General features: G+C 59.2%; 95 protein-coding genes, 2 pseudogenes and 2 riboswitches (1 of these 99 only partly in view). Of the genes and pseudogenes, 59 read left to right on the top strand and 38 right to left on the bottom strand.

Features of this window, described 5'->3' with window-relative positions:
* The 7 genes from AB4072_RS14155 to AB4072_RS14125 all read right to left on the bottom strand — a co-directional run.
* Nucleotides 1-653, bottom strand: the 5' portion of a protein-coding gene (locus tag AB4072_RS14155; protein ID WP_441968863.1) for a GntR family transcriptional regulator. Its footprint begins 133 nt before the window's first position; 653 of the gene's 786 nt are visible here — the first part of the coding sequence; it begins with the start codon at nucleotides 651-653; its stop codon lies beyond the left edge, outside the window.
* 3 nt (nucleotides 654-656) lie between these two features.
* Entirely contained in the window at nucleotides 657-1,532 is an 876-nt protein-coding gene (locus AB4072_RS14150) for a BadF/BadG/BcrA/BcrD ATPase family protein (RefSeq protein WP_441968861.1), read from the bottom strand.
* A gap of 252 nt (nucleotides 1,533-1,784) precedes the next feature.
* Nucleotides 1,785-4,085, bottom strand: coding sequence for a putative bifunctional diguanylate cyclase/phosphodiesterase (locus AB4072_RS14145; RefSeq protein ID WP_441968859.1), 2,301 nt, complete (start codon nucleotides 4,083-4,085; stop codon nucleotides 1,785-1,787).
* A 324-nt stretch (nucleotides 4,086-4,409) separates the two neighbouring features.
* Entirely contained in the window at nucleotides 4,410-5,105 is a 696-nt protein-coding gene (locus AB4072_RS14140) for a thiamine ABC transporter ATP-binding protein (RefSeq protein WP_441968857.1), read from the bottom strand.
* Nucleotides 5,092-6,666, bottom strand: a complete 1,575-nt coding sequence (locus tag AB4072_RS14135) for an ABC transporter permease subunit (protein ID WP_441968855.1) — start codon at nucleotides 6,664-6,666, stop codon at nucleotides 5,092-5,094. The genes AB4072_RS14140 and AB4072_RS14135 overlap by 14 nt, the downstream gene beginning before the upstream one ends.
* 10 nt (nucleotides 6,667-6,676) lie before the next feature.
* A complete protein-coding gene (thiB, locus tag AB4072_RS14130) occupies nucleotides 6,677-7,681 on the bottom strand; it encodes a thiamine ABC transporter substrate binding subunit (RefSeq protein ID WP_441968853.1) in 1,005 nt (334 codons plus the stop codon).
* Nucleotides 7,682-7,749: 68 nt separating this feature from the next.
* A riboswitch (TPP riboswitch) is annotated at nucleotides 7,750-7,855 on the bottom strand.
* A gap of 134 nt (nucleotides 7,856-7,989) precedes the next feature.
* Nucleotides 7,990-10,323 (bottom strand): Tex family protein, encoded by a 2,334-nt coding sequence (locus AB4072_RS14125; RefSeq protein WP_441968851.1) that lies wholly within the window; start codon nucleotides 10,321-10,323, stop codon nucleotides 7,990-7,992.
* A 183-nt stretch (nucleotides 10,324-10,506) separates the two neighbouring features.
* Between AB4072_RS14125 and AB4072_RS14120 the strand changes: the two genes are divergently transcribed.
* The 7 genes and pseudogenes from AB4072_RS14120 (at nucleotide 10,507) to AB4072_RS14090 (ending at nucleotide 19,315) form a co-directional block, all read left to right on the top strand.
* On the top strand, nucleotides 10,507-11,820 hold the full coding sequence (locus AB4072_RS14120; protein ID WP_441968849.1) for an Hsp70 family protein: 1,314 nt from the start codon (nucleotides 10,507-10,509) through the stop codon (nucleotides 11,818-11,820).
* A 148-nt stretch (nucleotides 11,821-11,968) separates the two neighbouring features.
* Nucleotides 11,969-14,737 (top strand): phosphoenolpyruvate carboxylase, encoded by a 2,769-nt coding sequence (ppc, locus tag AB4072_RS14115; RefSeq protein WP_441968847.1) that lies wholly within the window; start codon nucleotides 11,969-11,971, stop codon nucleotides 14,735-14,737.
* Between the two features lie 66 nt (nucleotides 14,738-14,803).
* A pseudogene (locus AB4072_RS14110) lies at nucleotides 14,804-14,971 on the top strand (plasmid stabilization protein); the annotation flags it as partial.
* A 120-nt stretch (nucleotides 14,972-15,091) separates the two neighbouring features.
* A complete protein-coding gene (locus AB4072_RS14105) occupies nucleotides 15,092-16,294 on the top strand; it encodes a fumarylacetoacetate hydrolase family protein (protein WP_441968845.1) in 1,203 nt (400 codons plus the stop codon).
* Nucleotides 16,291-17,733, top strand: coding sequence for an aldehyde dehydrogenase family protein (locus tag AB4072_RS14100; protein WP_441968843.1), 1,443 nt, complete (start codon nucleotides 16,291-16,293; stop codon nucleotides 17,731-17,733). Before AB4072_RS14105 ends, AB4072_RS14100 begins: the two co-directional genes overlap by 4 nt.
* A 64-nt stretch (nucleotides 17,734-17,797) precedes the next feature.
* On the top strand, nucleotides 17,798-18,535 hold the full coding sequence (locus AB4072_RS14095) for an SDR family NAD(P)-dependent oxidoreductase (RefSeq protein ID WP_441968841.1): 738 nt from the start codon (nucleotides 17,798-17,800) through the stop codon (nucleotides 18,533-18,535).
* Between the two features lie 102 nt (nucleotides 18,536-18,637).
* Entirely contained in the window at nucleotides 18,638-19,315 is a 678-nt protein-coding gene (locus tag AB4072_RS14090; protein ID WP_441968839.1) for an AAA family ATPase, read from the top strand.
* A gap of 5 nt (nucleotides 19,316-19,320) precedes the next feature.
* On the opposite strand, the gene AB4072_RS14085 is transcribed toward AB4072_RS14090, so the two are convergent.
* Nucleotides 19,321-19,794, bottom strand: coding sequence for an opioid growth factor receptor-related protein (locus AB4072_RS14085; protein WP_441968837.1), 474 nt, complete (start codon nucleotides 19,792-19,794; stop codon nucleotides 19,321-19,323).
* Nucleotides 19,795-20,008: 214 nt separating this feature from the next.
* On the opposite strand from AB4072_RS14085, the gene AB4072_RS14080 reads away from it, so the two are divergent.
* From AB4072_RS14080 to AB4072_RS14055, 6 genes are all read left to right on the top strand, one after another.
* Complete coding sequence (locus AB4072_RS14080; RefSeq protein ID WP_441968835.1) at nucleotides 20,009-21,733, top strand: adenylate/guanylate cyclase domain-containing protein; 1,725 nt, start codon at nucleotides 20,009-20,011, stop codon at nucleotides 21,731-21,733.
* A 46-nt stretch (nucleotides 21,734-21,779) separates the two neighbouring features.
* Complete coding sequence (locus AB4072_RS14075) at nucleotides 21,780-22,832, top strand: type III polyketide synthase (protein WP_441968833.1); 1,053 nt, start codon at nucleotides 21,780-21,782, stop codon at nucleotides 22,830-22,832.
* Nucleotides 22,829-23,344: an isoprenylcysteine carboxyl methyltransferase family protein gene (locus AB4072_RS14070; RefSeq protein WP_441968831.1), complete on the top strand. Its 516-nt coding sequence runs from the start codon at nucleotides 22,829-22,831 to the stop codon at nucleotides 23,342-23,344. The genes AB4072_RS14075 and AB4072_RS14070 overlap by 4 nt, the downstream gene beginning before the upstream one ends.
* A 97-nt stretch (nucleotides 23,345-23,441) precedes the next feature.
* On the top strand, nucleotides 23,442-25,835 hold the full coding sequence (locus AB4072_RS14065) for a transketolase-like TK C-terminal-containing protein (protein WP_441968829.1): 2,394 nt from the start codon (nucleotides 23,442-23,444) through the stop codon (nucleotides 25,833-25,835).
* A gap of 64 nt (nucleotides 25,836-25,899) precedes the next feature.
* Complete coding sequence (cls, locus tag AB4072_RS14060) at nucleotides 25,900-27,327, top strand: cardiolipin synthase (protein ID WP_441968827.1); 1,428 nt, start codon at nucleotides 25,900-25,902, stop codon at nucleotides 27,325-27,327.
* Nucleotides 27,328-27,421: 94 nt separating this feature from the next.
* Nucleotides 27,422-28,459 (top strand): DmpA family aminopeptidase, encoded by a 1,038-nt coding sequence (locus AB4072_RS14055; protein WP_441968825.1) that lies wholly within the window; start codon nucleotides 27,422-27,424, stop codon nucleotides 28,457-28,459.
* A 3-nt stretch (nucleotides 28,460-28,462) separates the two neighbouring features.
* On the opposite strand, the gene AB4072_RS14050 is transcribed toward AB4072_RS14055, so the two are convergent.
* The 7 genes from AB4072_RS14050 to AB4072_RS14020 form a co-directional block, all read right to left on the bottom strand.
* Nucleotides 28,463-29,377, bottom strand: coding sequence for an ABC transporter permease (locus tag AB4072_RS14050; protein ID WP_441968823.1), 915 nt, complete (start codon nucleotides 29,375-29,377; stop codon nucleotides 28,463-28,465).
* Complete coding sequence (locus tag AB4072_RS14045) at nucleotides 29,374-30,327, bottom strand: ABC transporter permease (protein WP_441968821.1); 954 nt, start codon at nucleotides 30,325-30,327, stop codon at nucleotides 29,374-29,376. The genes AB4072_RS14050 and AB4072_RS14045 overlap by 4 nt, the downstream gene beginning before the upstream one ends.
* A complete protein-coding gene (locus AB4072_RS14040) occupies nucleotides 30,324-31,313 on the bottom strand; it encodes an ABC transporter ATP-binding protein (protein ID WP_441968819.1) in 990 nt (329 codons plus the stop codon). Before AB4072_RS14040 ends, AB4072_RS14045 begins: the two co-directional genes overlap by 4 nt.
* Nucleotides 31,313-32,326: an ABC transporter ATP-binding protein gene (locus tag AB4072_RS14035; protein WP_441968817.1), complete on the bottom strand. Its 1,014-nt coding sequence runs from the start codon at nucleotides 32,324-32,326 to the stop codon at nucleotides 31,313-31,315. The genes AB4072_RS14040 and AB4072_RS14035 overlap by 1 nt, the downstream gene beginning before the upstream one ends.
* On the bottom strand, nucleotides 32,316-33,968 hold the full coding sequence (locus AB4072_RS14030) for a peptide ABC transporter substrate-binding protein (RefSeq protein WP_441968815.1): 1,653 nt from the start codon (nucleotides 33,966-33,968) through the stop codon (nucleotides 32,316-32,318). The genes AB4072_RS14035 and AB4072_RS14030 overlap by 11 nt, the downstream gene beginning before the upstream one ends.
* Before the next feature lie 203 nt (nucleotides 33,969-34,171).
* Nucleotides 34,172-34,720: a methylated-DNA--[protein]-cysteine S-methyltransferase gene (gene ogt / locus AB4072_RS14025; protein WP_441968813.1), complete on the bottom strand. Its 549-nt coding sequence runs from the start codon at nucleotides 34,718-34,720 to the stop codon at nucleotides 34,172-34,174.
* Entirely contained in the window at nucleotides 34,713-36,242 is a 1,530-nt protein-coding gene (locus tag AB4072_RS14020; RefSeq protein WP_441968811.1) for an AlkA N-terminal domain-containing protein, read from the bottom strand. The genes ogt and AB4072_RS14020 overlap by 8 nt, the downstream gene beginning before the upstream one ends.
* Nucleotides 36,243-36,527: 285 nt before the next feature.
* On the opposite strand from AB4072_RS14020, the gene AB4072_RS14015 reads away from it, so the two are divergent.
* Nucleotides 36,528-36,710 (top strand): hypothetical protein, encoded by a 183-nt coding sequence (locus tag AB4072_RS14015; protein ID WP_441968809.1) that lies wholly within the window; start codon nucleotides 36,528-36,530, stop codon nucleotides 36,708-36,710.
* A gap of 77 nt (nucleotides 36,711-36,787) precedes the next feature.
* Here AB4072_RS14015 and cysG read toward each other — a convergent pair whose 3' ends face one another.
* From cysG to AB4072_RS14000, 3 genes are read right to left on the bottom strand one after another with little or no spacing between them, the layout of a single operon-like run.
* Complete coding sequence (cysG, locus tag AB4072_RS14010) at nucleotides 36,788-38,281, bottom strand: siroheme synthase CysG (protein ID WP_441968807.1); 1,494 nt, start codon at nucleotides 38,279-38,281, stop codon at nucleotides 36,788-36,790.
* Nucleotides 38,278-40,029, bottom strand: a complete 1,752-nt coding sequence (locus AB4072_RS14005) for an NADPH-dependent assimilatory sulfite reductase hemoprotein subunit (RefSeq protein ID WP_441968805.1) — start codon at nucleotides 40,027-40,029, stop codon at nucleotides 38,278-38,280. Before AB4072_RS14005 ends, cysG begins: the two co-directional genes overlap by 4 nt.
* Nucleotides 40,019-41,779, bottom strand: coding sequence for a diflavin oxidoreductase (locus AB4072_RS14000; RefSeq protein WP_441968803.1), 1,761 nt, complete (start codon nucleotides 41,777-41,779; stop codon nucleotides 40,019-40,021). The genes AB4072_RS14005 and AB4072_RS14000 overlap by 11 nt, the downstream gene beginning before the upstream one ends.
* A 407-nt stretch (nucleotides 41,780-42,186) precedes the next feature.
* On the opposite strand from AB4072_RS14000, the gene AB4072_RS13995 reads away from it, so the two are divergent.
* The 7 genes and pseudogenes from AB4072_RS13995 to AB4072_RS13965 all read left to right on the top strand — a co-directional run bounded on the left by AB4072_RS13995 (nucleotide 42,187) and on the right by AB4072_RS13965 (nucleotide 49,068).
* Entirely contained in the window at nucleotides 42,187-42,951 is a 765-nt protein-coding gene (locus tag AB4072_RS13995; RefSeq protein WP_441968801.1) for a phosphoadenylyl-sulfate reductase, read from the top strand.
* Entirely contained in the window at nucleotides 42,948-43,901 is a 954-nt protein-coding gene (cysD, locus tag AB4072_RS13990; RefSeq protein ID WP_441968799.1) for a sulfate adenylyltransferase subunit CysD, read from the top strand. Before AB4072_RS13995 ends, cysD begins: the two co-directional genes overlap by 4 nt.
* Nucleotides 43,901-45,229, top strand: a pseudogene (gene cysN / locus AB4072_RS13985) (sulfate adenylyltransferase subunit CysN); the annotation flags it as partial. The gene cysD and the pseudogene cysN, both read left to right, overlap by 1 nt.
* Entirely contained in the window at nucleotides 45,224-46,285 is a 1,062-nt protein-coding gene (locus tag AB4072_RS13980; RefSeq protein WP_441969200.1) for a sulfate ABC transporter substrate-binding protein, read from the top strand. The pseudogene cysN and the gene AB4072_RS13980, both read left to right, overlap by 6 nt.
* Nucleotides 46,286-46,288: 3 nt before the next feature.
* Nucleotides 46,289-47,143 (top strand): sulfate ABC transporter permease subunit CysT, encoded by an 855-nt coding sequence (gene cysT / locus AB4072_RS13975; RefSeq protein WP_441968797.1) that lies wholly within the window; start codon nucleotides 46,289-46,291, stop codon nucleotides 47,141-47,143.
* The gene (cysW, locus tag AB4072_RS13970) at nucleotides 47,136-48,017 is read left to right on the top strand and encodes a sulfate ABC transporter permease subunit CysW (RefSeq protein WP_441968795.1); all 882 of its coding nucleotides are present in this window, start codon (nucleotides 47,136-47,138) and stop codon (nucleotides 48,015-48,017) included. Before cysT ends, cysW begins: the two co-directional genes overlap by 8 nt.
* Nucleotides 48,018-48,030: 13 nt before the next feature.
* Nucleotides 48,031-49,068 (top strand): sulfate/molybdate ABC transporter ATP-binding protein, encoded by a 1,038-nt coding sequence (locus tag AB4072_RS13965; RefSeq protein WP_441968793.1) that lies wholly within the window; start codon nucleotides 48,031-48,033, stop codon nucleotides 49,066-49,068.
* Nucleotides 49,069-49,075: 7 nt separating this feature from the next.
* Here AB4072_RS13965 and AB4072_RS13960 read toward each other — a convergent pair whose 3' ends face one another.
* From AB4072_RS13960 to AB4072_RS13935, 6 genes are read right to left on the bottom strand one after another with little or no spacing between them, the layout of a single operon-like run.
* Nucleotides 49,076-49,585, bottom strand: a complete 510-nt coding sequence (locus AB4072_RS13960; protein ID WP_441968791.1) for an L-2-amino-thiazoline-4-carboxylic acid hydrolase — start codon at nucleotides 49,583-49,585, stop codon at nucleotides 49,076-49,078.
* A complete protein-coding gene (locus AB4072_RS13955; protein ID WP_441968789.1) occupies nucleotides 49,582-50,379 on the bottom strand; it encodes an ATP-binding cassette domain-containing protein in 798 nt (265 codons plus the stop codon). Before AB4072_RS13955 ends, AB4072_RS13960 begins: the two co-directional genes overlap by 4 nt.
* Nucleotides 50,376-51,326, bottom strand: a complete 951-nt coding sequence (locus tag AB4072_RS13950; RefSeq protein ID WP_441968787.1) for an ABC transporter ATP-binding protein — start codon at nucleotides 51,324-51,326, stop codon at nucleotides 50,376-50,378. Before AB4072_RS13950 ends, AB4072_RS13955 begins: the two co-directional genes overlap by 4 nt.
* A complete protein-coding gene (locus tag AB4072_RS13945) occupies nucleotides 51,323-52,114 on the bottom strand; it encodes an ABC transporter permease (protein ID WP_441969198.1) in 792 nt (263 codons plus the stop codon). Before AB4072_RS13945 ends, AB4072_RS13950 begins: the two co-directional genes overlap by 4 nt.
* A 35-nt stretch (nucleotides 52,115-52,149) precedes the next feature.
* A complete protein-coding gene (locus AB4072_RS13940) occupies nucleotides 52,150-53,136 on the bottom strand; it encodes an ABC transporter permease (RefSeq protein ID WP_441968785.1) in 987 nt (328 codons plus the stop codon).
* A 44-nt stretch (nucleotides 53,137-53,180) separates the two neighbouring features.
* Complete coding sequence (locus tag AB4072_RS13935; RefSeq protein WP_441968783.1) at nucleotides 53,181-54,791, bottom strand: ABC transporter substrate-binding protein; 1,611 nt, start codon at nucleotides 54,789-54,791, stop codon at nucleotides 53,181-53,183.
* Nucleotides 54,792-55,186: 395 nt separating this feature from the next.
* On the opposite strand from AB4072_RS13935, the gene adh reads away from it, so the two are divergent.
* Nucleotides 55,187-56,707: an aldehyde dehydrogenase gene (gene adh, locus AB4072_RS13930; protein ID WP_441968781.1), complete on the top strand. Its 1,521-nt coding sequence runs from the start codon at nucleotides 55,187-55,189 to the stop codon at nucleotides 56,705-56,707.
* A 165-nt stretch (nucleotides 56,708-56,872) separates the two neighbouring features.
* Nucleotides 56,873-57,265, top strand: coding sequence for a DUF779 domain-containing protein (locus AB4072_RS13925; protein WP_441968779.1), 393 nt, complete (start codon nucleotides 56,873-56,875; stop codon nucleotides 57,263-57,265).
* A 2-nt stretch (nucleotides 57,266-57,267) separates the two neighbouring features.
* Here the strand turns inward: AB4072_RS13925 and AB4072_RS13920 are convergent, their stop codons facing one another.
* The 5 genes from AB4072_RS13920 to AB4072_RS13900 form a co-directional block, all read right to left on the bottom strand.
* Nucleotides 57,268-57,615 (bottom strand): hypothetical protein, encoded by a 348-nt coding sequence (locus tag AB4072_RS13920; RefSeq protein ID WP_441968777.1) that lies wholly within the window; start codon nucleotides 57,613-57,615, stop codon nucleotides 57,268-57,270.
* Between the two features lie 243 nt (nucleotides 57,616-57,858).
* Complete coding sequence (gene mmsB / locus AB4072_RS13915) at nucleotides 57,859-59,055, bottom strand: multiple monosaccharide ABC transporter permease (RefSeq protein ID WP_441968775.1); 1,197 nt, start codon at nucleotides 59,053-59,055, stop codon at nucleotides 57,859-57,861.
* Nucleotide 59,056: 1 nt separating this feature from the next.
* A complete protein-coding gene (gene mmsA, locus AB4072_RS13910) occupies nucleotides 59,057-60,586 on the bottom strand; it encodes a multiple monosaccharide ABC transporter ATP-binding protein (RefSeq protein ID WP_441968773.1) in 1,530 nt (509 codons plus the stop codon).
* A gap of 98 nt (nucleotides 60,587-60,684) precedes the next feature.
* Entirely contained in the window at nucleotides 60,685-61,740 is a 1,056-nt protein-coding gene (chvE, locus tag AB4072_RS13905; RefSeq protein ID WP_441969196.1) for a multiple monosaccharide ABC transporter substrate-binding protein, read from the bottom strand.
* Nucleotides 61,741-62,116: 376 nt separating this feature from the next.
* The gene (locus AB4072_RS13900; RefSeq protein ID WP_441969194.1) at nucleotides 62,117-62,878 is read right to left on the bottom strand and encodes a FadR/GntR family transcriptional regulator; all 762 of its coding nucleotides are present in this window, start codon (nucleotides 62,876-62,878) and stop codon (nucleotides 62,117-62,119) included.
* Between the two features lie 312 nt (nucleotides 62,879-63,190).
* Here AB4072_RS13900 and AB4072_RS13895 point away from each other — a divergent pair, with 312 nt between their 5' ends.
* The 3 genes from AB4072_RS13895 to AB4072_RS13885 all read left to right on the top strand — a co-directional run bounded on the left by AB4072_RS13895 (nucleotide 63,191) and on the right by AB4072_RS13885 (nucleotide 66,312).
* Nucleotides 63,191-64,924 carry an IlvD/Edd family dehydratase gene (locus tag AB4072_RS13895; RefSeq protein WP_441968771.1) on the top strand — a complete coding sequence of 578 codons (1,734 nt, stop codon included), beginning with the start codon at nucleotides 63,191-63,193 and terminating at the stop codon, nucleotides 64,922-64,924.
* Nucleotides 64,925-64,955: 31 nt separating this feature from the next.
* Nucleotides 64,956-65,879, top strand: a complete 924-nt coding sequence (locus AB4072_RS13890; protein WP_441968769.1) for a dihydrodipicolinate synthase family protein — start codon at nucleotides 64,956-64,958, stop codon at nucleotides 65,877-65,879.
* Between the two features lie 133 nt (nucleotides 65,880-66,012).
* On the top strand, nucleotides 66,013-66,312 hold the full coding sequence (locus tag AB4072_RS13885) for an HU family DNA-binding protein (protein WP_441968767.1): 300 nt from the start codon (nucleotides 66,013-66,015) through the stop codon (nucleotides 66,310-66,312).
* 50 nt (nucleotides 66,313-66,362) lie between these two features.
* Here AB4072_RS13885 and AB4072_RS13880 read toward each other — a convergent pair whose 3' ends face one another.
* The 3 genes from AB4072_RS13880 to AB4072_RS13870 all read right to left on the bottom strand — a co-directional run bounded on the left by AB4072_RS13880 (nucleotide 66,363) and on the right by AB4072_RS13870 (nucleotide 68,551).
* Complete coding sequence (locus tag AB4072_RS13880; protein ID WP_441968765.1) at nucleotides 66,363-66,677, bottom strand: hypothetical protein; 315 nt, start codon at nucleotides 66,675-66,677, stop codon at nucleotides 66,363-66,365.
* Nucleotides 66,678-66,717: 40 nt separating this feature from the next.
* A riboswitch (SAM-I-IV-variant riboswitch) is annotated at nucleotides 66,718-66,825 on the bottom strand.
* A gap of 95 nt (nucleotides 66,826-66,920) precedes the next feature.
* Nucleotides 66,921-67,874 (bottom strand): ribose-phosphate diphosphokinase, encoded by a 954-nt coding sequence (locus AB4072_RS13875; RefSeq protein ID WP_441968763.1) that lies wholly within the window; start codon nucleotides 67,872-67,874, stop codon nucleotides 66,921-66,923.
* A complete protein-coding gene (locus AB4072_RS13870; RefSeq protein ID WP_441968761.1) occupies nucleotides 67,871-68,551 on the bottom strand; it encodes a phosphoribosyltransferase in 681 nt (226 codons plus the stop codon). Before AB4072_RS13870 ends, AB4072_RS13875 begins: the two co-directional genes overlap by 4 nt.
* 135 nt (nucleotides 68,552-68,686) lie before the next feature.
* Between AB4072_RS13870 and AB4072_RS13865 the strand changes: the two genes are divergently transcribed.
* The 8 genes from AB4072_RS13865 to AB4072_RS13830 all read left to right on the top strand — a co-directional run bounded on the left by AB4072_RS13865 (nucleotide 68,687) and on the right by AB4072_RS13830 (nucleotide 80,285).
* Nucleotides 68,687-69,724, top strand: coding sequence for a hypothetical protein (locus tag AB4072_RS13865; protein WP_441968759.1), 1,038 nt, complete (start codon nucleotides 68,687-68,689; stop codon nucleotides 69,722-69,724).
* Between the two features lie 610 nt (nucleotides 69,725-70,334).
* Nucleotides 70,335-72,200, top strand: coding sequence for a glycosyltransferase family 2 protein (locus AB4072_RS13860; RefSeq protein ID WP_441968758.1), 1,866 nt, complete (start codon nucleotides 70,335-70,337; stop codon nucleotides 72,198-72,200).
* Nucleotides 72,201-72,254: 54 nt separating this feature from the next.
* Entirely contained in the window at nucleotides 72,255-73,520 is a 1,266-nt protein-coding gene (locus tag AB4072_RS13855; protein ID WP_441968756.1) for a glycosyltransferase, read from the top strand.
* 402 nt (nucleotides 73,521-73,922) lie between these two features.
* Nucleotides 73,923-74,927: a calcium-binding protein gene (locus AB4072_RS13850; protein WP_441968754.1), complete on the top strand. Its 1,005-nt coding sequence runs from the start codon at nucleotides 73,923-73,925 to the stop codon at nucleotides 74,925-74,927.
* A 70-nt stretch (nucleotides 74,928-74,997) separates the two neighbouring features.
* Nucleotides 74,998-76,929 carry a hypothetical protein gene (locus AB4072_RS13845; RefSeq protein WP_441968752.1) on the top strand — a complete coding sequence of 644 codons (1,932 nt, stop codon included), beginning with the start codon at nucleotides 74,998-75,000 and terminating at the stop codon, nucleotides 76,927-76,929.
* A 40-nt stretch (nucleotides 76,930-76,969) separates the two neighbouring features.
* Nucleotides 76,970-78,691 (top strand): type I secretion system permease/ATPase, encoded by a 1,722-nt coding sequence (locus AB4072_RS13840; RefSeq protein WP_441968751.1) that lies wholly within the window; start codon nucleotides 76,970-76,972, stop codon nucleotides 78,689-78,691.
* Between the two features lie 4 nt (nucleotides 78,692-78,695).
* Complete coding sequence (locus AB4072_RS13835; RefSeq protein ID WP_441968749.1) at nucleotides 78,696-80,009, top strand: HlyD family type I secretion periplasmic adaptor subunit; 1,314 nt, start codon at nucleotides 78,696-78,698, stop codon at nucleotides 80,007-80,009.
* Nucleotides 80,010-80,018: 9 nt separating this feature from the next.
* Complete coding sequence (locus AB4072_RS13830; protein ID WP_441968747.1) at nucleotides 80,019-80,285, top strand: hypothetical protein; 267 nt, start codon at nucleotides 80,019-80,021, stop codon at nucleotides 80,283-80,285.
* An 81-nt stretch (nucleotides 80,286-80,366) separates the two neighbouring features.
* On the opposite strand, the gene AB4072_RS13825 is transcribed toward AB4072_RS13830, so the two are convergent.
* Nucleotides 80,367-81,578 (bottom strand): glycosyltransferase, encoded by a 1,212-nt coding sequence (locus tag AB4072_RS13825; RefSeq protein ID WP_441968745.1) that lies wholly within the window; start codon nucleotides 81,576-81,578, stop codon nucleotides 80,367-80,369.
* 194 nt (nucleotides 81,579-81,772) lie between these two features.
* On the opposite strand from AB4072_RS13825, the gene AB4072_RS13820 reads away from it, so the two are divergent.
* Together AB4072_RS13820 and AB4072_RS13815 are read left to right on the top strand one after the other, a co-directional pair.
* A complete protein-coding gene (locus AB4072_RS13820) occupies nucleotides 81,773-82,570 on the top strand; it encodes a M24 family metallopeptidase (RefSeq protein ID WP_441968743.1) in 798 nt (265 codons plus the stop codon).
* A 117-nt stretch (nucleotides 82,571-82,687) separates the two neighbouring features.
* Nucleotides 82,688-83,773 (top strand): PLP-dependent cysteine synthase family protein, encoded by a 1,086-nt coding sequence (locus AB4072_RS13815; RefSeq protein WP_441968741.1) that lies wholly within the window; start codon nucleotides 82,688-82,690, stop codon nucleotides 83,771-83,773.
* A 74-nt stretch (nucleotides 83,774-83,847) separates the two neighbouring features.
* Here AB4072_RS13815 and AB4072_RS13810 read toward each other — a convergent pair whose 3' ends face one another.
* Complete coding sequence (locus AB4072_RS13810) at nucleotides 83,848-86,397, bottom strand: heavy metal translocating P-type ATPase (protein ID WP_441968739.1); 2,550 nt, start codon at nucleotides 86,395-86,397, stop codon at nucleotides 83,848-83,850.
* A 226-nt stretch (nucleotides 86,398-86,623) separates the two neighbouring features.
* Here AB4072_RS13810 and AB4072_RS13805 point away from each other — a divergent pair, with 226 nt between their 5' ends.
* The 6 genes from AB4072_RS13805 (at nucleotide 86,624) to AB4072_RS13780 (ending at nucleotide 93,317) form a co-directional block, all read left to right on the top strand.
* The gene (locus AB4072_RS13805; RefSeq protein ID WP_441968737.1) at nucleotides 86,624-87,535 is read left to right on the top strand and encodes a LysR family transcriptional regulator; all 912 of its coding nucleotides are present in this window, start codon (nucleotides 86,624-86,626) and stop codon (nucleotides 87,533-87,535) included.
* Nucleotides 87,536-87,683: 148 nt separating this feature from the next.
* The gene (locus AB4072_RS13800; RefSeq protein WP_441968735.1) at nucleotides 87,684-88,847 is read left to right on the top strand and encodes an ABC transporter substrate-binding protein; all 1,164 of its coding nucleotides are present in this window, start codon (nucleotides 87,684-87,686) and stop codon (nucleotides 88,845-88,847) included.
* 180 nt (nucleotides 88,848-89,027) lie between these two features.
* Nucleotides 89,028-90,101, top strand: a complete 1,074-nt coding sequence (locus tag AB4072_RS13795; protein ID WP_441968733.1) for an ABC transporter ATP-binding protein — start codon at nucleotides 89,028-89,030, stop codon at nucleotides 90,099-90,101.
* A complete protein-coding gene (locus AB4072_RS13790) occupies nucleotides 90,098-91,045 on the top strand; it encodes an ABC transporter permease (protein WP_441968731.1) in 948 nt (315 codons plus the stop codon). The genes AB4072_RS13795 and AB4072_RS13790 overlap by 4 nt, the downstream gene beginning before the upstream one ends.
* Nucleotides 91,035-91,835 carry an ABC transporter permease gene (locus AB4072_RS13785; RefSeq protein ID WP_441968729.1) on the top strand — a complete coding sequence of 267 codons (801 nt, stop codon included), beginning with the start codon at nucleotides 91,035-91,037 and terminating at the stop codon, nucleotides 91,833-91,835. The genes AB4072_RS13790 and AB4072_RS13785 overlap by 11 nt, the downstream gene beginning before the upstream one ends.
* Before the next feature lie 27 nt (nucleotides 91,836-91,862).
* Nucleotides 91,863-93,317 (top strand): gamma-aminobutyraldehyde dehydrogenase, encoded by a 1,455-nt coding sequence (locus AB4072_RS13780; protein ID WP_441968727.1) that lies wholly within the window; start codon nucleotides 91,863-91,865, stop codon nucleotides 93,315-93,317.
* A gap of 42 nt (nucleotides 93,318-93,359) precedes the next feature.
* Here AB4072_RS13780 and AB4072_RS13775 read toward each other — a convergent pair whose 3' ends face one another.
* Entirely contained in the window at nucleotides 93,360-94,556 is a 1,197-nt protein-coding gene (locus AB4072_RS13775) for a YVTN family beta-propeller repeat protein (protein WP_441968725.1), read from the bottom strand.
* Between the two features lie 440 nt (nucleotides 94,557-94,996).
* Here AB4072_RS13775 and AB4072_RS13770 point away from each other — a divergent pair, with 440 nt between their 5' ends.
* From AB4072_RS13770 to AB4072_RS13740, 7 genes are all read left to right on the top strand, one after another.
* The gene (locus tag AB4072_RS13770) at nucleotides 94,997-95,806 is read left to right on the top strand and encodes a DUF72 domain-containing protein (protein ID WP_441968723.1); all 810 of its coding nucleotides are present in this window, start codon (nucleotides 94,997-94,999) and stop codon (nucleotides 95,804-95,806) included.
* 623 nt (nucleotides 95,807-96,429) lie between these two features.
* Nucleotides 96,430-96,639, top strand: coding sequence for a cold-shock protein (locus AB4072_RS13765; protein WP_441968722.1), 210 nt, complete (start codon nucleotides 96,430-96,432; stop codon nucleotides 96,637-96,639).
* Nucleotides 96,640-96,766: 127 nt separating this feature from the next.
* Nucleotides 96,767-96,967 carry a hypothetical protein gene (locus AB4072_RS13760; RefSeq protein ID WP_441968720.1) on the top strand — a complete coding sequence of 67 codons (201 nt, stop codon included), beginning with the start codon at nucleotides 96,767-96,769 and terminating at the stop codon, nucleotides 96,965-96,967.
* Nucleotides 96,968-97,001: 34 nt separating this feature from the next.
* Entirely contained in the window at nucleotides 97,002-97,358 is a 357-nt protein-coding gene (locus AB4072_RS13755; RefSeq protein ID WP_441968718.1) for a DUF6481 family protein, read from the top strand.
* 81 nt (nucleotides 97,359-97,439) lie between these two features.
* Complete coding sequence (locus AB4072_RS13750; protein WP_441968716.1) at nucleotides 97,440-97,637, top strand: hypothetical protein; 198 nt, start codon at nucleotides 97,440-97,442, stop codon at nucleotides 97,635-97,637.
* A 116-nt stretch (nucleotides 97,638-97,753) separates the two neighbouring features.
* Nucleotides 97,754-98,032: a translation initiation factor IF-1 gene (infA, locus tag AB4072_RS13745; protein ID WP_441968714.1), complete on the top strand. Its 279-nt coding sequence runs from the start codon at nucleotides 97,754-97,756 to the stop codon at nucleotides 98,030-98,032.
* A 40-nt stretch (nucleotides 98,033-98,072) separates the two neighbouring features.
* Nucleotides 98,073-98,369 carry a hypothetical protein gene (locus AB4072_RS13740; protein ID WP_441968713.1) on the top strand — a complete coding sequence of 99 codons (297 nt, stop codon included), beginning with the start codon at nucleotides 98,073-98,075 and terminating at the stop codon, nucleotides 98,367-98,369.
* A gap of 99 nt (nucleotides 98,370-98,468) precedes the next feature.
* On the opposite strand, the gene AB4072_RS13735 is transcribed toward AB4072_RS13740, so the two are convergent.
* The 3 genes from AB4072_RS13735 to AB4072_RS13725 all read right to left on the bottom strand — a co-directional run bounded on the left by AB4072_RS13735 (nucleotide 98,469) and on the right by AB4072_RS13725 (nucleotide 100,567).
* Nucleotides 98,469-98,630 (bottom strand): hypothetical protein, encoded by a 162-nt coding sequence (locus tag AB4072_RS13735; RefSeq protein WP_441968711.1) that lies wholly within the window; start codon nucleotides 98,628-98,630, stop codon nucleotides 98,469-98,471.
* A gap of 329 nt (nucleotides 98,631-98,959) precedes the next feature.
* Nucleotides 98,960-99,946 carry a UDP-glucose 4-epimerase GalE gene (galE, locus tag AB4072_RS13730; RefSeq protein ID WP_441968709.1) on the bottom strand — a complete coding sequence of 329 codons (987 nt, stop codon included), beginning with the start codon at nucleotides 99,944-99,946 and terminating at the stop codon, nucleotides 98,960-98,962.
* A gap of 108 nt (nucleotides 99,947-100,054) precedes the next feature.
* Nucleotides 100,055-100,567: a winged helix DNA-binding protein gene (locus AB4072_RS13725; protein WP_441968707.1), complete on the bottom strand. Its 513-nt coding sequence runs from the start codon at nucleotides 100,565-100,567 to the stop codon at nucleotides 100,055-100,057.
* A gap of 347 nt (nucleotides 100,568-100,914) precedes the next feature.
* Here AB4072_RS13725 and AB4072_RS13720 point away from each other — a divergent pair, with 347 nt between their 5' ends.
* The 10 genes from AB4072_RS13720 to AB4072_RS13675 all read left to right on the top strand — a co-directional run bounded on the left by AB4072_RS13720 (nucleotide 100,915) and on the right by AB4072_RS13675 (nucleotide 115,332).
* On the top strand, nucleotides 100,915-102,678 hold the full coding sequence (locus AB4072_RS13720; protein WP_441968705.1) for a type I secretion system permease/ATPase: 1,764 nt from the start codon (nucleotides 100,915-100,917) through the stop codon (nucleotides 102,676-102,678).
* Complete coding sequence (locus AB4072_RS13715) at nucleotides 102,593-104,050, top strand: HlyD family type I secretion periplasmic adaptor subunit (RefSeq protein ID WP_441968703.1); 1,458 nt, start codon at nucleotides 102,593-102,595, stop codon at nucleotides 104,048-104,050. Before AB4072_RS13720 ends, AB4072_RS13715 begins: the two co-directional genes overlap by 86 nt.
* Before the next feature lie 517 nt (nucleotides 104,051-104,567).
* Nucleotides 104,568-105,362: a calcium-binding protein gene (locus AB4072_RS13710; protein ID WP_441968701.1), complete on the top strand. Its 795-nt coding sequence runs from the start codon at nucleotides 104,568-104,570 to the stop codon at nucleotides 105,360-105,362.
* A 60-nt stretch (nucleotides 105,363-105,422) separates the two neighbouring features.
* On the top strand, nucleotides 105,423-107,663 hold the full coding sequence (locus AB4072_RS13705) for a glycosyltransferase (RefSeq protein WP_441968699.1): 2,241 nt from the start codon (nucleotides 105,423-105,425) through the stop codon (nucleotides 107,661-107,663).
* Nucleotides 107,660-108,496 carry a class I SAM-dependent methyltransferase gene (locus AB4072_RS13700; RefSeq protein ID WP_441968697.1) on the top strand — a complete coding sequence of 279 codons (837 nt, stop codon included), beginning with the start codon at nucleotides 107,660-107,662 and terminating at the stop codon, nucleotides 108,494-108,496. The genes AB4072_RS13705 and AB4072_RS13700 overlap by 4 nt, the downstream gene beginning before the upstream one ends.
* Entirely contained in the window at nucleotides 108,493-109,779 is a 1,287-nt protein-coding gene (locus AB4072_RS13695) for a glycosyltransferase family 4 protein (protein WP_441968695.1), read from the top strand. Before AB4072_RS13700 ends, AB4072_RS13695 begins: the two co-directional genes overlap by 4 nt.
* Nucleotides 109,776-110,531: a hypothetical protein gene (locus AB4072_RS13690; protein ID WP_441968693.1), complete on the top strand. Its 756-nt coding sequence runs from the start codon at nucleotides 109,776-109,778 to the stop codon at nucleotides 110,529-110,531. Before AB4072_RS13695 ends, AB4072_RS13690 begins: the two co-directional genes overlap by 4 nt.
* Nucleotides 110,532-110,614: 83 nt before the next feature.
* Nucleotides 110,615-112,795 (top strand): glycosyltransferase family 2 protein, encoded by a 2,181-nt coding sequence (locus AB4072_RS13685; protein WP_441968691.1) that lies wholly within the window; start codon nucleotides 110,615-110,617, stop codon nucleotides 112,793-112,795.
* A 1-nt stretch (nucleotide 112,796) separates the two neighbouring features.
* The gene (locus AB4072_RS13680; RefSeq protein ID WP_441968689.1) at nucleotides 112,797-114,104 is read left to right on the top strand and encodes a glycosyltransferase family 4 protein; all 1,308 of its coding nucleotides are present in this window, start codon (nucleotides 112,797-112,799) and stop codon (nucleotides 114,102-114,104) included.
* A 40-nt stretch (nucleotides 114,105-114,144) separates the two neighbouring features.
* A complete protein-coding gene (locus AB4072_RS13675) occupies nucleotides 114,145-115,332 on the top strand; it encodes a polysaccharide pyruvyl transferase family protein (protein ID WP_441968687.1) in 1,188 nt (395 codons plus the stop codon).
* Nucleotides 115,333-115,343: the final 11 nt, after the last annotated feature.

The following is a 115,343-nucleotide window of genomic DNA, read 5'->3' as shown; positions in this document are numbered from 1 at the left end:
ATATAAAGCGCCGGACTTGCGGGAGGAACCTGCAATAAAGCTGCTTGTTCCGCGGAAAGAAGCACTGCGTGCAGGCGTTGCAATGCGCGGTTCGGCAGATAGCCCTGCTCATGCAGAACGGCATAAAGCGACTGCTTCACTGCGGACGGATCCGGCAGGAAACGGCTCGGGACGACCGCGTGTTCGATGGCAAGCGGAATGCCGTCGGCGAGGCGCAGGCGATTGACACGGCTGACCAGATCGCCCGGGGAAAGACCGAGCGCCATGAGTTCATCGGGCGAGGCCGGACCGATGGAACGGCTGAGCAGGACGGCGGAGGATGACAATCCCCGCGCGGACATATCATCGGTGAAACTCGATAAGCGCGACAGCGGCTGCTCCAACCGCATCTGATGCGCAACGAAAGTGCCCGAGCCCCAGCGCTGCACAAGAACGCCGCGCTTCACGAGCCCGGTGATTGCTTTGCGAACAGTGACTCGCGAAATACCGAGTTGCTTTGCCAGATCACGCTCGCCGGGAAGCGCCGCATCAGGCTTGAGGCTCCCTTTCCGCACGGCTTCCTCGATGCTCTGCTGAAGCTGCAGATAGAGTGGTGTCGGATTTGACTCATCCAACATGCCGAGAGGAAGCTGTTCTGCGGTCTGATCTTGCATCTCTCACTTCCGCGGCTCGGCTTGGCGCACCAAAAGAATGGCTCCGTCCAAAGCATCCGATAGGGGCGGCACGATGGTGTGTTGGAGGGGAGGCGGAAGCCATGGCCGGAGTGGTTCCGCCAAGCCGCCGAACAGGCAGAGCGTCGGCGCGCCGAGATCGAGCAGGCGACCCGCGATGCGCGCTATGCCGATCGAGGCATGCTCGACGAGCGCGATGCCCAGCGGATCGCGGTTCGCCGCGTGTTTCAGAACGATGGGCGCGTACTGGGCATAGTCACTCGGCCGCGCTTGCCCGACCCAATCGATCATGGCTTGAGGGCTGTTTCCAAACGCGGCGAGAATTTCTGTGGAGAGCGGGCTTGGAGGAGCGAGGCCATCGTGTACCCACAGAGCTCGCCTCAGCGCTTCGCGGCCCATGGCGGCACCACTGCCTTCATCCGAAATTTCAAAGCCCCAACCGCTAACCTGAACGCGCTGCCCGTGAATGACGCCATATCCGCAGGAGCCGGTGCCGACGATGACGATGGCACCGTCACCCCCGCCGAAGGCTCCGAGCCAGGCGGCATGGGCATCTGTGTCGATAGCGATCGCCGTGAAGGGATGGGGGCGTGACAAAAGACGGTCGACTGCGCTTTTCTGGCCTGCACCCGCCATGCCGAGGCCGACACGGGTTCGCTTGAGATCGTCCTCGACAAGGCCAGCGCCGGACAGCGCCTCCCGGCAGGCTGTCAGAATCGAATTCCATACCAGTTCCGGATCGAGGCGAATATTGGCAGAGCCTCCGACTCCCTCGCCCAAAAGATGCCCCTGCCCATCGCGCAGCCTCGCCCGGCAAGAAGTGCCGCCGCCGTCAATACCGATGTAGAGGAGCTCATTCATGTGCTGCAGGTTGCCGGCCACTCAATCGAGAATTGTGGTCTTGAAGACCAGTCCACCATGCCACTTAATGTCCAGTTCGTGAAGAGGCGCTCGTTGCGAAAACGGTGGTCCCTTCGTTTATCGAAGGGAAGAAGGCCCTCTCGCGACCCATTCTCAAGGGAGCCATCGGCGGGATGGAAGGCTGGCGCGTGGGTCGATACCAGTATGAGGTCACTTGCTCGGAATACGAGCGTGCTCGGGGATGCTGCGGCATTAGGCGATTCTGCGTTTGTCTCTGGCCAGGAATGCACCCACTTCGGAGGCGGGCATCGGATGTGCGTAAAGGTTGCCCTGCACGTAGATGCATCCCCGATCGCGCAGGAATCTTGCCTGGCCCTCGGTCTCGACGCCTTCCGCGATCACTTCCATTTCCAGGCTTCTCCCCAGATCGAGCACAGCGTTTACGATGGCCGCACTTTCCGTATTGTGTTCGACGTCCTTGATGAAGCTTTGGTCGATTTTGATATCGTCCACGGGAAATTGCTTGAGATGGATGAGGGAGGCGTAGCCCGTGCCGAAATCGTCCAGGGCGATCCTGACACCGCTGTCGTGAAATTGCTGCAGGACGGTCGCCACATGAAGTGAAGAGCGGCCCAGGAATACGGTTTCGGTGATCTCGATTTCAAGGTGCCTGGGCTCGACCCCCGCGCGCCGAATAATTTCGAGGAAGCGCTTCGCAAGACCTACCCAGTTGAATTGCGCCGTGGAGAGATTGACGGCGACGCGCCCGCAAGCGACGCCTTTGGCGTGCCAGTTCCGAATGTCCTCTGCGACCCGGCGGATCATATGTTCGCCGACAAGGATCGAGAGTTCCGCATCCTCGAAAGCCGTCGCGAAAAGCGTTGGCGTCATCAAGCCTTGCGTCGGGTGTACCCAACGGGCGAGGGCTTCGAAACCGATGGTCTCGCCCGTGATCAGGTTCACCTTGGGCTGGTAATACGGAACGATCTGGTTTTGCGCGACGGCTTCCTGAATTTCCCGGGCCAGGGTGTCCCGCCGTTCCATTCTGTCACGCATTTCGGGCGCATAAACCACAGCGCGATTTCGGCCTTGAGCCTTTGCGCTATAGAGGGCGAGGTCGGCGTCTTTCAGCAAGTCCGAAGGCTTCGTATCGTGGTCCGGGTAAATGGCGATGCCGATGCTGGCGCGACCGGAAATGTTCTCACCTTTGTAGACGAACGGGCGTTGCAATTCATCGATAACCTGTTTGACGAACGACACGGTGTTTTCGTGAGTTGTCTGTGATTCGAGAATGACGACGAACTCGTCGCCTCCGAGCCGCGCCACGGTATCGCCGATGCGGACCAGGCCGCGCAAGCGTCGCGCCATCTCTTGCAGAAACGTATCGCCTGCATCATGCCCGAGTGCATCGTTGATCGATTTGAAATCATCGAGGTCTATCAGAAGGAGGCTGACCGCATGGCCCTTGTGCTCGGCCTCCGCGAGCGCCTGCTCGAAGCGGCTTTGGAACAGTGCCCTGTTGGGCAGGTCGGTGAGGGGGTCGTGACTGGCGGCGCGCCAGACGCGCTCCTCCGCCGCCTTGCGCTCCGTGATGTCGACAAGCGCGGAAATGATGTACGAGGAGCCTCCGAGTTCCAGGCGCGTTCCGGCGAGGAGTACATTGCGAATCGATCCGTCCGCGACGCGCATCGTCGTCTCGAAGTCGGATGTCCGTCCCTCTCTCCGCAGGACTTCAAGATAGGCATCCCTGTCTTCCGGATTGGCGTAGATCTCCAGGATGGATTGAATTCCGAGTACTTCGCGGGACGCGCCGAAAAAGGCGACCGCCGCATTGTTGAAGTTGACGATACTGCCATCCACTTTCACCACGACCAGTGGCAGCGGGACGGTGCGAAACAACGTCTCGAACATCGTCCTGCTCTCGGCCAGCTGTTCCTTCGCGCGGCGCTCGGCGAGCAAGGCAAGCCATTCCAGGCGGCGGAGGCGGTTAGACCGGGCGACAACGAGAATGAGTGCTACGTTGAGCATGACCATCGCAAGGATCAGGCCGATCAGATTCGAACGGAGATCCTCCGGTGACATATACCCGACGAGCATGATGAGGCTGCATCCGACACCCGATGCGACCGACCACCGGAACGATGTCGGTACGACGAGATAGTAGATCGACGGCAGCATGATCACGACGAACAGCGCGAGATCGCTGTGGGAGCTGACGAGGAAGCCCACGGCGAGGGCGTTGATCCATTCCCAGGTCAGCATCACCCGTTCGGCATACCGGAAACCGGCGACGCGCTGGGTGGCGAAGTAACAGCCGAGAGCGATGGCGATGACGACCAGGCGCGCGGGGACCGCTATGTAGAAATGAGATGTGCCTTCAAACCGCCAGTCACTGACAAGAAAAAGAGTGTTGAGGAATGCAGACAGGAGGAAGAGCAGACGGAGATGTCGAAACTTCTCCGGCAGCCGCTCGCTCTGAAAAGAAGCTTCGCGCTCTGGGTTGATGAACTCGCCGCCGATGGCCGAAAGAGGCTGGGTGGAGGTATCTGACATGATCTGCAAAAAATAAAATAAATGCTCTCGGACAGCTTTCCGGGAGGAGGCTATAGGAATTCCCATCCGTAAGGTTCCGCGAAACGGAGCTTCGGACAAGTTGAAAACAGGTCGTCGAAGCCTTCGCAGGCCTGTTTTCCCATGGTTTTAACGCCAATGCCGCGATTTTCGGGAAAATTGGCCTCTCGGGCTACCGGAGAGCTGTCAGAAACTCGTCGTGAAGCGTCGGAGTGGCCGCAGCCACCACCCGCCCATCGCTCTTCACGGGCGACAAGTGGTTACCGTGCGTGCGAGCCTGTGGCTTCTGAAGCGCAAGAGCTGATATCAGCCGCCGAAGGCGGCGATGCGTGGGTCGGGATGGTCGCGCAAAACGGCCTTCGGTGAACCCGATGCGATCACTTCGCCATTGGCGACGAAGGCCATTTGGTCCGCCACGTTCATCACTTCCTCTGGCGTATGGATGGTCATGATCACCGTCACGCGACGCTTGCGGCGCAAGGCATCCACGAGTTCGATCATGTCCCGCCGCAAGCCTGGATCGAGATTGCTGAACGGCTCGTCGAGGAGGATCAGCGGCCGACCCGAGACGAGGGCGCGGGCGAGCGCAACGCGTTGCCGCTGGCCGCCGGACATTTCGCCGGGGCGACGCTTTTCGAGCCCCTTGAGGCCGACCGCGTCGAGCGCCTCGGAGACCGCAAGCCATTCGCCGGAGGAAAGTCTGAGCGATGGGCGCAGGCCCAGGGCGACATTCTGAGCGGCGCTCAGGTGCGGAAAGAGATTGTGGTCCTGAAACACCAGCGCGACAGGGCGCTCGGCGGGCTGCAATGGAAGAAGGTCGCGCCCATCGAGAGAAAGGCGGCCGCTCTCCGGCTTCTCGAAACCGGCGATCATGTGGAGCAGCGTGGTCTTGCCGCCGCCGGAGGGGCCGACGATGGCGCAGAGGTATCCCGTCTCGACTGCGAGCGAGTAATCGGCCCTGAAGTCCGGCCAGGAGAGGCGGCAATGGTCAATCAGCAGCATCGGACAAACGACCGGAAATATGAGCGAGGAGAAAGGATATCAGAACGATCAGAAGGCCGATGGAGGATGCCTCCTCGAGTCGGTAGACGCCCAGCCGCTCATAGAGAAGATAGGGCAGGGTGCGCAGATCCGGGCCACCGAACAGAGCGATGATGCCGAAATCGCCGAAAGAGAGCGCCATTGCGATGGCAAAGCCCGCTCCGAGGGGGCGCCTCAGCACCGGCCAGTCCATGATCTTCAATTTCCAGAAGCCGCGTAGCCCGAGCGAAGCCGAGAGGCGGCCATAGCGTTCACCGGCCGTCATGAGCTTGGGGCCGATGAAGCGATAGACGAAAGGCACGGCGGCGAGGCCGTTCATGAGGGGAAGTAGGATCAGCCCGGCAACGGTCGGTTCGACGATCGGGCGAAGGATCAGGAAAAGCCCCGCCGTCAGGGCAAAAGGCGGAATTGCGAGAAGCATATTCGGGAACAAATCGTAGACCGCCGCGAATTGCGGTGCGCGCGACCAAAGCCGCGCCTGCCGCGCTGCCGCGCCCAATACGAGCGAGATGAAGCAAGAGAAGGCAGCGGCGAGTGCGGCGATGACCATGCTTGTGAGGAACGCCTCCGCAAAGTCGGTATCGAGCACCGCGCCCAAATGACTCAATCCCGCCAGTAGGCTCAGGAACGGCGGAGCGAGGAAAAGCAGTCCCACGCTCAACGCGATGCAATCGAGGACATAAAGGCCGCGATGGGCTGCGTCGGGGCGAGCGATGACGGCTCGTACAGTGTGACTGACCGGCGGGCGGACCCAGAGCCAGTTCATGGCAAGCGTCAACACGAGGCAGATCGCGACCTGGATGAGCGCGAGCCAGGCCGCGCGTCCGAAATCGAGCTCCACATGTAGCGCTTCATAGATTGCGACTTCGAGAGTCGCACGCGCGGGGCCGCCTCCCAGCGCCAGGACGATGGCGAAGCTCTTGAAGCAGACGAGAAACACGAGAACGGCCGCACCCGGCAATTCGGCGCGCAGCACCGGCCAATCGAGATGGCGGAAGATATGACGCGGCGAGAAGCCGAGCGCCTGCGCGAGCCGCCATTGTTCGGCAGGCACAGTGTCCAGCGCGTCGAGAGTGAGGCGCGCGATAAAGGGCGCATTGAGAAACACATGCGCGATCAGGATGCCGGGATATCCGAAAATCGAGATATCGCCGCTGAAGCCCATGGCTTTCAGAAAAGCGGCGAACCAGCCGTTGCGGCCATAGATGGCAAGCACGGCGAAGACCGTGACGATGGTCGGCATCACCATGGTCGCGCCGAGCGCGGACAAGGCGAAGTCGCGCCCGAAAAATCGCCGACGCGCGAGCGCGAAGGCGAGCGGAACGCCGAGAAGAAGCGAAAGAAGCGTCGAGAGCGCAGCCTGCGTCGTCGAGAAGATCAGCACGCGGGTGAGATAAGGCCCGATGGCGAGAAGAGAGGGTCTTTCGCCATCGACCATGATCAAGGCGCTGAAGCCGCCGACCACGAGAGCCGCGATGGCCAAGGCCACGAGACTCCCGGGATGAGGCAGCGTCAGGCGCATGATGCTCGCTTTAGCGCGACGTGGCGTTGAGCCAGCCGTCGATGAAAGCGCGACGGTTCTGCAGCACTTCCTCCGGCGTGAAGAGAAGCGACTTCGCCGGCTGGATCACGTCCTTGAATACGGCGGGCGGACCCGAGGGCGGGTTCTTCGCCGGCATCATCCAGTTGGTTTCGGGAATGGCCGACTGGAAGGGTTCCGTCAGCACGAAGGCCATGAATTGCTTCGCGAGGTCCGGTTGCTTCGTCGTGTTCGTCATGCCGACAAGTTCCACGTGAAGGTAATGCCCTTCCTCGAAGGGCGCGGCCTTGTAGTTCGTCTTCTTCTCGATGGTCTCGTGATAAGCGGGCGAGGTGGTGTAGGACATCACCATGTCCGCCTCACCCTTGAGAAACAGGCCATAGGCTTCCGACCAGCCTTTGGTGAAGGTGACGATGCGCGGCTTCAGTTGTGCCCAGGCATCGTCCGCCTTGTCGCCATAGACTTTGCGCATCCAGAGCAGCAGGCCGAGGCCCGGCGCGCTGGTGCGGGGATCCTGCAGCATCACCTTCGGGCCGTTGGGGTTCTCCACCAGTTCCTTCAGGCTTTTCGGCGGATTGGGTAGTTTGTTGGAATCGTAGATGAAGGCGTAGTAGCCCCAATCGAACGGAACGAAGGTGTCGTCGGCCCACTGGATCGGCAGGGAAAGCCCCTTCGCGTCGGTGCTGTATGGCGCGAAAAGCTTCAGGCTCTTGGCTTCGGCGGATTGGTTCATGTCGAGGCCGACCACCACATCGGCCTTGGTGCTTGTTCCTTCAAGGCGTAGACGACCGACGAGGCTGCCCGAATCCTCCGCTGTCACCCAGTTGATCTCGCAATTGCAGACCGCCTCGAAGCGCTCCTTGATTGTCTTGGCCGGACCGTATTTTCCGGCAAAGGAACTGTAGGTGTAGATGGTGAGAACCGGCTTCGTCTGCGCATGGGCAAAGCCCATGGCCAGCCAAAGCGAGGCGAGTGTCAGCAGCAATCGTTTGAACATCAGGAGCGCTCCCATGCGTGAGACAAGCCGGGATGGCGGCACAACTCGCACGGGGTGCAGATCGATCTGCGATATCGCATGCTCATTCCCTCCGCCGGCATAACCCGGATCAGGTTCGACGGGTCGATGGCGATGCCACCTCTCAGCCCGGAATGGGCCCCCCGTGAGACGAGGTTCTTCTAGGATAGATTAGGGCCGGAAACAAGAAGGCCCATGGCATGACGAAAGAATCCCGCTGCCGAGGTTCAGCACGAGGGGATTTGGATTTATAGGCCCAGGCCGTTTTCCTGCGGCGATCGTCTGGCGCGCTATTTTTTCTTCCCGCCTCCGGCCACCCCTGCGCGACGGAGCGCGTCGGCGAGGGCTCCGCCAGCCGCAGGTTGCGCGTCGCGGGATACGCTCTTCGAAAAATCGCGGCTGCGTTGAGCAGGGCCGCTGTCCCGCACGGGTTTCGCCACCGGGCGATCCGTCGGATCCTCAAGGCGCATCGTGAGGGCGATACGCTTGCGCGGTTTGTCGACCTCGAGCACTTTGACGCGCACGATGTCGCCCGGCTTCACCACATCGCGTGGGTCTTTCACGAAGGTGTTGGCGAGCGCGGAGATGTGGACGAGGCCGTCCTGATGCACGCCGATATCGACGAAGGCGCCAAAGGCCGCTACGTTGGTCACGACACCTTCCAACTGCATGCCGGGACGCAGATCGTTGATCGTCTCGACACCTTCCTTGAAGGTCGCCGTCTTGAATTCGGGGCGTGGATCGCGGCCGGGCTTTTCCAATTCGCTCAGAATGTCCTTCACCGTTGGAACGCCGAAGGTTTCGTCGGTGAATTCCTCTGGGCGTAGTTTCTTCAACACGCCACCGTTGCCGACGAGAGCTTTGATTTCGGTCCCGGTTTTATCGAGAATGCGCCGCACGACAGGATAGGCTTCCGGGTGAACGCCAGACGCATCGAGCGGATCATCACCGTTCTGGATGCGCAGAAAGCCCGCCGCCTGTTCGAAAGTCTTGGGGCCAAGGCCCATCACGCTCTGCAACGCTTTGCGGGTACGGAACGAGCCGTTGGCGTCCCGGTGCGCGACGATGTTCTGCGCGACCCATTCACCGAGACCCGACACGCGCGAAAGTAAGGGGGCCGAAGCTGTGTTTACATCGACGCCGACGGCATTCACGCAATCCTCGACTACCGCGTCGAGGGAGCGGGAGAGTTTGAATTCCGCAAGGTCGTGCTGATACTGCCCGACGCCGATGGATTTCGGGTCGATCTTCACGAGTTCCGCGAGAGGATCCTGCAAACGCCGGGCGATCGAGACCGCGCCGCGTAAAGAGACGTCGAGGCCCGGCAATTCCTGGCTCGCATACGCGGAGGCCGAATAGACCGACGCCCCTGCTTCCGACACCATGATCTTCGTGAGCTTCAGATCGGGGTATTTGGAAACCAGTTCGGCCGCGAGCTTGTCGGTTTCGCGCGAGGCGGTGCCGTTGCCGATAGCGATGAGTTCAACATGATGAACGCGGCAGAGCCGGCCGAGGATGGCGAGGGATTCATCCCATTGCCGCTTCGGCTCGTGCGGATAGATCGTGTCGGTGGCGAGCACCTTACCGGTGGAATCGACCACGGCGACTTTGACGCCCGTGCGAAAGCCGGGATCGAGACCAAGTGTCGCACGCGTGCCTGCCGGAGCAGCGAGCAGAAGATCGCGTAGGTTTGCGGCGAACACCTTCACCGCCTCGTCTTCAGCCTGCTGCCACAAGCGCATTTTCATATCGAGTTCGATGGAGAAGCGCAGCTTCGTGCGCCAGGCCCACCGCACCGTGTCAAGAAGCCAGCGGTCGCCGGCGCGACCCTGATCGGCAATGCCGAAGGTGACGGCCGTGCGGCCTTCATAGGGGCTGATATAATGCGACTCGGCGCTGTCCTTGTCCTCTTCCATCTTGAGGTCGAGGATTTCTTCCTTCTCGCCGCGAAACAGCGCGAGGATGCGGTGGGACGGCAGCTTCGTCAGCGGTTCGGAGAAATCGAAATAGTCGGAAAACTTTGCGCCGTCAGTCTGCTTGCCGTCGCGCACCGTCGAGCGCAGGGTCCCGCGCTGCCAGTAGATGTCGCGCAGATTTCCCACCAGCTCCGCGTTTTCCGCGAAACGCTCGACGAGGATCGAGCGGGCGCCTTCAAGGGCGGCTTCGGCAGTGGCGACCTCCTTCTCCGCATTGACGAAACCGGCGGCCGATTCCTTCGGATCGCGGGTGGGGGCGCTCAGGAGCAGATCCGCCAGGGGCTCAAGGCCCGCTTCCTTGGCGATCTGGGCCTTGGTGCGGCGCTTGGGCTTATAAGGCAGATAGAGATCTTCGAGGCGGGCCTTGGTCTCGGCGCCGTTGATCTGGGCCGCGAGTTCGTCGGTCAGCTTGTCCTGTTCGCGAATGCTGTCGAGAATCGCTTTGCGGCGGTCGTCCATCTCACGAAGGTAACGCAGGCGCTCTTCCAGGGTGCGCAGTTGGGCATCATCGAGTGTGCCGGTGACCTCCTTGCGGTAGCGCGCGATGAAGGGCACCGTCGATCCGGCGTCGAGAAGGTCGATGGCGGCCTTGACCTGCCATTCCTGGGCATTCAGTTCGCTCGCGATGCGCTGACCGATGGATAGCATGAAATGACCTCTCAAACGACCGAGGGGCGGCTTCTACGGTGGCCCCGAAAGCGGGTCAACGGGGCGCGGGGAGGCTATCCCGGCCAAAGATACCTTGACCTTTCTCGAAATTAAGGGGTTGGCGGGAAGGGCGCGGGCGGGTAGAGGAAGCGCCCCCTTTTTCCAGCCCGTCCCGAGATTGCCATGCCGACCGCGTCCGCCAACGATATCTCCATCGGCATTGATTTCGGCACCAGCAACACGGTGGTCGCCATTGCGGATGGGCAGGGGAAGGTCGAGGCCATCACCTTTGATCACCAGGGCTCCGTGCATAATGTGTATGTGACAGCCCTTTGCTTCTGGGACGAGCGCCACGGCAACGGCCTGCGCACCGAGGTCGAAGGTGGCCCCTGGGCCATCGAGCAGTTTCTCGACGGGTTGACGGCGCATCGGTTCATCCAGTCCTTCAAGACCTTCGCCGCCAGCGCGACTTTTCAGGAAACCCGGATTTTCCGAGAGCGCTACCGGTTCGAGGATCTGCTGAGCGCATTTCTGCGGACCCTGCAAAAGCACGCCGGGTCTTCCTTCGATTTGAAGGCGCGCAATGTGGCCATCGGCCGCCCGGTGCAGTTCGCGGGCTCGAATCCGAACGACCAACTGGCCATGAGCCGATACCGCTCCGCTTTCGGCAAATTGGGCGCGAAAGACGCTCACTATGTCTATGAGCCGGTGGGAGCCGCCTTTTTCTATGCGCGTCAACTCGATCATGATTCGACCGTGCTCGTGGCCGATTTCGGTGGTGGCACCTCCGATTTCTCGGTCATGCGCTTTGCGCGAAAAGGCGGCACGCTCCGGGCGGAACCCTTGAGTCACATGGGTATCGGTATCGCCGGGGATGCCTTTGACTACAGAATCGTCGACCACGTGGTCTCGCCGCGTCTCGGCAAGGGCGGAAGCTACCGCTCCATGGGGAAGGTGCTCGGCATCCCGAATCACTATTACGCGAATTTCGCCCGTTGGAATCAGCTTGCCATGATGAAGGGCAGCGGCGATCTCAAGGAATTGCGCGAACTCGCCAAGGTCGCCCTCGATCCGAGACCGCTCGAGCAATTCATCGACATCATCGAATACGATCTCGGTTTCGCTCTGTACCGGGCCGTTTCCACCGCGAAAGTGGCGCTCTCCAACGAGAGAGAAACGCTTTTCCGCTTCGAAGGCGAGGGGGTCGATATCCAGGCGAAGGTGACCCGGGACGATTTCGAGAGCTGGATCGCTCCGGACGTGGCGCGCATCGCCGAGACGGTGGACAAGGCTTTAAGCGAGGCCGGGGTTGGCCCTCACGAGATCGAACGGGTCTTCCTGACCGGCGGCACTTCCTTCGTCCCGGCGATCCGGCGCCTCTTTCTCGATAGGTTCGGGAAGGAGCGCCTGACCTCCGCGGATCAATTCGAATCGATCGCTTATGGCCTGGCCCTTATCGGCCAGACGGACGACCCGGGACGATGGGCTGTTCAATAAGAATGGTGCGGTGCAATATAGGACTTGTGGAGACGGCGTTCAGAGGCTCTATTTGTCACTCTGTAGTTCTAGATTCCTTATTGCCGCATGATCCGGGCGAACAACCGGTTTCCACTTGTTCTGATCATGCTCTAGCAAGGCCGTACCCGTGTCCGTGATCCAGACCTCCGAGATCCCCGCCAAGGATCTTCCGCTCCGTGACGATATTCGCCTGCTAGGCCGCGTTCTTGGCGATACGATCAGGAGTCAGGAGGGCGAGGCCGTGTTCGATATCGTCGAACGCATTCGCCAGACTTCGATTCGTTTTCACCGCGATGAGGATCAGACGGCGCGGCGGGAGCTTGAGACTACTCTCGACACGCTCTCCCGGGACAGCAGCAACAAGATCATCCGCGCCTTCAGCTATTTCTCGCACCTCGCCAATATCGCCGAGGATCTCCATCACGTGCGTCGCTCGCGAGCTCATGCCATGGCGGCTTCGGCCCCGCGTGAGGGAACACTCGCCCGGGCGCTCGGATTGGTGCGTGAAGCCAAGGTGTCGCAAGCGGAGCTTCAGAAATTCTTCGCCACCGCGCTTGTCAGTCCGGTTCTCACCGCCCATCCGACGGAGGTGCGCCGCAAGAGCACCATCGACCGGGAAATGGAGGTGGCGCAGATCCTCACCAAGCGCGACCGCCAGCATCTGATCCCCGAGGAGGAGGCCTCCAGCGAGGAGGCTTTGCGCCGGGCGATTCTCACGCTCTGGCAGACCAGCATTCTGCGCGGCACGCGATTGAAGGTCGTCGACGAGATCATGAACGGTCTCTCTTATTACGATTACACCTTCCTCACTCAATTGCCGCGCCTTTATGCCTCGCTCGAAGATCGATTGGCGGCGATGGATTCCGCTTGGGACGACGTGGAACTTCCCTCCTTCCTGCGGATGGGCAGCTGGATCGGCGGCGACCGGGACGGAAATCCGTTCGTAACTGCCGAAACATTGCGCCAAGCGTTATTGCTGCAAGGCCGGCGCGCCATTGGCTTCTACCTCGAAGAGCTGCATCTTCTCGGCGGCGAGCTTTCGCTCGATGGGCGCTATGTTGCCGTCTCCGAGCTGGTGCAGGACCTTGCCAAGATTTCGCCCGACACCTCGCCCCATCGACAGGACGAACCCTATCGCCGTGCGATCACAGGCATCTATGCACGGCTCGCCACCACAGCCGCAGCGCTTGGCTATGACGACGTGGTGCGTCATCCCGTCGGCGATGCTCCGGCCTATGCGACCGCGGAGGACTTCGCAGCCGATCTTGCGATCATTCACCACTCGCTCGTCGCCAACGGTTCGGCTGCTTTGGCGCGCGGGCGCTTGCGCAAGCTCAGGCGTGCGCTCGATGTGTTCGGCTTCCATCTCGCGAGCATCGATCTTCGTCAGAACTCGGATGTGCACGAGCGTGTCGTCGCGGAGATGCTCGAGAAGGCGAGTCCCGGCACGAATTACAAAGGCATGAGCGAAGACGATCGTGTCACGCTGCTTCTGGCGGAGCTGCGTACACCGCGTCTTCTGACGTCGCCCTATCTCGACTATTCGCCTGAAACCACGTCGGAACTCGCCATCGCGCGTGAGGCCGCGGAAGCGCATCGCTGCTTCGGCAAGGCGGCCGTGCCGAATTACGTGATCTCGAAGGCGAGCGATCCTTCCGATGTGCTGGAAGTGGCTCTGCTCCTGAAGGAAGCGGGTCTCTTGCGCCCGGCGGAGGGCGAGATGGATGTCAACATCATCCCGCTATTCGAGACCATCGCCGACTTGCAGAACTGTGGCGACGTGATGGAAGCCTTGTTCAGTCTGCCCGACTACATGCGCTTCCTGAAGAGCCGTGGGCAAACGCAGGAAGTCATGCTCGGCTACTCCGATAGCAACAAGGATGGCGGCTTTCTCACTTCCGGCTGGGAGCTCTACAAGGCCGAGATCGAACTCGTTGAGACCTTCGCGCGCCACGGCGTCGCGTTGCGCCTGTTCCACGGGCGCGGCGGTTCTGTCGGTCGTGGCGGCGGGCCGAGCTATCAGGCGATCCTCGCGCAACCGGGCGGAGCCGTGCAGGGGGCGATCCGCATCACCGAACAGGGCGAGGTGATCGCGGGCAAATATTCGAACCCGGATCTCGGCCGCCGTAATCTCGAAATTCTTGCGGCTGCGACCATGGAAGCATCGCTCCTTCACACCGGTCAGCCAGCGCCGCGCGCGGAATATCTGGAGGCGATGGAGGAACTGTCCGCCAGCGCCTATCGCACCTATCGCGATCTCGTTTACGGAACAGAGGGTTTCGAGCGCTATTTCTGGGAATCGACGGTCAGCGGCGAAATCGCCAATCTCAATATCGGCAGCCGCCCGGCCTCGCGCACCAATTCACGGCGCATCGAGGATTTGCGCGCCATTCCGTGGGTGTTCGGCTGGGCGCAATGCCGCCTGATGCTGCCGGGTTGGTTCGGCTTCGGCGCTGCGGTGAAATCCTATCTCGCGGCTCATCCCGAAACCGGCATGGCTTTGCTGCAGGAAATGAATCGCGAATGGCCTTTCTTCCAATCGCTTCTGTCCAACATGGATATGGTGCTCGCCAAGAGCAACATCGCGATTGCTTCGCGCTATGCCATGCTGGTCGAGGACGAGGCGCTGCGCGATGCGATCTTCCCGCGCCTGCGCAAGGAATGGGAAGAAACGATCGGGCAACTGCTCGCAATCACCGAACAGACGGCGCTGCTCGACCGTAACCCGCTTCTGGCGCGCTCGATCCGCAATCGCTTCCCTTATCTTGATCCGCTAAACCATCTGCAAATCGAACTCCTGAAGCGCCATCGCGGTGGCGATACGGACGAGCGGGTCGTGCAAGGCATTCACCTGACGATCAACGGCGTGGCGGCGGGCTTGCGCAACAGCGGCTGAAATCCGTCGGAACTGGTTTGCTTCCTGTCGGTTGAGCCTCCAACCTTTGCGAACGGGAGCATATCCATGCCACGTGGTGACAAGTCGAATTATACGGACAAGCAGAAGCGCCAAGCCGAGCATATCGAAGAATCTTATGAGGATAAGGGCGTCTCGGACAAGGAAGCCGAGCGCCGGGCCTGGGCGACCGTCAACAAAGAGACGGGTGGAGGCAAGAAAGGTGGCTCGGGCCGGTCCAAATAGCCTGCCATTTTAGCTTGTCCTTTTCCGCCCGCCAGCGACCGGCTATACCAAAGCCAGGATCGTAAGAGGATCGGCAAGAACAGAATTGTCGATCAGGGCGGAAAACGGCAAATGGATCATCTTTCTTCGCAGGTGCGACTGTCGGCCGCCCTTCCGTCCGACGGTGCCACCGGCACCCTTGCGGGACGGGTCTGGCGCCCCGGAATCGGCCCCTCCGTCGTGGCGATCCGCGCGAACGGGGTTTTCGACATTTCGGCAAGCGCCGCCACCATGAGCATTCTTGCAGCGCGCGAGGATCGTGTTTCGGTCGTGAGGACGGCCGAAGGGGAGGATCTCGGGTCCCTCGACGCCATTTTGGCGAATACCGACCCGGACAAGCGCGATCCTTTGAGGCCATGGCTGCTTGCGCCCATCGATCTTCAGGTCATCAAAGCCGCCGGCGTCACCTTCGCAGTCTCCATGCTGGAGCGAGTGATCGAGGAGCGAGCGCGGGGCGATGCCACGGCAGCGGCTGAGATCCGCGCCGAAGTGACAAGGCTCGTGGGCGACGATCTGAGCCGCCTCAAGCCCGGCTCGCCCGAAGCGATGCATCTGAAGCAGGTGCTCATGGCGCAAGGTGCCTGGAGCCAGTATCTTGAAGTCGGAATCGGTCCCGATGCGGAGGTTTTCACCAAAGCTCCTACACTCTCAGCAGTCGGTGCTTTCATGGATGCCGGGTTTCACCCCAAATCCACCTGGAACAACCCGGAGCCGGAAGTGGTCGTCGTGGTGACCGGCTCCGGCGAGATTGTCGGCGCGGCGCTCGGCAACGATGTGAATCTGCGCGATTTCGAGGGACGCTCGGCGCTTCTGTTGTCGAAGGCCAAGGACAACAACGCCTCATGTTCCATCGGCCCTTTCATCCGCTTCTTCGATGAGACATTCTCGCTGGACGATGTGCGCCAGACCCATGTGACGTTGACGGTGGAAGGTGAAGACGGCTTTGCCCTCGAGGGCTCCTCGTCGATCACCAAGATCAGCCGCGATCCTCAGGATCTGGTCAGCCAGACCATTGACGACAACCATCAATATCCGGACGGGTTCGTGCTGTTTCTTGGCACCATGTTCGCGCCGACGAAAGACCGCGACGAGCCGGGAATGGGCTTTACGCATAAAGTCGGCGATATCGTCACCATCGCGGCTCCCCATCTCGGAGCGCTGGTGAACCGGATGCGGATGAGTTCCGACTGCGAGCGCTGGACCTTCGGGCTCGGCGCATTCATGTCTAACCTTGCGGGGCGCGGTCTCCTCAAGAATGCGAAGGGCACGATATGACCAAGAACTACATTGCGGGCGAATGGGTTGCGGGCGCATCGGGCGCGGCGGACATCAACCCGTCGAACACGAACGACGTGGTGGGAGAGTTCGCGCGGGCGAGCGCGGCTGAAGCCGAGGCTGCCATCGACGCCGCTTATGCGGCTTTTCCCGCCTGGTCGCGTTCCGGCATTCAGCAACGCCACGACATCCTCAAGAAGATCGGCGACGAGATCATCGCGCGTAAGGACGAACTCGGTCACCTGCTCTCCCGCGAGGAGGGCAAGACCCTGCCGGAGGGTATCGGCGAGGTCATGCGCGCCGGGCAGATCTTCCAGTTCTTCGCTGGCGAAACCCTGCGCATGGCTGGCGACAAGCTCGCTTCCGTGCGCCCGAACGTGGATGTGGAGATCACGCGGGAGCCCATCGGCGTGATTGGGCTGATCACCCCGTGGAACTTCCCGATCGCGATCCCGGCCTGGAAGATCGCGCCGGCGCTGGCTTACGGCAATTGCGTGGTATTCAAGCCGGCCGAACTGGTGCCGGGTTCGGCGCATGCCTTGTCGGAGATCATCACGCGCGCAGGCGTCCCGGCGGGGGTGTTCAACCTCGTCATGGGGCGAGGCTCGGTGGTCGGCGAAGCGCTTTTGAAGAGCCCGAAGATTGCGGCGATCTCGTTTACCGGCTCGGTCGCCACAGGCCGCAAGGTCGCGCAGGCCTGCATCGAATCGAACCCGATGAAGAAGATGCAGCTCGAGATGGGTGGCAAGAACCCAATGGTCGTGCTCGACGATGCCGATTTGAAGGTCGCGGTGGAATGCGCGGTCAATGGTGCGTTCTTCTCCACCGGCCAGCGCTGCACCGCCTCCTCGCGCCTTGTCGTGACCGAGGGAATCCATGACCGCTTCGTCGATGCGGTGACCGAGCGGCTGAAGAGTTTGGTGGTGGACGACGCTTTGAAGCCTGGCACGCAGATCGGCCCGGTGGTCGACCAGAATCAGCTCGATCAGGACCTGTCCTATATCCGCCTCGGCCGCGACGAGGGGGCAAAGCTCGCCTTCGGCGGCGAACTTCTCAACCGCGACACGCCCGGCTTCTATCTGTCGCCGGCCTTGTTCACGGATGTTGCCAACACGATGCGGATCGCGCGAGAGGAAATCTTCGGTCCGGTCGCGACCGTGACGCGGGTCAAGAGCTATGACGAGGCTCTGGCGGTGGCCAACGACACACCGTTCGGCCTGTCGTCGGGCATTTGCACCACGAGCCTGAAATACGCCTCGCACTTCAAGCGCAATGCGGAAGCGGGCATGGTGATGGTCAACCTGCCGACGGCGGGTGTCGACTACCACGTGCCGTTCGGCGGCCGCAAAGGCTCCTCCTACGGTCCCCGCGAGCAGGGACGTTACGCCGCCGAGTTCTACACCACCGTCAAGACCGCTTACTCCTTCGACGGAGTATAACGGCTCAAGACCGCAAGGCCGGGAGAATCGCGTCACGCGAGGCTTTCGTCGGCAATGGGGCGTCATGCAACGAATCGCGATTTTCGGGGCGACATCGGGCATCGCGGCCGCGACTGCCCGTCTCTGGGCGGAGCGGGGCGAACGGCTTGTGCTCGTGGCGCGGGATGCCGAGGCTCTGGCATCCCTGGCGGTCGAATTTTCTGCTCTCGGCGGCGATGTGGAGACAATTCAGGCCGACTTTGCGGATCTCTCCGCTCTCGGCACCGTTGCGGACAAGGCTTGGAACGCCTTCGGCGGATTGGATGTCGCCTTTATCGCCTATGGCTTCCTGCCCCGGCAGGACCTTACCGAGACGGATCCGACCGCTCTCCAGGAGTCCATTCTTCTCAATTTCACCAGTCCGGCGGTGCTGACGAACAGTCTCGCGCCCCTCTTCGAGGCCCAAAAGGCCGGTCTGATTGCGGTCATCACATCGGTTGCGGGCGACCGGGGGCGGCGCAGCAATTACGCTTATGGGGCGGCCAAGGGTGGCCTGCAGCGCTTTCTCGAAGGGGTGCGGCACCGGCTGCATCGTTCGAAAGTACGGGTGCTCGATATCCGGCCGGGTTTCGTCGCCACCAAGATGACGGCCCATTTGCCGCAGGGTGGCGCTCTGTGGGTAACCGCTGAAAAAATCGCCCCCAGCATCGTCTCCGCCATCGATGGAAAGCGGGAAGTTCTTTATGTGCCGGGTTTCTGGCGGCTCATTCTGCTCCTTGCCAGGGTCCTCCCAAACGTCATTTTCCACAGAACTCCGTGGTGAGTAACGCCGCGCGGCCTGTATACCATTGCAAGGCAACCGTTTATTAAGGAAAGGTTAATTCTCGAGGTACGAGAATTTTCAACGGAATTATCGGGAGCCAGCATGAACGTTTTGGTCTTCGCTTCGCGTAAGGGTGGCTCGGGCAAGAGCACGCTCACCGCGCATCTCGCGGCTCATGCGGCCAAATCTAAGGCTCCGACGCTCCTGATCGACGCGGATCCACAGGGGTCGCTGACGCTCTGGCACCAGATCCGTGGGGAAGAGAACCCGGCCATCAAACGGGGCGTCCGGGGTATCGCCGAGGCGGTCAAGGCCGCCAAGCGCGAGGGTTACGAGTGGGTTTTCATCGATACGCCACCGACCAAATCGTCCGCGATCATCGAGGCCATCAGCACCGCGACCCTGGTCGTCATCCCCAGCCGCCCCAGCGTTTTCGACATCGCGGCCGTGCAGGACACGATTGGGATCTCCCGCGAGCAGCGCAAGCCCTATGCGGTGATTCTCAACGCCGCTCCTGCCAAGCGCAACGACGCGGAGGCCGCCATGGTCACAGACGCCCGTGGCGCCCTGAGCCAACTCCGCGTTCCGGTCTGGGGTGGCCAGATCACCAATAGGGCGGACCTCTCGTTGGCGCTCGCCTATGGCGAAGCGGCGAGCGAGTTCGATGCCGACTCGGCCGGAGCCGAGGAAATCAAGAACCTCTGGAACGCCATCGAGCGCTCCGTGAAGGCGATTAACGGCGCCTACAAGAACGCTCGCGGCGGACGCGCAGCGGCCTGACAAAGTCACGCTTCCCGCGCCTCGGTCCAGTAGCGCAGGTTGCGCGGATTGATCGGGGCGCCGGCCATTTCGTGGCGCGCCATGATGAAGGCGTGAAAATCGCTCGCCGCCTTGGAGTCGGCCAAAAGCCCCAGACTCTTCAGGATTCGCGTGATTCTAAGGTGGTTGTGATCGTTGAAGGTCAGCCACCCGTTCGTTCGCCCGTAGAATTGGCGCATGCGGTCGGTCGCCCTGCCGAGATTGATGAGCGCTCTTCCATCGGCCTTGATCGCGGCGATCTCTTCTGACGTTAGGACAGGCGCGTCCGGCTGCGCCATGCTTCGGGTCGGGAGCGGAAAAAGCCATTGAATGTAATCGTGGATGTATTCGAGATCGTCGTCCGAAAAGGCCAAAACCTCTTCGATGTCGCGGCCACAACCATCCGGTCCGATACCGGAAAGATAGGCGTGTAAGGGGCAGGTCCGGGCCTGTTCCACCATGATCTCCGGCCTTTCTCGCCAAGAATCCAGGTTTGCGCGCGGCTCATAAAAGGCGCGTGTTCCGCCCGATCGAGCAACACGTAATCGTGACCTTTCCGACGGCGCGAGATAGCCTAGAACCTCTGACGGGCGGAGAATCGCGCGTGCGTCGGGACTATCGAGACAAGTCGAGCGGCGGTGACCGGGTTGCAGTCACGCATGTGGGTGTCTTCTGATGCCGATGGTTCGTCCTCAACCCTCTACGGAAGCTGAAAGCGGTGTCCGCTCTCGCGAAGTCCGATTGGTTACGGGCCTCATCCTGGGCCTTTTCCTCCTCACTCATTTTTCAAACCACGCACTCGGGCTGGTTTCCATCGAAGCCATGGAAGAGGGGCGTCGGTGGTTCAACCTTCTGTGGCGCAACCCTATCGGAACGGTCTTTCTTTACGGATCGCTGACCCTGCACTTCGCGCTCGCATTGCAGGCGCTCTTTCGGCGGCGCACCTTGCGCATGCCGTTCAGAGAAGCGGCGCAATTGATCCTTGGCCTCTCGCTACCGTTTCTGCTGATCCCGCATGTGGTGGGAACCCGCGTCGAGTTTGCGCTGACCGGCCGAGCCGTTGGCTATCCCGATGTGGTGCGCGGATTGTGGATGATCGCGCCCGAGAATGGGGTCAGGCAGATCGTCGCTCTCGTGGTCGCGTGGCTTCATGGATGCTTCGGAATCTATTTCTGGCTTCGCGCCAAACGCTGGTTTCCCGATGCGGCGCTAGCGCTTTTCGCGGGAGCCCTTCTCATTCCTGTGCTCGCGCTGCTCGGCTTTGCGGAAGCGGGCAAGGAGATTTCGGCAGATCCGGAGCGCTTCACTTATACGAGCGCGTCGCCGCTTAGCGAAGATCTTCTGCCGGATATTCGCACCTGGCTTTACCTGACTTTCGCCGGATTGATCGGAGCCGTTCTCGTGGCGCGAGGCATCCGCTCGTACAAGATGTTCGCCACGCGCGTTCGCGTCACTTATCCGAGTGGACAGGTTGTGACGGTGCCGCAAGGCTTCAGCGTTCTGGAAGCGAGCCGCATCGCGGGCATTCCGCATCTTTCCGCCTGCGGCGGACGGGGGCGGTGCTCGACCTGCCGCGTTCGGGTGATCGAGGGACTCGACGGGCAGCCGGATGCGACCCAACAGGAGCGGGTGACGCTTGCGAGGATCAAGGCCGGGCCGGATGTGAGGCTCGCTTGCCAACTGAGACCGGTCAAGGATCTCATGGTGGTGCCGATCCTGTCCGCAACCCGGTCCGGTATCGTGATCCCGGCGGGCGGAAACCGCTCTGCCGCCCGGGGCCGCGAGCGCGAACTCGCGGTTCTGTTTTGCGATCTGCGCGGTTTTACGCGTATGACAGAGCGGCGACTTCCGTTCGATACGGTCTTCATTCTCAACCGCTATTTCGAATCCATCGGTCACGCCATTGAGGATGCCGGGGGGCATATCGACAAGTTCATCGGCGACGGCGCGCTTGCGCTCTTCGGTCTCAACGCCAAACCCGAAGAAGCCGCGCGGCAGGCTTATGCCGCGGCCTTGCGTATCATCGAGGCCGTCACGCGCCTCAGCGAAGCTTATGAGAGCGAACTCGATCAGCCGCTTCAAGTGGTTGTCAGCATCCATGCCGGTCCCGCCATCGTTGGCGAGATGGGATATGGCCAAGCGATGGGCCTGACTGCGGTGGGTGACACGATCAATGCGGCCAGCCGCCTCGAGGGGCTCGCGAAAGAACACGGTGCGGAACTGGTGATATCGTCCGAGTTGGCGAAGCGCGCGGGTCTCGATCTTTCCGGTTACGAGCGGCAGACCGTGACGGTCAGAGGCCGTTCCGCGCCGATCGATGCCTGGATCATCAAGGACGCGCGCACGTTGGGACGCGACATCCCTGCCGTGCCGAATGGCGGTGCCCGCCCTACATCCTAGGTGGAAACCGGTCGGCCTTCGAGTCGATCCACCTGGAGAAACGCTCGTGCTTCCCTCCGCAAAATTAATTTCCGTCGCGACGGCCGTGCCGGGGTATGTGTTGCTGCAACGTGATGTGGCTCCGGCGGCGAATGCGATCTTTTCGAATCGCTATAGCGATTATGCGCGCATCGCGCGGGTTTTCGAGACGACCGGGATTCAAAAGCGTCATGCGGTTCGCCCGCTTGAATGGTTTTTCGAGCCGCATGGCTGGCCGGAGCGAACGGCGGCCTATCTGGAAGGTGCTCTCGATCTGTTCGTCAAAGCTGCGAAAAGTGCGCTCGATGATGCCGCACTGGATGCCCGCGACATCGACACCATCGTCACCGTCTCATCGACGGGGATCGCCACACCGAGTCTCGAAGCGCGGGCTTTCGGAGCGATGGGCTTTCGCGAGAACGTGCATCGCGTGCCGGTCTTCGGGTTGGGCTGCGCGGGAGGTGTCACCGGCCTCGCGATTGCCGCGAAACTCGCACAGGCCCGGCCGGGCACGAACGTCCTCGTCGTTGCGGTCGAACTCTGCACGCTGTCCTTCCGCCTCGATGAGTTGACGAAGGCCAATATTGTCGCGACGGCTCTCTTCGGCGATGGCGCCGCCGCCTGCATCCTGCGCGTGACGGATGAGGGGATCGCGGAGGTCGAAGCGTCGGGCGAGCACACCTGGCCGGATACGCTCGACATCATGGGCTGGAATGTGGATCCGCAGGGGTTCGGCGTCGTTTTTGCCCGCGCCATCCCGCCTTTCGCGGAGGCGCATATGGGGCCTGCCATCGAGGGCATTCTGGCAAGCGCGGGCTTGAGCCTTTCCGATGTTGATCGCTTCATCTGCCATCCGGGAGGCAAGAAGGTCATCGTGGCATTGGAACGAGCGCTGTCGCTCGATCAGGGATCGCTCGATCACGAGCGGCATGTTCTCGCCGAATACGGAAATATGTCCGCGCCAACCGTGCTGTTTGTGCTCGCGCGTGCCATCGAGGCGGGATTGCCCCGCCGCTCCCTGCTCAGCGCCTTGGGTCCCGGTTTCACGGCAAGCTGTGTGTCGCTGAAGAAGGCCGCATGATGCTCTCGGTCGCGATCCTCGCCTTTGTGACAGTCGAGCGGTTGGGAGAGCTCTGGTTCGCACGCCGCAACACGCAGGGGCTTCTGGCGAGAGGGGCCTACGAGTTCGCACCGGAGCATTATCCGCTGATTGTGGCCCTTCATGCGGCCTGGCTTGGCGGACTTTGGTTCATCAGCTGGGACCGGCCGGTCAATCTTGTCTGGCTCTTGGTCTTCGTGCTCTTGCAGGTTCTTCGCGCCTGGGTGCTTTTGACCCTTCGCGAGCGCTGGACCACGCGCATCATCATCGTGCCGAACGAGAAGCTGGTGCGGGAAGGCCCCTATCGCTGGATTTCGCACCCGAACTACGTGGTGGTCGCGGGCGAAATCGCGGTTCTGCCGCTGGTTTTCGGGCTGCCGCTCTATGCACTCGTTTTTTCAATACTCAACGGGTGCGTTCTGGCCATTCGCATAAGGGCGGAGAACGCCGCGCTTGCCAGGGGAAGCCTCAAGGGATCAATATCCGCGCCATAACTTAGAGCGCATCGTGACCGGTGCGACGAGCGATTCGATTTTCAAAGGCGCCAAGCAAGATGCGCCTGAAATCGGATCGGCTCCTGGAGGATGACATATGGCCGATTCCCGCCTGGCTTATCTGGCTGCTCTCGAGCGCAAGATTCTCTGGCTCTCGAGCTGGACGATCCATAATGCGAACCATCTTCGCGCCCATGAGGATGGCTTGAAGATCGGCGGTCATCAGGCATCCTCGGCCTCGCTGTCAACCATCATGACGGCGCTCTATCTCGCGGTGCTGAAGCCTGAGGATCGGGTGGCGGTGAAACCCCATGCGAGCCCGGTTTTCCACGCCATCCAATATCTGCTGGGCCACCAGACCCGCGAGAAGCTTGAGAATTTCCGGGGCTACAAGGGCGCGCAATCCTATCCTTCCCGTACCAAGGACGTGGACGATGTGGATTTCTCCACCGGTTCGGTGGGATTGGGCGTGGCGCAGACCCTCTTCGCGAGTCTCGTTCAGGATTATGTGAAAGCCCACGATTGGGCGAAGGATCACCGCGAGGGCCGCATGATCGCCCTCGTGGGCGATGCCGAGATGGACGAGGGCAATATCTTCGAGGCGTTGCTGGAGGGCTGGAAGCAAGGCCTGCGCAACACGTGGTGGATCATCGACTACAACCGCCAAAGTCTCGACGCGGTCGTGCGCGAGGGACTCTATTCCCGCTTTGAGGCTTTGTTTCGCTCCTTCGGGTGGGACGTGGTGGTGCTCAAGCACGGCTCGCTCATGGAAGCGGCTTTCCGCGAGCCGGGGGGCGACAAGCTGCGCACGTGGATCGACACCTGCCCGAACCAGCTCTATTCCGCGCTGACGTTCCAGGGCGGCGCGGCATGGCGCAAGCGCCTGCTCGACGATCTCGGCGATCAGGGCGCCGTGACGCGCCTGATCGAGAAGCGCTCCGATGAGGAACTGGCGCGGCTCATGAGCAATCTCGGCGGACACGATCTGCCGAACCTGCTCAAGGCCTTCGAATCCATCGACCACGACCGGCCGACGGTTTTCATCGCCTATACGATCAAGGGCTTCGGCCTGCCTCTCGCGGGCCACAAGGATAACCACGCGGGCCTTTTGACGCCGACGCAGATGGAGGGTTTCCGCAAAGCCTCCAAAGTGCGGGCCGGTCATGAATGGGACAAGTTCGAAGGTCTGGAAATCCCCGCGCCGGATGTTGAGCGCTTCCTCGCTTCCGTGCCCTTCAACGTCAGGGGGACTCGTCGCCATCAGGCCGCGCGCGTTCCGGTTCCCGAGACCTTGGTGACGCCGCAGCAGCCGTCCATGTCGACGCAGCAGGGCTTCGGACTCATTCTTCACGAACTGGCGCGGTCGGACACGGCGCTCGCGGATCGTATCGTTACCACCGCGCCGGATGTGACTGTCTCGACCAATCTCGGTGCATGGGTCAATCGGCGTGGGCTGTTCGCGCGAAACGAGATGAAGGATCTCTTCAAATCGGAGCGCATCCCTTCCACCTTCACCTGGGATTTCGGACCGAAGGGACAGCATATCGAACTCGGCATCGCCGAGATGAATCTGTTCATTCTGCTCTCGGCACTCGGCCTTTCGCATTCGCTGTTCGGCGAGCGCATTCTGCCCATCGGCACGCTTTACGATCCATTCATCGCACGCGGTCTCGATGCGCTGAACTATGCTTGCTATCAGGATGCGCGTTTCATCGTCGCGGCGACACCTTCGGGCGTCACGCTCGCCCCGGAGGGTGGCGCACATCAATCCATCGGAACGCCATTGATCGGTTTGGCACAGGACGGTCTTGCGAGCTTCGAGCCGGCTTTCGTCGATGAATTATCGGTGATCCTCCGGTGGGCATTCGACTACATGCAGCGCGATGGGGAAGGGGAGGCGAGCGAGCGTTCGTGGCTGCGCGACGAGACCGGCGGCTCAGTCTACTTACGCCTGTCCACGCTTGCGCTGGATCAGCCGCAACGAAACCTGACTCCTGAACTCACGGAAGAGATCGTGGACGGTGCGTATTGGATGCGCAAACCCGGCCCGAATGCGCAAGTCATCATTGCTTATACGGGCGTCGTCGCACCGGAAGCGATTAAGGCGGTTGGGCTTATGGCGGAGGATCGCCGCGATGTCGGGCTGCTCGCCATCACTTCCGCCGACAGGCTCAATGCGGGCTGGACGGCAGCTCAGCGCGCCCGTGAGCGCGGGCTCGTGCATGCGCGCTCCCATATCGAGAGGCTTCTTGCCGACGTTCCGCCTCATTGCGGTCTCGTGACCGTCATCGACGGGCATCCGGCAACGCTTGCGTGGCTCGGCTCCGTCATGGGCCATCGCACACGCTCTCTGGGAGTCGAGCATTTCGGGCAGACCGGAACCGTGCAGGATCTCTACCGCCATTTCGGCATTGACGCGCAAGGCATCATCGCGGCGGCCGAGATGATCGCGCCGGGGCGGCCCATTCGCTATCTGAAGGCGCTCGGCTAAAAAGCTTTCGAAGCAGTCCTTTCCCTTCCTGTAGCATGATCCGACAACAGGAGTAGACGCGAAGATGCACTTCAACGAGGGAGGCACGTGGGCGCTTCTGTATCTCGCGTCGGAATGGATCATCCGGCTGGTGATGGTCATCGTCGTTCCGGTGCGGCGCTCGCCTGATGCGGCGAAGGGGTGGCTGCTTCTGGCCTTCTTCCTGCCCTGGCCTGCGCTCGTTCTCTACATTCTGATCGGCCGCCCATCCTATCCGAGCTGGCGCATCGAGCGCGTGCTCCAACTTCCCGGCCTTTTGCGCGGCGCTCTTGCGCGCACAGCCCCTTTCTCGTTGCCTGTTGCAGGGTCATCGGTTGTCGTTGAAACACGGGAGCTTGTCGAGAAGCTCGGTCGCTTTCCTGCTTTGTCCGGCAATCAGGTGGAATTGCTGCCCGATTACGACAAGTCGATTAATGCGCTGATTGCGGATATCGATAGGGCCGAGAAGCACGTCCATCTTCTCTACTTCATCTTCTCCGATGACCGCATCGGGCAGAAAGTGATGGAGGCATTGGCGCGCGCTGTCACGCGCGGCGTTACCTGCCGTGTGTTGATCGACGCGGTCGGTTCGCGCCCGTGGGGGCGCAATGTGATTGCACAACTGACAGCTTCCGGCGTTTCGGCGCATGTGGTGTTGCCGATCAAGCTACGGTGGCATCCGGCGCGGGTCGATTTGCGCAACCACCGCAAGATTGCGGTCATCGACGGTCGCGTCGGTTATACCGGCTCGCAGAATATCGTCGCTTCCGACTTCAAACCCGGCATTGTCAATCGGGAACTCGTCGCGCGGACGCAAGGGCCGGTTACGACACAATTGCAGGCCGTCTTCGCTGCCGACTGGTTTCTGGAGACGCAGGAGACGCTTCTCATCGAAGACATCACGCCGGAGCAGGTGTCCGCAGGCCCTGTGCAGGCTCAGGTGTTGCCGAGCGGCCCGGATTATCCGGGCTCGGAAATCGAAAGCCTCATCGTCACGCTCATCTATGGCGCATACAAGCGCGTGGTGATGACGACGCCGTATTTCATTCCCGACGCCTCGCTCTTGAAAGCTCTCGAGACCGCCGCCTTGCGCGGCGTCGATGTTCATATCGTCGTGTCGCGCGTGGCCGATCATCGGCTCGTCAATCTGGCGCAACGCTCCTATTATGACGAGTTGCTCGACGCCGGTGTGAAGATTCATCTGTTCGGGGAAGGGTTGTTGCATGCCAAGAGCTTCACCTTCGACGGCGGAATCGGCATCGTCGGGTCAAGCAATGTCGATATCCGTTCGTTCATTTTGAACTCGGAAGTGAGCCTCATCGTCTATGATCAGGAGACGACCGCTCGTCTCTATGCGGAGCAGGAAAGCTGCTTTGCATCGAGCGAACTCCTTGATCTCTCAGTGTGGCGCGTGCGCCCGGCAGTGGTGAAGCTCTGCGAGAACCTCGCACGCCTGATTAGTCCATTGCTCTAGAGCACGATCTATACCGTCTTCTATTCTGATCGACTGACCGTTCCACCACGTGATACAGGGGCGATAATATCCGTGGCACTTCCGGTTGAACGATATGACAAAACTCGCTCGCGATTTCGGTTTATCCTTCGGCAATCTGCCGCCCGGAACACAAAACGCGATTACCGATGTTCCGGGCGTCCAGGTCGGGCATGTGACTATTGTGGACGGGGATCTGCGGACGGGCGTGACGGCGATCTTGCCGCATTCCGGCAATATGTATCGCGAGAAAGTGCGCGCCGCTGCCGATGTCATCAACGGCTTCGGGAAGAGCGCCGGTCTGATCCAGGTGGACGAACTCGGCACGATTGAGACGCCGATCCTGCTCACCAACACATTCGGTGTCGGGGCCTGCGCGAACGCGTTGATCCGCCGCGCTGTCGCCGACAATGCCGATATCGGGCGCACGACCGCGACGGTGAATCCGGTGGTCTGCGAATGCAACGACGGCTGGCTCAGCGACATTCAGGCCATGGCCGTGACGGAGGAGACGGCTTTCGCCGCGCTCGATGCGGCAAAGGACGGCGCAGTCACCCAAGGTGCGGTAGGTGCGGGCACCGGAATGAGCTGCTTCGGGTTTAAAGGCGGCATCGGTACCGCCTCTCGTCGCTTGTCCCTCGACGGATCGGATTATCATCTGGGCGTGCTGGTTCTGGCGAATTTCGGTCGCGTCGGGGATCTTATCCTGCCCGATGGCCGCAGGCCTGTTCCCGATGCTCTCCCTCAGGCCGAGCGCGGTTCGATCATTGCCGTTCTCGCCACCGACATCCCGCTGGAACACCGTCAATTGCGACGCGTCTCACGGCGCTGCGGAGCGGGCTTCGCGCGGCTCGGAGCGTTCTGGGGGCACGGAAGCGGCGACATCGCGCTGGGTTTCTCGACCGCCTCGCGCGTTCACCACGACGAGCGCCGGGATCTCATCGGGATGCGTGTTCTGAATGAAGACCGCATCGACGATCTGTTCCGCGCCACGACGGACGCGACACAGGAGGCTGTTCTCAATGCCATGTGCTGCGCGCCAGAAATGACCGGACGCGCCGGCCATCATCGCCCTTCACTCGGCGACTGGCTCGCCGCAAATGATCACAAATGAGCCCTATTCGGCTCGCGGATCAAAGGCATCCTGCAAGCCATCGCCGATGAAATTGACCGAGACGACGGTGATGAAGATGAGGAGGCCGGGATAAATCGCCAAAGCGGGCGCTGTCGTCACCAGCTCCTGCGCGTTGTTCAGCATGTTGCCCCAGCTTGGCGTCGGCGGCACGATTCCGAAGCCGAGGAAGCTCAGGACCGCCTCGAACAGGATGACGGTGCCGAACACCTGGCTCGATGCAACGATGATCGGGGCGGTGACATTGGGCAACACATGTCGCCAAAGGACGCGAACCGCGCTTGCCCCGGAAACGCGGGCGGCCGATACAAATTCCCGCTCGCGGATGCTCAATGTCGAGGCCCTGACGAGCCGCGCGATTTGTGTCCATTCGATCAACGCGATGATCAGAACGATGCGATAGAAACTCGCCGCGCCCGAGCGCGCGAAATCGGTCGAGAAGCCGAGCTTCGTGAGATCGATGGCCGCGAGCACGATGAGAAGCGGCAGAAGTGGAAGCGCGATGACGCCGTCTGTAATGCGCATCAGCGCCGCATCGATGCGGCCTCCAAAGTACCCGGCGCCGAGACCGACCGCGATCCCGAGTATGGCGCTGAGCAAGGTGGCGGAAAATCCCACCGCGAGCGAGACCTGTCCGCCATACATCAGGCGGATCAGAACGTCGCGGCCCAGCTCATCGTTACCGAGCCAGTGCTTGGTCGAAGGGGGATCGAAGCGAGAGAGAAGATCGGCATTGGTGGCGTCGATCTCCAGAAAATTCTCGAGAGGTGTCGCCGCAAACGAGAACACAATCAGCGCGACGAGCACCAGAAGCGAGAAGAGGGCCGCCCTGTTGCGTCGAAAGCGCCGCCAACGCCGTTGCCACGGCGACGCGTGTGGTTGAGCGATGGCTACGGTCATGTCGCCGAGATCCTTGGGTCGAGCCACGCATAGGTCAGATCCGCCAGCAGGTTGCCGACTAACGTCGCGAAGGTGGCGAACAGCAATGCGACCAGCGCGAGATTGAAATCGTTGCCGAGAATGGCGTCATAGATGGTCTTGCCCAACCCACGTTGCGCGAACATCGTCTCTGTGATGAGCGCGCCGGAGAACAGCGCGCCGAACCGAAGGCCGATCACGGTGACGACCGGCGTCAGCGCGTTTGGCAAAGCGTGGCGGAAAACGACGCGTCGCTCCTTCGCTCCCTTGGCTCGCGCCGTGCGAATGAAATCCATCCGTAACGTTTCGATCATGGAGGAGCGCGCATATCGTGTGATTCCGCCGACCTGCGCGATCACGAGGGTGGTGACCGGTAGAACGAGATATTGAAGGGCTGCCCATATTCCCGTGGCGTCGGACGGGCCCATGCCGCTCGCGGGCAACCAGCCGAGCCAGACGGCAAAAACGAGAATGAGAAGCAAAGCCAACCAGAAGGTCGGCATCGAGATTCCGGCAAAGGCCAGGAAGCTGAGCACCGTGTCGAAGCGGCCACCCGGGCGAATGGCTGCGCGCACGCCGAGCGCGATCGACAGGACGCTGCTGATGACGAGTGTCAGAGTGACGAGCTTTGTCGTTTGCCACAGGGCGGGGCCGATGATTTCGAGAGTTGGGCGTGCAAAGACGCGCGAAAAGCCGAAATCGCCGTGGAGCGCCGCAGTCAACCAGTGCCAATAGCGTGTGACGAGCGGCTGATCGAGCCCGTGAAGCGCACGCAAGCGATCCGCATCCGCTGCCGTCATGCCCGGATTCGACATGACCATGAGATCGATGGGGTCACCCGGCATCAATCCGATCAAGCCGTAGATGACGAATGACATCACGAAGAGAACAGCGACCATTCCGAGAAGACGACGCAGGAGATAGGTGCTCATGCGACGTTCTCCTTCACCTCGGCAAAGTGGCAGGCGACTGTTTGTCCCGGATTCGTCGATAGCGGGCTCAAGGCCGGCCTCTCGACGCGACAAATATCCTTGGCGAGAGGGCAGCGCGGATGGAAGGCGCAGCCTGTCGGAAGAGCGAGAGGGCTCGGCAGATCACCTGCGATCAAGGTGCGTTTTCGTCGCCCTTGCCCGATGCGCGGAACCGCTGCCAGCAGCCCTTGTGTATAAGGATGACGGGGGGACGCGAACAACGTGTCGCGATCGGCCACCTCGACCAGGCGGCCGAGATACATGACGGCGACGCGGTCCGCCAGATGGTGGACGGCGGCGAGATCGTGGCTGATGAACAGGTAGCTCAACCCGCGCTGACGCTTGAGGGTTTGAAGCAGATTGAGAGTCTGGCTCTGGATCGAAACGTCGAGGGCTGAGAGCGGTTCGTCAGCCACAATCAATTCTGGATCGGGTGCGAGCGCCCGCGCGATGGCGATGCGCTGTCGTTGACCGCCGGAGAACTCGTGCGGATAACGCGCGAGTGCATCGGGCGGCAGTCCGACCTGAATCATCAGGTCGGCAACCCGGTTCGTCCGCTCTTCTGCGGTTCCGATCCCGTTGATATCCAGCGGCTCCAACAGGATCTGGCGAACATTCATGCGCGGATCGAGGGAGGAGAAGGGATCTTGAAATACCATCTGGATCGCGCGCCGCGCGATGTGCCGCTCGCTGCGTGGGCGATGAAAGGGATCCCGTCCATGCAGGCGTACCACGTCCTTCTGGACTTTGGTCAGGCCTGCAACGGCGCGCCCGACGGTGGTCTTGCCGCAGCCGCTTTCGCCGACAAGCGCCAGCGTTTCGCCGACAGCGATGTCGAAGGTGATGTCCTGGGCAGCATGGACGACACGGCGTCGACCGGAAAACAGCCGGTGGCCATCAAGAGGAAAGCTGATGTTCAGTCGTTCAACCGAAAGCAGGACGGACATCAGGAGACCTTGTGGCAGGCGACGTCATGGCCCAGTCCGACCGGGCGCAGAACCGGAGCGATCGAGCGGCACGTGGCATCGGCTTTCGGGCAGCGCCCAGCGAACCGGCAACCCGCGATGCCGTGATAATGACTCGGAACCGTGCCGGTGATGACCGGCAGGACGTCCTGGCGATGGCCGATCTCCGGCAAGGTCTCGATCAAGCCTTGCGTGTAGGGATGCAGAGGTTGCGAGAAAAGCACCTGCGCGCTCGCCCGCTCCACGATCTGCCCGGCATACATGACGATGACATCGTCGGCGATTTCGGAAACGACGGCGAGATTGTGGCTGATGAATTGCACAGCCATGCCAATTTCGTCCTGCAATTGCTGCATCAATTCGAGTATCTGGGCCTGGATCGTCACGTCGAGCGCTGTCGTCGGCTCGTCGGCGACGAGAACGTCGGGGCGGCAGGCAAGCGCCATCGCGATCACGGCGCGCTGGCGCATGCCGCCGGAGAGCTGATGCGGATAGGCCTTTGCGCGCTCCGCTGCGGAGGGAATGCCCACGAGACGAAGCTGTTCGATAGCGCGCTCGCGTGCTTCCGCTTTCTTCAGACCTTCGTGAATGATCAGCACTTCGGCGATCTGGTCGCCGATCCGCATGGCGGGATTGAGCGCCGTCATCGGCTCCTGAAAAACCATCGCGACACGCTGTCCGCGTATCTCGGGCCATTCGGTCGACGAGAGGTTGGACAGATCACGCCCGTTGAGGACAATGCGCCCGTCTGTGCGTCCCGGTGCCGGCACGAGGCCCAGCACGGCGAGAGCCGTCATCGACTTGCCGCAGCCGCTTTCGCCGACAACGCCGAGCGTGCGGCCGCGCGCAATCGAATAGCTCACGCCATCGACGACACGCTTGCCGCCCTCTGGCGACGGGAAGTCGACAGACAGGTTCTCGACTTCAAGTGCCAGAGGTGTCGAGAGCCCGGGCGAAATGTGCCCGGGCTCGATATCAAGGCGATCAGATCGCATACCACTCCTCAGCCCAATGGGAGCTGACACCGCTGCCCGTCGGTTTTACACCCTTGAGCCATTTCGGCAGTGCGAACGGTTGGACGCGGAAGAAGAGCGGAAGCACCGGCAGTTCCTCAACGTAGATGCGCTGCAAATCGGCCCAGGCTTTTTTGCGGACTTCAGGATTCAGATCGACGAGGATCTTGTCGACCCCGGCGTCGAATTCGGGGTTCGAGAAGGCAGCCATGTTATTGCCGCCCCAATTGTTCCCCTCGACCGGAATCGCAGAGGTATGGAGGATGCGGGACGGCGCTTCGTCCGGGTCGCTCGTCCATGCGTAGAGAGCAAGGCCGCCATAGGCGCGCTTGCGCATCGTCTCACCGAAGAAGGTACGCGCCGGTTCGTTCTTGATGACGACTTCCACGCCGACATCGCGCCATTGGCTCTGCAGCACCTGCTGCACCAGCTCACGCACCTTGTTGCCGGCAGTCGTGCCGAAGTCGAGTGACAGGCGCTGACCTTGCGCATTGACTCGGATCTTGTCTGCGCCCGGCTTCCAGCCTGCCTCGTCAAGCAGAGCCGCCGCCTTCTTCGGATCGAAAGCGAATGTCGGCGCGTCCTTGTTGAACAAGGGGCTGATCGGAGCAAGGAAGTTATCGGCGACAGGCTCTTTGCCGTCGAATAGCTTCTCGACGAGTGCCTTGCGGTTGAGAGCGTAGAGCAAGGCTTGTCTGACGCGCTTGTCTTGGAAGATCGGGTTGTTCTTCTGAAGGTCGATATGTTCGTAAGTGTAGCTCGGCTTGTAGATGAAGTCGAACTTGGCCTTGTTGGATTTCTCGAGCTCGATCACCTGGTCTGTCGTCAGGCCAATGCCGTCGCCGGCCGCGAAATCAACATCGCCTGACAACACATTGGCTTGCAGGGCCGCCGAGTTTTCGATGATGCGGATCGTGACGCGTTTGAAGTGAGGTGTCTTGCCATACCAATAAGGATTGGGCTCGAGAACGATGGCCGACCCGGACTGGATTTCCTTGATGAGGTAGGGGCCGTTATACAAACCCGGATTCGTCGAGGCACGATTGTAGGCGGTGTTCTTCGGGTATTCCGCGACGCCCACGCTTTTTACAATGGGGTCTTCGATATGTTCCGGCAGAATGCGGAAGCGAGCGAGTTCGTTGTAATCGCTGCGCACCGTCTTGGTATGCAGAACGACGGTCTTGTCGTCGACGACGTCGATCTTGTCGAAGCGATCGTAAGCGTCGAGGCTGAGGAAGCCGGCTTCCTTCTGGCGTCCGAGATTCCAGGTGAACAGCACATCTTTCGCCGTCACCGGAACGCCGTCGCCCCAGGTCGCCTTGGGATTGATCTTGAAGGTGATCGCAATCCCCTTCGTCCCATCGGCGCGGGTTTCGATCTTGGCGAGGCCGTTCTCGATGGTCGGGAGTTCTGTGCAGATCAGGCAGTTGTTCTTGCCGTCGCCGTCGAAGGCCGTGCCCCAGCGAAAGACGAAACCGAGAACGTAGTCCTTCGAGGTGATCGCCTCGTGGTTCGGATTGAGGTTCGACGGATATTGCGTGATGCCGACCGTCAACTGATCCTTGGCGGCAAGAGCGCTGCCGGCGGAGCCCATGAGCGCCAGCAAGGCCAGCGATCCGAGCATGGCTTTTCGAAGCCGTGGCGAAGAAAACACCATTAATTACCCCCAGTATGTTAAAAAGGACAATTAACATGACACGCAAGTTTATAAATTCAAAACACAGATTTTATCGTTATTTATAGACGCCCTTCAGCACTGAATATCAAGAGTTTTGCGCAAACGTTCGCGAGTGTCGCCCCTCTAAACGCACAGAATCGATGGCGTCATTAGAAGGAGAGTGTGAACTGCGAGCTCGTGCTCACTGCAGATTCGTGAGCCAGAAGCCACCGCTTGCGCATCATGCCGCCGCCGTAGCCCGTGAGAGAGCCGTTCGTTCCGACGACGCGATGGCAGGGAACCACAATCCCGATTGGGTTTGCGCCGTTGGCCAGCCCGACAGCACGTACGGCCTTAGGATTGTCGATCCGGCGAGCAAGCTCCGCATACGATATGGTTTCGCCACAGGGGATGCCTCGCAGAGCGGCCCAAACGGCGCGCTGGAAGGGGGTTCCATTGGTCGCCGTCGGCAATTCGTCGATGACGGCGGTGTCGCCCTCGAAATAAGCGTTCATTGTTTCTGTAAGGCCGCCCGGGTTTTTCGCGGGCTCGAGGGTGAACCCGTCCGCGCCATAATGCAGACGCAAGAAGCGGCGGAACCGGTCTTCATGATCCGTCCAATCGAGCATCCGCAAGCGGCCTTGTTCGTCGGCGATGACAACGAGTTCGCCGATGGGAGTCGGGGTGCGGTCTATCAGGAACCGAAGTGCTTCAGCCATGCGACGCATCCTTCGTCGGTATCGTCATTGCAGGATCGGCGGCCCAAAGATGTTGTGCTGCATAAGATCGCCATGGACGCCAGATTTCCGCACGTTGCAAGAGGGCTGCGGGCGTCGGCCGTTCACCGGCTTCGAGGGCGGCTCCCCGCAGGAGGCCGATATCGCTGGCCGGAAAGGCATCCGTCTCCCGAAGAGCGCGCAAGGCAATGTATTGCGCGGTCCACTCGCCGATGCCGCGAATGCCGCGCAAGCGGGCGATAGCGTCTTCGATTGTCCCGAACGGGCGAAACAGATGCCGATCCGCAAGCGCGGCCAGGGCAAGTGCACGAAGGGTTTCGCGTCTCGCGCCGGGCATGCCGAGGGTGCTGAGGTCGGCGGCCGCAACCCGCTCCGGCGAGGGGAAGGCATGAGACAAATGCGGTTGCGCGGTGACAGCCGGCGGCATCGATTCTCCGCACAAGGCTACCAATTGTCCGGCGAGGCGACGCGCGGCGCCAACCGTGACCTGCTGCCCAAGAACGGCGCGGATGGCGAGTTCGAACCCATCCCACCCTCCCGGCGCGCGCAACCCCGGCCGTTGCGCCACAAGCTGCGCGAGAAACGGATCACGGGATAAATGTGCGCCTATGGTTTCGATGTCGGCGCCCAGATCGAAGACGCGACGGACACGCGCGAGGATCGCAGGATAGGCGCGGACATTGGGAAAGCGAATCGTAACGCCGAGACTTTCCTGCACGGGGACATGACGAACTTCGACAGTCCCGAGGGCGCCATCCTGCATAACGGTTCGACGGTAGACGCCGTCCGCCACCTCTTCGACGCCTTCGATTGCGCGTGCCTGGAGGAAGGCGAGCATGGCGGGCCAGTCATAGGGGGGCTTGTAGCGCAGGCGAAGTGTGAGCCCGGTATCCACCGCGGAAGTCTCTGGAAGTTGCGCCGAGGCTTTGCGCCTCAGGGCGCTCGGTGGACGTTGAAACAGGTCGTGGAAAGTCTCATTGAATCGTCTGACGCTGCCGAAGCCCGAGGCCAGGGCCACCTCGGCCAGCGGCATGTGCGTCTCCTGGATGAGTTGCTTGGCGAAGAGAACGCGCCGCGTCTGGGCGACGGCAATAGGCGATGCGCCCAGGTGCTCCTTGAAAAGACGGCGTAACTGTCTCTCGCCGAGCCCGAGCCGTTCCGCGAGTTCGCTGACGCCGGTCTCTTCATTGTCCAAAGCGCCTTCCGCTATGAGGGCGAGCGCGCGAGAAACCGTGTTCGACGTGCCGCGCCAGGAGGCAAAATCAGGCGCGGTCTCGGGGCGGCAGCGCAGGCACGGGCGAAGTCCCGTCTCCTGGGCGGCGGCAGCCGAGGCGAAGAAGTGGCAATTCTCAAATTTCGGCGTTCGGGCGGGGCAGACCGGACGGCAATAGATGCCTGTCGAGAGCACGCCGACGAAGAGGCGCCCGTCGAAACGGGAGTCGCGGGTCTGGAGGGCGCGATAGCAGGCGTCACGGTCGAGCTGGTTCATGTCGATAAGGTTCATGTCCCGACTCTGGCACATGCCGGCGCCGCGCGCTCGCGGTTTTCGGACGTCGCCATCCTGTCAACGCCGGCTCCGAACCGCGAAAGTCGAAAGGACGTAGTGAGCAGCGGAGTATTTTATTTTTTAGATTTGTCTGAATGTAGAAAATTACAATCTAAATTTCAAAGAAGTGAATATAAATATCACAAAATGAAGCTGAAGCACGACTTGTTTTGAGATCAATATTTAATCGAGTTGAAAAATCACTTATTCTCGCGCCTGAATTTGCCGCAGCGAGACCACAAGATGCATTCTTCGTCTCTTCGATATGGAAAGATCTTCGCCATCGCAGCCTTCTGGCTGATCGTCTGCGGTATCGTTGCAAGTCGCGTGGCGTTTTTTGACGGCATCGTCGCGTCTGTCGCGGCCAAAAGCGCCGGCACAGCGAGTGCTTCGCAGGGCACTAACGAGCCAGTGGCGAGACCGTAGCGGCACGGCAGCTTTCTCAATTCAGGTTGGTCGGAGTGGGCGTGTGTCGCCGCTTAGTTTGCGGTGATTCCCGCGTTTCAGGTTGTGACATCCGCAAGATCGCGTTGATGGCGTGACCTGTTCGTCGCTCTGCTTCTCAAAAGTGGTGCGGCAACTTCCTTGAGCGATGCACCGAACATGATGATGAGAGGCCCGTCTTCCGGCAAGAACGAGCCATTCGCGACCGCACCGATGGTGGTGCTGACGGCCTGTTGCGAGTCCCGTGACACATCGCTCATGGCGATCAAGGGCGTGTCGTCCGGCAATCCTGCATCGCGCAGTCGGGTCGCGAGCTTCTCCACCGTTCGACGTCCCATATAGACCACGGTTGTCGCGCGTGAATCTGCCAGCGCCGCGATATTCAGATCGGATGGAAGCTGTCCATGGCGATCATGGCCAGTGATGAACTGGACCCGCTGGGCGTGATCGCGGTGAGTGAGGGAGCGACCAAGCGCTGCCGCGGCCGCACTTGCCGTGGTGATGCCGGGAACGACGCGAACGCTCACGCCCGCTTCATGACAGGCTTCCGCCTCCTCGCCCGTTCGCGCGAAGATTGCCGGGTCGCCTCCCTTCAGGCGCACGACACGCTTACCCTCGAGAGCAAGATCGACGATCAGCGCATTGATGTCTTCCTGGCGGCAGGCCGCGCCATGACCTTCCTTGCCTACATGGATGCGTCGCGCCTCTCGTCGCGCCAGTTCGAGAATGGCGGGCGTGACCAGACGGTCGTAGACGATCACGTCGGCCGCCTGAAGTTCACGCATGGCCTTCAGAGTCAGCAGCTCAGGGTCACCTGGCCCCGCGCCGACAATGACGACTTCGCCAATGCCAGGGCTTCTTGTGGTGTCGTGCGCGACCTTGCGGGCGATTTGTTCAAGCGTCTCGGTGCTCAGGCGTTCATGCGTCGATGAATCGAAGGCGGCGTCGACAAACTTCTCCCAGAATTGGCGCCGGTCCGTCTTCGAGAGGAGCAGGCTTCTCAGCCGCTCGCGAAAGGCTTTCGCGGCAATCGCCCAGGCTCCGAGCGACATCGGCAGGACAGCCTCGATCCGCCGACGAATGGATTGCCCGAGAATTGGCGCTGCACCATCCGTGGAGATAGCGACCACAACGGGGCCGCGATTGACGAGAGTGCCGAACTGAAAATCGCAAGCCTCCGGCCTGTCGATCACATTGACGAGAATGCCGCGCGCCCGTGCTGCTTGCGCAAAACGAGACGCCTCTTCCGTATCCTCCGCATCAGCGATGGCGAGCGAGGCGTTGTCGAGGTCCTGCTCCTGCCACGAGCGATGAACGAGTTTGATGCGATTACCACTCGCCTCAGCGAGCATGCGCAACTCCGGTTCTGGCTCGGCCACGTAAATCGTCACCGATGCGCCAGCTGCCGCCAATAACTCCGCCTTCCATACGACAGGCTCCCCGTCCCCGGCAATAACGACATGCTTGCCTTGGAGGTCGAGAAAGATAGGCAGTTTGGCCAGCGTCGCGAGGCGTTTCGAGCGCGTCTCGATGGGCGGAATGGCGTCGGTCACGACGCGACCTCATGAGGGACCCTGCTCAACTGCAACGGACCCGTATTCGCATGGAAGTCACGTCCGTTCTCGGTCGCTGCGACGCGCTTTGTTCTCACAAGGAAGGCGCTGAAGCGCTCCGTGGAGTGGCGCTCTTTCGCATAGGCGCCGAAGAGCGGATCGAGGGTCGAGACAATGCCGTCGTGTTCGAGGTCTTCAGCGTAGAGTTTGGAAAGGCGCGACCCATCGAACGCGCCGCCGAGATAGAGGTTGTATCGACCGGGCCCTTTTCCCACGAGACCGATCTCGGCGATATAGGGGCGCGCGCACCCGTTGGGGCAGCCGGTCATGCGAATCGTGATCTCGTCTTCCGCCAGACCATGCGATGCAAGACGCTCTTCGAGCGCGGTTACGAGCGAAGGCAGATAGCGCTCGCTTTCGGCGAGAGCGAGGCCGCAAGTCGGCAAAGCCACGCAGGCCATGGCATTGCGGCGCAAAGCGGTCGCTTCGCTCGTCAGGCCGTGCTCGGAAACCAAGGCCTCGATGGCAGCGCGCTCTTCCGCCCGCACATTGGCGATGATGACGTTCTGGTTCGCGGTCAACCGAAATTCGCCGTCATGGATTTCGGCGATACGGCGCAAGCCTGTCATCAACGAGGGGCCGCCAGGAATATCGCGCAGCCGGCCGTTCTCGATGAAGAGAGTCAAGTGAGAACGGCCATCTTCGCCATCGACCCAACCGTAACGATCGCCGTTCGAATCAAATGTGAAGGGCTTAGGATCTTCGAGCGGTTTTCCGATACGCCGCTCGACCTCGGCGCGGAAGGCTGCAAGGCCGCGATCCTCGATCGTGTATTTGAGGCGGGCATGCTTGCGGTTCGTGCGATCACCCCAATCCCGCTGCACGGTCACGACCGCTTCGGCAACGGTCAGCGCATCTTCCTGTTTGCAGAATGCCATGACGTCGGCGGTGCGCGGATAGGTATCCGGCTCGCCGTGCGTCATCCCCATACCGCCGCCGACAGTGACATTCCAGCCCTTGAGATTTCCCTTCTTGTCGAGAATGGCGATGAAGCCGAGATCGTGGGCGAAGATATCGACATCGTTGTCGGGAGGAACCGCAACCACGGTCTTGAACTTGCGCGGCAGATAGGTGCGGCCATAGACAGGCTCGACCACTTCCTCTTCCCCACCCGCGATCTTCTCTCCGTCGAGCCAGATCTCGCGATAGGCGGGTGTCTGCGGCAGCAGGCGCTCGGAAATGGCTTTCGCCAGTTCGTGCGCTGCATGATGAGCCCGCGACTGGTGCGGATTGGAGGAGGCGAGCACATTGCGGTTCACGTCGCCGCAAGCCGCGAGCGTGTCGAGAAGAGCTGCATCGATGGCCTTCATCGTCGTCTTCAGATTCGACTTGATCACCCCGTGGAACTGAAATGTCTGACGGGTCGTCAGGCGCAGCGTTCCGTTGGCGTATTCACGCGCGATGCGGTCCAATTGCAGCCATTGCGCCGGAGTGCAGATGCCGCCGGGAATCCGCAGTCGGATCATGAAGGAGAAAGCCTTCTCCAGCTTCTTCTTTGTCCGTTCGGCGCGCAGGTCTCGGTCGTCCTGCAGGTACATGCCGTGAAATTTGACGAGCTGCTGATCGTCCTCGCTGATCGCGCCGGTCGCGACCTCCGTCAGCCCCTCGGCCAACGTGCCGCGCAGGTAGGCGCTGACTTCCTTGATGCGCTCATTGCGGGCGAGGTCATTCGTCATTTTAGTACACATCCTGCAAGTAGCGGCGCTCTCGTTCGAGCGTTGCGACGGTTCCTTCCGCTGTTTCCGAAGCAATTGCTTTCACATCGGCGAAGAGGCGAACGAGCGTCTTGCGCACATCCTTCGCCATGGCGGAGGCGTCTCCGCAGACGTAGAAGCACGCGCCGTTTTCCAACCAATCGACCACGTCGCGCCGCTGCTGCCAAAGACGATCCTGGACATAGACCTTCTCCGGAGCGTCACGCGAGAAGGCCACGTCGACGCGGTTCAGCGAGCCATCGGCGAGGGCGTCCTGCCATTCGAGCTGATAGAGAAAATCGTGCGTGTAGCGGCGATCCCCGAAGAAGAGCCACGAGCGACCTGTGGCGCCAATCGCACGCCGCTCCTGCACAAAGGAGCGGAAGGGAGCGACGCCCGTGCCCGGCCCGATCATGATGATGTCCGTCGAGGGATCGGGAAGGCGGAAATACTTGTTCGGCTTAATGCGAGCCTTCAGTGTTTGCCCGACCTTGAGGCGGTCGGCGATGAGGCCCGAGGCGACACCGGTACGGGATCGTCCATGAGTTTCATAACGCACCGCGGAGACTAGAAGGTGGACTTCGTCTCCCACTTCACGAAGCGAGGAGGCGATGGAATAGGCGCGCGGCGGGAGAGGGCGAGTCAGGGAGAGTAACTGCTCTGCGGTCAACGGCGCGCGATGCTCTTCGAGCAGATCGATGAGCTGACGCCCCTGAACCCATGTCTTCGCGTGCCCCTCCTCAAGGATGCGCTTTGCTCCCGCATGCCCGGTCACATTCGCGAATTTCTCCGCGGTAACGGTCGAAAGGGTTGTGATGTCACGCTCCGTCTCCAGCGTCGTCCGAAGGGAAGTGTCCGACGAGAGTCCGGTTGCGGCAAGAACGGAATCGACAAGGGACGGATCATTCAATGGAAAGACTTCCAGAGAATCGCCTGGTTCGTAAGGCCGCGTCGCGCCGTTGAAAGCGAGGGCCAGGTGAATCGTTTCCTTGTCCGAGCGCGACGAATTGAGATTGATATGCTCCGTAATCTCAAGTTTGAATGGCCCGCCATCGGCGATTTCCGCCTCTCGTGCCGAGAAATTGACCGCGACGACATTGTTGGCGGGTTCCGATACGGGGGCCAGCGTCTCGATAGTCTTTGCAATCCATGCCGAGGCGGGCGACTTGAAATCGAGATCGCAATCGACGCGGTCGACGACGCGTGTCGCGCCGAGTTCCGCAAGGCGCTCATCAATCGCTTTTCCAACGGCACAGAATTCGGCATACGCCGTGTCGCCGAGCGCCAGTACACCGTACGATACGCCTTCGAGGCGTGGGGCTGTGGGGCCGAACAGGTCAGCATACGATCGCGCGGCCCGCGCGGGCGGTTCGCCTTCACCCCAGGTGGCCGCAATCACAATGAGGCGCTGCTCCTTCGAGAGATCCGCGACGTTGAGATCGGCAAAATCGATGACCTTCGGTTTGAACCCGCTCTTGCGTGCCAGCTTCGCGGTTTCCTGGGCAAGGTGTTCCGAATTGCCGGATTCACTGGCGAAGATGATCGTCAATGGCTCGACCGCCTTGGGCGGAGCGAAGGATTGCGGCGAGAGATCCGCTCCCGCGGTTTGCGCATCGAACCCGGCCAGGAACCCCGCAAGCCACGCGCGCTGAAGGGCGGTCGCTCCGCTCAATGCGTTGTTGAGTTGCACAATCGCATCATTGGCGAAGGGAGCGGTTTTGGGGATGAAAGCGCTGCTGGCCATGGCTTCGCGTCAGCTCCTGTCAGAGGTCGACAGGGTCTGGCGCACGGGCCTCGAAGTCAAGAAAATTGTTCTTTTTTAAGAACGACACTTTTTGGCATAAAAATCTCTGTATGGCCTTCAGCGAAGAAAATTTTGTCGCGAGCGTGCATTTCAACCCGAGATGTCTCACAAAGATAAGCTTTTGAGGCGCTCGGCATTTTCTTAGCAGCAGTAATTACATGGAAAATACTCTTCTCTTGCAGGTGTGAACGCTAGACAATCAAATCTGGCAATCAATGAGTTCAGAAAAGGAATTTCTAGAGGATACATTTTCTGATGAGACTAGCTTTTAGTGCGCTCGATGAACTTGACATCGTTCTATAAAACGAACAGTCTTGAGCAACGATGATAGCCATCGGATGTTGGACATGACCTTTTCCGCAACGATCGCAGACGACCTCGCGTCCGCACTGAAATCGGCCTCGCTGCCACAGCGTCTCAGAGCGGCGAGGGCGCGACTTGAAGGAAGGCTTGTCTTCACGACGAGTTTCGGACTCGAAGATCAGGCGGTTGCGCACGCGATCTTCTCCAACGATCTCGATATCTCCGTCGTGACGCTCGACACAGGGCGGCTTTTTCCCGAGACCTATGACGTGTGGGCTGAGACCGAGGCATTCTTCGGGCGTCGGATCGGTGTGCTTTCACCGGATCGCGCTGCTCTCGAGGCGCTGGTCGCGGATCAGGGTATCAATGGCCTTCGGCATTCGGTCGAGGCGCGAAAGGCATGCTGCCATGTTCGTAAGGTCGAGCCGCTGACGCGCGCCCTCGCCGGTGCTTCCGGCTGGGTCACAGGGCTGCGGGCCGGCCAGTCGGCCAACCGCACGGAGACGCCACTGGCGGAGATCGACGCGACCTATGATCTTATCAAGATCAATCCGATTGCCGACTGGAACGCCAGCCAAGTCGCGCAATATGTGAACGATAATCGCGTGCCCTACAACGTTCTGCATGATCGTGGATTCCCGTCGATCGGTTGTGCTCCGTGCACCCGTGCCGTTCGAGTCGGCGAGCCTGAGCGCGCTGGGCGCTGGTGGTGGGAGGCCGATGCGAAGAAGGAATGTGGATTGCATCTGCGGCCTTCGCCCGCCCCGGCATCGCAAAACGGCAATCGTTCTCTGGAGGTTTCGTCATGAGTCTCGCGCATCAATTCTTCGACACTTCATCGGAACATGATGTCGTTGCCGAGCGCCTGACGCATCTCGACAGGCTCGAGGCGGAGAGCATCCACATCCTGCGCGAGGTCGTGGCGGAGAGCGAGAACCCGGTTCTGCTTTATTCTATCGGAAAGGACTCATCCGTCCTCCTGCACCTCGCTCTGAAGGCGTTCTACCCGGCAAAGCCGCCATTGCCGCTTCTGCATGTGGATACGACCTGGAAATTCAAGGAGATGATCCGCTTTCGCAACGAGCGTGTCCGCGAGCTGGATCTGCAATTGATCGTGCATATCAATGAAAACGGGCTCGCACGCGGCATCGGCCCGATCTCGCATGGGTCGGAGGTCCACACGGACGTCATGAAAACCCAGGCGCTCCGGCAGGCGCTCGATCATCATCGTTTCGACGCGGCCATCGGCGGCGCGCGCCGCGACGAGGAAAAGTCGCGGGCGAAGGAGCGCGTCTTCTCGCTTCGCAGTGAGCAACATCGGTGGGATCCCAAGCGCCAGAGGCCCGAGCCTTGGCGACTTTACAATACGCGCAAGCGCAAGGGTGATAGCTTCCGTGTCTTCCCGCTGTCCAATTGGACCGAGCTGGACATATGGCTCTATATTCATCGGGAGAATATCCCGATTGTGCCCCTCTATTTCGCTGCGGAGCGGCCCGTTGTGGAGCGCGACGGAGCGCTGATCGCGGTCGATGACGAGCGTCTGCCGTTGCTGCCCGGCGAAGTGCCGCAACTTCGCTCGGTTCGATTTCGAACGCTCGGTTGCTACCCGCTCTCGGGGGCCATCGAAAGTGATGCAACGACGCTCGTGGACATCATCGGCGAGACGCTGCGGGCGCAGACGTCCGAACGCCAGGGGCGGCTGATCGATCAGGATGGCGCCGCTTCAATGGAGCGCAAGAAGCAAGAGGGTTATTTCTGATGACCGTTCATGTCCTCAAGCCATCTGTCGATCTCGCGCCGATATTGAAGGCCCAACGCCGGAAGGATGTGTTGCGTTTTCTCACTTGCGGTTCGGTGGATGATGGAAAATCGACCCTGATCGGCCGGCTTCTGCACGATGCCAAGCAGCTTTTCGATGATCAGCTCGCGAGCTTGCAGCGGGACTCCCGGCGGCATGGAACGCAAGGGGACAAGATCGATTACGCCTTGCTCGTCGACGGCCTTTCCGCGGAGCGCGAACAGGGCATCACGATCGACATCGCCTATCGCTTTTTCTCAACCGAGACGCGCAGCTTCATCGTGGCGGATACGCCGGGACACGAGCAATATACGCGCAATATGGCGACGGGCGCATCCACCGCTGATCTGGCGATCCTGCTTGTCGATTCGCGCAAGGGCCTGTCGTTGCAGACACGCCGACACAGTCTCCTTCTTTCGATGCTCGGCATTCGCCATGTGGCGCTTGCCATCAACAAGATGGATCTCGTCGGGTGGTCGCAGGCCGTGTTCGACCGCATCATCGCCGATTATCGGTCATTCTCCGCCGATCTTGGATTCATCGACGTCACGGGCATCCCACTCTCGGCTCTCAACGGTGACAATGTCGTTCAGCCGGCTGTCGCGGCCTCTTGGTATAGTGGCCCCACATTGCTGCAACACCTTGATACGATCCAGATCGAGGACGCTGATCGCGATGCGCCGTTCCGGTTTCCGGTGCAATGGGTCAACCGCCGAGTCGCCGATTTTCGTGGCTATGCCGGTTCAATTGCGGGCGGCACGATCAGAGTAGGGGACCGCATCCGCGTTCTACCCTCTGACCGTGAAACGAGCGTGGCGCGGATCGTGACGTTCGACGGCGATATCGAACAGGCCGTCGCTGGGCAATCCGTCACGCTGACGTTGACGGATGAAATCGACATTTCGCGCGGCGACGTGCTGACGGGGATCGTCGCACCTGCTCAAGTTTCGGACCGGTTGCGGGCGCGGTTATTTTGGGCCGGCGATCGACCGGTCGTGCCTGGTGATGCCTTCCTGCTTAAACTCGGGACCGCGACAGTCCGCGCCACCGTCGAGGGGATTCATCATCGCATCGATCCTGACACGGCGCAGACCGAGCCGCGCAATACACTCGATCCAAACGACATTGGCGAATTGGAACTGGTTCTCGATCGCCCGCTGACTTTCGACCCTTACTTGCATAATCGCGAAACAGGAGGTTTCATCCTCATTGATCGCGAGAGTTTCGACACCCTTGGCATCGGGCTTGTCCTGACGGCCGATCTCAACGCGAAGGAGAATTCTATGTCGCACGATGCTTCCGAAACGACATCGCTTAAGAAACGCGGCGCCTTTGGACAGGCTTGGCGTCGATTCTTTCTGTCTTTTGCGGCTGCGGCGACAATCATGACCGGGGCGGACGCCGCTTTCGCACAGACCCAGCTCCTCAACGTTTCATATGATCCGACGCGTGAGCTCTATCGCGAGATCAACCAGGCCTTTACCGATGAATGGAAGAAGCAGACGGGTGAGGCCATCACCATACGCGCGTCGCATGGCGGCTCGGGTGCCCAGGCCCGGACCGTCATCGACGGTATCGATGCGGATGTGGTCACGCTCGGCATTCCGTCCGACATCGATGCCATTGCCAAGTTGACCAACAAGATTCCGGCTGATTGGCGCGGCAAACTACCGAATAATTCACTGCCCTACACATCGACCGTGGTGTTCCTCGTCCGCAAGGGTAACCCGAAGGGTATCAAGGATTGGAGTGACTTGGCGCGGTCCGATGTTCAGGTGATCACACCGAATCCAAAAACCTCGGCGGGGGGCCGCTGGAACTTCCTTGCCGCTTGGGGCTATGCCCAGAACAAGGACGGCAGCGCCGACAAGGCGCGGGAATTCGTCACGCAGATCTACAAGAACGTCCCCGTGCTCGACACCGGCGCGCGCGGTTCGACGGTCACCTTCGCGCAGCGCGGCTTAGGCGATGTTCTTCCCGCCTGGGAAAACGAGGCCTTCCTGGTCCTCGATGAGTTCGGCAAGGACAAGTTCGACATCGTCGTGCCCAGCATCTCCATCCTCGCGGAGCCGCCGGTGGCGCTGGTAGCAGGAAACGTGGACAAGAAAGGAACACGCAAGGCGGCCGAGGCCTATCTGCAGTTTCTGTATAGTGACAAGGCGCAAGCGATCTTCGCGAAGCATCATTACCGGCCGATCAAGCCGGAGGTGGCGTCGAAGGACGATCTGGCACTCCTGCCGAATATCAAATTGTTCACTATCGAGTCGCTGCAAGGCAACTGGGATGACATCCAGAAAAATAACTTCGACAATGGCGGCGTGTTCGATCAGATCAGCAAGCGATAAAGCATGAGCTTGGTTCTACCGGCCAATATCCGCTTCAAGCGGGCGAGCGTGATCCCGGGTTTCGGGATCACGTTCGGCTACACGCTTCTCTATCTCGGCCTGATTGTTCTTCTGCCACTGGCAGCACTCATCCTAAAGGCTTCGAGCGTCGGGCTCGACGGAATATTAGCTGCAGCGCTCGAACCGCGTGTCCTTGCGGCGCTGAGGGTCAGCTTCGGTATCTCGCTTGTCGCCGCTTTCGTGGCTTCCCTGTTTGGTCTGCTCGTCGCCTGGGTTCTCACACGCTATGACTTTCCCGGACGGGCCTTTATCGATGCCATGGTCGATCTTCCCTTCGCCTTGCCAACGGCGGTCGCCGGCATTGCGCTGGTGGCGCTTTACGCTCCGAACGGCTGGATCGGATCTTTGATCGAGCCTTTGGGCATCAAGGTCGCATATACACCGCTCGGCATTTTCGTGGCGTTGGTTTTCATCGGCCTGCCTTTCACCGTGCGAACGGTGCAGCCCCTGATCGTCGATATCGATCGCGAACTGGAGGAGGCCTCGGCGACTCTCGGCGCCTCGCGGGTACGGACGCTCTGGAGCGTTCTCCTTCCGCCTCTCCTGCCGGCTATTTTGACAGGCTTTGCGCTGGCCTTTGCGCGCGCGGTCGGAGAATACGGATCGGTGATCTTTATCGCCGGAAACCTCCCTTATATCTCCGAGATCGCACCGCTTCTCATCGTCATCAAACTCGCGGAGTTCGATTACACCGGTGCTACCGTGATCGCGACGATTATGCTGGCAATATCGTTCTCGACATTGTTTGCGATCAATCTCATTCAAGCCTGGAGCCGACGGAGGTTCGGCCATGTCTGATGTCGTTCCCGTTCCCGCTCGAAATGACGCCCGTTGGACGAATGTGGTGACGGAAGGTGCGCTCACGCGGAGGATCGCCATTGCAATTGCGATTGCTTTCCTCACTCTCTTTCTCGTCTTGCCTTTAGCCGTCGTGTTCGCGCAGGCCTTCAGCAAAGGCCTCGGCGCCTATCTTGCGGCTTTTCAGGAGCCGGATGCGCAGGCCGCGATCAGGCTCACCTTGCTGGTTGCGGCGATTTCCGTGCCGCTGAATGTGGTGTTCGGTCTCACGGCCGCGTGGTCGATCGCGAAATTCGACTTCAAGGGCAAAAGCCTTTTGATGACGCTGATCGATCTACCGTTTTCAGTCTCACCGGTTGTCTCCGGCCTGATCTATGTACTGCTCTTCGGAGCGCAGGGGCTCTTGGGACCGTGGCTCATGGAGCACGGTATCAAGATCGCCTTTGCCTTGCCGGGTATCGTTCTCGCGACGATCTTCGTCACCTTCCCCTTCGTGGCGCGAGAGTTGATCCCCCTCATGCAGGAGCAGGGAACGGCAGAGGAAGAGGCGGCTCTGACCCTCGGGGCTTCGGGGTGGCGCACCTTTTTGACCGTGACCCTGCCGAACATACGCTGGGGACTGCTCTACGGCGTTCTGCTTTGCAATGCCCGCGCCATGGGCGAGTTCGGCGCGGTCTCCGTGATTTCCGGCCATATTCGCGGCCTCACCAACACCATGCCGCTCCACGTGGAGATTCTCTACAATGAGTACAATTTCGTTGCCGCCTTCGCGGTCGCATCGCTCCTCGCCTGCCTTGCCCTCGTCACCCTCGCAGCTAAATCATTCCTGGAATGGCAAGCGGGTGATACCCTCTCCGGACGTCCCGCACATTGAACGGAGCACGGGTTTGGAGGTCAGGGTCGCGAACGTCGCCAAGGAGTTCGGCGAGACCGCCGCTTTGCGCGATGTCAGTCTCACCGTGCATCCGGGCGAGCTTCTGGCGCTGCTCGGCCCTTCAGGATCTGGAAAAACGACGCTTCTGCGGGTGATTGCCGGTCTCGAAGCGCCGGAGCGGGGGCAGGTCTTCTTCGGCGGGCAGGACGCGACGAGCCTTGCCGTTCAGAAGCGTCAGGTCGGATTCGTGTTCCAGCACTACGCTCTCTTCAAGCATCTCAATGTGGGCGACAACATCGCCTATGGCTTGCGTGTTCGTGAGCGAGCGCGCCGCCCTTCCAAGGCCGACATTGCGCAGCGGGTTTCCGACCTCCTCGAGCTTGTGCAGCTTTCCGGCTACGAGGCGCGCTTTCCGGCGCAGCTTTCTGGTGGTCAGCGGCAGCGCGTGGCGTTGGCCCGCGCTTTGGCCGTAGAGCCACGCGTCCTCCTCCTCGACGAGCCGTTCGGTGCGCTCGATGCCAAGGTCCGGAAGGACCTGCGCCGCTGGCTGCGCGACATCCACGAACGCACGGGCCAGACGACGATTTTTGTGACCCACGATCAGGACGAAGCCCTCGAACTCGCCGACCGGGTCGCGGTTCTCAACAACGGGCGCCTGGAGCAGATCGGTACGCCGGATGAGGTGCAAGATCGACCGCAAACGCCGTTTGTGCTCGGCTTTCTCGGCGACGCCGCGCGGTTCGATGCCCGGATCGTTGGCCGACAGGTGTTGATCGGCGGCAAGGCCGTTCCTGTCGATATCCATGGGCGGGGGGACGGTGAGGCGGCGCTCTATAGCCGTCCCTGGCAGTTGCGAATCGCATCGCCCGCCGAGGCCCATGTGAGAGGTGTGGTGACCGGTATCCGCCGGGTCGGCGGTTCGCGGCGGATCGAGATCCAGGGAGCCGCGAAGGCGAAGGTCGAGGTCGAAACCGCGCTTTCCGTGGAGCCCGCCATTGGCGAAGAGGTCGGGTTGGAGATCCTCAACGGTTACGTTTTCGCGACTGATTAGGTTCGGATCATGGCGCGTCGCGGTTCGTCAGGTTGATATGGCAGCAGCCGGAACCGTGCCCGGGTGACCAGGTGACATTGTCGAAGCGAATTCCGGTCGCTTCGAAAAGCCCGCGATCGAAAGCACCCGCGATCCGGCAAAGACTGGTGAGTTTGTCCTCTCCGACGCCGGCCTCGACCCACGCGTCTTTCAGTGGGCAACGTTTCACCTTGAAGCTGATACCATCCTCGCGACGCTCCACATCCGTCGGATACATGCGGCCTTCATCGGGACTGACGGATAGAAAAGCTTCTCCGATCTCAAGCGCCTGATCGGGTCGATAGGTCGCGAAGGCGGTTGTCGCGACTTCCTGGCCCCGTTTTTCGATGGCGCGGATCATGATGGCCTCCGCCTCTTCGGCACCAAGCTCCAGTGTCAGCTCGTCATACATGAGGCGATAGAGGTCGGCCCGATTGCGAAAGGCGCTTTCCAGCTCCTGCGCGAGCTTATCGGCGCGTTTGTCGGTTGAGACAGTCATGGGGCAATGTCCTTCGAACGAGGGCGATGAAGCTTAGGCACAGCGGCAACGAGCGCCGAACCGATGGCGGAAATAGGATTGGCGATAACGTCGCGCACGAGCCCGGTTTCGACGATACGCCCGGTCTCCATGATTGCCACACGATGGGCGATGGCGCGAACGACGCCGAGATCGTGGGAAATGAACAGGAAGGCAATGCGTTCCTCCTGCTGAAGATCCATCAGAAGATTGAGGATTTGCGCGCGCACCGACACATCGAGCGCAGAGACGGCTTCATCGAGAACGATCAGGGACGGCTTCGTGGCGAGCGCGCGGGCAATAGCGACACGCTGGCGTTGGCCGCCGGAAATGTCGTGAATGGCCCGCTCTGCGATCCTGGGGGCAAGGCCGACACGGTCAAGAAGGCCCGCGATTGCGCGCGGGCGCTCGACACGTGGGACGATGCCGTGGATGCGCAACGGATCGTCCAGCACGCCGGACACTGTCGCACGAGGGTTGAACGCAGCCAGCGGATCCTGAAACACCATCTGCAATTTGGCGCGGGCCGCTCGAAGCTTAGCGCCGTCGAGTGAGAGAATGTCTTCGCCTCCAAAATGAATAGCGCCACGGTCCGGCTCCATGAGACGCATGACGATCCGGGCAAGAGTCGATTTACCGCTGCCGGAGGGGCCGACGAGGGCGAGTGTCTCGCCGGAGGAAAGCGTCAGGTTGACGTCGATGAGTGCCGGGACCGGTTCTCCGGCGCGCCGGAAATTTTTCGAGAGATCGCGAATGTCGAGAAGAGGCGCACTCATGCGGCAAGATCCTTCTCATCGAGAAGAACGCACGCCGCTCCATCGCCGATTGCCCCTCGCCAGAAGGGATCGATATCACATCGTGCATTCGCAAACCTGCAACGTTGCGCGAAGCGACATCCGCTTGGTGGATGCGTCAGGTCTGGCGGATTGCCCGGAATGACCGGCAAGCGTCGGTGCGGGTCCTGTCCGAGATCGATGTGAGCATCGATCAGCGCCTGCGTGTATGGATGGCGTGGAGCGGAAAGAAGATCGGCTGCATCACCCGCCTCCACGAGGCGCGCCGCGTAGAAAACGGCGAGACGCTCGGCCAGCTGCGATGCGAGAGCGATGTCATGCGTGATGAAGACGAGCGACATGCCGTCTTCCCGCGTCAGCCTATCGAGCAGCGCCACGATCTCGGCTTGGACAATCGTGTCGAGTGCGCTTGTCGCCTCATCCGCGATCAAGATCCTGGGGCGCGCGGCGATGGCGGCGGCGATGGCGACACGCTGCCTTTGGCCGCCTGAGAGCTGGTGCGGAAATGCATGCAATGTTGCGTGCGGATCGGGGATATGCACGCGTGCGAGGAGATCGAGCGCGAGACGATAGGATTGCCGCCATGTGAGGCCGAGATGCGCGCGCGCCACTTCGGCGATCTGTTCGCCGATGGTGAGGACCGGATCGAGGCTCGCGGACGGATCCTGAAACACGAAACCGATATCGCGGCCGGGCTTGGGAAAATGCCCAAGCGAGGGCCACGCAATAACGCCCTCCATCATTGCGCTCGACGGCAGCAGACCGGCAAGGGCCAGCGCGAAGGTACTCTTGCCCGATCCGCTTTCGCCGATGATCGCAAGACGCTCGCCTTGGTCGATGTCGAGGTTGGCGCCGGCCAAAGCCTCCACATTCTTCACCGCGTCACGATAGTGAACGCTGATGTTTCTGATCGAGACGAGCGCGGTCATGCCTGGCTCCGTTTCGTCGTCATGGCCTCGATGACGCCCTCACCAAGAAGGTATACGCCGAGGACGGAAATCACGAGCGCAATGCCTGGAACGATGGAGAGGAACGGCGCAGACCGCAGAACGTTGCGACCCTCCGCGATCATGCCGCCCCACGTGACGCGGTTGGGATCGCCGAGGCCGAGGAACGAGAGTGCCGCCTCTGTGAGGATCGCTCCTGCCACGATGACGGAAGCGAGGGTGAGAACAGGCGGCAGGGCGTTCGGCAGCACTTCCTTGAACGCGACCTCGAACGGATGCATCCCGATGACGCGCGCGGAGGCGACGTAGTCCCGCTCGCGGATGGACAACACCTCCGCGCGGGCGATGCGCGCGGGGCCTGTCCAGGCGGCAAGAGCGATGGCGAGAGCCACGACCAAAAGAGATGGCCCGACCACGCTGACGAAAGCGAGAGCGAGAAGAAAGCCCGGCACGGTCTGAAACGCGTCGGTGATACGCATCAGGATCTCATCGACGAGGCCTCCAGAGAATCCTGCGATCGTTCCGACAACCGCGCCGATGCTGACCGCAGCGAAGGCGGCAGCGAGGCCTACAGTGAGCGAGGTACGCGCTCCATGGACAAGACCTGCCAGAACGTCCCGGCCCAGCCTGTCCGTCCCGAGGATTGTGGCGCTATCCTGAAAGGGGCTGGTCAAGGGAGCCCCGACGATGGCGAGCGGGTCACCGGGAAAAAGCAGGGGAGCCAGCAATGCTGTCACCACGAGCACGAGAATGATCGCCGCACCCGTCATGCCCTCCGGGGAGCGGAAAAACCGAGCGACGTACGTCACGAGCTTGCCTCCGTCGCGCCGACACGTGGATCGAGCGCCGCATAGGCGATGTCGACGAGGAGGTTGATGACAATGACAACGACGGTGCTCACCAGAATGATACCGAGAAGAAGTGGCGTGTCGCGCCCGGCCACCGCCTCTTGTGCGAGACGGCCGAGGCCGGGAATCGAGAATACGCTCTCGATGACGACGCTGCCGCCGAGCATGGTGGCTGATTGCAGGCCAAGCATGGTGACGAGCGGGAGCAGCGCATTCCTTGCCACATGACGCAGAACGATTCGTCGTCGGCTCAAGCCCTTGGCGCGTGCGGCACGAATGAAATCCATGCGCCAGATCTCGGCCATGCCGGTGCGCATCATGCGCAGGTAAAGGGCGAGGTAGATGAAGCCGAGCGCGCCGACCGGCAGCACGAGGTGGCGCGCGACATCGAGTATGCGCTCGAACCCATGCTTGCCCGAAGCGATGGTCTCGATGCCGCTCGAAGGAAACCACCTCAACTGAACGGAGAACACGACCGTCAGGACGAGCCCTAACCAGAAGCCGGGGATCGCGTAGAGTGTCAGCGAGCCGATCGAGAGGAACCTATCGCGAAGGCCGCCCGGCCGCGAGCCGGCGAGAATGCCGAGAAGCGAGCCTAACCCGAAGGACAGGGCGGTGGCACTGCCCATCAAGAGCAGGGTGTTCGGCAGCCGCTCGAGTATCACTGACAGAATGGGCCGTGAGAAGATCACCGACCGACCGAGATCGAGATGGAGCAGGGACCAGAGATAGATCGCAAGGCGCGTCGCGGGCGATTGATCGAGACCCCAGCTTCGGCGCAACTGCTCGATCATGCCGGCATCGCCGCCGGTCGACACGGCATAAGCGTCGACAGCGTCTCCGGGAGCCGCTTCAAGCAACAGAAAGGTTCCAACGATGACGATCAGCAGCACCGGGATGCTGCCGATCAGTCTCCGCCGGAGGAGCATCAACGCACGTTTCACGCCACTCGTCCGGACATCAAAAGCCTTGTTCGAATCCTATGATGTCACGTTTCGATCCAGGTGTCCGCCCAGTTCGAAACCGCCCAGCGCGGATTGCTGGAGACGTTGTGAACGGTTTTGCGGGCGACGGTGATGAAGCCCCACTCGGCCACGTTGATCAGGGGGAGATCCGCCGCCGCCAGCCGTTGCAGGTCCTTGTAGAGGTCCGTCCGCGCCTTCTCGCCTATGGTCTCGGCGGCCTTGGCGATAAGGCCATCGAGCTCGGGTTTGGCGTAGCCGCCCTGGTTGGAGAACGGCACGCCATCGGGCACACCGCTCTGGACCAGAATGGTGGTCGAAATCGCCGGATCGCCGCGATAGACCGTCGGCGCGATGGCGAGGTCGAAGGCGTGATCCGTATACACCGCCTTCTGGTGAGCGGCGGAATCGTTGTTCACGATCACCGCGTCGATACCGATCTTCGCCAGTGCCTGCCGCAGATAATCTCCGAACTGCTTCGTTTCGTTGAAGTAAGGTGCGGGCAACAGCTTCAGGCTGAACCGCACACCATTCGCGCCGCGCGCATAACCCGCCTCGTCGAGGAGAGCGTTGGCCTTGGTCGCGTCGAAGGCGTAAGTCGGGACATCCGGCGTATAGAACTGGGTGTCGTAGCGCGGCACCAGGCCTGTCGACGTTTTGGCGTAACCGAGGAAGATGGTCTTGACGACGAAATCCTTGTCGATGGCGTGGGCAATGGCTTGACGCACCTTGAGGTCGGCGAGTTCCTTGCGGCGGTGATTGATCTCGACCACGAGCTGATAGGTGAGCGCCTCGTAGCCCTTCGAGATCACTTCGATGCCGGGCACTTTCGAGATGCGTTCGAGATCCGCCAAGGGTACGGCGGAAAAGGCGGCGAGGTGGATTTCCTCCGCTTCGAGAGCGCTAGCCGCCGCTGCGCGGTCCGGCAGAACGCGATAGACGATTTCGTCGAGGTAAGGCTCGCCCTTGCCCCAGTAATTCGTGTTGCGCGCAAGGCGATAATATTGGCCCGGCTTGTGTTCGGCGAATTTGAACGGCCCGGTTCCGATCAAGGCGACATTCGCTGGATTGGTCGCGATGTCGCCATTCTCGAAGACGTGCTTCGGCACCACGCTTGTCAAGGCCGGCAGGGCGTTGCGGATGAGCTGGAAGGGGACGGGCTTCCCGAAACGGAAGATCGCCGTATGGGCATCGGGCGTGTCGACCGCCACGAGATCCTTGAAAACGGTGCGACCGAGATTTTGCAAAGGCTTCCAAATCTGAAGCGCGGAGAAGGCCACATCTGCCGATGTGAACGGCTTGCCGTCGTGCCAGGTAACACCCTCGCGCAGTTTGAAGGTGACCGAAAGGCCATCCTTCGATCCCTCCCAGGCGGTCGCAAGGCGCGGCTCAAGACCGTCCTTCCCTTCGAAGGACGCTTCCGCCAGAGGCTCGATCACTTTGTTCGCGACGAAGAAGACGCCGTTCGACGCGACGATGGCAGGGTTGAGGTTTCGCGGCTCCGAATCCGCTGCCACGACGAGACGGCCGCCGCCTTTCGGCGTCTGAGCCGCTGCGATACGGGTCAGGGCCGTCGAGGCGAGAAGGAGAGTGGAGCCGGCGAGAATTCCGCGCCGGGAAATGTGAAAATCTGTCATGGCTGCATTCCGTTGTACCAATCATCATAGGCGCGGAGGACTTCGTTCTCAATGTGGTTTCAGCGCGGGCCCGCCTTCGGCCGGATATGTCGAAACGCCTTCTTTCCAAGGCTTTTCTCGAACGAACGGAAAAGGTCGTTATCCAAATGCCTCCAACTATGGAGAAGCATCCTCTTTTCCGTCGTAACTTTGGATGAAAAATTCGAGTGGCGGCTTAGCGGCAGATGAGGCGTGGTGGATTGCCATGAGTGCGAACGACAACACCTCTTATGGCGTCGCGGGCGGACACCCAACGACTGTTTGCTGCAATGCGGTGACGAATGCTGCGTTGCACATAGGATCCTTGGCAGGCGCGTTGCTCTTGTGTGGATGTGGTTCAATCCCGGGAGGAACAGATGAACAAGCCGGATTTTCTCAGCACCAATCTGAAGGCACCTTTCAAGACGCGCTATGGCAACTATATCGGGGGCGAATGGCGGGAGCCGGTGAACGGCCGTTATTTCGAGAATACATCGCCCGTGACCGGCAAGACTGTCTGCGAGATCGCTCGTTCCGATAAGGATGATATCGAGGCGGCGCTTGATGCCGCCCACGCCGCCAAGGACGCCTGGGGCAAGACCTCGCCTGCTGAGCGCGCGGTGATTCTCAATGAAATCGCCAACCGCATGGAGCAGAATCTCGATAAGCTGGCTCTTGCCGAGACATGGGACAATGGCAAGCCGATCCGCGAGACGACCGCTGCCGACCTTCCGCTGGCCATCGATCATTTCCGCTATTTCGCGGGATGTATCAGGGCACAGGAGGGAGGGATTTCCGAGATCGACCACGACACGATCGCCTACCATTTCCATGAACCGCTCGGCGTGGTCGGGCAGATCATCCCCTGGAATTTCCCGATTCTCATGGCGACCTGGAAGCTCGCGCCCGCTCTTGCGGCCGGCAATTGCGTGGTGATCAAACCCGCCGAGCAGACCCCGGCTTCGATCCTCGTCTGGGCCGAAATCGTCGGGGATCTCCTGCCGCCGGGCGTGCTCAACATCGTCAACGGCTTCGGACTCGAGGCTGGAAAGCCGCTGGCGTCGAGTTCGCGCATCGCGAAGATCGCGTTTACGGGTGAGACCACGACCGGGCGTCTGATCATGCAATATGCCAGTCAGAACCTGATCCCGGTGACTTTGGAACTCGGTGGAAAATCGCCGAACATTTTCTTCTCCGATGTAACAGCGGAGGACGACGATTTCTTCGACAAGGCGATCGAGGGATTCGTGATGTTCGCCCTGAACCAGGGTGAGGTCTGTACCTGCCCGAGCCGCGCGCTGATTCAGGAATCGATCTACGATAAGTTCATGGATCGGGCGCTCGATCGAGTTGCCGCGATCAAGCAGGGAAGCCCCCTCGACCTGACGACGATGATCGGCGCTCAGGCTTCCAGCGAGCAATTGGAGAAGATCCTGAGCTATATCGATATCGGCAAGCAGGAAGGCGCCGAGATCCTCACAGGTGGCGAACGCAGCATCCTCTCCGGCGATCTCGAAGGCGGCTTTTATGTGAAGCCGACAGTCTTCCGTGGGAACAACCGCATGCGGATCTTCCAGGAGGAAATTTTCGGTCCTGTCGTGTCGGTGACGACGTTCAAGGATGAAGCGGAGGCACTGTCGCTCGCCAACGATACGCTCTATGGTCTTGGAGCGGGCGTGTGGACACGCAACGGAAACCGCGCCTATCGCTTCGGGCGCGCGATCCAGGCGGGCCGTGTTTGGACCAACTGCTACCACGCCTATCCCGCGCATGCGGCCTTCGGTGGCTACAAGCAATCCGGCATCGGGCGTGAGAACCACAGCATGATGCTCGATCATTATCAGCAGACCAAGAATCTGCTGGTGAGCTACAGCAGCAAGGCGCTCGGCTTCTTCTAGAGCATGATCAGAACAAGTGGAAATCGGTTGTTCGCTCGGATCATGCGGCATCAAAGTAGAGTTTGATCACGTTTCAATCTGAAACGATTAAACTCTAGAGCATGATCATTTCCTGCCGGGGGGCCCGTCTTGGGCGCTCCGGCAGGAAATTGGAAGAGGGGAAACATGAGCGAGATTTTGCGTGTTACCGCAACGCCGCGTGCTCTCGAATTGATTGCAATCCTGCAGCGCGAGCATGGGCCGGTTCTTTTCCATCAATCGGGCGGTTGCTGCGACGGCTCGTCCCCCATGTGCTATCCGCAGGGCGAGTATCTCGTCGGAGAGAACGACGTGCTGATGGGGATGATCGGTGGCGCACCGTTCTATATGAGCGAGTCCCAGTTTGCGTATTGGAAGCATACGCAACTCATCATCGACGTCATTCCCGGACGAGGCGGCATGTTCTCCCTGGACAACGGCCGTGACGTTCGGTTTCTGACCCGCTCAAGGCTGTTTACGGATGCGGAATCGGAAAGTCTCCAGAGTCAGGAGAAGCGCCTTAAGGAAGGCACTTCCTGAATTCACGCAGCGTTCGATGTCTCGGTCTCCGTGATCGCTTGAACCGCATGACGCGATTGATCTGTACGGGTGAGATTGGAGGTCGTGCGGCTTGCTCCCATCGTCGGAGCTTTCGCGTTTGTCGCGTTCAGGTCGGTTTGGATGCTGGAGAGAAGACTGACCAACCAACTCTGTCCTCCTTGAAGTCCCTCACGGAGAGCTGACTTTGCGACATCAATCTTCGCCGAGACCTCGGTTACATTGCGAGCCGGAAGAGATACGAAATCCTGCTCGATTGTAGAGAGTTCCCGCACGAGCTCGTCACGCAAAGGCTTTTGATCATCAACCATGATGAGAGGTGAGGAGAGCATGCCTCGCAGGGCTGCCCATCTCAGTCCGAGGGCGCTCACTGATTGAGTTGCTTCAATGCCAGTCGAATGTTTTGTGTCGGCCACGGCCTTATCCTTTTACGAAAGAATCAGGCGTGCAGCTAAGGTTATTGTTGTGGCGTTAATCGGGCAGCGATGAGTTTTAAAAGCGCTTAGTGTGCGAAGTGCCAAGCAGATGAAACGTTATCTAGCGCCGAATTCGGTTACGATCACCCTGAATTGGCGTCACTTCTTTTTATTGTAGACATCCAGGAAGACAGCGGCGAGGAGCACGAGGCCTTTGATGACTTGCTGATAGTCGATGCCGATGCCGAGGATCGACATGCCGTTGTTCATCACGCCCATGACGAAGGCGCCGATGACCGCGCCCGTGACCTTGCCCACGCCGCCGGAGGCCGAGGCTCCCCCGATGAAGCACGCGGCGATCACGTCGAGTTCGAAGGAAAGGCCTGCCTTTGGCGTTGCCGTGTTCAGGCGCGCGGCGAAGATCAAACCCGCAAGCGCCGCGAGTACGCCCATATTGACGAAAGTCAGGAAGGTCAGGCGCTCGGTTTTGATGCCGGAGAGCTTTGCGGCTTTCTCATTGCCGCCCAGCGCATAAATGCGCCGACCGATGGTCGTGCGGTTGGTTACAAAGGCATAAAGCGCGATGAGAGCCGACATGATGATGAGAACATTCGGCAGGCCCTTGTAGGTCGCAAGCAGGTAGCTGAAATAGATGACGATCGTGCACAAGATCGCATTCTTGAGCACGAACAATCCGAATGGAGCCGTCTCGACGGCGTGCGCTTGCTGTTTTGCGCGGTTGCGCGTGCTGAAATAAACGATTGCAATGGCCGTCACGACGCCGATCAGGAGCGATGTGATCCGCAAGCTCTCACCATCGAAGAAGTCGGGGATGAAACCGGAGCTCAATTTCTGGAAGGCCGGTGGAAACGGTCCCACGGACTGGCCGCCGAGCAGAGCAAGCGTCAAGCCCTTGAAGACAAGCATGCCCGCCAGGGTGACAATGAAGGAGGGGATCCTGAAAAAGGCGACGAAATAGCCCTGTGAAGCCCCAATCGCAGCGCCTGCAAGCAGACATACGATGGTCGTCGGGATGAAATGAATGCCGAAATGCACCATCATCACCGCCGCGAGTGCCCCAATGAAGCCGACGACGGAACCGACCGACAGGTCTATATGCCCGGCGACGATGACGAGCAACATTCCGAGCGCCATGATGACAATGTAGCTGTTCTGCAGAACGAGATTGGTCAGATTGAGCGGCTTCAGGAGGGTGCCACCGGTGAGGACCTGAAACAGCAGCATGATGGCAATCAAGGAGACCAGCATGCCGTAATCGCGAAAGTTGTTTTTCAGAAAGCTCGCATATGATGTCTGCTTGGCGTTTTGAAGATCTGCAGAAATCCCGGTATCCATCTCAACGTTTCCCCGCCTGCATGATTGCACGCATGATTTTTTCCTGGGAGGCCTCCGCAGCCTCGAATTCGGCGATGAAGGCGCCCTCGTTCATCACGTAAATGCGATCGCACATGCCGAGCAGTTCCGGCATTTCGGACGAGATCATGAGGACGCCCTTGCCCGCATCGGCAAGCCCGTTGATGATCGTGTAAATCTCATACTTGGCGCCCACATCGATGCCGCGCGTCGGCTCATCCAGAATCAGCACCTCCGGATCGGCGAAGAGCCACTTGCTCAACACCACCTTCTGCTGGTTGCCGCCGGAAAGATTGATCGTCTCTTGAAAGATATTCGGACAGCGTATCTTCATCTTGCCGCGAAAATCGCTGGCGACAGCCTGCTCACGGATTTCGTCTATGACACCGCCTTCGGAGACGCCGGCGAGATTGGCAAGGCTGATGTTCTTTCTGATGTCTTCCTCGAGGATCAGGCCATAGGTCTTGCGATCCTCGGTGACATAGGCGATGCCGCTTTCCACAGCTCGGTCGACCGTGCTCACATCGATTTCATTGCCGCGAAGACGGGCACGGCCGCTGATGTTGCGGCCGTAGGTTCTGCCGAAGAGACTCATGGCAAATTCGGTTCGTCCTGCCCCCATTAGCCCTGCAATACCGACGATCTCGCCGCGCTTGATGTGAAGGTCGACGTTTCTGACGGTCTGCACATTTGGATGGATAGGGTGATAGGCGGACCAGTTCTCCACTTCGAACAGGGTCTCGCCGATGTGAGATTCACGCTTGGGGTAGCGATCGGCCATTTCGCGGCCGACCATTGCACGAATGATGCGATCCTCGCTGACTTCGTCCTGCCGACAATTCAGGGTCTCGACGGTACTCCCGTCCCGCAGCACTGTAATGGAGTCGGCGACTTTCGAGATTTCGTTGAGCTTGTGCGAAATCAGGATCGAGGAGATGCCTTGCGCCTTGAACTGCAGAAGCAGAGCCAGAAGCGCATCGCTGTCGCTTTCATTCAGGCTGGCGGTCGGCTCATCCAGAATGAGCAGCTTGACCCTTTTCGAGAGCGCCTTGGCGATCTCGACAAGCTGCTGCTTGCCGACACCCAGATTCGTGACGAGGGTTTGGGGAGCCTCCTGGAGGCCGACCTTGGCGAGAAGCACTTTTGTACGGGACGACACCGCGGCCCAGTCGATGATGCCGAATGTCGCCTGCTCGTTGCCGAGATAGATATTCTCGGCGATGGACAGGAGCGGAACAAGCGCCAGCTCCTGATGAATGATGATGATGCCAAGCTTTTCGCTGTCGGAAATGCCCTTGAAGCGCCGCTCCTCGCCTTCGAAATGGATCTCACCGGAATAGGAGCCGTGGGGATAGACGCCGCTCAGCACTTTCATCAGGGTGGATTTGCCCGCGCCGTTCTCGCCGACGACGGCATGAATTTCGCCGGCCCTCACCACGAGATTGACGTCGTCCAGAGCGTGGACGCCGGGGAAGGTTTTTGTGATTCCTCGCATTTCAAGGATCGCATTCATCAAGGAACCTCGGATCCGCGACAGCTCTCGTGCCGATCGTAAAACGAATGAGGAACCCAGCGCGAAGAGAGCGCGGGGTTCCCATTTTGAGGCGGCTGTTACTTGACCTGGTTCTCGTTGTAATAACCGCTGCCGATGAGAATTTCCTTCCAATTGGAAGCATCGACGCTCACCGGCTTCAAGAGATAGGATGGCACGGTTTTCACGCCGTTCTCGTAGGTTTTCGTGTCGTTGACTTCGACGGGCTTGCCGGAGAGCTGCGCATCGACCATGCTGGCAACGACCTTGGCGAGTTGGCGCGTGTCCTTGAACACCGTCGAGGTCTGCTCCTTGGCGAGGATCGACTTGATGGACGGAACCTCCGCGTCCTGTCCCGTGACAACGGGCATCGGTAGTTTCGGCGTGCCGTAGCCGACGCCCTTGAGCGATGACAGAATGCCGATGCTCAGACCGTCATAGGGCGAGAGAACCGCATCGACACGCTTGTCGGCATAATAGGCGCTGAGCAGGTTATCCATGCGCGCTTGCGCGACGGCGCCGTCCCAACGCAGGGTCGAGACCTTGTCCATGCCGGTCTGGCCGCTGCGGACGACGAGCTTGCCGCTGCGGATGTAAGGATCAAGCACCGACATGGCGCCGTTGTAAAAGAAGAAAGCATTGTTGTCGTCTGGCGAGCCGCCGAACAGCTCGATGTTGAAGGGGCCCTTGCCTTCCTTGAGACCCAGTGCGCTCTCGATGTAGCTGGCTTGCAGCACGCCGACCTGGAAATTGTCGAAGGTGGCGTAGTAGTCCACGTTCTTTGAATTGCGGATCAGGCGGTCGTAGGCGATGACTTTGATGCCCTTGTCTGCTGCCTGCTGGAGCGCATTCGACAGCGTCGTGCCGTCGATGGCGGCAATGACGAGAACCTTGACGCCCTTGGTCATCATGTTCTCGACCTGGGCGAGTTGGTTAGGGATGTCGTCTTCCGCGTATTGCAGGTCGACGGTATAGCCTTTTTCCTTCAGGGATTTCACCATGTTGTCCCCGTCAGCGATCCACCGGGCGGAGGACTTGGTCGGCATCGACACGCCGACAAGCCCTTTGTCCTGAGCGTTCGCGGGTTGAGCCAGTGCCAACGCGCCCAATGCCAGGGCGGCCAAAATCGATTTCATTGTCTTCAAGGTCGTTCTCCCTCGTTTAAGCCGTGACGTCGGTTGCGGCGACCGGCCTGCTCTTTGGCGTCTTCACAGCGTTCCGCCGTTCACGATGCCGGTGCGCTTTGCTGCACACGCGATCATGATGAAGGCCCGGGGACGCGGCCATTCTTGAGAAGTCTTGAGACCTTATTGTAGCACTCATGGCTTCGAAAGGCGCTCGAACTCTCAAATTCATAATACTATAATACTATTAATTAGACAGCCCGTCTTTCGACTGAGAAGGTGTCGCTCGGTATCTATGGCTGCGACGAGGCGCGGCTAGAGGCATCATGCCAAAGTGACCGATCGACCAAACGGCCGGCACGTCCGACAGACAGATCGATCTGAAGGCTCAGACTTTTGTGAAAGCCTGAAGCTGTATGGTGGAGACCGGGTTCCCGGACTTCTTGACTTTGACGCGCTCTGCCGCTTGCAAGATCAGCTCCGACATGGCGGCACTTGCCGCCGACGGATCACGCTGCTCGATGGCGTCGAATACCGCCTGGTGTTGCTTCATCACACGCTGGAAGCGCTCGTTGCTTGAAACCGGCGAACTGATGTTGAAGGCTGTCGCCAGAGCTGCCGCGATGAGCGAGCCGATCGATTGAAGAAACGGGTTGCAGGACGCCTCGAGAATTGCCTGATGGAAGGCGAGATCGGCCTTGGTGAAACCCTGCCGGTTCTTTTCGCACTGATACATGGCCATCAGAGCGTGCTTCATCTTGGCGAGCTGATTGTCGGTGCGGCGTAAGGCGGCCGTCACGCAGGCCAGAGGCTCGAGGGCCTGTCTGATCTCGAAAAGCCAACCCAGGAATTGCGCGTCGACGCCGAGCTGAAGATGCCAGGAGATGATATCGGCGTCGAACATGTTCCAGCTGTCGCGGCTGAGAACGCGTGTCCCGACCTTGGTCTTCGATTCGATGAGCCCCTTGGCGGCGAGCGTCTTCATGGCCTCGCGCAAGGCCGTGCGGGAAACACCGAAGAGCTCCATGAGGTCGGCATCACCCGGCAGGGTGCTGCCGACCGCGTAGTGGCCTTCCATGATACCCCGACCAATGCCCTGAGTGACAAGATCGTGCGCGGAGCGCGCCTTCGAGGGTGTTTTGAAGTCCATCACGGGAAGGGTATTTCCTCATCGTCGGATCACAATGTGAGCACGCGCTCATAGCCGTCAAGCTACGTGGCCGCGTATCCGAAGTGCCTCCTATCGCAATTTCACCTCATCAGGAAATCGAGGCGGTCGCTCAGAACACGTTTTGCCCTCGACGGCTCTGGAATTCGCCGGCCTTCGACTTTCGCAGGCTTCCGTTATCTTTATTTATAATATTATATGCTCAATTAATATCCATTGAACGATAGTCGCGGGTTATTGAGCGTGGCGTCTCAGGGGCCTCCGACCAAGCTGACCGGGCGGAGCATCAAGAACATGAGCGAAAGCCAAAAAAGCAACCTACGCAGCCAAGCCTGGTTCGGGCGACAGGACAAGATGGGCTTTTACTACCGCTCATTTTTGAAAAACAGCGGCTTCCCGCAAGACCAGTTCGAAGGAAAACCCGTTATCGGCATTTGCAACACGTGGTCGGAACTGACGCCGTGTAATTCCCATTTCCGCACCATCGCGGAGCACGTGCGTTACGGTGTAATCGAGGCGGGCGGCTTCCCGCTGGAGTTTCCCGTCTCCTCGCTGGGCGAAGTGACGATGCGCCCGACGGCTATGCTCTTTCGCAACCTCGCCGCGATGGATGTGGAGGAGGCGATTCGCGCGCATCCGCTCGATGGTGTCGTGCTGCTGATGGGTTGCGACAAGACCACTCCCGCCCTTTTGATGGGAGCGGCCTCCGCGGACCTTCCGACCATAGGGATCTCCGGCGGGCCGCAATTGCGGGGTGTCTATCGCGGACAATATATCGGATCCGGCACGAACATCATCTCGATGAGCGAACAACTTCGCGCGGGCGAAGTGACGCTTCAGGAATTTCACGAGGCCGAAGGCGGCATGAATCGCTCGCACGGTTCGTGCATGACCATGGGCACGGCCTCCACCATGGCATCCATGGTGGAGGCTCTTGGTGCCAGTCTACCTGAGAACGCTGCGATCCCGGCAGCCGATGCGCGTCGCAATCATCTCGCCCGCATGTCCGGACGGCGAATCGTCGAGATGGTCAAGGAAGAGCTTGTTCTGTCGAGGATCCTGACGCGTGAGGCCTTCGAGAATGCCATTCGCACGCTTGCCGCCATTGGCGGATCGACCAATGCGGTTGTGCATCTTCTCGCCATTGCCGGGCGCCTCGGTATCGATCTTTCACTCGACGATTTCGACAGGCTCGGGCGCGATGTTCCCTGTCTGGTGGACCTGATGCCTTCCGGGCGATTCCTTATGGAAGATTTTTATTATGCGGGCGGGTTGCCAGTCGTCTTGCGATCTCTCGGCGAGTGCGAGTTGCTTCACAAAAGTGCATTGACCGTCAACGGGCACACCGTCTGGGATAACGTCAAGGACGTGTCGTGCTGGAACCGCGACGTGATCACCGCGTTCGACGAACCGTTCAAAGTCGATGCGGGGATTGCGGTTCTTCGGGGAAACCTTGCTCCGAATGGCGCAGTCATCAAGCCTTCGGCCGCGACCGCCGCGTTGATGAATCATACAGGGCGGGCTGTTGTTTTCGAAACGATCGAGGATTTGCACGAACGCATTGACGACGAGAATCTCGACATCGACGAAACCTGCATCATGGTGCTGAAAAACTGCGGTCCCAAAGGCTATCCGGGCATGGCAGAGGTCGGCAACATGCCACTCCCTTCAAAGCTCCTGAAGAAAGGTGTGCGCGATATGGTTCGCATCTCGGATGCACGCATGTCGGGCACGGCCTACGGAACCGTCGTTCTCCACGTGGCTCCGGAAGCGGCGGCCGGAGGACCGTTGGCGTTGGTACGGAATGGCGATTCTATCACGCTCGATGTAGCGGGGCGGAGTCTTCACCTCCATGTCGCGGATGATGAACTCGCGCGCCGCCGCGCAGCATGGACGCCGCCCGAGTCATCCGCCTCGCGCGGTTACGTCAAGCTCTATGTGGACCACGTGCTTCAGGCTGATAGAGGCGCCGATTTCGACTTTCTTGTCGGTCGCACAGGGTCTCCCGTTCCGCGCGACAATCACTAAGCACGGTAGAAACCAGGGGAGACGAGAAGACATGGCTTTCAAACGCCCATACCGCGGAGTGTTTCCCGTCGTTCCGACGATTTTCGATGAAAGCGGTCGGCTCGATCTCGAGGGCCAGCGTCGCGCCGTCGACTTCATGATCGATGCGGGCTCGGACGGCCTCTGTATTCTGGCGAATTTCTCGGAGCAATTCGTTCTCTCCGATGACGAGCGCGAAATCGTCATGAAAGTTGTGCTCGATCATGTGGCGGGCCGCGTCCCCGTCATCGTCACCACGACACATTTCTCATCATATATTTGCGCTGAACGCAGTCGTCGCGCGCAGGATGCGGGAGCTGCCATGGTGATGGTCATGCCCCCCTATCACGGCGCGACGATTCGCGTTTCGGAAGGCGGCATCTACGACTTCTTCCGAACGGTTTCGGATGCGATCGAGATCCCAATCATGATTCAGGACGCCCCGGTCGCAGGTACTTCTCTTCCCGTTGCCCTTCTCGCCCGAATGGCCCGTGAGATCGCCAACGTTGCCTATTTCAAGATCGAGGTTCCCGGAGCCGCCGGTAAGTTGCGCGATCTTCTGGCATTGGGGGGTGACTCGATTGAAGGTCCCTGGGACGGTGAGGAGGCGATCACCCTCATGGCGGATCTGGACGCCGGCGCCACCGGAGCGATGACGGGCGGAGCCTATCCCGATGGCATTCGCCGGATCATCGATCCTTACCTAGCCGGCCGTCGCGAGGAGGCGGCCCTTGCCTATGAACGCTGGCTGCCGCTCATCAACTACGAAAACAGGCAGTGCGGTCTTCTCGCTTGCAAGTCCTTGATGAAGGAGGGCGGAGTGATCCGTACCGAAGTCGTGCGCCATCCCCTGCAACCTCTGCACCCGCAGACGCGCCAGGGTCTGATAAAGATTGCGCGGCGGCTCGATCCTCTCGTGCTCAGCTGGGGCCGATAGGTCGGCTTAAGGGCTCGATCCCGGATTTTCGTCCACGCTGGGTTGCATAGGCTGTGGAATCGCAAGCGAGAAGCTTGACCTGACCGGAAAATTAGATCTTTTGCTAAAGAACCAAGCTAACTGCGGGTCTACCATGAACAAGAACGATCTTATTGAATTCCTTGCTGAGGAATATGAACTGACGAAAACCTTCACGAAGGAACTCGTCGAAAGCGTTTTCACGAAGATCTCCGAGACGGCCAGCAAGGGCCATGAAGTCTCGATCTTCGGCTTCGGCACCTTCAAGCTCGTCGAGCGCAAGCCCCGCAAGGGCCGCAACCCGCGCACGGGCGAGCCGGTCAAGATCGCTGCTTCCAAGAGCTTGAAGTTCAAGCCTTCGAAGGCGGTCAAGGAAGCCGTCAACGCGAAGAAGCGCGCTCCGCGCAAGAAGTAATCACTTCGAAAAAAGGGCCGCTTCGGGCGGCCCTTTTTATTTGGGCCGCCTCAAGCCGCGATCCGAGGGCCGGGAGAGCCCGCATTCACGGGGCTTCCGAATTTGGACAAGGACCAGTTCTGCCCTTCGGACATGCGATCTCCTTGAAGGACATGTTCCAGAAACACGAGGATGTGACCGGGGCGTGCATCCTCAACGGCGCGATACACGTGCGTCCATGTCTCGTTTTCCCGATGCACGACGACATAAACGGACGAAGCCCGGGCGCGGCTCGAATGGTTGCCCCCTAGAAAGTCACCAACGAACATGACCGTGTCATTCGGTCCGGCGCTCAAAGGGTGATCGGGCGGAGCATTGTCACGCATCAGGCAATTCCTTCGATATGAGGAGAGCCGACGCAGTGGCGTTGTACCGTTTGGTTGCCGGTTCTGGCCACATCCTCCCTTTCGGGAGCGCCACCTTGCTCGGTCAGCAGGTTGGCGTTGAGCGTCAGCCCAACTCTTGATGTTGAAAAATTCTTAGCATCGGCTATCAACACATTCAAGGCCCTTGAGCCGAAAGCAGCAGGTGGAACGGCGCTCCACCGGAGATAGAGGTGCAGGGCTGCGTTAACGCTTGATGGCCTGCGCGAAGACGCCGGACACGTCGAGAATGCTGAGGCGATCCCTCAGAGCCGCCATAACGTCCTCAGATTGAGGGATCGTGTTGGTCAGGATGATCCTGTCGATGGCAGAGTACCGGAGATTGTCGATCAACGCCGGGCCGCCGACCCCATGAGTCGCGACGATGAAGACGCCTTTCGCTCCATGCGTGCGGCATTGTGCGGCGACACGGGCCATCGTCGCGCCGGTGCTGATGAGATCGTCCACGATCACAGCCATGCGCCCCGAAACGTCACCGACAAAGAGATCGCCCGATATCTCGCCCATGCTGCGTTGCTTGTCGGCAATTCCCTTCATGACGGGTTGCCCAAGTTTCGATTCTAGTTGCTCGCGAAGGAGTTCAGCTCGTTTCGCGCCCCCGATATCCGGAGAGACGACCGCTATCGCTTCGCGCCCGATCTCGGATGCAATGTGGTCGCAGAAGATCGCGCTTGCTTCCAAGTGCTCCGTGTCGCATCGGAAGGCATTCTGAAATGCCGGAATGTTGTGAACGTCCATCGTGACGAGGCGATCCGTACCGACCGCCTCGAAGAGTTGCGCAACATAGCGGGTGGTCACAGGATCATGTGGCTTTGTCTGCCTATCCTTGCGCGCATAGCAAAGATAGGGAGCAATCACGATCACGCGCGCGGCCCCTGCCTCTTTCAGGGCGCCGATGAAAAACAGAACTTTACACAGGCGATCGTTGACACTTTCGCCATCGCTGCCGTTCAAGGCGACGATCAGATGGACATCACGATCTCGCACATCCATGAGAGATCGCGTTTTGTGCTCACCATCTTCAAAATCCCGCTCCTCGGGCATTTGAAGGGCGACATCGAGATGATGTGCGATGCGCTCTGCGAAATCCCGACTCGACCGCAGGGCGAAGAGAAGAGGGTCGCGCGCGATGCCTTTCATCGCAGGAATCTTATATCGCCGGATTGGCTTGTTCGCGCATGCGACGCGTCCAGATAGGCGATGACCTCGCTGTCGCTGAGTTGATGAAAGTCACGGTAATATTCGCCTATGCCGAAGAAGCTGTCGGGCGTGAGAAGGCACACCACGTGATCTACCAACGCACTCAACGATCGAACGCGATCTGCTGGCGCGACTGGAACGGCAAGAACGAGCCGCATGGGACGTCGCCGTGCGAGTGCCTTCAAAGCGGCCTGCATAGTGGTTCCAGTGGCGATACCATCGTCGACGACGATAACCGTGTGTCCAGAGGTCGATACAGACTCGCGGTTCGACAGATAGATTTCCCGACGACGTTCGATTTCCTCCAGCTCACGGCTCGCGAAGGGTTCAAGTGCTTCGCGGGTCAGCCCGACCAAAGACATCACTTCATCGTTGAATACGATATCCGCACGCTCCCCGTCGACCACAGCGGCCGCAGCGAGTTCGGGTTGCGATGGAACGCCGACTTTACGAACCAGAAGCAGATCGAGGGGAGCATTGAGAGCCTGAGCGATCTCGAAACCGACAGGAACGCCGCCGCGTGGAAGCGCTAGAACCACCGGGTCGGGCAAATTCAGACGAGCAAGCTTTGCCGCAAGAAGGCGCCCGGCGCTCGAACGATCTTCGAACTCGTCCATCCAGAACCACCTCCCGGATTTTTGCCGGTCCTTTAGCGAAGCCACAAAAATAAACAGCACACCACTCAAGATATTGACGATGATCAAGGAGAGCCGTCCGCTTGGGCATTTTTATGTCTCATGAGGTGTCGTGTCGTGCCCGGTTCGGAACAGTTGCCGCGTCCTCAAGACGATGCCGCGGTGCCGCTTGAAGACAAGGTTCGCTTTCTGAGTAATCCATCGGCTTACCCGGATGCGCCGGATGTTGTGACGGTCAAGGAAACCCACATGTCTTGGGTGTTCATGGCCAAGGATCGAGTCTTCAAACTCAAGAAGCCGGTGCATTACCCTTATCTCGATTTTTCGACATTGGGGGCAAGAGAGCTCTATTGCCGTGAAGAGGTCCGTTTGAACCGTCGCTTGGCGGAGGGAGTTTATCTCGGCGTTGCACCTCTGCTTCTGTCTCCAGCGGGCGATCTGACGCTCGATGGACCTGGGCAGATCGTCGACTGGCTCGTGGTGATGCGAAGGCTTCCGTCAGAGCGCATGCTTGACGTGATGTTGAGAAGAGGATCGCTTTCCGGCTCGGAAAGCCTCAGGCTCGCCGATGTCTTGTCGACGTTTTACCGTCAGGCCGAGCATCCTCCCGTTGTTCACGATGTGCCGGTCGACCGCTTTACGAACGAAATGACCACTAATCGACTCGTATTGACGCGGCAGGATCTTTTCAGCGATCAGAGCGCGGTAAAAATATTACTGTCTCGCCTCGACGCGGCTCTTACGCGAGTGCGCCCCTCACTTATCGAGCGCGCGCGAGCCGGGCACATCGTCGAGGGTCATGGGGATTTGCGGCCGGAGCATATCTGCCTGACGGATCCGATTGTCATCTTTGACTGTCTCGAGTTCGATCGCGAGCTCAGACTTGTCGACCCTTTTGACGAAATGGCGTCTCTGAGCATGGAATGCGCCTATCTTGGCGATCCGCATTTTGGAGCCGAACTGATAGAGCATGTTGCCCGGCTCTCCGGAGAGACGATCCCCCACGATCTCATTCCACTGTATGTTGCTCTCCACGCCACCCTGCGGGCGCGGCTCTCGCTGGCGCATCTGCTCGACGCGGCTCCGCGCGAACCCACGAAATGGATTCCTCAGACAAGGCGATACTTAGCGCTCGCCTCGCAGGCGCTTGGATGATGTCCTGGAGGGCACGAACTCGACGGCCGGACAGCTCAGGTGGGCACTTCCTGCGGTCCAGGGCCCGGGATGCCGCCCGGCTCCCCGGAAGGACCCTCAGGAGGGGAAGACGGCGGAATACCGAGAGGTTCCCCTGTTCCCGGAATGCCGGGCGGCGGTCCCTCAGGTGGACTCACTGGCTCGGGCAGGGGGCTCGGAACCTCGGGGCGCGGCTCGGTAGGAGAACGAGGCTCGGCCATGGGCGCACCTTCATTTTTACAACGAGAGGCTCAGATCGGAATCGTACGGTCTCAGCGTCATCGTAAGACCGAGAATATTGCTGCAAGTGGGATGCAGCATTGATTTCGCTCAATATTAGAACTGAACTGCCTCGCTTGGCGCATGCCGCTCTCCGCGAACCTGCAATCCTGCCAGCGCGACACAAATCATCGATGTTCGGACGCTTGTCTCTTCGGCGTAAAATTTAAGTTCTTGACATGACGCGGCTAAAAATGACTTGACGGAAAATTGTGAAATAGGAAAAGAATGGGACATCAACTATATTTGAGAGCTCTTTGTCGCGAGATCCGGGGATTCTATTCTAAATTCCCAAGCTGTAGTGTGTTTTAAAATGATTGCCCAGATCGATGGAATATTTGAGTTCTGCGAGCTTCTTATTGCGCAGATCCGTATTGAAACTCACTCCGATGCCAGATTGCCTGATCGGATAGATGTTGTTCAGGGGAACATCAGCCTTTCCACGCAGGCGGCGAATTGGTTACCCGTCTCCATGATTGCGGGCAGGGCCGTGAAAGGTCCGCGGCCCTCGCGAAGGCCGTCAATTGGGATTGAAGTCATTCAAGAGCGCGCCTCGCCAAGTGGCGCAACCACATATCTTGCAGTCTTTGCGGATGAGCCGGCGAGGAGCCAGTTCAACCTGGATCAACCTTTTTACGCCCAGCTGTACAGTGACAAGACAGAGGTCTTTGGCAGGGAGCTTTCCGTAACGAGGTTCGACCCGCGCCAACTCGGGAACTCAAATTTCGCCAATGCTCTGGGGCTTGCTTGCCGACACGCGGGCCGCGAGGAGCTCGCCGCGTTTCTTCTCGCTACAATCAGCATCAAACCCGCTGAGGCATTTGGCGAGTTTCATATCCGCAATGCCGCCGTTGCGGGAAGAGGCGTTGTTCTTGAAGGCTGGATCGCAAATCTGGCCGACCGGAACATCCATCTGATGCTGGGCGATTTCAGGTCGTGCGTCCTGTCGTCGTTTCTCGGCCGTCTGGCTCGCCCGGACATTCACGACTATCTTCGAAGCGACGGAAGCCTGACTTCGGTCTCGAACGAGCATGGTTTTGTTGCCATCGCACCTGTCTCCGAGGAGGCCGCCGCTGGCGAGTTGTTCTTCGTCGAGCATGTTCCTGCTCAGAACAAGACGACATTGTACGGTCCCGTTGCGACCCATGCGATCAAGGACGAAGAGACAGCGCTGAATATAGCCACGCAGACCATCGGTGACATTCAATCGCTTTCCAAGGAAGCGATCGACCGGTTCTATCGGCCGCTTCTCTCTCTTCCGAAGGGCGATGCCCAAGCCAGGAAGTTTCACTTCGGGCCGGCGGTTGCGCAACAACCCCTCGCCTCGATCATCATTCCGTTTTACGGCGATGCATTCTTCCTTAATTGCGTCCATCATCTGCAGCGCGTTCTGGACCCCACTTTCGAACTGGTTCTTGTCGTCGATGATCCGAGGATCTGGCCGCAGATCTATTCGGGATTGAATAGCAGAAGCAGCGCTATTTCCGTTCCAACGACGCTACTCCAGAATTTTCGTAATTACGGTTATGGGCGCGCCAACAATCTGGGCTTTCTCGCGGCATCGAGCGATATCATTTTTTTGATGAACTCGGATGTCATGGTGATGGACGGTGCTCCATTGGCGGAGGCGGCCGAGGCCATACGTTCTAGAGCAGCGAAGGGTGAACCGGAATTGGTGGTGGGCTTTTCCTTGCTCTACGAGGACAACACCATTCAGCATGTTGGAATGGAGTTCCCGCGATCGCCGCTCGTGGGAGGTATGCATCTGGCGGATCATCCTATGAAGGGGCTGCCATTTTCTCTCTATCGGGGGGAACGGGTGCGGCGCGTTCCAGCGGTAACGGCAGCGCTGATGGGATTGTCGTCAAACCTCTTCGGGCAACTCGGAGGGTTCGATACGATTTACGAACGTGGCGACTTCGAGGACGCGGATCTTTGCCTGCGCGCAGAGCAACTGGGCGCGGAGGTCGAGCTCCACGTCCATCCGGGTCTCTACCACCTGGAGAGACAATCCATACCGAATATGGGGCATCAGGACTTGCGCAGCATGGTGACCTATATGAATTGTGTCGAATTCAATGAGCGATGGGCGAAGCGCCTGTCTGAGGCATCGTCTCCCCAAGCACCGAAAAGAGTTCTTCGCATTCGGCCCCGAAAGCAGATCGTGGGTTCCGCATGAGCCAAAAGACCCATCGGCTCAATGCACTGCAGAACGTCAACTAGGACCCCATTGATGCGAGTCATCGTTCTTTCGCATGGACATCCCGAACTGGGCGCTGGTGGCGCCGAGCGCGCTGCTTATTCGTTGTTTCAGCGGATGAAGAAGTCGTCGGGTGTGGAGCGTGCTTTTTTTGTTGCTCGCGCCGAAGCCGGGGCAATCGGACATAGCGCTTATTTCGGAAGCTTTCGCGGCCGAGAGGATGAGATTCTGGTCTCCCCTCCAGATGTCGAGGCGTTTACTTTCCAGAGCCTCGGCTATGACCTCCTGAAGCAACTCGTGACCGAGCTCATCGACGCACTCAAGCCGGATGTCGTCCACATTCACCACTTTGTCCTCTGGGGCGTCGAAATCTTCGAGTTGTTCAAGAGCGCCGGCGTACGTGTCGTTTTCACAATTCACGAGTATGCTGCGATTTGCGCCAATTTTGGCCAGATGGTGAAGACGGGCGGAGAGCTTTGTTATGCGGCCTCCCCGGCCGAATGCGCAACATGCTTCCCATCGATGTCGGCGGGCAAATTTTTCGTTCGCAGTACAATTCTAAAGTCGTTCCTTGCTCATGTTGATCAACTCATTTCCCCGAGCGAGTTTTTGAAGAAGCGCTATGTCGACTGGGGTGTTTCCGCCGACCGTATCCTGGTGGTGGAGAACCTGCTCGATGAACACGTTGTCGCCAGCGCCGGCAACGTTCTGGATCGCTCCACCCAGGAAGGCGACGAAAAGCGGCGGGTCGTGTTTGGCTATTTCGGTCAGATCAACCCCTTCAAGGGGATCGACATCCTGTTGGAGGCCACGGCCATGTTACCGGAGGAGCTTCGCCCTGCGATCGAGGTGCGAATCCACGGCGACAACAAGCATTTTCGCGACACCTCATTCGGCGAGCGCATCGAGACGCTTTTCCACGAACAGTCGGATGTCGTGCGCCGCATGGGACCTTACCGGAACGAGGACGTGATCAATCTGATGCAGGCGTGCGACGTGATCGTCGTCCCGTCTATTTGGTGGGAGAACTCGCCTGTCGTTATTCAGGAGGCCCGTATAGCAGGACGGCCTCTCATCTGTTCGGATCTGGGCGGCATGGCTGAGAAGATCGATAGAAGCGTCGACTATCTTTTTTTGGCACGCAGCCCGGGAGCGCTGTCTGAGGTGCTGGGTAAAGTCGTTGGGACCAGGACCAAGCAGGACGCCGCTCACCTTAAAAAACTGGCGAACGCTCGTTTAAAGACGAATGAGGTCTACCTGGCGCATCATTTTACAATTTATAGTAGAAAATCGAGTTAAACCGCCGCGTGGTCGCGAGCTAGTTGAATAGATAGGCTGCGCCACGCCAAGCAAAATCTTCTCGGGTCAGAATTGCGAGGGCCGCTTGGCTAGACAAGAGCGGCCTTTAACCGACTTCTGTAGAATAAGCTTAACTCTAAAATGATTGAACAATTTTCTGCTCTGCGAAGGCAGAGCGCGCAAGAAGTTTGCCTTCAACGGCGCCAATCATCCCCAGGGCTTCCGTTACGATTTTTCTCCCGCACGCGGCCCGAGATGCTCAAAAAAAGATTCGCCCAGCGAAAAATGTTTGATCGGGGGCTTGAAACTTGATTGTGTTGCATGATAGCGGTCAGCTACACTGTATCACGTGCGATGAACTGTTGGAGTCGCGAGAGGCATTGAGACCTCCGGGGGGTATGAATGGCTACTGTTGTTGGTGCGTTTTTCCAAAAGGATGGGGTGTCCTCGGACGCTTTCAGCCAAATTTTGAAGAATATTCCGGGCAGCGCTCGTAATGCGCAGCTTGTCCTGAACGATGCAAGCCTCAAGGCGAGCGCGCAGACGGTGAAGGGCACGTCCAAGTCCGACTATGTGATCCTCGGCGCCAACGACAAGCTCGCCAAAATTACGGGAGCTGCCAAGGGCTATGACATCGTTCAAGCCGAGAAGAGCATCGATATTTCCAATACGGGCTTCCGCGGCGTTGTGCTGACCGGTTCATCCAACGCCAGCGTCAAGGGAAGCGCTCTTGCCGATAATATCGTTGGCAATGCCGGCAAGAACGCGATCAAGGCCGGTCTTGGCAACGACGTCGTCTCAGGTGGCGACGGCAATGACACGATCTTCGGCGAAGCCGGCAACGACAAGCTCTTCGGTGACGCTGGCGACGACAAGATCTACGGCGGCGACGGCAATGACATCGCTTATGGCGGTGCCGGCAACGACACGATCTTCGGTGACGCCGGCAACGATCAGCTCTATGGTGATGACGGCAACGACAAGCTCTCCGGCGGCCTCGGAAACGACAAGCTGTATGGCGATGCCGGCAATGATACGCTCGACGGCATGGTCGGAAACGACAAGCTCTTCGGTGGCGCTGGCGATGATCGTCTCCTCGGCGGTGCGGGCAACGACACCCTGACGGGTGGCATCGGCTCCGACTTCCTCAAGGGTGGCGCTGGCCGTGACAAGTTCGTCATGGAGAAGGGCAATCCAGGCGATATGGACACGATCGCCGACTTCAAGCCGAAGGAAGACCTGATCGACCTGTCGGCAACGGCGGCTCATAATTCCAAGTTCTCAGGTCTTGAGCTCACGAGCGATGGCCATGGCAATACGATTGTCACGGTCAAGGATGACGGAACTCAGTTCAAGCTTGTCGGCTTTGATCCGAACGAGGTGAAAGCTTCGTTCTTCCACTTCTGAGGCGATGTCCAGTAATGGACCAACGAGGCTGTCCTCACTGCCTGCCGGCAGGGGGGCAGCCTCTCTTTTTGTGATTCCACATTCGGTCGATACTGCCTATGTGTGGTGGACGATGCCGAACATGCCGGCGATTGCCGGAATCTCCGTCGATGGTCAGTCTCTTGCTATTCTTCAACGCAAGAAGCTGATCCAGCCGGGCAGTTCTACCGAGGTCTTGCTCGTCAAAGGCCGTGAGCTCCGCGATGGTGCTTTTTGCGACATCGACAATGGTTTGAGCGGAGAAGGCGTCACTTCGGCAGTCGCGGTGAAACTGGCCGATTGGACACAGGCGAATACAGGCCGTGTCCTGAAACTGATTGCCGATCGATTCGAGCATAACGATGATCCGCCGTATGTTCTGGAGCGATTTCTCGCCTTCGTCAGCGCTTGGCAGGCTCCAGGTTTCGTGGTGGCATCTTTTCCGGACGGAATCATTCTCGACATCGGTTCCATCGTCGGGGAGAATCTTCGCGATGGATATCTCGTCTCGCAACAAGGATTGCTGAGAGTTGTTCCGAGCCCGTTGTCTGGTCGCTCGGATAGCGGCCTTTTTTGGTTTCCGGTTGTCGACCCGAAAATCCTGTATCTCGATGTCGCTGGCCAGCTCGTGCGAATAACAGTCAGCGACGATGTCGGTGCCCAATCGATTGTGCGCTCTTCCGAAGACGCGCAAGGCCTCGTCGAGGCGCTTCATGCGATAGGCATCGGCGGGTCGCGCGCGATGGCAACTTGGGCAGCGGCGCTTTGTCCGAAACAATGGAGTTCATCGCACGCGGATGCGACATACGCTGTGCGTGGAGCTGTTCGGTCGTCTTCGGACGGCGTTGTCTTCTTTGTCGAGTTAACCGGACCCGATTATCGGGATGCGGAGTTTGAGGTTCAGTCTTTTGGTGAGGCGGATCTCGCCGAGACCACTGTGACGTTTCGCGAGAAAGACACCATCGATAGCGATCGCGTTCAAACGCAGATCATCATCGAGGCGACTGGCCTTGCCCTCACTGGATGCTATCGCCTGGCGTGGGCGCACGCTGGAGAACGCTTTGCGGTGTGGATTGGTCAGGCTGCTGAGACAGATCACCTGGGTGTTGAGCTCGTGCGCGACTTCGCTCCGGTTGCCTGTGTCGATGGCGAGCTTTTCCGGCGCGTCTATCATCCGATCGTGAGCGCCTCCAATTCTCCCGAGAAGGCACATCTCATACACAAGGCAGAGTTCGGGTTGAGCCGCAGGCCATCGGCCGAAATCCTTATCTTCGCCAATGGCGACTTCGAGGCTCTGCATCGCACGATTATCGGATTGTCGCTGACGGTGTCTGGGATTCCTTGCGACATCAATGTGTGTGTTTTTGAAAGAGCCTTGATCGAGACGCTCACGGCGCAATTGCGATCATGGGCATCTCTGTATGGACTCGCCGTGCGTCTCGCCTGCTTCAGTTCGCGAACCTCGGAAGCGCAGGCGGCACGATTCAGCTTCGGTCCGCGCCTACCGCGTATCTTGCTTCGCTCGGGGCGTGTCCCTCGACAAGCCAACTGGCTCGCCTCGCTCCTTGACAAAGTTGAAGAGGGGCAGCCGGGCATTCTGATAAGCTCGGATACGGACCCGATCGCCGGAGCAAAAACAAAGACATTCTCCGGCGTTCTCGATCAGCTCCGGCCTATCGATGACAAGAGCGACGAAAGGCCTGCGGTCGCTGCGGCCTTTGTTGGAACGAATGTCGACATCTCGGTCCCATCAAGCGAGAAAGTCTTCGGCCTTGAGGCCTATATTCTGGCGCTCGGCTTGTGCGCGAGTGATTCGACCCTTGCGGCCAGCGCTCCTGAGCTCGGCTTCGCGAGGACGGAATTTAATAAGAGCTCAAGCTCGTTTCATGATCGTTTGGATTCGATCAGCCTTCAGACGCTTTATGAAACATCGCTTGTTTCTATGCCTAAGCTTGTTCGAATGCGCCGGCGTGCCGGTGGCTGATCCAAGAAAATTTTAAGCCCTCCAAATTGCAAGATTGACGATGAGCAAACAAGATCATCAAACTTATCGAGATAGCGACGTTACGGAAGCTCTGCGGGCCTGCAGACAGCATTTCGTCTTCGCGCTCCTTTTCGATTCGCTCGTCAACGTTCTTCTCTTGGCGTACCCAATCTTCCTCTACCAGATCTATGACCGCGTCATTCCCGGCCGGAGTTGGGAAACCCTCATCGCGTTGCTGATCGGTCTCGTTATTGCACTCAGTGCAAAAGCCGTCTTCCAATGGGTGAGAGGCATTCTTCTGGTTAGGGCGTCGGCAAGAATCGAGCGGCGTCTCGCAGATCGCCTGTTCCGGGTCATCGTGCGCCGTTCGGCTGCCGGGCTATCCGCCGCGAACGCGCAGCTTTTGCGTGATCTCGACAGTTATCGACAGTTTGCCACAGGCAAGGGTGCAATGGCTGCGTTGGATGTGCCTTGGGGATTCCTCTTCCTCGGCGTGATCCTTGTGGTCGATCCGGTCATTGGCGTCGTTGCCGCCATCTGTATGACGATCTCATCGGTTGCGACCATTGCCAACACCCTCATGACCAAGCGCGCGCTGCTCAAGGCCAATGTGGTTGGGAATTCGTCGCAACACTTTAGTGAAGCTGTCGCACGCGCGTCGGAGGCGGTTGTCGGTCTCGGAATGCTCGACGCCGTTATCGGACGCTGGCGCCGTGAACGGGACAAGGCGATTCAAGAGCAGCTCATCGCGAGCGGCCGAGGCGTAATCTTTTCAGCGTTTCTTGGTTCCGCGCGCATTCTGATGCAGGGCGCCATTCTGGCCACGGGCGCCGTCCAGGTCATCAACGGGCAACTCCCTGTCGGCGCTGTCTTTGCCTCGATTCTCATTTTTCAATTCGCGATGAAGCCGATCGATCAGCTCGTCGCGGCCTGGGATGATTATCCACCGATCAGAGAAGCGATGCGCCGTATCGATGCCGTGCTCAGCCGCTCTCCGGAGCAGCAGATCAATCTGCAACTCCCAAAGCCGCGCGGGATGATCACTGTCCGGGATCTGACTTATGTTCCTCCCGGTGGCGACAGAGCCGTGCTTAAGCGGATCGGATTCAATCTGGAGCCCGGTCATACGCTTGGTCTGGTGGGTTTGAACGGCTCCGGCAAAACGACCCTCGCGCGGGTTCTGACGGGAAGCCTGCCTCCGACAAATGGCTTCATACGGATCGATGGTGCGGAGCTCCAGCAGTGGAACAATGAACAACTGGGCGATTTCATCGGCTATCTTCCGCAGAACGTCAGTCTCCTGCCGGGCACTGTGGCTGACAATATCGGTCGGTTCGGCCGGTTCTCCGGAAACGAGATTGTCGATGCAGCCAGAAAGGCGCGCGTTCACGATCTCATTCTGCGACTGCCGAAGGGGTATGAGACCATGCTCGACGAGAACATGGCTTTCTCCGGCGGTCAGCGCCAGTTGATCGCACTGGCGCGAGCCATCGTGGGCCGTCCGTCCTTCGTGGTCCTCGATGAACCGAACTCAAATCTCGATGGTCCGGGCGAAGAGGCGCTTATCGCGTGCGTCCAGGCGCTGAAAGAGGACGGCTGCACCGTCATACTCATCACGCATAGGCCCAATCTCGTTCACCACCTCGATCACGCGGCTGTCCTGCGTGAGGGCGAGCTTGTCAGTTTTGGAACGACCTCGGAGGTCTTTCAGCAACTCGGCCGGCCGACCGTCGTCAAAACCGCGAGCAACGGCAATGCATAAATCCATGTCCATGACCGTCGACGGCGTGAAGCCTCTTTCAGATTCGGCGTTTGGCCCTGTCGTCGTCGGCGGCTTGACAGCCCTTGGAATGCTGCTTGCCATCACCGGATGGTCGTCCACGATGTCGGTGGCGAGCGCGGCGATCACGTCTGGCCGCGTTGTCGCCGAAGGCAACCGGAAAGTCATTCAGCATCGCGAAGGCGGGCAGATCGGAACGGTTTTCGTTCGCGAAGGTCAACTCGTTCAAAAGGGGCAGAAGTTGCTGCAACTCGATCTGGCCGATGCGAAAGCAGAGGCAGAGGTTCTGAGTTCCAGTCGTGCCGCCGCTCTGTTCAGGACGACGCGCCTCGAGGCCGAGCGCGCGGAGGCGAGCGACGTTGCAGTGCCGCATCAGCTCCTCGATCGCCTGAACGAGCCACAGATTCAGATAATGATCCAGCAAGAGCGGGCGTTGCTCAATGCCCGCCGTGCGGCTTATCTCGGACAGATCAGCCTTCTCAAGCAACAGATCGAGGGTAGCCACCGCCAAATCACGGGTCTCCAGGGGCGTGTGAAGGCCGCGCATACGCAGCTCGAAAGCGTCGAGGATGAACTTGTATCCCTTCGCCCGCTGCAGGAGAAAGGTTTGATCGCGCGCCCGCGAACACTGACGCTGGAGCGCACGGCTGCGGCACTGCATGGTGACGTCGAAGCGTTGACAGGGCTCGTCTCTGCGGAAGACGACAAGATTCGCGCGGCAGAAATTCAGATCGCACAACTGACGAAAGAGCGGCTCGAGGGCATTGCAAAAGAAGGTGCGGAAAACGATGCGCGCCTTTCAGAGATCGAGCCACGCTTGATCTGGGCGATGAAGCGTCTTGAGCAGAGTGTGATCAGCGCGCCAGAGGCCGGCTATGTCTATGGTTTGTCGGTATTCGGCCCAGGAGCCGCGCTTGTGCCTGGCCAGACGGCGCTGGAAATCGTCCCCGCGGATGACGAGCTGGTCGTGTCGGTCGACATCGAGCCGACGGATATCAAACGCGTTCATCCCGGTCAGACCACCAGCATTCACTTTCTCCCATATCGCCAGCGCTATCAGAAGGCGATTTCTGGAACCCTCGAGAAGGTTTCTGCCGATCTTTTCGAGGACAAGAGCAGCAACAAGACCTTCTACAAGGGCGTGGTCAGGGTTGCCCAAAAAGATCTGGATGCCGGCCACATCGTGCTAACGCCCGGCATGCCTGCTCAAGTCACAATCGAGACGGGGAAGCGGACTATTCTTGCTTATTTCCTCGATCCCATTCTCAAGATTTACGATTTCGCTCTCAAGGAAGAATAGGAGACATTCATGACGAACGGACGCTCAGGACAAACAAGCGAAGGCAGCCGGACTGTCAATCTCGAAGGCGATAGCCCGGAACTCGTCGCATTCGCATTGCTGCGCAACGTCGTTCAAGTCGAGCAGGCGCACGCCAACCAGACAGGCGTCGTTTTCGACCGCGATTGGCTGCTCGATGCTTATGCCGATTGCTTGGAGGCTGTGAGGGGTGGCCGCGTGAAAGCCGCTGCCCATACCGCGCCGAAGGCAGATAAAAGTCGCGCCGCGAAGCGTTAATACCTACCCTTCGCAAAGGGCCGGAACCGATCTTCGCAAAACACTCTGCTGCTACCGGGGCGCTTTAGCGCCCCCTTTTTCTTACTGTATTAATTCGCTTATCAGTTTTTCGTAGGCGGGCAGGGCGACTGTCTTGAAGTCGAAGCGCTTCACAGCGGTTTTCCGCGCGCTCGAAGACAGTGCTCGGCGCAATTCCTCGTCCTCGACGATTGAGGTGATTTTTTCAGCGAGCATCCGATGATCGAAGAAGTCGGTCAGCAACCCGTTCTTGCCATCGCTAATCACTTCCTCGACGGGTTCTGTCGCTGACGCGACAATCGCGCAACCACACGCCATCGCATCGATCAACGACCACGACAGAACGAATGGATAAGTCAGATAGACATGAACCGTCGAGAGTCGGAAGAGATTGAGCAGATCCGGATAGGTTAACGTACCGAGGAAGTGGACCCGGTCGAAATCGATTTTGCTGCCGACCTCTTCGAGCATGACTTGTTTCCACGTCCCCCCTTGTTGCGGACTTCTCCCATAGCTCGGCGGTTCCTGCCCGACGATTGCGATGTGGGCATCCGGCAGCATTTCGAGAATCCGGGGAACCGAGCGCATGAAGGTGTGAAAGCCGCGGTATGGCTCGAGCGATCTTGCGACATAGGTGACAAGAGGGCGCTCGGACGACAAGACAGTGTCTGAGGACGGTATCCTGAACGGAATGGGATTCGCCGGCTTTGCAATTGTCATGTCGATACCTTCATGGATGATCCGGATCTGACTCGAAAGTGCGGAAGGAAAGGTACTCGCCTGCCATTTCGTCGGCGAGATAAGAGCGTCTGACAGGGCCGCCGCTTGCAGTGTCGGAAGATTGCGGAGAGAGACATATTGCAGGTCGGTCGGAGATGACCGGAATTCCCCGTCGAACTCAAGTTCGCTTCCGCTATTGCGGTAGCCATATTCGAGATAGGAAATCAATTTCGTATTGGGAAAGACGTCGCGCAAGAACATGGCCTCGCCCCATCCCGGGTGCACGAAGCAAATGTCCGGCGTGAAGCCGCTCTTCTTCAGTTCCTTGAATTGCCAGCGCGCGGCATCCCCACGCCTGACCTGTTCGGAAAAGAAGGTGACGGGTGGAAACAGATCGGCGCTGAGATCCGGCTGGGAGCTGTACCCGATGTAATGGACCCTGCCGAGCTCGAAACCAAAAGGCTTGTTTTGCCCCAGAGCGACAACCCTGAAGTCATCGCGCAGGCTGAGTTCCTCGGCGAGCAACTTGTACTGGCCGGGGAAGTTTTGATGCACAAAAAGAACGTTCGTGACCACAGTAGCACCGACGAAAACAACAGGCGCCGACTATGCTTCAATCACCTCGAATGAGCCAGTGAAACTTGATAGAGTTGCCAAGCGCCCTTGATGCCCTTCGCCCTTACCCCGGATGTCTGTGACGAAGCAGACACATCGCGCGATAGCCTTTCGCGCCGCGGCGCCTCGGGTTCTTGCCTGTTGCGGATTTTGAGACGCTGAAAGCCCAACTGCCTGAGATCCGTTGGGTCGATGGATCAGATGTCATTCGTCGCTTACGCGCCATTAAGTCGCCTGCGGAAATAACCCGACTGCGCCAAGCGTCGATGCTGGCCGAGGCCGGATTGCGCCGCATGGCGAGCGAGGTGAGGATCGGCTCTTCGGTCGCGGCTCTCTCTCAAGCCTGGCGCGATGGCGTGAAGGAAGCGGCGGACGCGTCTGAGATCCGTAACCTCACCGGATCGTGGGATTTCATCGCAATCGGCTCCGACCCTTGGAGTGCATCCGGTGTTGTCGAGAACGGCGCCATCATCAAGGCCGATGTGGGATGCCTGATTGGCGGATATTCGTCAGATGGCGCGCGCACCTTCTCCTTCGGGATGCCTTCCACCGTCGCGAAAGACATATTCGCTGCACTCAGTGTTGCGTTCGAGGCTGGAATTTCGATGGTGCGTCCCGGTGTGACATTCGGTGCAGTCTATGGCGCGATCCTGAAGGAAATGCGGGCGGCGGGCTTTACTGAATACAATCGGGGCCATTTCGGACATGGCGTTGGTGCAAGTGTCGGCAGCGAGGAGTGGCCCTTCATTTCGGCCAGAAATTCTGAACTCATTGAGCCCGGTATGGTCCTCGCACTCGAGACGCCATTCTATGCCAAGGGGGTCGGTGCGTTGATGATCGAGGACCAACTGCTCGTCACGGAAAACGGAATTGACGTGATGAATGCTTTGCCCAGGGATCTGGTGGATTTGTCAGGCGGGATTGCGAACTGATGGGCTGACCGAGGAGAGGCCCAGATTGTCCTCCGTTCGCTGTGGCCTACAGTCTTACTCTTCACCAGGTCTCCCTGCTCGTGTATTGCCAGTGATTACAGGGGAGAAAGCAGAGCTATGAGTGAGTTCTTGCAAGATCGGGCGTGGGTCGAACATGCGGTGCAAACGATCGAGGCCGACTTCAATCGATCGGCCGATACGCATCTCTTGCAAGTCCCGGTTCCCGGCGCTCCCGGCATCACTCTCTACTTAAAGGACGAATCCACCCATCCGTCAGGGAGTCTGAAGCACCGTCTTGCACGCTCATTGTTCCTCTACGGGCTTTGCAACGGCTGGATCGGCCCGCGGACGACCATCATCGAAGCTTCCAGTGGATCGACGGCCGTATCCGAGGCCTATTTTGCGCGAATGCTGGGGCTTCGCTTCATCGCTGTGATGCCACGCTCGACATCTCCCGAGAAAATCGAACAGATCGCTTTCTATGGGGGCGAAAGCCACTTCGTGGACAGCGCTGTGGAGATGTATTCCGAAAGCGCTCGCCTCGCCGCCGATCTCGGCGGGCATTACATGGATCAGTTCACCTATGCCGAGCGGGCGACCGATTGGCGGGGCAACAACAACATCGCGGAATCCATCTTCAGCCAGATGGCGCGTGAGAAGCACCCCGTTCCGTCCTGGATTGTCGTTGGAGCGGGAACAGGCGGCACGTCTGCCACGCTCGGCCGTTTCATCCGTTATCGGCGTCTTCCGACGCGGCTTTGCCTTGCGGACCCGGAGGCTTCGGTCTTCCATCGCCATCTGGCGGATCGAGCGATAACGACGGTGGAATGCAAGCCTTCATTGGTCGAGGGAATCGGACGACCGCGCTGCGAGCCCTCCTTCATTCCCGACCTCATCGACAAATCCTATTCGGTCATGGACGCCGCAAGCATTGCAGCGGCGCGCGTTCTCTCCCGGAGCATCGGGCGGTCCTGCGGTGGTTCGACCGGGACAAATTTGTGGGCCGTCGCGCAGATCGTATCCGACATGGTGGCGAAGGGCGAGGAAGGTTCGGTCGTCACGCTTCTCTGCGATTCAGGCGAGCGTTACCGCAGTACTCATCTCAATGATTCATGGCTTGCTGAGCGCGGAATCGATATTCGCCCTTATGAAAATGTGATGGAGCGTTTTCTCGCGACAGGACGATTTTCGACCTCGAATTAGAGGGGTGAGTCTCCTTCCGTTGCCCCGCTGCAACGACTGCCACGTCCGTTGCTTGCGGCGTGTGTCGTTGGTTCTTAAACGGCGCTCGGGGGAGTTTGCTGAAGACCTTCTCTCAATGTGGTCGAAGCAGTTGAAAGATCTCCCACAGGTCGGATGGTCGTCTTAAATCGACGAAGCCGTAAGGCATTGCCGAGAACGAAGACACTGGAGAGGGCCATGGCGCCAGCGGCCACCATCGGCGACAGCAGCGTCTCATCGAGCGGGTAGAGAACGCCGGCAGCAACTGGAATCAGCAAGGCATTATAGACGAAGGCCCAGAACAGATTCTGCTTGATGTTGCGGATCGTCGCCTTCGACAGAGCGATGGCATTCGCAACGCCGCGCAGGTCGCCGGACATGAGCACCACATTCGCGCTCTCGATGGCGATATCCGTGCCTGTGCCGATGGCAAGTCCGATATCGGCCTCTGCCAGAGCCGGTGCATCGTTGATACCGTCGCCGACGAACGCGATCTTTTGACCGTTCTCGCGCAGGCGTTTGATCGCTGCGACTTTTCCGTCGGGCAGAACTTCCGCGATCACTTCATCGATGCCGATCTGACGTGCAATGGCTTCAGCCGTGCGGCGGTTGTCGCCGGTGATCATCGCGACTTTCAGCCCCAGGGCGTGAAGCGCCTTGATGGCGTTAGGCGTCGACGATTTGATCGGATCGGCCACCGCGACGACGGCGGCGATCTTGCCGTCGATCGCTGCATATAAGGGGCTCTTTCCTTCGGCGCCCAGACGCGTTGCGACGGAAGTGAATTCGGATACCGGATAACCGAGTTGCTCCATGAAACGATCAGCGCCGATTTCAACCTTGCGATCGTCGGTTCTCGCGGACACGCCGAAGCCGGGCAGAGCATCGAAATCGCGGACAGTCGCGAGCGACAATCCTTTGCGCTGGGCCGCTTCGACAATCGCTTCCGCGATCGGATGCTCGGAGAGTGCCTCGACGGATGCGACGAGCCTGAGAGTGTCGGCTTCATCGAAGCCGTGAGACACGACGAAATCGGTCAGATCCGGGCGTCCGACGGTCAGCGTGCCTGTCTTGTCGAGAGCGACGATGCTGACTTCCTTCAGGCTCTGCAAAGCCTCGCCCTGTCGAAACAGGACGCCGAGTTCGGCGGCACGGCCGGTGCCGACCATGATCGAGGTCGGCGTCGCAAGACCCATGGCACACGGGCAAGCGATAATGAGGACCGCGACCGCATTGACGAGGGCGAAGCTGAGAGCCGGATCTGGACCGAATGCCAGCCAGATCGCGAAAGTCAGCGCTGCGGCCGCCATGACGGCCGGCACGAACCATGTGGTCACCTTGTCGACGAGGGCCTGGATCGGGAGCTTGGACCCTTGCGCCTGCTCGACCATGCGAATGATCTGCGCCAGCACCGTATCGGCACCGACTTTCGTGGCGCGGAAGGTGAAGCTGCCGGTTTTGTTGATGGTTCCCCCGACGACTTCTACCCCTTGGGTCTTCTGCACGGGAATGGGTTCCCCGGTGATCATGGATTCATCCACATAGGACGAGCCGTCGGTGACGTCGCCATCCACCGGCACTTTCTCACCAGGACGAACCTGGACGATCTCACCGACCAGCACCTGATCGAGAGCGATCTCCAGCGACTCGCCATTGCGTATCACGCGAGCCGTCTTCGCCTGCAGCCCCATGAGCCGCTTGATCGCCTCCGAAGTACGCCCTTTGGCTTTCGCTTCGAGATAGCGGCCCATGAGAATGAGCGTCACGATGACGGCGGCTGCCTCGTAATAGACATTGGCGGTGCCAAGCGGCAGGAGACTCGGCAAGAATGTCGCAACGAGCGAATAACCATAAGCCGCGCTGGTGCCCAGAACGACGAGCGAGTTCATGTCCGGCGCGAAGCGCAGGAGAGCCGGAATACCTTTCTTGAAAAAACGCAGGCCGGGACCGAAGAGCACAAGCGTGGTCAGCGCGAATTGCAGGTACGAGCTTTGACGATGACCAATGGTCTCCATCACCCAATCGTGCATACTAGGAATGAGATGCGAGCCCATTTCCAGGACGAAGACGGGCAGCGTCAAAACCGCAGCGATGAGAAGCGACCGTTTTAGGTTCGCAATCTCCGTGTCGCGCGCTGCATGCTCCTGGTCTGCCGGGGCGTCGCTCGCAAGGATCGCTTTTGCTTCGTACCCGGTATCGGCAATTGCCGACGTCAGTTTGCCAACCATCTCAGTGCCACCGAAGAAGCGCACGAAGGCGCGCTCCGTCGCAAGGTTAACGGTCGCATCGACCACGCCCGGGACGTGCTTCAAGGCCTTTTCAACGCGGCCCACGCAGGACGCGCAGGTCATCCCTTCGACCTTAAGCTCGACCTTCGTCTCCGCCGGTTCGTAACCCGCCTTCCGAATGGCTTCAGCCACTGTTGCGGGATCGAAGGCGGATGATGAGAGCGTGACGCGGGCGCGTTCCGTCGCCAGATTGACCTGCGCGGCGGAGACGCCGCTGACCGCTCCGATGGCCTTCTCGACACGACCCACACAGGACGCGCAGCTCATCCCTTGGATAGGGATATCGAAGGTCAAGTCGTGTTCAGGCGCCGCGGCCATGGGAATCTCTCCAGATTCAAAGTCGTTGCCAATGTTGTGGCCCTTCCAATGGTTGGAAGGTCAAGCCCTTTTAAAGGGGCCCGCAATTTCACTCTGAGATCATTGAAAACGTCGCTCCGCCTTTTCGACGAGAGTTAGCAAGCTTGACGCTACCAACGGGATATTTCATTACCTGTAAGCGCGTAAAAGTTGAGCGCATCGGTCAAGATAAGCGTGTCGCCCAACAATGGCCTTTTCGCTTCGCCAGGTACGCTATTTCGTCGCCATCGCCGAAATCGGCTCGGTCTCCGGCGCCGCGCGCCAACTTTCCATTTCTCAATCGACGATTACCGAGGCGATACAAGAGCTTGAAAGCGACCTTGGGCTCAAGCTGGTCGAGCGTTCCGCGCACGGCATGAGCCTGACCCTCAAGGGGTATCAATTTCTGCGGCACGCCGAAAAGATCCTCGGCGAGGTATCGAGCGCCCGGCGGGCACTTCATGAGAACGGTGCGCCGACCGAAGGGCGGCTTCAATTGGGCGTCACGCCTCTGGTCGCGGGCTACGTGCTGGCGGATCTGTTGGCGCGGTTCCGGCGGGCTTTCCCGTTCCTCGAGGTGTCGGTGGTGGAGGACAATCGCGACTACCTCGAACATCTCTTGATCGGCGGTGAACTCGACATCGCGGTCATGGTGCTTCCGCCAAGCCTTTCCTTGGTCTCCCTTGAGGCTGAACTGGTCGAGGCCTCCCGCTACCGCCTCTGGCTTCCACTGGGCCATCCCTTGGCGCAGGCCGGAGGTGTGAGCTTGCGGGATCTTGCCAGTGAGCCGCAAATTCTGCTGGCCATCGATGAAATCGATGAAGCGCCCAAGCTTGTCTGGCAGCAGATGGGCATCCGCCCGCCGATCGCCTTTCGCACCCGTTCCGTCGAGGCGGTGAGAAGTCTGGTGGCGACAGGGGCAGGGCTCGCCGTGTTGCCGGACCTCACTTTTCGGCAATGGTCGCTCGAAGGAGACAAGATCGAAGCTCGTCGCATTCAGGAAGAGTTGCCCGCCGTCTCAGTTGGAGTGGTCTGGCGGCGTGGATACCGGCTCTCCCCGACCGCCTCTCAATTTCTCTCCGTCGTCCAGAATTATCGGACGATCCGGCAGCGAGGCTGACATATCGGAATTTCCGATGCGCGAATTCTCCCGAATGAATTGGCGTGGCCTCTGGATTTGGAACACTCTTCTAAAAAACAGGGAACAGGCTCGGCTTCATTGGCTCTCCGAGGGTGCCATCCACGGAGACATTTGGGAGATCGCATCCATGCATCGCAGCATAACAAGTACCGCCTCAATCTGCCTCGTGGCATCGCTCGGGGCCGCGCCAGCGCCAGCCTTTGCGCAGGTCAAGTCCATTGGCAAATCCGAAGGTTTCGTCGATATCATCGCTTGGCCGGGCTACATCGAACGCGGTGAAACTGACAAGAGTTACGACTGGGTGACCGGCTTCGAAAAGAAGACAGGTTGCAAGGTTCGGGTGAAAGCCGCGGGCACCTCCGACGAAATGGTCGCCCTCATGAACGAAGGCGGTTTCGATCTGGTGACCGCCTCGGGCGATGCGAGCCTCAGGCTCATCTCCGGCAAGCGCGTCCAGCCGATCAACATCAGCCTCATTCCGAGTTGGAAGAGTGTCGACGAGCGTCTGCAAAAGGCGCCATGGCACACGGTCGACAATGTTCATTACGGAGTGCCCTATCAATGGGGCTCGAACGTTCTGATGTACAACACGAATGTCTTTAAGGAAGCGCCGACGAGCTGGAAGGTCGTCTTCGAGGAGGGGAACCTGCCGGACGGCAAGTCCAACAAGGGACGCGTGCAAGCTTTCGATGGGCCGATCTATATCGCCGATGCGGCGCTCTATCTCATGAAACACCAGCCGCAACTCGGCATCAAGGATCCGTACGAGTTGACCGAGGCGCAATACAAGGCGGCGCTCGACCTCTTGCGCAAGCAACGCGGCAATGTCCAGAGATACTGGCACGATGCCATGGTGCAGGTCGACGACTTCACGAATGAAGGCGTTGTCGCCTCTTCGTCCTGGCCATTCCAGGTCAATCTCCTGAAGAGCCAGAACAAGCCCGTCGCCAGCACCATTCCGGAGGAGGGTGCGACCGGTTGGGCCGATACCACCATGATGCATGTGAATGCTCCGCATCCGAACTGCGCCTATCAATGGCTCGAGCATTCGCTGAGCCCGAAGGTACAAGGTGATCTTGCATCCTGGTTCGGTTCCGTGCCGACGGTTCTCGCTGCATGTAAGGGCAACGAACTCCTCGGCGAACAAGGCTGCCAGACAAATGGTTTGGGGAATTTCGAGAAGATCCGGTTCTGGCGCACGCCAGTCGCGAAATGTTCTACGCAGGCTGAAGGCTGCGTCCCCTATTATCGCTGGGTGACCGATTACATCGCGATCCTCGGCGGTCGCTGAGACCTATGGAGGCGCTCGCTCGCTGCGAGCGTCTCCCCAAACGTTGGCGCATGAGCTGGAAAAGCGGAATCCGAGTTTCCGAGAGGGTCATGCAACATCAAGAGAGCAGAAATCTGATCGTGCTTCGACGGAGCATGGTTAGATTCTAGGAGGCAACGGATGCCCTCCGGAGCGCCAACCATGTCCGTTCATACGCGACCGCAAGCCGCGATTGCGGCCGATCCTGGTGTGTCTGAGAGCACATCCGCTGTTCGCTTCTCAGGCGTGACCCGCCATTTCGGCTCTGTGCGGGCGGTGGACGGAGTCGATCTCGACATTCGCGCCGGTGAATTCTTCGCTATGCTCGGTCCATCGGGATCGGGAAAAACCACGTGCCTGCGTCTTGTTGCCGGTTTCGAACAGCCCGATGCGGGAGAGATTGGCATTTTTAGCGAACCCGTCGCCGGAATTCCGCCCTATCGGCGCGCCGTCAACACGGTGTTTCAGGATTACGCACTCTTTCCGCATATGAACATCCTCGACAACGTCGCTTACGGTTTGCGCATTCGCGGCATGAACCGCACCGAGCGCGAGACGCTGGCGCGCGAGGCGCTGGGGCTCGTCAAGCTCGTCGGTTTCGAGACGCGTCGCCCCTCGCAACTTTCCGGCGGCCAAAGGCAACGCGTGGCACTCGCCCGTGCGCTGGTCAACCGCCCCAAAGTTCTGCTTCTCGACGAGCCGCTGGGTGCGCTCGATTTGAAACTGCGCGAGGAAATGCAAGTGGAGTTGAAAGCGCTGCAGCGGGCGCTCGGGCTCACCTTCATTTTCGTGACGCACGATCAGGGCGAAGCGCTTTCCATGAGCGATCGCGTCGCTGTCTTCAATGCCGGTCGCATCGTTCAGGTGGGAACGCCGGAAGAGATCTACGAGCGCCCACGTAATCGTTTCGTCGCGCAGTTCGTCGGCGGATCGAATGTTCTGGAACCATCTGTTGCCGCTCGTCTCGGAGGTCCGGAACGACTGGTGAGTTTGCGGCCGGAAGCCATTGCCGTCCATGCGGCTGGGAGCAAGCTGGAAGCGGGACGTATTTGCGTGGACGCTATTTGCATCGAGGTTCAGTACCAAGGTGCTGTTCGGCGCGTCATCGCCGATTGTGGGGAGTTGCGCCTGGCAGCGACCGTGCCCGCGACCGAGGTGCGTGGCCTTGAACCCGGCGCTCCCATCCGTCTTTCCTGGCTGCCGATGGCATTGCATGTCATGGAGGACGACCGGTGAGCGCCACCGTTCTCGATCTTCCCCTGCCGCGAGAAGGTCTCTCGCGCCGCTTTTCCGATGCGCTGTTCAAGCGGCGGGGCTTGCTGCTGACGCTTCTGCTCGTTCCGCCGCTCCTGTGGCTTGGCGTGATCTATGTGGGAAGCCTCACCGCCCTGCTGCTTCAGAGCTTCTTCTCTATCGATGAGTTCTCGGGAACTATTGTCCGTGAGCTCACCCTCAAGACCTATGCGGAGCTGCTGCAACCCGCCAATCTCGATGTCATCATTCGAACCGTGGTGATTGCGGCTGTCGTGACGTTGGCCTCGGCGCTGCTTGCTTTTCCTGTCGCCTATTATGCCGCGCGCTATGCGCGGGGACGCATGAAGGCGGCGTTTTATCTCGCGATCATGATGCCGCTTTGGTCGAGCTATCTCGTCAAAGTCTATGCCTGGAAGCTTCTTCTCGCGCGAGAGGGCGCCGTTGCGTGGATAGCGGACAGGGTCGGGGCGACACCCGCCATAGACGCTCTCCTCGGCTTACCTCTCGTCGGTGGGCCGTCGCTCTCCGTGAGCTATCTTGGGCAGGTACTTGTCTTCATCTACCTCTGGCTACCCTTCATGATCCTGCCGGTTCAGGCCGCGCTGGAGCGCGTGCCGGGAAGCCTCATTGAGGCATCATCCGATCTTGGCGCAGTGCCGGGGCAGACTTTTCGGACGATTATTCTGCCCCTGGCCTTGCCCGGCGTCGTTGCGGGTTCGATCTTCACCTTCTCGCTGACGCTCGGCGATTACATCCTGCCGCAGATCATCGGGCCATCGACGCTACTCCTTGGGCAGACTGTCTACGTGCTCCAAGGTACCGCTGGAAACATCCCGCTCGCGGCAGCCTTTGCCGTCGTGCCGATCATCGTCATGGGGCTATATCTTCTCGTGGCAAAGCGACTGGGAGCGTTCGATGCGTTCTAAGGCTTCCCTTGGATTGAAACTGAGCACGGGTCTCGGGCTGCTTTTTCTCCACGCACCGCTTGCCTTCGTCATTCTCTACGCCTTCACGACGGAGGAGCGCAGTTATCAGTTCCCGCCACCAGGGCTGACCCTGAAATGGTTCGGCGTGACCTTCTCACGGCCGGATGTCTGGAACGCACTCACTCTGTCGCTCCAGGTTGCAACTGTCGCCACGATCCTCGCCATGGTGCTCGGCACGCTCGCAGCCGGCGCGCTCGCGCGAACCCGCTTCTTCGGGCGCGAAGTGATCTCGCTTCTCATCATTCTTCCCATTGCCCTTCCAGGCATCATCACCGGCATCGCGCTGCGCTCGGCGTTCAGCCTGATGGATATTCCCTTCTCGTTCTGGACCATTGTCGTCGGACACGCGACGTTTTGCGTCGTCGTAGTCCACAACAATGCCGTTGCGCGCTTGCGCCGCCTGTCGCCCTCAATCGTGGAGGCATCCTACGATCTCGGAGCCGATAGTTTTCAGACGTTCCGCTATGTGATTCTACCCAATCTTGGAACCGCGTTGCTTGCAGGCGCAATGCTCGCTTTCGCCCTGTCGTTCGACGAGGTGATCGTCACCACGTTCACGGCGGGGCAACAATCCACCTTGCCCATCTGGATGCTCAACGAGCTCATCCGGCCTCGCCAACGGCCTGTCACCAATGTGGTGGCCGTCATCGTCATCGCTCTCACCTTCTTGCCCATTCTCGCAGCCTATTACCTCACCCGTGAGGAAGGGCCGGTAGCGGGCCGTCATTAAACTATTTCAGACCATCGGAGGAACATCATGGATACCGGCTCCCTCTCCAGACCGTCCGACCTCGAGATGCTGATCGGCTCCCGCTTCGAAGCTGGAACCGAGGAACCGGAAGTGGTCATCAATCCCCGGACCGGCGAAACGATCATGAAGCTGCCGGAGGCTTCGCCGGAGCAGATCGATGCCGCCGTCTCCGCGGCAAGCCTCGCCTTCAAGAGCTGGTCGCGCACGGTGCCTGGTGCGCGTTCGGCGCTCCTTTTAAAACTCGCCGATCGCATTGAGGCGGAGGCCGAGGCTTTCGCTGGCCTCGAAGCTCTCAATTGTGGAAAGCCAAGGCATCTCGTTCTACGGGACGAGATCCCCGCCATTGTCGATTGTTTCCGGTTTTTCGCGGGCGCGGTGCGTTCCATGCAAGGGGCACTCGCGGGTGAATATCTTCCGGGACATACGTCCATGATCCGACGTGACCCCATCGGTGTCGTCGCCTCGATTGCTCCCTGGAATTATCCGCTGATGATGGCCGCATGGAAGCTCGCCCCCGCGCTCGCGGGCGGCAATACAGTCGTCATCAAACCATCCGAACAGACACCGCTCTCGACCTTGAAACTTGCCAAGGTGATGGCGGAAATTTTCCCTGAAGGGGTCGTAAACGTCATTGTCGGTCGTGGCGAAACAGTCGGGCAATCGCTGATTTCTCACCCGAAAGTGGCGATGATTTCGCTCACCGGGGATATCGCCACCGGAAAGAAGGTTTTGAATGCCGCCGCGAAATCGGTGAAGCGCACGCATCTCGAACTCGGCGGTAAGGCTCCTGTCATCGTGTTTGACGATGCGGATCTCACAGAGGTCATCGAGGGCATCAAAGTTTTCGGCTATTACAACGCGGGCCAGGATTGCACGGCGGCGTGCCGCATCTATGCCGGTGCGAAGATCTATGATCGCTTTGTCGCCGATCTGTCATCGGCCGTCTCCCAGCTCCAGTTCGGTCGAGACAACGATGACGAGAACGACCTCGGCCCGTTGATTTCACCTCGTCAACGCTCGCGGGTCGCCTCCTTCGTCGAGCGTGCTGCGGATTTGAAGCACGTCCAGATTACGACGGGCGGCAAGGAGGGCAGCGGCAGCGGCTTCTTTTATGAACCGACGGTGATCGCAGGAGCCCTGCAAGACGACGAGATCGTCCGGCGCGAGGTGTTCGGCCCGGTGGTGTCGGTGACACGCTTCGATGATGTGGAGCAGGCGGTGAGTTGGGCCAACGATTCAGATTATGGCCTCGCATCCTCCGTATGGTCGAAGGACATCGCGAAGGCCATGGGGACGGCGGCGCAGCTGCAATATGGCTGCACCTGGGTGAATTGCCATTTCATGCTGGTCAACGAAATGCCGCATGGTGGCCTCAAGCAATCCGGCTACGGCAAGGATCTGAGCATGTATGCTCTGGAGGATTACACAGCGGTTCGGCATGTCATGGTGCGTACCGAATGAAGGCATGTCAGCATCTTTGAAAATGGCGGAGCATTCTGAAAGTCACCGCATATTGCCTGTGTGACCGAGCGAGTAACGGCCAGGCTGTGGCCAAACCGTAAGGCCATGCGGCATCTTTCCGACTGGAATTGTTATTACAGAGCCGGTCGTGGTGTCGATTGCATAGACGACATCATCGAAGCGTCCCGAAAGCCAAAGCTGTTTGCCGTCGGCACTCACGTTGCCCATATCGGGACTTCCGCCGCCTGGAATGGGCCAGGTGACTTCGACTTTCTGGGTCGCAAAATCAATCACTGAAATACTGCCCTTGCCGCGTCGCGGGCCATCGATGTTATGGGAGCCGCGGTTGGAAACATAGAGTTTGGTCCCGTCCCGACTGGGGTAAAGTCCATGTGCCCCAATTCCTGTTTCAATGAAGCCTGTTTCCTCCAATCTCTCGCCGTCAACAAGAAAGACTCCGTCAGCCATCATGTCGGCGACGTAAAAGATCTTGCCATTTGGAGCGATCCGAATGTCTTGAGGCATTCCCCCCTTCGAGAGTTTCAGAGATCCGGCAACGGTCCCTTGGAGGAGATCGATCTTGATCAAGCTGCCCAGAAACTCACAGGTGAAGATCGCGTATCGTCCATCTATGGAAAAGTCGGCGTGATTGATGCCGGCGCATTGCGGAGTCGCTAGGGAATGCCGAAGCATCATCGACTCTGGATCTCTGAACTCCAGCTGCTTGCGCGCCTCGGCGACAACGATCGCTTCGGTACCATCGGGTTTGAAGTACATATTGTAGGCGTCGGCAACCGCAATGGCGCGGCCGGGCATTCCCGTGGCGGGATCAATGGGCAGAAGACCGCCACCCGCGTGGTGCCGTCGCGTATTCATAGCGCTGCTCGCTACCCACAATGTCTTTAGATCCCACGACGGAACGATATGCTGTGGGTTTCCGCCAACAACGAACCGATCAACCACCTTGAGGCTTTCGGGATCGATGACATAGACATCGCCTGACTCCACGTTCGGAACATAGACTCGTGACAATGCGTCGGCGACAGCAGGGCTCATTCGGCCTGCGGATGCCTCGCTGTAGAGATTGGCGGCATCCAAAACTCGAGGCATGCCTGGCACCGTATCGACAGTGGCCTGAGAGGGAGGCGCAGATTGAGTATGAAGGATTTGTGCAGGCCAACAAAAAACGATGCCGACGCAGATCACCAAACAGCGATGAAAACGCATGGAATTGGCCATGTGATCTATCGTTTCGAGTCTGGGCACCACCCTAGTGGTGGAGTTGGGCTTTCTGCTTCCAGGCCTTCGCACGAGTCCGTTGTTTGAGCGGGCCTCGCGTTCGAAAACGCGCGGTTCGAAAGATAGTTGCTCTATTCCCTGCGATGCGAATGCATCAGGGTCGCAACTACTCATGAAAGCTCCCCATGAAGGTTCACGGCGGAAGCCATAATCCTATCGAGCGCAGGCGCTTTCGAACACCTCTTTTGCCGCCCTATTGACCACCGTCGCTAATTTCGCGCTATGATATAACCAGAGAATATAACCCATAAATATGGGGGGTATCGCCAAAGTGGCGACAATTCGGAACCCGTGGATTGCGACAGGAAACGGATTGTCTTGCTGTTGGGGGCCACTATTTGGCTACCCAACGCAACTGAGCAGTTTCAGGAGATTTCGACGTGCCGCATCGCGGAGAACCTAGAATTCGCGTAGGGATTGGTGGGTGGACCTATGAGCCCTGGCGGAGCGTATTTTATCCCAAAGGTCTCCCCCAGAAGCGTGAACTGGAATATGCGAGCCGCAACTTGACCTCTCTGGAGATCAACGGGACTTATTATGGATCGCAGAAGCCCGAGAGCTTTGCCAAATGGCATGCCGAGACGCCGGATGATTTCGTGTTCGCTCTCAAGGCGCCGCGCTTTGCCACCAATCGGCGTGCGCTGTCCGAAGCGGGGGAATCCATCGAGCGCTTCTTCACCAGCGGTGTGATGGAATTGAAGGACAAACTTGGTCCAATCAATTGGCAGTTCATGCCGACCAAGAAGTTCGAGCCTGATGATTTCGAAGGTTTCCTGAAGCTATTGCCAAAGACCGTCGGTGGGAGATCCATCCGTCATGCTGTCGAGGTGAGGCACGACAGTTTCCGGACCCCGGACTTCATAGCGCTGGTGCGGGAATATGGCGTGGCGATCATCATTGCCGCCGATAGCCACTATCCGCAAATTGCGGACATCACTGCCCCCTTCGTCTATGTGCGCGCCATGGGCACGACCGAAGCGGAAGACGCCGGGTATTCCGAGAAAGCTCTTGATACGTGGGTGGATAGAGCGCGCCAATGGGCATCTGGCAGTATGCCGGACGGTCTTGAAGTGGTCATGCCGAAACAACATGCGCAGGTTAGCTCGCGCGATGTCTTCCTCTATGTCATCAGCGGTTTCAAGGTGCGCAATCCGACAGCGGCGATGGCGATGATCGAGCGCCTTGGTTAGTGAAGACTTCTGCCGATATCGATAGTTGGATCCCCTGGTTACGTGCCGGATCGGGATGGTCTGTGCCTTTGGTTCCCGGTCCAATCGGAGCCGTTCGCGCTCGCGACCTTGGCCGCTCGCAGGGCATTGCTGTGTTGCCGAGGGAAACGTGTTCTGTCGGGAAACGCAACATATTCCGCCTCGCAACCTGCGCTGACGGAACACCAGGATCTCGTCGCCGATGCCATTTCCCTCGTTCACCCGAAAAGCGCTTCGAAACGAGAGGCTTGGGCGACCTCTCGGTCTGAGCTGATAGCAGCGAGGTGCGTTTGAATTAGCACGAGGCCCCATGAGCATAACGCGACGGCCTACCTGCGCACCCTCTAGGTCTGCCGTGGGCCGAGCTTCCCGATTGACGTGATTGCCGGTCGTGGACGAGGCAACTTTGCTCATGGTCCTTGTAAAGGGCCGCGCGGCTCTCTATATGGGAAGCCATCGACCTTTGGCCGGACAATCGGGCTGTTTCGTCTCGGCATTGCCGGGCGCACGTTCAGGCACTCTTCCCAAATATCGACGAACCGAGCTGTGGTGATGCTTTCGCGCGCCTCGGCTTTCGTGCTCCCATGTCAGTGAAAGGACATCCGATGATTACGGGCACCGTAAAATTCTACAACGATCAAAAGGGCTTCGGCTTCATTCAGCCGGATGACGGCAGCAAGGACGTCTTCGTCCACGCAACGGCTCTTGAACGCTCCGGCGTGCGCGGCCTTGCTGAAGGCATGAAGGTTTCCTTCGATACTGAAGAAGACCGTCGCTCAGGCAAGATCGCTGTGGGCACAATCAAGCTCGTGTAAGTGAATAAGCCGGCTCTGGCAAACCAGGCCGTATTGTCGAAGCCGCCCCGACGGGGCGGCTTTCTGCTTCGCGCTTCGGGGCCTTGAGGTGTGAGCCGGTCTCGAAACCGCCGATATTGAAGGCGTCATGTACACTTTTAGAAAGACCATTCTCACGAAATCCGTGATGTTTGCGGTCAGCTACGACGATGGCCGTACCGCATATCTCGTCGTCGAAAACCACGGCAAGGCCAGCGAAGATTACGTCGTGGGCGAGATTGCGCGAGAGCGGCAGGAACAAGGCACTCTTCCAGAGGGCACAATCCTCAGCATCAAGCGTGTGCGCTGAGTCCGGCCATAGCAACATATAGAATCGAAAAGAAATGAGCGGTTACACGAACAAGAATTTCAGCGAACGCCTCAACGCCGCCGCGCTTGCCAAAAAAGCAGCGATGGACAAGTTTCGTGCCAGGCCGGCGGCGGACGATCCGGCTGTTGTCGAGCGGCAAGCTGCTCGAAAAGCAATCAGCGACGCTCGCGAGGTCCGCATTGCCGAGCGGAACGCGACCCGGATCGCAACTGCGGAACGCGAGGCTGCTGAACGGAGTGCTCGTGAAACCGCCGCGCGGGAACGACAGTTGCGTGAAGTTACCGAGGCAACCGAGCGCGAAGCTGCTCTGGAGGCGGAGCGTAAGGCTGCGCGTGACGCGCGCTACGCGGCCCGCAAGGCCCGTAAATAGTCCTGGCCATTCAAATCTATTCGCGCCGCAGAATGATCGGGAAAGCGATCATGGGCGGCAGTTTTTTCAAGGAGACTGCACTTGGCCCGTTCTCCCCGGACTAAGAAGCTTGCGCAAATCACAGTTACCCGCGTCGGGGGCGAATACCAGCTCGAGCTTGAAGATGATGCCGGCAAAACAGTTCGTCTCGGCGCGACTTCGAATCAGGCCCTCAAGCTGGCCGACAAATTGGACGATCTCCTCGCCGACGAAGAGATCGAGCAGACGGCTCAAGCTTAAGCGTCTGAAGCCGTCTCGCTGCCCCGACTGTGATGCTGACGCGACCTTCCGCATTGTTTTTTGTGGAACGCTCGGGACCACGCGGGATTTCGTTTTGATAACCAAGGAGATTATTCGTGGCGAAAGAAGAACTGATTACCTTCGAAGGTGAGGTCACCGAGATCCTACCCGACGCTCGCTTCCGCGTCAGGTTGGAAAGCGGACACGAGATCGTCGCCTACACTGCCGGCAAGATGAAGAAAAACCGCATCAAGACCCTTGCAGGCGACCGCGTCACCGTCGAGATGTCGCCGTATGACCTTGACAAGGGTCGCCTCATTTTCCGCCATAAGGACAGTGGAGCGGGAGGGCCGCGCCCTGCTGCTGCGCGGCGACCGCAATTTCGTCGCCGGTAACGTTTCACGGCTGAACGAAATTCAAGATGCGGAGGGTTACATGGCCGCGAAGACTCTGTCCGAAACGTTCGTGTGGTCGGGGAAAACTTGGGCGTTCGAAGCTGGCGATCTGGTTCCCGAATGGCTGATGCGACAGGTAAACTGCGTTCTCAGGTTTGACCGAGATGCGTTGGTCGTGGAAAGCGAGGCCGGATTTGAGCTTTATCCAATGAGTTCCATGCAGGCTGACGACACCCTGATCCTGGCCGAGATCGTCGATATCCGCATGGACTCGGAGGTTGAGCACGTCTTGCCGATCACGACCCACATTACACCGAGAAAGATCTCGCTCAACTGACAGGTTGAACGCGCACCCAATCGGGTGAGATTGCGCATGAAAAAAGGCAGGGAAGCGGCATTGCGCTTCCCTGCCTTTGTTTTTTACGCGACTGACCGGTTAGCCGATCATGTCGATGATGATTTGTCGAACCTCTTCCCGGGTCAGGCCCGTGGGTTGCGGCGTGGATGTCTTACGAGCGGGTTGCACGGTCGGGGCCGTATCCTTCTCGGCGCGAGGCGACAAAATTTCCTTCGCTTGAAGTGTGGATATGATTTGCATGTTCTTTTATTGACCGCATCGACGAAACGTCGCGCAGTGTTCCTCTTTAAAATCATCGTGTGCAGAGCAAAACGATTGGCGGGCAGCGCGGTTCCCCGCGCAGCACTCAACTGATAAATTTGTACGGAGAGCAGGCTCGGCGCTCATTCACGAGCTGCGGAGAGCAGGCCGAACTATTCGGGTTGATAATGAGTATATAGCCGCTCGGGCTCACTTTTGCAAGGAAGAGTCTTTCTCCGCAAACTCACGCGTCAAACCCCTCTCGCATCTTTATAGGGGACGTACTCGATGCTCTCCCCTCTCCGGAAAAGTCGAGCTCGGCCGATAGCTCATCGATAACCCGCAAGATTGGCGGCACGCCAATTCCAGGCGGTTTTAACGATATCGTCCAACATGGGGTATTTCGGTGTCCATCCGGTATCTTGGCGCAGGCGGGCATGCGATGCGACGAGAACGGGTGGATCGCCGGCACGCGGTGGCCCGATCCGGTAAGGGACTTTGCGCCCCGAAATACGTTCGACAGCTTCGATCACCTGCAGAACGGAATAGCCCGTGCCGTTGCCGACATTGTAACGGCCACTCAACCCGGCCTCGAGACGATCAAGAATACGCAGATGAGCATCTGCCAGATCGGTTACATGAACGTAGTCGCGAACCGCGGTGCCATCGATCGTATCGTAGGTGTTGCCGAACACGGTCAGCTCCGGTCCCAAGCCAAGAGCTGCGTTAATCGTCAATGGGACCAAATGGGTTTCAGGATCATGATCTTCTCCAAGGCGCCCTTCCGGATCAGCGCCCGCGGCATTGAAGTAGCGAAGAGCTGCCCAGTTCAGGCCGTGAATTTGTCGAGCCCATTCAAGCCCGCGCTCCGCCATGAGTTTCGACTCGCCGTAAGGCGACATGGGCGCAAGCTTCGCGTCTTCATCGATCGGGATGCGATCCGGTGTACCAAACAGAGCGGCGGTCGAGGAAAGAACGAAGCGGTTGCATCCGGACTTGATGGCCGCCTCCGCGACGCGCAGCGTATTGTTTACATTCTCCGCGATATAGAGAAGAGGTTCACGCATGCTTTCTCCCACGAGGGAGCGCGCAGCAAAGTGAACGACACCGTCGAACCGCCAAGACGCGAAGATCTCCTGAAGACGCTGGCGATTGGCGATGTCCTCGACAATCAGTTCAACGCCCGAGGGAATTGCCGCACGATGCCCTTGTGACAGGTCATCGAGAACGACGACTTCATCGCCGCGTTCGACGAGCGCAAGGACCGTGTGGCTGCCGACATATCCGGCACCACCGGTAACGAGAAATCTGGCCATATTCTGTACTCTTGAACGGATACCGCTCCAAAGGAGCGCACGGCTATAGAGGCACGTTTGTTAAGCGTGAGGACGACATGACGGCAGAAAGCCCCTGGGAAACTTCACTTAGGCGATCTGTGCGTCTCCATACCGTAATGCGTTCGTCCAGACATGTTCGAGGCGGCGGAGGGTCTTGAAAGCGATCTCGAGTTCGCGCTTCTCTTCCGCGTTACGCACGACCAGGCGATGATAAGAATCGTCCATCTTCCGGACCGCATCACAAAGCGCCCGCCCTTTCTCCGACAAACGAATGCGCGCGGAGCGCCGGTCCCGTTCGGATGCGTTGCGGTCGATATAGCCTGTTTCAAGGAGTCGCTTGAGATTGTAGGAAGCGTTCGATCCCAAGTAGTAACCGCGATCGATAAGATCGCGAACCGTCAGTTCGTCAGTGCCGATGGTGAACAGCATCATGACCTGAGAAGGGCTGAGATCGTTAACGCCGAGCCGTCCTAGGTCGAGTCGGAACAGGTCGAGATAGCGTCGATGAACGCGCTCGACGACCCGCACCAGATCGAGATGCGAAACGGCGGACGAGTCATCAGCTGAGGTGACAGACGCTGTCGGGACGGAGGGCGTCAAGGAGGAAGATAACGGGAGGAGGTGGGAGCGACCATTATATGGCACTTCCCGATAGCACTCCATCTCTTTGCTTAATTTGTGTTCCATGCTTTTCTTGCCGCGGTTCTAGTGGTTGTTTCGAATTTCGAACTATTTCCGAGGCGATTCCCCTAAATCTGTAAGTTGTATTACATTGTTTTATTTAAGCGGAATGCAGTATTCTAGGTGACATTCCGTAAACTTAGCATATGATAGTGTGGTGATTTGTCGAGAGGCAAGGAAACTGGAAATATTCCCATGCTCGTCGTAATCGATTACTCTCCTGATTTCACTTTTTCTCGGAAAATAATACCACAGGAACGGCTTGCATGAGCAACGCAACCGTTTCCGGAAATGCAGCGGATCTCATTCATCGCGGCCGTAAGGCATTCATCCTTGGTCTTGTATATGCGGGCCTCCTGAGCGCCTTCATCAATGTCCTGCAACTCACCGTGCCTCTATTTATGTTGCAGGTGCATGACCGCGTCGTGAACAGCCAGAGTCTCGACACGCTTGTCATGCTGATTGTCATTGCGACAGTCGGCCTCGTGCTTTTCGGCATTCTCGATTACGTGCGAGCGCTCACTTTTCAGGTCATGGGAAGTATTCTTCTGCGCAAGTTGAATCTCCCGGTCTTGCAGGCTGCGGTTTCAGCTTCCGTGAACCATGGCGCTGTGCGGGCAGGTCAAGCGATCCGAGATCTGAACGACATCCGATCCTTCATTACCGGAAGTGCGATCAGTGTCCCGCTTGAGGCAATGTGGTGCCCAATTTTTCTCGCCGTTCTGTTTGCGCTGCATCCTCTTTATGGGCTTGTCGCGTTGGTTTCGGCGACGCTCCTTGTGGTGCTGAGCCTGGTTTCCGATCTGCTCACGCGACGGGCGCTGAAGCGCGCGAACGAAGCCACTATCAGCGGAATCGGTGACATCAGTGGCAGTATGCGCCACGCGGAAGCCATCGAAGCCATGGGCATGCTGCCGGCTCTGGCGCGGCGGTGGCGCGGCGCCCAAATGCGCTCGCTCGATCTTCTGGATGCCGCGACAAGGCGCGGGCGTGCCTTGTCGTCCCTGACGCGCACTTGCCGTTACATGATGCAGATCGTTGTTCTGTCGGTCGGTGCAACACTTGTCATCAAACAAGAGGTGAGCCCGGGTTCCATGGTTGCTTCCGGCATCATCATGGGGCGTCTGCTTCTGCCTTTCGACTCGATGGTGGACGGTTGGCGGCAATGGGTCTTCGCCCTGGCCGCCTGGAGGCGCGTGCGTGATCTTCTTGAAAACGAAGCGGCCACGCGTGACACGCAACCGACGCCGCGCACAACGGGGGACCTGACAGTCGACCGCCTTGTCTACGCGCCTCCGGGTTCGGATGTGCCAGTTTTGAAGGGAATTTCATTTTCTCTTTCGCCGGGCGAGGTGCTCGGGATCGTCGGACCGTCGGCCGCTGGAAAATCGACGCTCGCACGTCTTCTCGTCGGCGTGTTGAAGCCGACGACCGGTGGCATTTACCTTGACGGGCATAACGTCTTCTTGTGGGAGCGCGAGTCGTTCGGTGACGTGGTGGGTTATCTGCCGCAAACGATATCGCTTCTCGACGGGTCGATTCGCGAGAACATCGCGCGCATGCAGCATGCGGATCCGCGGTTGGTGCTGGAGGCATCACGCCTCGCCGATGTGCACAATATGATTGGACGTTTTCCCTTAGGCTACGATACACGCCTCGGTGACAGCAGCTTTTTGTTGTCGGGTGGTCAGCGGCAGCGGATAGCCCTCGCCAGAGCTCTCTATGGCAAACCTCGGCTCATCGTGCTGGATGAGCCGAATGCGAACCTGGATACGGAAGGCGAAAGAGCTCTCATCCGCGCTATCGATGCGGCCCGTGCGGATGGCGCGATTGTCATCCTCATTGCCCACCGCCCATCGATCATGCAGGTCGTCGACAAGCTTCTGGTTTTGCAGGAAGGGCGCATAGCGCAGTTCGGTCCGCGTGCATCTGTTGTCGATATCAATGATCGTAGCGAGAAAATTGCCAAGGCTGTTGCCACTAGCGCAATACCTACGGCTCAGGGAGAGGGCCGTCGTGGGAAGCACTGAAATTCTTGTTCAACAGCGAAAGTTGCATGTCGCCGAGATTCCGGACAACCAGAGAAATTGGGTCGAGCGCTTTGAACGCGAGGAGCAGGGCGGGCCCTCTTTTCGTGTTCCGGCTATCGCCGGGGCCATCGCTATCGTTGTCGGTGTCGGTGGGTTTGTCGGTTGGGCCTTTGCCGCTCATCTGGACAGCGCCGCCGTGGCGAACGCAACGGTCATCGTCGATTCAAAGCGCAAAACCGTCAGTCACTTGGAGGGCGGAATCCTAAAAACTCTGCTCGCCCAGGAGGGTGATCTGGTCCAGGCGGGACAACCTCTGCTGCGTCTGGACGATACGCGGGCAAAGGCAGAGATCGAACAACTGCGCGCAAGGCGCGTCGGTCTTGAAGCACGGCTTGTGCGATTGCGTGCAGAGCAGTCTCACATTGAGGATCTAAAGTTTCCTGACGAGGTGATGGCTTCGCCAAGCCCGATCGCCGCAGAGGTGATTAATGCGGAGAGGAAAGTTTTTTTCTCGCGCCGCGAGATGTTCAACAGGAGAGTCGAGATTCAACGGAAAGCCGTCGAACAGCAAGACGCTGAACTCGTCGCGATCCGCGCCCAGATGGAGGCCAATACCCGCCAGTTGGAATTACTCGGCCGCGAATTGAATGCGATCGCTGGTCTGGTCGAAAAGGGTTATGCTCCCCGCCCGCGTCTGACAGAGTTGCAAAGCCGCGAAAGTGAGTTGACTGGGCGTGCAGCCGAACTCGTCGCGCGCAAGGCGAAAGCCGAGCAGGCCAAGGCCGCCGCTGAACTGGAGATCGTATCGCTCGAGAATGATCTTCAACAGCAAGTTGCCGCTGATCTCCAAGCGGCGCAGCTGGAATTGGCTGATACGATGGAGCGTATGAATGCTTCGAGCGATGTCTTGCGTCGCGTCGATGTGGTCTCGCCGCAAAGTGGTATTGTCACCAACATCCGTGCACGGACGCCGGGTGGTGTGATTGCGCCGGGGCAGCCAATTCTCGATATCGTACCGGAACAAGAGCCTTTGGTTGTCGAAGCAAAAGTGGGCTTGCGCGACATCGATTCCGTACATGTCGGGGCACCCGTGCAAGTGCGACTGACCGCTTACAACAATCGCAGCACGGCACCGCTTTCCGGAAAGCTGACCTATCTCTCCGCTGACCAGCAGATCGACGAGCGCAGTGATGCTGCATTTTATATCGTGCGCGCGTCGATTCTTCCGGAGAGCCTGGCCACCAATCCCACGATCAAGCTCTATCCGGGAATGCCGGCCGAAGTGTTGATCATCAACAAACCGCGCCGCGCCATCGATTACCTTCTCGCACCCATTACCGAGAGCTTTAATCGGGCCTTCCGAGAGGAATAGCGGTCGGCAATCCGATTGCGACCGGGACGGCGCAAGCAAGTGCTATCTCGGTCGCCCGCTCAATGGGTTCTGTATGTCTTGAGCGTCTGATAGCAAGACAGATTTTCGGCAAGTGATCGTCGCTACGCGCGCGTGCAGAAAGCATGGGCTTTCGTAACCGTTCTGATGGGAATGGGACGCCGCGGGGCTGTGGAATCCCTGGCATTACGCATGTTTGTGCTTACGAGCTAAAATTGGTTTTAAATTAAAAACAATAATTATCTAAAATAAGACTAAAGTAATTGCGTATCTAATTTAAATTAAATTAGAGATCTTGCTGATTTATAAGCTTATTTTTATTTAAGATTGGGCTTTACAATTTCTTGAGTCATCATCAATGTTGCGGTGCGGCGAATAACGAATACGAATTAAACGGTCAAAAATCGTTGAAGTCTCTCGTTATGTGTTCGTTTGCTCTGATCGACCGATGCGATCCGGCGGGCAGGCTCCCTCCGGCGTAAACATCAAGGAGATAGATATGGCGACTCTAGAGGGTGGTGCCTTCCACGATACCCTGTTCGGCACCCACTCCCCTGACGTGATCTTCGGACACGGGGGAGATGACTTGATTTTCGGCGGGGGCGGCAGCGACGCGCTTTTCGGCGATGACGGCAATGACATTCTCTTCGGCGGCGCCGGCAGCGACGCGCTGTTCGGAGGTGCCGGAAACGACATTATGTTCGGTGGCGCAGGCAACGATCTTCTGCAGGGTGGCGCCGGCGACGACGTTCTCTTCGGCGGCAACGACGACGATATCCTTCAGGGCGGTGCCGGAGACGATTATCTACGCGGCGGCAACGGCAACGATATTCTGCAGGGCGGTGCCGGAAACGACATGCTTGATGGTGGATCGGGTAATGATCTGCTGCAGGGTGGAGATGGCGACGACGTTCTCGACGGCGGATCGGGCAACGACATTCTGCAGGGCGGCGCCGGAGATGATGTGCTCAGGGGTGGCTCTGGCAATGACATCCTCGAGGGTGGTGCCGGTGACGACGTTCTGCTGGGTGGCGCAGGACGCGACGTGTTTGTTTTCTCTGGCGGTGGTGGCAACGACGTCGTCATGGACTTTAAAGTCGGCGAAGACTTGTTGCAGATCTCCAAGGGGATCAACGGAACCGACATTGGGAGCGCAGGCGATCTCGCAAGTCGCGTATATCAGATCGGCAGCAACACTCTTGTCGATCTCGGCAATGGCGACACGATCACGCTCGTCAATGTCAATTCCGAGCACGTGCAGAGCCATCCGGGCGACTACTTCACCGTCCATTAGTGCGAACCGGCACCGCAGCTTAGCGCTGCGGTGCCGATCTCTTAAAGGCTTGTGAGACGCATGGCGCTTCTAGACATATCCGTACCGACACCGTCGTCGAGCCGAGCCGATCAGCCAGAGCTCGCTCTTCTTGCTCGTGATTTGATCCTGCTCGTATGGGATGTTCCTGAGACGGTTCGCGCGCCTGTGCCGCTGTCTGTTGCCGAGGCAAATTCGATTGCTCCGACGGCGTCTATGCGCCTCGCCCGTATCGATGGCGGCACTCGTTTGCTATGGGTTTTGCGGCGGCCCGAGCGGGAACAAATACACATCACGTTGTCGACTGGTCTACCCGGATCAAAAGCCGGCCTCACCGTGCAGTCGGACACGGCCATTCCATTCGTCGATCCCGAAGGTCTATTCGACGGCCTTGACGAGCAGGCACGTGTGACTCTCGTTTCGACTTTATTGAATGTGTGGAGCGGTCTGTTTCGTCTCCAGCGCAATGGTACTTTCATCAAAATTCTTCGCGGGTTGATGCTACAACTTCGATCCGCTTCGCTTCCCGCCAATGTCGTTGCGCGCGCCGTAGGCGACATGGTTCTCTTGCAAACGTCGCTGTCTGCGGGGTTTGGCAAAATCGATGCAGTCCATTGCATCGGACAGAATGGAATTCGTCGCCTCAAAGGGCGACCGCATCGCTCGTCCCTGGGGAAGGGAGGAGAGGCGGTTCATCTTCTCGCGACGGGTAAGGAGCTTGTTACACATGAAGCCTATATTGTCCTTGCCGGACCGGATGGGCTCGAAGCTCGAACGCTCACGAGAACCGAGAAACAGCTACCCTCGTTGACGCAATGGTTTCGCGAACAAGCGAAGCGCGCGAGGGGCTTGCGCGAACATCTCCTCATCGATCTCTCCGAGCAGACGCCATCAGGTCGAGCTGCGGCGCTCGAGATTCAGCTCGGCGCGCCATTGGATCCGCAGCGAGTGGGAGTTGGCAGTTCGGGGTTGTCTGCTGAGATTACGTGCGCCATCTCAACCTCATCGGGAACGCTTCTCGCCGGTTGGTTCCGCGATCCTATGAATCTCATTGCGGGTGTTGCCGCGATTGGCACCGATGGAACGGTTCGCGATCTGACGAACACACTCCATCGCTTTCCTGTGGTCATCGAGGGGACTGGCAGCGCCGGGCGGTTGAATAGTACGGGATTTGCCGCTCTCGCTCCTTCCGTGGGCGGTGTTGTTCCTATTCTCCAGCCGCGTTTTCGGTTGCAGTTGAAGTCCGGCGCATACCATCCTCTTATCCCGGCATTGCAGCCGATAGACCCGGCCGAAGCCCGAGCCACAGCTTTGCGCGCGGTTCCGCCGCAGCATGTGGACGAGGCGTTTCTTACCGGCGTTCTTGCTCCAGTGATTGCCGATCTCCACGCTCAGACTCGGGCGCACATGAACCAGCCTCAGATTCGCACAATCGGGACGCCGCTCGCACACCCGAAAGTCTCTGTTGTCATTCCTCTCTACAAGGTTCTCGATTTCATCCGTTTCCAGATTGCCGCGTTTGCTACGGACCCTTGGTTCCGAAAGCATGTCGAACTCATCTACGTTCTCGACTCGCCGGAACAGGTCGCCGATGTGGAGCATCTTCTGGGCGGACTTCATCTGGTCTATGGGCTGCCGATCAATCTCGTGATCATGGATCGCAACAGCGGCTATGCTCGTGCGTGCAATGCCGGAGCCGCCGTCACGCGCGGAAAGATTCTGGCATTGGTCAACTCTGACGTCATTCCGAGCGCCCCTGGATGGATCGAGAATCTTGCGGCACGGCTTGATAGCCGCCGACGGATCGGTGCGGTTGGCCCGAAGCTTCTTTTTGAAGACGGCTCGCTTCAGCATGCGGGATTGTATTTTCAGCGCGACCATCGCGGGCGTTGGCTCAACCATCATTACTTCAAGGGTATGCCGCGATACTATGCTCCTGCCACGGAGCAGCGCCTCGTGCCGGCAGTGACGGGAGCCTGTCTGATCACGACGCGTGCACTTTTCGAGAAGGTGGGCGGCTTTTGTGACGACTATGTCATCGGTGATTACGAGGACAGCGATCTTTGCCTGAAAATCACGGCGGAAAATCGGAAGATTTTATATGTGCCGGATGTCGAGCTTTATCATCTCGAGCGTAAGTCGATGTCGCTCAACGCCGAGTACATGAAAGGGATCGCCTGGCAGTACAACTGCGCTCTGCACACGTCTCGTTGGGAGGATACGATCAAGCGCCTCATGAATGCCCACACTCGCCTCGGAAAACCAAGGAGTAAAGCCGCATGAACGCTCAGATCGGTAGCAAAATTCCCGCCTTTGAAGCGTTGCTCTCGCCTGCGGAAGAAAACAGACTTTCATGGATGATGGAAATCATCGAACGTAATCGTTTCCTCCCAGCCCCCGCTCCCGAGAACGTCTTTGTCGGGGATGGAGATTACAGGGCTATCGGGGTCGAGTATTTGGGTCACCTCGTGCGTATCGGCGGTCTCAAGCCCTCCGATCGCGTGCTCGATATCGGTTGCGGAATCGGTCGCATGGCGGTGCCGCTGACTCAATTCCTCGATGAATCGACGGGATGTTACGAGGGCGTCGACCCCGTGAAAGAGGGAATCACGTGGTGTACGCAGAACATCACTCCCGTCTATCCTCGGTTCCGGTTCTGCCAGATCGATCTGGCTCACGAACTCTACAATCGCGGTGGCTCGCTCGCCGGTCATGAAGTCGTTCTGCCCTTCTCGGATGCGAGTTTCGACTTCATTTTCATGGTGTCGGTTGCGACGCATCTTCCTGCCGATGAGATTGAAGCCTATAGCCGCGAGGCTATGCGCCTGCTCGCTCCGGGCGGGCGTCTTTTCATGACAGCGTTTTTGATCCTGGATGGAGATCTGGAACGGGACGGAGCGCGGCCGAAATTTATCGCCGGACGTGAATCCGGGACCTGGTATGGGGATCCGTCCGCGCCTCTTGCTGCAATCGGCTTCGAGCGGAACCTGATCGAGCAGGCAATTCATGGAGAAGGATTGCGCATTCAGCGAGTGAGTCTTGGTCATTGGCGCGGCACCGATAGCACACATTATCAAGACATCATCGTCGCGACGAAGCCCGGGAAGGCAACTTGATCATGCGCGTTCTCGTCGTCGCTCACAATCATCCCGATCTTCACCCCGGCGGTACCGAAATCTTTGCTCACGGCCTCTTTAAGGAGCTTGGTTCACGTCCGGAGATCAATGCGCTCTTCCTCGCTGCGACGAACCGTATCCATCGTGAGCCACGCCCAGGTACGAGCTTCCAGACGGTGACGGATGCTCCTGACGAAGTCGTTCTCTGGAGCGGGCATTTCGATCACTTTTACCTCAGTCAGATCGATACCTACGGCGTTGTCCCGCATCTCGTGGATCTGTTGCAAGAATTCCGCCCCGACGTGGTGCATATTCACCACGTCCTGCTCCTCGGAGTTGAGTTTATAGCCATCGTGCGGCGCGTCCTCCCTGATGCCCGCATCGTCATGACCTTGCACGATTACTACGCCATCTGTGCCCATGATGGTCTGATGATGCGCACGCGGGGCCGGGAGCGTTGCAACCAGGCCTCGCCCAATCGATGCAACACATGCTTCCCCGACATCTCGGCGGATCGATTTCTGCTGCGTGAACGCTATCTCAAGACCCTGTTCACCCAGGTCGATCGTTTCATTGCGCCGAGCCGCTTCATCAGAGACCGTTACATCGCCTGGGGGCTCCCCGCGACAAGCATCGATGTCGTACCGAACGGGCAACCTGCCGCCCCGGTAGCACCTCACCGTTCATCCGCTGACGGACGACGTTCGGTGTTCGGATATTTCGGCAATCTCAATCCTTGGAAGGGCGCATCGACCCTTCTGAAAGCAAGTCGACGCCTCATCGACCAAGGAGCGGAGAGGTTCGAGCTGCGCCTTCATGGTGGGGCGCTATTCCAGGCGCAAAATTTTGTCGAGGAAATCGACACGCTGGTTCGTGAAACAGAACCGCATGTCGTCCGTCTCGGGCCTTACCGACGTGATAATATTCCCGCCTTGATGGCAGCTGTTGATTGGGTCGTCGTTCCTTCAATCTGGTGGGAAAATGCGCCGCTCGTCATCCAGGAGGCTTTTCACCACAGGCGGCCGGTCATCGTGAGCGACATCGGCGGCATGGCCGAGGCGGTACAGGACGGGGTGAACGGGATACATGTTCGCCCCGATGATCCTGCCGCACTCGCCAACATCATGAAGCTGGCGATGGAAACCCCCGACCTTTGGGAGAGTCTGGTGGAAGGGATCAAGCCGCCTCCCAGCATCACAGAGGTCGCCGCTCGGCACCTCGATCTGTATCGCAGCATCGATGCAACACGCAGGCCACCTGACGGGGGAGCAATCGCAGCATGAGCATCGCGGAAGTCAAAGCATCGCCACCCGCCGACAATGTCTCCAATGGGCAGATTCAGGGGCGATTGGATGCCATCGAGAGCCGCCGACTTTACGGCTGGGTTTGGGATCGCGGCCACCCGGCGGAGCGTCTTCTTGTCCGCGTTCTCTCTCGGGGACGTATGGTCGCCTCCACGACGGCCGATCGTCCACGCATCGATCTGAGGCGAAACGGCATCGGCGATGGCGCCTATGCTTTCGAAGTCGAATTGCCAGAGGCGATCGGGCACGAGCAGGACGGTCTTGAAGTCGTCGCTGTCTCGCGCTCAACCGGCGAGGAGGTCGTTCTCCCCGCGCCGAGCCAGGATGAACGCGCGGCGGAGGCTGTCATCAGTGCTCCACTCAACCGTGTTCTCGCTCAGCTCGAAGTGCTTATCGCTGCCCAGCATCGATCCCAGATCATTCTGCGAGAAGCGGCGCAGGCGACGCGCGGGACCGCCGATCAGGTCGAGCAAATGTCCTCGAAGGAGGATGGCATCGGTGCTGCTCTTGAAGTCGTGCGTTCCAATCAGGGTGATCTCGCTCTGCGCATCGCGGATATAGAAATCTTCTTGATGCGGTTCGACAAGATGATTGCGGGCTTCGACGAGCGCATCAAAGATCTTGCCAACGCCGCCGACCGACCGATGCGTCGCGCCGTTGCTATCCTCCTCATGCTGACCGGCATCTCGGCTATCAGCGCATTCATTACCCTCGCAATCGTTCTTCGCTAGAGAATCCTATGACGATAGCTGCACGTCACATGACACCAAGCGATCTTACTCACTCCACCAGAGGGGAACCCCGGGCGGGAACGGTGCTTTTGAGTGACCAGTTCGGCCTCCCGACCGACGGCGAGACTGTGCTGGCGGCGTCAATCGGCGAGAATCTTTTGCTTGTCAGTGGGGTGACGGATACCATGCCGGGTGTCGTGCCGGCTTTGCTCAACGGCGATCCGGCCATGTCCATGACGGCGACCGTGTTCACCTGGAATCGGAAAGATGCGTCGCCGGAGGCAAGTATCGGCTTTGTCGCCATTGTCCCTGTCAGGGTTGCGGGTCGAGTTCGAATTCGTTCGATCGTGATGCGCCGCAAAGGGCAGCCGGCCCGCTATACGCTTATCCGGCGCGCTTTGCCGGTACCGCATCTCATGAACATCGTCTCGGCCGATGCGGGAGCCGAGTTTTCCCAGGTCTCGGACAGCGTCTCACAGGCATTGTTGAGCGGGCGCGCCGATCCGAAGCGTGTCGCCGCTGCCCTGTCAATATTGACGGATACGGCGCGCAACGACGGTTTCGTCGAGGTCATGGGCGTCGTCGATACGGGCCAGATATTTCTACAGGGATGGGCGAGCGAACTTCCAACCGATCAAACGTGTCTCATCGTATCGCACGATGGTCTCGCCGTCGGAGAATTCCGAGGCGCGAAACTCCAGCGGGACGACCTGGGAGAACGCGGATACGGCTTCCTTGGCATCCTGGATATGGGCAAGACGGCGGCCATTAATCTCCCGGATTTGCAGCGGTTGTTTTTTCGAAGTGGTCAGGGTTGGCGGACACTCGATATTTATGACCGTCGTGTTCTTCTATCCTCAACCGACGTGCCGGCCCACATTCGGGACGTTCTTCCTAGGGCGAGTGCCAATTCCGAAACACTGAAAACGTTGCGAAAGGCGGGCGAGCGCTTTGATGGACGCGATACTGTCTCCACTCTCAAGGAGCCAGTTCGTATCGGCATGGATATGGTTCTCGAAATGCCGACTGGCGGTATGCTCGTCAGCGGTTGGATGCTCGATCCCGAGCGTCTAGTGGAATCCGTTACCATTCACGCCGGCAAGGATTCCGTTGCCATCCACGAGACCTGGACACGGCTTTCTCGTCAGGACGTGACGACGGCTTTCCAGCAGGACAGTGCCTTTTTTCAAACCATGGCCCCGTTTCGCCATGATCACGGTTTTCTCGCGTTCGTTCCCGGCCTTTCTTCTACTCAGGATCCGGTTTACTTCGAGCTGTCGTTAGGAAGCGAGAGTGCAGCCTTCTATCCCTTGAAGCCCGTACGCACATCATCGCGGCGAGCCCTGGATCGAATCATGTCGATCCTTGATCCTCACTCAGCGGCCGCGACTATGGCGATCGAGGCCCATATCGGTCCGATGATTCAGGTGCTCGATCACCAAAAGCCCCGTGCCATCGAGTTCCGGGATTTCGGTTATGACGAGAGTGCCGCTGCCACGGGCCTTGCCCTCGGTGGAAGCTTCGACGCGGAAGAGATCCTCATCACGTTGTCTCTTTTGGCCCTAGATCCCGACACACGCGACATCCCGATCGTCGTCTCGGTTCCGGCGGAGCTCTTCGGCAAGATCGCAGCAGAAGTTCGACGGATCGCCAGTTTCTACGGACTTGGTGTGCGCCTCGTCGCGGCCGAAGGGGTCCAGGATCCTTGCGACGCTTTGGAAGCGGCCGTGCAGGTCATGAATCTTGAGACGTGCGTTTTTCTGACAGCGAGTGTGCTCCCTCGTCGACAAGGTTGGCTGTCTCTGATGGAGCGTGCTTACCGAATGCGCGACGGCAAAGTCTTGGTGAGTCCGACAGTGGTTTTCGAGGACAACTCGATTTGCTTTGCGGGCACCTCGCTCGATCATCGAGAACGACGCTTGGTCGACAACTTTCTCGGCTATCCGTCCGATGTGATCTGCCACGCCGAACCGACCGAAGTGATGGCCGGATCGATTGCCTGCTGCATCCTGTCGAGATCGGCGTTTCAGGATATCGGAGGTTTCAGCCAGTCTTATCTGAGCACGAAAGACAAGGGACGTGACTTCTGCCTGAAGCTGAAACTGGCGGGCACGCCGTCCCTTTGGCTGCCGGAAGTCGAGATGATCGCCGCGGATGGCGCTCCTGGCGACGCTAGCCTTCCGTGGCAACGGCTGGTGCAGCATGTCGATCGTTGGAGTTTCGACCGGCGTTGGTCTCATCTCGTTGCGAATATGCGAGGGTAGAATGGCTTCTCATCCGTTACGCGTCCTCGTCATTTCTCACGGTCACCCGAGTTTCTCCTTGGGAGGTGCCGAAGTCGCCTCCTATAATCTTCACAAGGGATTGAACGCCATCGAGGGGCTGAGTTCCCGGTTTATCGCCCGTGTCGGGCGTCCTGTCGTGAGGCACGGTGGAACCGCGCTTCTCAGTCTGCGCCAGAAGGAAGGGGAAATCCTCTATCACGCGGATGACTACGATCATTTCTTCCTCTCCAATCACAACACGGAGGAGATCGAGCGAGATTTTCTTCGCGTCGTGCAGGAGATCAAGCCGGACGTCATTCATCTCCATCACTTCATCGGTCTTGGCCTCGAATGCCTCTATGCCGTTCGCCGTGCTTTGCCGGACACCATCATCGTCGTGACGTTCCACGAGTTTCTTTCGATCTGCCATCACCATGGGCAAATGGTGAAAGCCAAGGGCTCGAACCTCTGCCGCCAATCGTCCCCGGCCGATTGCAACGCATGCTTCCCGGATATATCGCCAGCACGGTTTCTCCGCCGTGAGCAATTCGTGCGCGGTCTTCTCCAGATCGCCGATCATTTCGTATCGCCGAGCCAGTTTCTGGTGGATCGCTATGTCGAGTGGGGGCTTGATCGATCGAAGTTCACGGTGATTGAAAATGGTCTGGATATTTCCGATCAGGCCGTTCCGCGGCCCCTGACATCCGGGGGGCGGCGAGCGCGGTTCGCCTATTTCGGACAGATTACCGCGTTCAAGGGTGTGGACATTTTGCTCGACGCTGTGGCGCGTGTTCCGGAGGCCATCTGGGGTGATGACGCGCAGCTGATGATTTTCGGAGGTAATCTTGAACGCCAGCCGAAGCCGTTCCAGGAAAAAATAGAAAAGCTTGTCGAGCAGGCCGGTTCGCGCGCGAGATTCTACGGTGCTTATCAGAATAGCGAGATGCCGCGCCTGATGAAGTCCATCGACTGGACGATCATTCCGTCGATCTGGTGGGAGAATTCACCGATCGTCATTCAGGAATCGTTCTTCCATGGGCGGCCAATGATCTGCAGCAATATCGGCGGCATGGCTGAGAAGATTACCGATGGTGTCGATGGGCTCCATTTCCGTGTCGGCTCGTCGGAGGATCTGGCCGACCGCATGGTCGAGGCCCTGACCGATCCAACTCTATGGGACCAGATGCGCGCCGGTATCAAGCGGCCGATCAGTTTCCGTGAGTGCGCGCAGCAGCATGTCGACCTTTACTACGAAATCGCCGCAAACCTTGAGTCGACACACGTCGCACGGCTTGCGCGATCTGCATGAAAACCCACCCACCGGAACATTAATAAAAAGGAGACGAAAAGTGGCACGCGTTCTAGTTATGATCCCGTCCGGCGAAGTTTACGACCACGATAACGTCCGTTGGTATCGATACAAAGACATCCAGAACCACATCAATCATTACCATAACATTGGCGACGCCTTCGTTTTCGACTCGTCCCTGAAGTTGTTGAATTTCGATAAACTCGGCGTTCTGCCTATCGCCAACCCCAATCTCGACGATATCGACAGGCTCAATGAAGAATACGATTATGTCTTCCTGCGCGGTTCGAATTATGTTCACAAGGACATGCGCTGGAGCCAGACGATCGATGTTCTGAAGCGTCTCAAGATTCCGGTCATCGCCTACGGCATCGGCGCTCAAGCGCCCGTCAAAGGAAAGATCGAGCTTTCCGACGAGACCAAGACGGTCCTTCGCATGATGGCGGATTCGACGACATCCATCGGTGTGCGTGGCACGTACTCGGCTCAGGTTCTGTGGGACATCGGCATCCGAAACGTGCGGATCGTCGGCTGCCCGACGGCATTTCGGCGCAACAATCCCAACATGAAGATCCAGCTGCCCGCGCTCGACAAGGTGCGTTACGCAGGCATCACCATGCGCCGCGAGGTTTCCCCTGCCTACGCCCAGGACATCAAGCGTTACCTTACTTTCCATCGTGATCTCGTCAAATCCCTGGCACAGCGCTTCGATGTGGTTCTCATGGCTCAGGGCGAGGTGGAGGAAAAGAAGATCGTCTTCGGAACGCAGGAGCAAAAGGAAGAAGCTTTTGCGGCGTTGCGTGCCAACAAATGGGTTTCCGAATGGTACATGGACGAGACAATGGAAAAGCTGCATCGTGAGCGACTCTTCTATTCTGATGTCGTGGCCGATTACGAGGATTTGGTTCAGCAGAAGGATCTCGTGCTGGGATATCGCCTGCACGGCAACCTGATGGCTCTCTCGAATGGGACGCCGTCCATCTACTTCACCTATGACAGCCGAACGGTGGAGTTCGCTGAAACGTTTCAGATTCCGAGCTTCGATGTCTTCTCCGGCAAGGATTTCAATATCGAGGAGTACTGGGACCAGTCCCTGTTCGATAAGTTCAACAGGGCTTATCATCACACCTATCGTGAGATGCAGCAATTCCTCGTCGAGAATGGCGTCGACTCGAAAATGGTCGACGTCATGCAGAAGGTCCAGGAACCCGCCCAGAAAGTGGCTTAGTGACTGGCGCG

Source organism: Microvirga sp. 2MCAF38 (assembly GCF_052115485.1).
GTDB lineage: Bacteria > Pseudomonadota > Alphaproteobacteria > Rhizobiales > Beijerinckiaceae > Microvirga.
The sequence above is the reverse complement of the archived record's forward strand: the minus strand, read 5'-3'. Positions and strand labels throughout refer to the sequence as shown.

What these genes read in the sequence shown, in the direction of transcription:
- AB4072_RS14150 (WP_441968861.1), bottom strand. Translation starts at nt 1,532, where the DNA reads ATGAATGAGCTCCTCTACATCGGTATTGACGGCGGCGGCACTTCTTGC.
- AB4072_RS14145 (WP_441968859.1), bottom strand. Translation starts at nt 4,085, where the DNA reads ATGTCAGATACCTCCACCCAGCCTCTTTCGGCCATCGGCGGCGAGTTC.
- AB4072_RS14140 (WP_441968857.1), bottom strand. Translation starts at nt 5,105, where the DNA reads ATGCTGCTGATTGACCATTGCCGCCTCTCCTGGCCGGACTTCAGGGCC.
- AB4072_RS14135 (WP_441968855.1), bottom strand. Translation starts at nt 6,666, where the DNA reads ATGCGCCTGACGCTGCCTCATCCCGGGAGTCTCGTGGCCTTGGCCATC.
- thiB (WP_441968853.1), bottom strand. Translation starts at nt 7,681, where the DNA reads ATGTTCAAACGATTGCTGCTGACACTCGCCTCGCTTTGGCTGGCCATG.
- AB4072_RS14125 (WP_441968851.1), bottom strand. Translation starts at nt 10,323, where the DNA reads ATGCTATCCATCGGTCAGCGCATCGCGAGCGAACTGAATGCCCAGGAA.
- AB4072_RS14120 (WP_441968849.1), top strand. Translation starts at nt 10,507, where the DNA reads ATGCCGACCGCGTCCGCCAACGATATCTCCATCGGCATTGATTTCGGC.
- AB4072_RS14105 (WP_441968845.1), top strand. Translation starts at nt 15,092, where the DNA reads ATGGATCATCTTTCTTCGCAGGTGCGACTGTCGGCCGCCCTTCCGTCC.
- AB4072_RS14100 (WP_441968843.1), top strand. Translation starts at nt 16,291, where the DNA reads ATGACCAAGAACTACATTGCGGGCGAATGGGTTGCGGGCGCATCGGGC.
- AB4072_RS14095 (WP_441968841.1), top strand. Translation starts at nt 17,798, where the DNA reads ATGCAACGAATCGCGATTTTCGGGGCGACATCGGGCATCGCGGCCGCG.
- AB4072_RS14090 (WP_441968839.1), top strand. Translation starts at nt 18,638, where the DNA reads ATGAACGTTTTGGTCTTCGCTTCGCGTAAGGGTGGCTCGGGCAAGAGC.
- AB4072_RS14085 (WP_441968837.1), bottom strand. Translation starts at nt 19,794, where the DNA reads ATGGTGGAACAGGCCCGGACCTGCCCCTTACACGCCTATCTTTCCGGT.
- AB4072_RS14080 (WP_441968835.1), top strand. Translation starts at nt 20,009, where the DNA reads ATGCCGATGGTTCGTCCTCAACCCTCTACGGAAGCTGAAAGCGGTGTC.
- AB4072_RS14070 (WP_441968831.1), top strand. Translation starts at nt 22,829, where the DNA reads ATGATGCTCTCGGTCGCGATCCTCGCCTTTGTGACAGTCGAGCGGTTG.
- AB4072_RS14065 (WP_441968829.1), top strand. Translation starts at nt 23,442, where the DNA reads ATGGCCGATTCCCGCCTGGCTTATCTGGCTGCTCTCGAGCGCAAGATT.
- cls (WP_441968827.1), top strand. Translation starts at nt 25,900, where the DNA reads ATGCACTTCAACGAGGGAGGCACGTGGGCGCTTCTGTATCTCGCGTCG.
- AB4072_RS14055 (WP_441968825.1), top strand. Translation starts at nt 27,422, where the DNA reads ATGACAAAACTCGCTCGCGATTTCGGTTTATCCTTCGGCAATCTGCCG.
- AB4072_RS14050 (WP_441968823.1), bottom strand. Translation starts at nt 29,377, where the DNA reads ATGACCGTAGCCATCGCTCAACCACACGCGTCGCCGTGGCAACGGCGT.
- AB4072_RS14045 (WP_441968821.1), bottom strand. Translation starts at nt 30,327, where the DNA reads ATGAGCACCTATCTCCTGCGTCGTCTTCTCGGAATGGTCGCTGTTCTC.
- AB4072_RS14040 (WP_441968819.1), bottom strand. Translation starts at nt 31,313, where the DNA reads ATGTCCGTCCTGCTTTCGGTTGAACGACTGAACATCAGCTTTCCTCTT.
- AB4072_RS14035 (WP_441968817.1), bottom strand. Translation starts at nt 32,326, where the DNA reads ATGCGATCTGATCGCCTTGATATCGAGCCCGGGCACATTTCGCCCGGG.
- AB4072_RS14030 (WP_441968815.1), bottom strand. Translation starts at nt 33,968, where the DNA reads ATGCTCGGATCGCTGGCCTTGCTGGCGCTCATGGGCTCCGCCGGCAGC.
- ogt (WP_441968813.1), bottom strand. Translation starts at nt 34,720, where the DNA reads ATGGCTGAAGCACTTCGGTTCCTGATAGACCGCACCCCGACTCCCATC.
- AB4072_RS14020 (WP_441968811.1), bottom strand. Translation starts at nt 36,242, where the DNA reads ATGAACCTTATCGACATGAACCAGCTCGACCGTGACGCCTGCTATCGC.
- AB4072_RS14015 (WP_441968809.1), top strand. Translation starts at nt 36,528, where the DNA reads ATGCATTCTTCGTCTCTTCGATATGGAAAGATCTTCGCCATCGCAGCC.
- AB4072_RS14005 (WP_441968805.1), bottom strand. Translation starts at nt 40,029, where the DNA reads ATGTGTACTAAAATGACGAATGACCTCGCCCGCAATGAGCGCATCAAG.
- AB4072_RS14000 (WP_441968803.1), bottom strand. Translation starts at nt 41,779, where the DNA reads ATGGCCAGCAGCGCTTTCATCCCCAAAACCGCTCCCTTCGCCAATGAT.
- AB4072_RS13995 (WP_441968801.1), top strand. Translation starts at nt 42,187, where the DNA reads ATGACCTTTTCCGCAACGATCGCAGACGACCTCGCGTCCGCACTGAAA.
- cysD (WP_441968799.1), top strand. Translation starts at nt 42,948, where the DNA reads ATGAGTCTCGCGCATCAATTCTTCGACACTTCATCGGAACATGATGTC.
- AB4072_RS13980 (WP_441969200.1), top strand. Translation starts at nt 45,224, where the DNA reads ATGTCGCACGATGCTTCCGAAACGACATCGCTTAAGAAACGCGGCGCC.
- cysT (WP_441968797.1), top strand. Translation starts at nt 46,289, where the DNA reads ATGAGCTTGGTTCTACCGGCCAATATCCGCTTCAAGCGGGCGAGCGTG.
- cysW (WP_441968795.1), top strand. Translation starts at nt 47,136, where the DNA reads ATGTCTGATGTCGTTCCCGTTCCCGCTCGAAATGACGCCCGTTGGACG.
- AB4072_RS13960 (WP_441968791.1), bottom strand. Translation starts at nt 49,585, where the DNA reads ATGACTGTCTCAACCGACAAACGCGCCGATAAGCTCGCGCAGGAGCTG.
- AB4072_RS13955 (WP_441968789.1), bottom strand. Translation starts at nt 50,379, where the DNA reads ATGAGTGCGCCTCTTCTCGACATTCGCGATCTCTCGAAAAATTTCCGG.
- AB4072_RS13950 (WP_441968787.1), bottom strand. Translation starts at nt 51,326, where the DNA reads ATGACCGCGCTCGTCTCGATCAGAAACATCAGCGTTCACTATCGTGAC.
- AB4072_RS13945 (WP_441969198.1), bottom strand. Translation starts at nt 52,114, where the DNA reads ATGACGGGTGCGGCGATCATTCTCGTGCTCGTGGTGACAGCATTGCTG.
- AB4072_RS13935 (WP_441968783.1), bottom strand. Translation starts at nt 54,791, where the DNA reads ATGACAGATTTTCACATTTCCCGGCGCGGAATTCTCGCCGGCTCCACT.
- adh (WP_441968781.1), top strand. Translation starts at nt 55,187, where the DNA reads ATGAACAAGCCGGATTTTCTCAGCACCAATCTGAAGGCACCTTTCAAG.
- AB4072_RS13925 (WP_441968779.1), top strand. Translation starts at nt 56,873, where the DNA reads ATGAGCGAGATTTTGCGTGTTACCGCAACGCCGCGTGCTCTCGAATTG.
- AB4072_RS13920 (WP_441968777.1), bottom strand. Translation starts at nt 57,615, where the DNA reads ATGCTCTCCTCACCTCTCATCATGGTTGATGATCAAAAGCCTTTGCGT.
- mmsB (WP_441968775.1), bottom strand. Translation starts at nt 59,055, where the DNA reads ATGGATACCGGGATTTCTGCAGATCTTCAAAACGCCAAGCAGACATCA.
- mmsA (WP_441968773.1), bottom strand. Translation starts at nt 60,586, where the DNA reads ATGAATGCGATCCTTGAAATGCGAGGAATCACAAAAACCTTCCCCGGC.
- chvE (WP_441969196.1), bottom strand. Translation starts at nt 61,740, where the DNA reads ATGAAATCGATTTTGGCCGCCCTGGCATTGGGCGCGTTGGCACTGGCT.
- AB4072_RS13900 (WP_441969194.1), bottom strand. Translation starts at nt 62,878, where the DNA reads ATGGACTTCAAAACACCCTCGAAGGCGCGCTCCGCGCACGATCTTGTC.
- AB4072_RS13895 (WP_441968771.1), top strand. Translation starts at nt 63,191, where the DNA reads ATGAGCGAAAGCCAAAAAAGCAACCTACGCAGCCAAGCCTGGTTCGGG.
- AB4072_RS13890 (WP_441968769.1), top strand. Translation starts at nt 64,956, where the DNA reads ATGGCTTTCAAACGCCCATACCGCGGAGTGTTTCCCGTCGTTCCGACG.
- AB4072_RS13885 (WP_441968767.1), top strand. Translation starts at nt 66,013, where the DNA reads ATGAACAAGAACGATCTTATTGAATTCCTTGCTGAGGAATATGAACTG.
- AB4072_RS13880 (WP_441968765.1), bottom strand. Translation starts at nt 66,677, where the DNA reads ATGCGTGACAATGCTCCGCCCGATCACCCTTTGAGCGCCGGACCGAAT.
- AB4072_RS13875 (WP_441968763.1), bottom strand. Translation starts at nt 67,874, where the DNA reads ATGAAAGGCATCGCGCGCGACCCTCTTCTCTTCGCCCTGCGGTCGAGT.
- AB4072_RS13870 (WP_441968761.1), bottom strand. Translation starts at nt 68,551, where the DNA reads ATGGACGAGTTCGAAGATCGTTCGAGCGCCGGGCGCCTTCTTGCGGCA.
- AB4072_RS13860 (WP_441968758.1), top strand. Translation starts at nt 70,335, where the DNA reads ATGATTGCCCAGATCGATGGAATATTTGAGTTCTGCGAGCTTCTTATT.
- AB4072_RS13855 (WP_441968756.1), top strand. Translation starts at nt 72,255, where the DNA reads ATGCGAGTCATCGTTCTTTCGCATGGACATCCCGAACTGGGCGCTGGT.
- AB4072_RS13850 (WP_441968754.1), top strand. Translation starts at nt 73,923, where the DNA reads ATGGCTACTGTTGTTGGTGCGTTTTTCCAAAAGGATGGGGTGTCCTCG.
- AB4072_RS13840 (WP_441968751.1), top strand. Translation starts at nt 76,970, where the DNA reads ATGAGCAAACAAGATCATCAAACTTATCGAGATAGCGACGTTACGGAA.
- AB4072_RS13835 (WP_441968749.1), top strand. Translation starts at nt 78,696, where the DNA reads ATGTCCATGACCGTCGACGGCGTGAAGCCTCTTTCAGATTCGGCGTTT.
- AB4072_RS13830 (WP_441968747.1), top strand. Translation starts at nt 80,019, where the DNA reads ATGACGAACGGACGCTCAGGACAAACAAGCGAAGGCAGCCGGACTGTC.
- AB4072_RS13815 (WP_441968741.1), top strand. Translation starts at nt 82,688, where the DNA reads ATGAGTGAGTTCTTGCAAGATCGGGCGTGGGTCGAACATGCGGTGCAA.
- AB4072_RS13810 (WP_441968739.1), bottom strand. Translation starts at nt 86,397, where the DNA reads ATGGCCGCGGCGCCTGAACACGACTTGACCTTCGATATCCCTATCCAA.
- AB4072_RS13805 (WP_441968737.1), top strand. Translation starts at nt 86,624, where the DNA reads ATGGCCTTTTCGCTTCGCCAGGTACGCTATTTCGTCGCCATCGCCGAA.
- AB4072_RS13800 (WP_441968735.1), top strand. Translation starts at nt 87,684, where the DNA reads ATGCATCGCAGCATAACAAGTACCGCCTCAATCTGCCTCGTGGCATCG.
- AB4072_RS13795 (WP_441968733.1), top strand. Translation starts at nt 89,028, where the DNA reads ATGTCCGTTCATACGCGACCGCAAGCCGCGATTGCGGCCGATCCTGGT.
- AB4072_RS13785 (WP_441968729.1), top strand. Translation starts at nt 91,035, where the DNA reads ATGCGTTCTAAGGCTTCCCTTGGATTGAAACTGAGCACGGGTCTCGGG.
- AB4072_RS13780 (WP_441968727.1), top strand. Translation starts at nt 91,863, where the DNA reads ATGGATACCGGCTCCCTCTCCAGACCGTCCGACCTCGAGATGCTGATC.
- AB4072_RS13775 (WP_441968725.1), bottom strand. Translation starts at nt 94,556, where the DNA reads ATGGCCAATTCCATGCGTTTTCATCGCTGTTTGGTGATCTGCGTCGGC.
- AB4072_RS13765 (WP_441968722.1), top strand. Translation starts at nt 96,430, where the DNA reads ATGATTACGGGCACCGTAAAATTCTACAACGATCAAAAGGGCTTCGGC.
- AB4072_RS13760 (WP_441968720.1), top strand. Translation starts at nt 96,767, where the DNA reads ATGTACACTTTTAGAAAGACCATTCTCACGAAATCCGTGATGTTTGCG.
- AB4072_RS13755 (WP_441968718.1), top strand. Translation starts at nt 97,002, where the DNA reads ATGAGCGGTTACACGAACAAGAATTTCAGCGAACGCCTCAACGCCGCC.
- AB4072_RS13740 (WP_441968713.1), top strand. Translation starts at nt 98,073, where the DNA reads ATGGCCGCGAAGACTCTGTCCGAAACGTTCGTGTGGTCGGGGAAAACT.
- AB4072_RS13735 (WP_441968711.1), bottom strand. Translation starts at nt 98,630, where the DNA reads ATGCAAATCATATCCACACTTCAAGCGAAGGAAATTTTGTCGCCTCGC.
- galE (WP_441968709.1), bottom strand. Translation starts at nt 99,946, where the DNA reads ATGGCCAGATTTCTCGTTACCGGTGGTGCCGGATATGTCGGCAGCCAC.
- AB4072_RS13720 (WP_441968705.1), top strand. Translation starts at nt 100,915, where the DNA reads ATGAGCAACGCAACCGTTTCCGGAAATGCAGCGGATCTCATTCATCGC.
- AB4072_RS13715 (WP_441968703.1), top strand. Translation starts at nt 102,593, where the DNA reads ATGATCGTAGCGAGAAAATTGCCAAGGCTGTTGCCACTAGCGCAATAC.
- AB4072_RS13710 (WP_441968701.1), top strand. Translation starts at nt 104,568, where the DNA reads ATGGCGACTCTAGAGGGTGGTGCCTTCCACGATACCCTGTTCGGCACC.
- AB4072_RS13705 (WP_441968699.1), top strand. Translation starts at nt 105,423, where the DNA reads ATGGCGCTTCTAGACATATCCGTACCGACACCGTCGTCGAGCCGAGCC.
- AB4072_RS13700 (WP_441968697.1), top strand. Translation starts at nt 107,660, where the DNA reads ATGAACGCTCAGATCGGTAGCAAAATTCCCGCCTTTGAAGCGTTGCTC.
- AB4072_RS13690 (WP_441968693.1), top strand. Translation starts at nt 109,776, where the DNA reads ATGAGCATCGCGGAAGTCAAAGCATCGCCACCCGCCGACAATGTCTCC.
- AB4072_RS13680 (WP_441968689.1), top strand. Translation starts at nt 112,797, where the DNA reads ATGGCTTCTCATCCGTTACGCGTCCTCGTCATTTCTCACGGTCACCCG.